General features: G+C 62.9%; 103 protein-coding genes and 3 pseudogenes (1 of these 106 cut by a window edge). 57 read left to right on the top strand and 49 right to left on the bottom strand.

The features are described 5' to 3' along the window. On the bottom strand, positions 1-1,016 hold the 5' portion of the coding sequence (locus tag MKZ91_RS10535) for a ComEC/Rec2 family competence protein (protein ID WP_336170757.1). 457 nt of this gene lie to the left of the window's left edge; only the first 1,016 of its 1,473 coding nucleotides appear in the window; it begins with the start codon at positions 1,014-1,016; its stop codon lies beyond the left edge, outside the window. Between the two features lie 404 nt (positions 1,017-1,420). Next, a complete protein-coding gene (locus tag MKZ91_RS10530; protein WP_336170754.1) occupies positions 1,421-1,831 on the bottom strand; it encodes a hypothetical protein in 411 nt (136 codons plus the stop codon). Positions 1,832-2,161: 330 nt separating this feature from the next. Between MKZ91_RS10530 and MKZ91_RS10525 the strand changes: the two genes are divergently transcribed. Next, entirely contained in the window at positions 2,162-3,184 is a 1,023-nt protein-coding gene (locus tag MKZ91_RS10525; protein ID WP_336170752.1) for an LLM class flavin-dependent oxidoreductase, read from the top strand. A 67-nt stretch (positions 3,185-3,251) separates the two neighbouring features. Here the strand turns inward: MKZ91_RS10525 and MKZ91_RS10520 are convergent, their stop codons facing one another. After that, entirely contained in the window at positions 3,252-3,551 is a 300-nt protein-coding gene (locus tag MKZ91_RS10520) for a hypothetical protein (RefSeq protein WP_336170750.1), read from the bottom strand. A gap of 705 nt (positions 3,552-4,256) precedes the next feature. Between MKZ91_RS10520 and MKZ91_RS10515 the strand changes: the two genes are divergently transcribed. Next, on the top strand, positions 4,257-5,915 hold the full coding sequence (locus MKZ91_RS10515) for a tetratricopeptide repeat protein (RefSeq protein ID WP_336170748.1): 1,659 nt from the start codon (positions 4,257-4,259) through the stop codon (positions 5,913-5,915). Between the two features lie 147 nt (positions 5,916-6,062). Here MKZ91_RS10515 and MKZ91_RS10510 read toward each other — a convergent pair whose 3' ends face one another. Continuing rightward, positions 6,063-7,187 (bottom strand): alkene reductase, encoded by a 1,125-nt coding sequence (locus tag MKZ91_RS10510; protein WP_336170746.1) that lies wholly within the window; start codon positions 7,185-7,187, stop codon positions 6,063-6,065. A gap of 85 nt (positions 7,188-7,272) precedes the next feature. On the opposite strand from MKZ91_RS10510, the gene MKZ91_RS10505 reads away from it, so the two are divergent. Beyond that, positions 7,273-8,247, top strand: a complete 975-nt coding sequence (locus tag MKZ91_RS10505) for a LysR family transcriptional regulator (protein ID WP_336170744.1) — start codon at positions 7,273-7,275, stop codon at positions 8,245-8,247. Between the two features lie 56 nt (positions 8,248-8,303). Here the strand turns inward: MKZ91_RS10505 and MKZ91_RS10500 are convergent, their stop codons facing one another. Next, positions 8,304-8,720, bottom strand: a complete 417-nt coding sequence (locus MKZ91_RS10500; RefSeq protein WP_336170742.1) for a TetR family transcriptional regulator C-terminal domain-containing protein — start codon at positions 8,718-8,720, stop codon at positions 8,304-8,306. Between the two features lie 286 nt (positions 8,721-9,006). Between MKZ91_RS10500 and MKZ91_RS10495 the strand changes: the two genes are divergently transcribed. From MKZ91_RS10495 to MKZ91_RS10485, 3 genes are all read left to right on the top strand, one after another. Further along, complete coding sequence (locus MKZ91_RS10495; protein ID WP_336170740.1) at positions 9,007-11,121, top strand: oxidoreductase; 2,115 nt, start codon at positions 9,007-9,009, stop codon at positions 11,119-11,121. Between the two features lie 259 nt (positions 11,122-11,380). Then, positions 11,381-12,742: a dicarboxylate/amino acid:cation symporter gene (locus MKZ91_RS10490; RefSeq protein WP_336170737.1), complete on the top strand. Its 1,362-nt coding sequence runs from the start codon at positions 11,381-11,383 to the stop codon at positions 12,740-12,742. 240 nt (positions 12,743-12,982) lie between these two features. After that, a complete protein-coding gene (locus tag MKZ91_RS10485; RefSeq protein ID WP_336170735.1) occupies positions 12,983-13,207 on the top strand; it encodes a hypothetical protein in 225 nt (74 codons plus the stop codon). A 77-nt stretch (positions 13,208-13,284) separates the two neighbouring features. On the opposite strand, the gene MKZ91_RS10480 is transcribed toward MKZ91_RS10485, so the two are convergent. The 4 genes and pseudogenes from MKZ91_RS10480 to MKZ91_RS10465 form a co-directional block, all read right to left on the bottom strand. Beyond that, positions 13,285-13,506, bottom strand: coding sequence for a hypothetical protein (locus MKZ91_RS10480; RefSeq protein ID WP_442892243.1), 222 nt, complete (start codon positions 13,504-13,506; stop codon positions 13,285-13,287). Positions 13,507-13,608: 102 nt separating this feature from the next. After that, complete coding sequence (locus MKZ91_RS10475) at positions 13,609-13,905, bottom strand: antibiotic biosynthesis monooxygenase (RefSeq protein ID WP_336170733.1); 297 nt, start codon at positions 13,903-13,905, stop codon at positions 13,609-13,611. A 190-nt stretch (positions 13,906-14,095) separates the two neighbouring features. After that, a complete protein-coding gene (locus tag MKZ91_RS10470) occupies positions 14,096-14,398 on the bottom strand; it encodes a hypothetical protein (RefSeq protein WP_336170731.1) in 303 nt (100 codons plus the stop codon). 280 nt (positions 14,399-14,678) lie between these two features. Beyond that, a pseudogene (locus MKZ91_RS10465) lies at positions 14,679-14,768 on the bottom strand (AraC family transcriptional regulator); the annotation flags it as partial. A 12-nt stretch (positions 14,769-14,780) separates the two neighbouring features. Here MKZ91_RS10465 and MKZ91_RS10460 point away from each other — a divergent pair. Next, positions 14,781-15,836, top strand: a pseudogene (locus MKZ91_RS10460) (putative Ig domain-containing protein); the annotation flags it as partial. A 589-nt stretch (positions 15,837-16,425) separates the two neighbouring features. Here the strand turns inward: MKZ91_RS10460 and MKZ91_RS10455 are convergent. Then, positions 16,426-17,832, bottom strand: coding sequence for an epoxide hydrolase family protein (locus MKZ91_RS10455; protein WP_336170729.1), 1,407 nt, complete (start codon positions 17,830-17,832; stop codon positions 16,426-16,428). A 204-nt stretch (positions 17,833-18,036) separates the two neighbouring features. Beyond that, positions 18,037-18,249 (bottom strand): annotated as a pseudogene (locus MKZ91_RS31585) (GMC oxidoreductase); the annotation flags it as partial. Between the two features lie 42 nt (positions 18,250-18,291). On the opposite strand from MKZ91_RS31585, the gene MKZ91_RS31580 reads away from it, so the two are divergent. Beyond that, positions 18,292-18,633 carry a DJ-1/PfpI family protein gene (locus MKZ91_RS31580; protein ID WP_442892242.1) on the top strand — a complete coding sequence of 114 codons (342 nt, stop codon included), beginning with the start codon at positions 18,292-18,294 and terminating at the stop codon, positions 18,631-18,633. Between the two features lie 19 nt (positions 18,634-18,652). Beyond that, the gene (locus MKZ91_RS10445) at positions 18,653-19,066 is read left to right on the top strand and encodes a GlxA family transcriptional regulator (protein WP_336170725.1); all 414 of its coding nucleotides are present in this window, start codon (positions 18,653-18,655) and stop codon (positions 19,064-19,066) included. 75 nt (positions 19,067-19,141) lie between these two features. Here the strand turns inward: MKZ91_RS10445 and MKZ91_RS10440 are convergent, their stop codons facing one another. Continuing rightward, positions 19,142-19,612, bottom strand: a complete 471-nt coding sequence (locus MKZ91_RS10440) for an NUDIX hydrolase (protein WP_336170723.1) — start codon at positions 19,610-19,612, stop codon at positions 19,142-19,144. A 236-nt stretch (positions 19,613-19,848) separates the two neighbouring features. On the opposite strand from MKZ91_RS10440, the gene MKZ91_RS10435 reads away from it, so the two are divergent. The 6 genes from MKZ91_RS10435 (at position 19,849) to MKZ91_RS10410 (ending at position 25,574) form a co-directional block, all read left to right on the top strand. Then, entirely contained in the window at positions 19,849-20,454 is a 606-nt protein-coding gene (locus tag MKZ91_RS10435; protein WP_336170721.1) for a TetR/AcrR family transcriptional regulator, read from the top strand. A gap of 60 nt (positions 20,455-20,514) precedes the next feature. Beyond that, positions 20,515-21,708: an acetyl-CoA C-acyltransferase gene (locus MKZ91_RS10430; RefSeq protein WP_336170719.1), complete on the top strand. Its 1,194-nt coding sequence runs from the start codon at positions 20,515-20,517 to the stop codon at positions 21,706-21,708. 137 nt (positions 21,709-21,845) lie between these two features. After that, the gene (gene fabF / locus MKZ91_RS10425; protein ID WP_336170717.1) at positions 21,846-23,114 is read left to right on the top strand and encodes a beta-ketoacyl-ACP synthase II; all 1,269 of its coding nucleotides are present in this window, start codon (positions 21,846-21,848) and stop codon (positions 23,112-23,114) included. A gap of 213 nt (positions 23,115-23,327) precedes the next feature. Continuing rightward, complete coding sequence (locus MKZ91_RS10420) at positions 23,328-23,699, top strand: VOC family protein (protein WP_336170715.1); 372 nt, start codon at positions 23,328-23,330, stop codon at positions 23,697-23,699. A 219-nt stretch (positions 23,700-23,918) separates the two neighbouring features. Further along, positions 23,919-24,194, top strand: a complete 276-nt coding sequence (locus MKZ91_RS10415) for a metal-sensing transcriptional repressor (RefSeq protein WP_336170712.1) — start codon at positions 23,919-23,921, stop codon at positions 24,192-24,194. Between the two features lie 57 nt (positions 24,195-24,251). Continuing rightward, positions 24,252-25,574 (top strand): MFS transporter, encoded by a 1,323-nt coding sequence (locus MKZ91_RS10410; RefSeq protein ID WP_336170709.1) that lies wholly within the window; start codon positions 24,252-24,254, stop codon positions 25,572-25,574. 13 nt (positions 25,575-25,587) lie between these two features. Here MKZ91_RS10410 and MKZ91_RS10405 read toward each other — a convergent pair whose 3' ends face one another. After that, positions 25,588-26,187: a TetR/AcrR family transcriptional regulator gene (locus tag MKZ91_RS10405; protein WP_336170707.1), complete on the bottom strand. Its 600-nt coding sequence runs from the start codon at positions 26,185-26,187 to the stop codon at positions 25,588-25,590. Positions 26,188-26,628: 441 nt separating this feature from the next. On the opposite strand from MKZ91_RS10405, the gene MKZ91_RS10400 reads away from it, so the two are divergent. Next, entirely contained in the window at positions 26,629-29,772 is a 3,144-nt protein-coding gene (locus MKZ91_RS10400; RefSeq protein WP_336170705.1) for an efflux RND transporter permease subunit, read from the top strand. 15 nt (positions 29,773-29,787) lie between these two features. Next, on the top strand, positions 29,788-30,939 hold the full coding sequence (locus MKZ91_RS10395; RefSeq protein ID WP_336170703.1) for an efflux RND transporter periplasmic adaptor subunit: 1,152 nt from the start codon (positions 29,788-29,790) through the stop codon (positions 30,937-30,939). 18 nt (positions 30,940-30,957) lie between these two features. Here the strand turns inward: MKZ91_RS10395 and MKZ91_RS10390 are convergent, their stop codons facing one another. Next, the gene (locus MKZ91_RS10390) at positions 30,958-31,866 is read right to left on the bottom strand and encodes a DMT family transporter (RefSeq protein WP_336170701.1); all 909 of its coding nucleotides are present in this window, start codon (positions 31,864-31,866) and stop codon (positions 30,958-30,960) included. A 120-nt stretch (positions 31,867-31,986) separates the two neighbouring features. On the opposite strand from MKZ91_RS10390, the gene MKZ91_RS10385 reads away from it, so the two are divergent. Beyond that, on the top strand, positions 31,987-32,460 hold the full coding sequence (locus MKZ91_RS10385) for an Lrp/AsnC family transcriptional regulator (RefSeq protein WP_442892241.1): 474 nt from the start codon (positions 31,987-31,989) through the stop codon (positions 32,458-32,460). A gap of 25 nt (positions 32,461-32,485) precedes the next feature. Here the strand turns inward: MKZ91_RS10385 and MKZ91_RS10380 are convergent, their stop codons facing one another. Beyond that, positions 32,486-32,941: an Lrp/AsnC family transcriptional regulator gene (locus MKZ91_RS10380; RefSeq protein WP_336170699.1), complete on the bottom strand. Its 456-nt coding sequence runs from the start codon at positions 32,939-32,941 to the stop codon at positions 32,486-32,488. A 117-nt stretch (positions 32,942-33,058) separates the two neighbouring features. Between MKZ91_RS10380 and MKZ91_RS10375 the strand changes: the two genes are divergently transcribed. Together MKZ91_RS10375 and MKZ91_RS10370 are read left to right on the top strand one after the other, a co-directional pair. Then, positions 33,059-33,970: a DMT family transporter gene (locus MKZ91_RS10375; protein WP_336170698.1), complete on the top strand. Its 912-nt coding sequence runs from the start codon at positions 33,059-33,061 to the stop codon at positions 33,968-33,970. A 37-nt stretch (positions 33,971-34,007) separates the two neighbouring features. Continuing rightward, a complete protein-coding gene (locus tag MKZ91_RS10370; RefSeq protein WP_336170696.1) occupies positions 34,008-35,219 on the top strand; it encodes an amino acid aminotransferase in 1,212 nt (403 codons plus the stop codon). On the opposite strand, the gene MKZ91_RS10365 is transcribed toward MKZ91_RS10370, so the two are convergent. Then, positions 35,203-35,685: a methyltransferase family protein gene (locus tag MKZ91_RS10365; RefSeq protein WP_336170695.1), complete on the bottom strand. Its 483-nt coding sequence runs from the start codon at positions 35,683-35,685 to the stop codon at positions 35,203-35,205. The genes MKZ91_RS10370 and MKZ91_RS10365 overlap by 17 nt on opposite strands. A gap of 177 nt (positions 35,686-35,862) precedes the next feature. Here MKZ91_RS10365 and MKZ91_RS10360 point away from each other — a divergent pair, with 177 nt between their 5' ends. Further along, a complete protein-coding gene (locus MKZ91_RS10360) occupies positions 35,863-36,288 on the top strand; it encodes an OsmC family protein (RefSeq protein WP_336170693.1) in 426 nt (141 codons plus the stop codon). 108 nt (positions 36,289-36,396) lie between these two features. Here the strand turns inward: MKZ91_RS10360 and MKZ91_RS10355 are convergent, their stop codons facing one another. The 9 genes from MKZ91_RS10355 to MKZ91_RS10315 form a co-directional block, all read right to left on the bottom strand. Next, positions 36,397-36,798: a VOC family protein gene (locus MKZ91_RS10355; protein WP_336170691.1), complete on the bottom strand. Its 402-nt coding sequence runs from the start codon at positions 36,796-36,798 to the stop codon at positions 36,397-36,399. Positions 36,799-36,876: 78 nt separating this feature from the next. After that, the gene (locus MKZ91_RS10350) at positions 36,877-38,604 is read right to left on the bottom strand and encodes an adenylate/guanylate cyclase domain-containing protein (RefSeq protein ID WP_336170689.1); all 1,728 of its coding nucleotides are present in this window, start codon (positions 38,602-38,604) and stop codon (positions 36,877-36,879) included. A gap of 159 nt (positions 38,605-38,763) precedes the next feature. Next, positions 38,764-39,735 (bottom strand): aldo/keto reductase, encoded by a 972-nt coding sequence (locus MKZ91_RS10345; RefSeq protein ID WP_336170687.1) that lies wholly within the window; start codon positions 39,733-39,735, stop codon positions 38,764-38,766. 138 nt (positions 39,736-39,873) lie between these two features. Next, positions 39,874-40,248 (bottom strand): hypothetical protein, encoded by a 375-nt coding sequence (locus MKZ91_RS10340; RefSeq protein ID WP_336170686.1) that lies wholly within the window; start codon positions 40,246-40,248, stop codon positions 39,874-39,876. 456 nt (positions 40,249-40,704) lie between these two features. Continuing rightward, a complete protein-coding gene (locus tag MKZ91_RS10335) occupies positions 40,705-41,685 on the bottom strand; it encodes an alpha/beta fold hydrolase (protein ID WP_336170684.1) in 981 nt (326 codons plus the stop codon). 11 nt (positions 41,686-41,696) lie between these two features. Then, on the bottom strand, positions 41,697-41,972 hold the full coding sequence (locus MKZ91_RS10330) for a hypothetical protein (RefSeq protein WP_336170682.1): 276 nt from the start codon (positions 41,970-41,972) through the stop codon (positions 41,697-41,699). Between the two features lie 67 nt (positions 41,973-42,039). Further along, positions 42,040-43,116, bottom strand: a complete 1,077-nt coding sequence (locus tag MKZ91_RS10325) for a hypothetical protein (RefSeq protein ID WP_336170681.1) — start codon at positions 43,114-43,116, stop codon at positions 42,040-42,042. Further along, positions 43,116-43,523, bottom strand: a complete 408-nt coding sequence (locus tag MKZ91_RS10320; protein ID WP_336170680.1) for a hypothetical protein — start codon at positions 43,521-43,523, stop codon at positions 43,116-43,118. The genes MKZ91_RS10325 and MKZ91_RS10320 overlap by 1 nt, the downstream gene beginning before the upstream one ends. Before the next feature lie 9 nt (positions 43,524-43,532). Then, a complete protein-coding gene (locus MKZ91_RS10315; protein ID WP_336170678.1) occupies positions 43,533-45,053 on the bottom strand; it encodes an FAD-binding oxidoreductase in 1,521 nt (506 codons plus the stop codon). Between the two features lie 269 nt (positions 45,054-45,322). Here MKZ91_RS10315 and MKZ91_RS10310 point away from each other — a divergent pair, with 269 nt between their 5' ends. The 5 genes from MKZ91_RS10310 (at position 45,323) to MKZ91_RS10290 (ending at position 50,339) form a co-directional block, all read left to right on the top strand. After that, entirely contained in the window at positions 45,323-45,946 is a 624-nt protein-coding gene (locus MKZ91_RS10310; RefSeq protein ID WP_336170676.1) for a hypothetical protein, read from the top strand. A 164-nt stretch (positions 45,947-46,110) separates the two neighbouring features. Then, a complete protein-coding gene (locus MKZ91_RS10305; RefSeq protein ID WP_336170675.1) occupies positions 46,111-47,868 on the top strand; it encodes an alkaline phosphatase in 1,758 nt (585 codons plus the stop codon). Between the two features lie 74 nt (positions 47,869-47,942). After that, the gene (locus MKZ91_RS10300; protein WP_442892238.1) at positions 47,943-48,413 is read left to right on the top strand and encodes a hypothetical protein; all 471 of its coding nucleotides are present in this window, start codon (positions 47,943-47,945) and stop codon (positions 48,411-48,413) included. A 4-nt stretch (positions 48,414-48,417) separates the two neighbouring features. Continuing rightward, positions 48,418-49,107, top strand: coding sequence for an ABC transporter ATP-binding protein (locus tag MKZ91_RS10295; protein ID WP_336170673.1), 690 nt, complete (start codon positions 48,418-48,420; stop codon positions 49,105-49,107). Continuing rightward, positions 49,104-50,339, top strand: a complete 1,236-nt coding sequence (locus MKZ91_RS10290) for an ABC transporter permease (RefSeq protein ID WP_336170670.1) — start codon at positions 49,104-49,106, stop codon at positions 50,337-50,339. Before MKZ91_RS10295 ends, MKZ91_RS10290 begins: the two co-directional genes overlap by 4 nt. Positions 50,340-50,348: 9 nt before the next feature. On the opposite strand, the gene MKZ91_RS10285 is transcribed toward MKZ91_RS10290, so the two are convergent. From MKZ91_RS10285 to MKZ91_RS10270, 4 genes are all read right to left on the bottom strand, one after another. Continuing rightward, positions 50,349-51,689, bottom strand: a complete 1,341-nt coding sequence (locus tag MKZ91_RS10285; protein WP_336170669.1) for an HlyD family type I secretion periplasmic adaptor subunit — start codon at positions 51,687-51,689, stop codon at positions 50,349-50,351. A 6-nt stretch (positions 51,690-51,695) separates the two neighbouring features. After that, positions 51,696-54,020 carry a type I secretion system permease/ATPase gene (locus tag MKZ91_RS10280; RefSeq protein WP_442892251.1) on the bottom strand — a complete coding sequence of 775 codons (2,325 nt, stop codon included), beginning with the start codon at positions 54,018-54,020 and terminating at the stop codon, positions 51,696-51,698. 172 nt (positions 54,021-54,192) lie between these two features. After that, positions 54,193-56,244 carry a type I secretion protein gene (locus tag MKZ91_RS10275; RefSeq protein ID WP_336170665.1) on the bottom strand — a complete coding sequence of 684 codons (2,052 nt, stop codon included), beginning with the start codon at positions 56,242-56,244 and terminating at the stop codon, positions 54,193-54,195. Positions 56,245-56,372: 128 nt separating this feature from the next. Continuing rightward, a complete protein-coding gene (locus MKZ91_RS10270; protein WP_336170664.1) occupies positions 56,373-58,097 on the bottom strand; it encodes a hypothetical protein in 1,725 nt (574 codons plus the stop codon). 498 nt (positions 58,098-58,595) lie between these two features. On the opposite strand from MKZ91_RS10270, the gene MKZ91_RS10265 reads away from it, so the two are divergent. The 7 genes from MKZ91_RS10265 to MKZ91_RS10235 all read left to right on the top strand — a co-directional run bounded on the left by MKZ91_RS10265 (position 58,596) and on the right by MKZ91_RS10235 (position 65,650). Then, positions 58,596-59,078: a hypothetical protein gene (locus MKZ91_RS10265; RefSeq protein WP_336170662.1), complete on the top strand. Its 483-nt coding sequence runs from the start codon at positions 58,596-58,598 to the stop codon at positions 59,076-59,078. 267 nt (positions 59,079-59,345) lie between these two features. After that, positions 59,346-59,699 (top strand): hypothetical protein, encoded by a 354-nt coding sequence (locus MKZ91_RS10260; RefSeq protein WP_336170661.1) that lies wholly within the window; start codon positions 59,346-59,348, stop codon positions 59,697-59,699. A gap of 318 nt (positions 59,700-60,017) precedes the next feature. After that, on the top strand, positions 60,018-61,079 hold the full coding sequence (locus MKZ91_RS10255) for a hypothetical protein (RefSeq protein WP_336170659.1): 1,062 nt from the start codon (positions 60,018-60,020) through the stop codon (positions 61,077-61,079). A 268-nt stretch (positions 61,080-61,347) separates the two neighbouring features. Beyond that, on the top strand, positions 61,348-61,935 hold the full coding sequence (locus MKZ91_RS10250; protein WP_336170657.1) for a PE-PGRS family protein: 588 nt from the start codon (positions 61,348-61,350) through the stop codon (positions 61,933-61,935). 183 nt (positions 61,936-62,118) lie between these two features. Beyond that, positions 62,119-63,834, top strand: a complete 1,716-nt coding sequence (locus MKZ91_RS10245; RefSeq protein ID WP_336170655.1) for a type I secretion system permease/ATPase — start codon at positions 62,119-62,121, stop codon at positions 63,832-63,834. A gap of 12 nt (positions 63,835-63,846) precedes the next feature. After that, a complete protein-coding gene (locus MKZ91_RS10240) occupies positions 63,847-65,283 on the top strand; it encodes an HlyD family type I secretion periplasmic adaptor subunit (RefSeq protein WP_336170654.1) in 1,437 nt (478 codons plus the stop codon). Positions 65,284-65,380: 97 nt separating this feature from the next. Then, positions 65,381-65,650: a transposase gene (locus tag MKZ91_RS10235; RefSeq protein ID WP_336170652.1), complete on the top strand. Its 270-nt coding sequence runs from the start codon at positions 65,381-65,383 to the stop codon at positions 65,648-65,650. Here MKZ91_RS10235 and MKZ91_RS10230 read toward each other — a convergent pair. Further along, positions 65,619-66,398 (bottom strand): response regulator transcription factor, encoded by a 780-nt coding sequence (locus MKZ91_RS10230; protein WP_336170651.1) that lies wholly within the window; start codon positions 66,396-66,398, stop codon positions 65,619-65,621. The two genes, MKZ91_RS10235 and MKZ91_RS10230, sit on opposite strands and share 32 nt — an antisense overlap. 341 nt (positions 66,399-66,739) lie before the next feature. Next, positions 66,740-67,303: a methylated-DNA--[protein]-cysteine S-methyltransferase gene (locus MKZ91_RS10225; protein ID WP_336170990.1), complete on the bottom strand. Its 564-nt coding sequence runs from the start codon at positions 67,301-67,303 to the stop codon at positions 66,740-66,742. A gap of 188 nt (positions 67,304-67,491) precedes the next feature. On the opposite strand from MKZ91_RS10225, the gene MKZ91_RS10220 reads away from it, so the two are divergent. Then, the gene (locus MKZ91_RS10220; RefSeq protein WP_336170650.1) at positions 67,492-68,766 is read left to right on the top strand and encodes a GGDEF domain-containing protein; all 1,275 of its coding nucleotides are present in this window, start codon (positions 67,492-67,494) and stop codon (positions 68,764-68,766) included. 12 nt (positions 68,767-68,778) lie between these two features. On the opposite strand, the gene MKZ91_RS10215 is transcribed toward MKZ91_RS10220, so the two are convergent. Next, positions 68,779-69,414, bottom strand: a complete 636-nt coding sequence (locus MKZ91_RS10215) for a LysE family translocator (RefSeq protein WP_336170648.1) — start codon at positions 69,412-69,414, stop codon at positions 68,779-68,781. Positions 69,415-69,690: 276 nt separating this feature from the next. On the opposite strand from MKZ91_RS10215, the gene MKZ91_RS10210 reads away from it, so the two are divergent. Continuing rightward, on the top strand, positions 69,691-70,179 hold the full coding sequence (locus MKZ91_RS10210; protein WP_336170647.1) for an RrF2 family transcriptional regulator: 489 nt from the start codon (positions 69,691-69,693) through the stop codon (positions 70,177-70,179). Here MKZ91_RS10210 and MKZ91_RS10205 read toward each other — a convergent pair. The 4 genes from MKZ91_RS10205 to MKZ91_RS10190 all read right to left on the bottom strand — a co-directional run bounded on the left by MKZ91_RS10205 (position 70,162) and on the right by MKZ91_RS10190 (position 73,005). Further along, a complete protein-coding gene (locus MKZ91_RS10205; protein ID WP_336170645.1) occupies positions 70,162-71,172 on the bottom strand; it encodes a mechanosensitive ion channel family protein in 1,011 nt (336 codons plus the stop codon). The genes MKZ91_RS10210 and MKZ91_RS10205 overlap by 18 nt on opposite strands. An 89-nt stretch (positions 71,173-71,261) precedes the next feature. Beyond that, complete coding sequence (locus tag MKZ91_RS10200; protein WP_442892250.1) at positions 71,262-71,657, bottom strand: cupin domain-containing protein; 396 nt, start codon at positions 71,655-71,657, stop codon at positions 71,262-71,264. A gap of 56 nt (positions 71,658-71,713) precedes the next feature. Beyond that, positions 71,714-72,466 carry an SDR family oxidoreductase gene (locus MKZ91_RS10195; protein ID WP_336170641.1) on the bottom strand — a complete coding sequence of 251 codons (753 nt, stop codon included), beginning with the start codon at positions 72,464-72,466 and terminating at the stop codon, positions 71,714-71,716. 59 nt (positions 72,467-72,525) lie between these two features. Then, positions 72,526-73,005, bottom strand: a complete 480-nt coding sequence (locus tag MKZ91_RS10190) for a carboxymuconolactone decarboxylase family protein (protein WP_336170639.1) — start codon at positions 73,003-73,005, stop codon at positions 72,526-72,528. A gap of 131 nt (positions 73,006-73,136) precedes the next feature. Here MKZ91_RS10190 and MKZ91_RS10185 point away from each other — a divergent pair, with 131 nt between their 5' ends. Further along, positions 73,137-74,048: a LysR family transcriptional regulator gene (locus MKZ91_RS10185; RefSeq protein ID WP_336170637.1), complete on the top strand. Its 912-nt coding sequence runs from the start codon at positions 73,137-73,139 to the stop codon at positions 74,046-74,048. Between the two features lie 60 nt (positions 74,049-74,108). Here MKZ91_RS10185 and MKZ91_RS10180 read toward each other — a convergent pair whose 3' ends face one another. Continuing rightward, positions 74,109-74,594: an Lrp/AsnC family transcriptional regulator gene (locus MKZ91_RS10180; protein WP_336170635.1), complete on the bottom strand. Its 486-nt coding sequence runs from the start codon at positions 74,592-74,594 to the stop codon at positions 74,109-74,111. A gap of 127 nt (positions 74,595-74,721) precedes the next feature. On the opposite strand from MKZ91_RS10180, the gene MKZ91_RS10175 reads away from it, so the two are divergent. From MKZ91_RS10175 to MKZ91_RS10165, 3 genes are all read left to right on the top strand, one after another. After that, complete coding sequence (locus MKZ91_RS10175) at positions 74,722-75,138, top strand: DUF2000 domain-containing protein (protein WP_336170633.1); 417 nt, start codon at positions 74,722-74,724, stop codon at positions 75,136-75,138. A gap of 297 nt (positions 75,139-75,435) precedes the next feature. Next, complete coding sequence (locus tag MKZ91_RS10170) at positions 75,436-76,614, top strand: MFS transporter (RefSeq protein WP_336170632.1); 1,179 nt, start codon at positions 75,436-75,438, stop codon at positions 76,612-76,614. 293 nt (positions 76,615-76,907) lie between these two features. Continuing rightward, positions 76,908-77,201, top strand: coding sequence for a hypothetical protein (locus MKZ91_RS10165; RefSeq protein ID WP_336170630.1), 294 nt, complete (start codon positions 76,908-76,910; stop codon positions 77,199-77,201). A 67-nt stretch (positions 77,202-77,268) separates the two neighbouring features. On the opposite strand, the gene MKZ91_RS10160 is transcribed toward MKZ91_RS10165, so the two are convergent. Beyond that, a complete protein-coding gene (locus MKZ91_RS10160; protein ID WP_336170628.1) occupies positions 77,269-77,970 on the bottom strand; it encodes an aspartate/glutamate racemase family protein in 702 nt (233 codons plus the stop codon). 269 nt (positions 77,971-78,239) lie between these two features. Between MKZ91_RS10160 and MKZ91_RS10155 the strand changes: the two genes are divergently transcribed. The 5 genes from MKZ91_RS10155 (at position 78,240) to MKZ91_RS10135 (ending at position 83,455) form a co-directional block, all read left to right on the top strand. Next, a complete protein-coding gene (locus MKZ91_RS10155; RefSeq protein WP_336170626.1) occupies positions 78,240-79,769 on the top strand; it encodes an ABC transporter substrate-binding protein in 1,530 nt (509 codons plus the stop codon). Positions 79,770-79,891: 122 nt separating this feature from the next. After that, positions 79,892-80,833 carry an ABC transporter permease gene (locus MKZ91_RS10150; protein WP_058322111.1) on the top strand — a complete coding sequence of 314 codons (942 nt, stop codon included), beginning with the start codon at positions 79,892-79,894 and terminating at the stop codon, positions 80,831-80,833. Then, positions 80,833-81,702 carry an ABC transporter permease gene (locus MKZ91_RS10145; protein ID WP_442892236.1) on the top strand — a complete coding sequence of 290 codons (870 nt, stop codon included), beginning with the start codon at positions 80,833-80,835 and terminating at the stop codon, positions 81,700-81,702. Before MKZ91_RS10150 ends, MKZ91_RS10145 begins: the two co-directional genes overlap by 1 nt. A 3-nt stretch (positions 81,703-81,705) precedes the next feature. Then, a complete protein-coding gene (locus tag MKZ91_RS10140; protein WP_336170620.1) occupies positions 81,706-82,917 on the top strand; it encodes an amidohydrolase/deacetylase family metallohydrolase in 1,212 nt (403 codons plus the stop codon). A 22-nt stretch (positions 82,918-82,939) separates the two neighbouring features. Beyond that, a complete protein-coding gene (locus tag MKZ91_RS10135; protein ID WP_442892235.1) occupies positions 82,940-83,455 on the top strand; it encodes a RidA family protein in 516 nt (171 codons plus the stop codon). A gap of 15 nt (positions 83,456-83,470) precedes the next feature. On the opposite strand, the gene MKZ91_RS10130 is transcribed toward MKZ91_RS10135, so the two are convergent. Continuing rightward, positions 83,471-84,277, bottom strand: coding sequence for an IclR family transcriptional regulator (locus MKZ91_RS10130; RefSeq protein ID WP_336170987.1), 807 nt, complete (start codon positions 84,275-84,277; stop codon positions 83,471-83,473). Between the two features lie 217 nt (positions 84,278-84,494). Here MKZ91_RS10130 and MKZ91_RS10125 point away from each other — a divergent pair, with 217 nt between their 5' ends. From MKZ91_RS10125 to MKZ91_RS10115, 3 genes are all read left to right on the top strand, one after another. Then, positions 84,495-85,694 (top strand): aminotransferase class V-fold PLP-dependent enzyme, encoded by a 1,200-nt coding sequence (locus MKZ91_RS10125; RefSeq protein ID WP_336170618.1) that lies wholly within the window; start codon positions 84,495-84,497, stop codon positions 85,692-85,694. A gap of 42 nt (positions 85,695-85,736) precedes the next feature. Further along, on the top strand, positions 85,737-87,572 hold the full coding sequence (locus MKZ91_RS10120) for an ABC transporter ATP-binding protein (RefSeq protein WP_336170615.1): 1,836 nt from the start codon (positions 85,737-85,739) through the stop codon (positions 87,570-87,572). 104 nt (positions 87,573-87,676) lie between these two features. Then, the gene (locus MKZ91_RS10115; RefSeq protein ID WP_336170613.1) at positions 87,677-87,883 is read left to right on the top strand and encodes a hypothetical protein; all 207 of its coding nucleotides are present in this window, start codon (positions 87,677-87,679) and stop codon (positions 87,881-87,883) included. Positions 87,884-87,931: 48 nt separating this feature from the next. Here MKZ91_RS10115 and MKZ91_RS10110 read toward each other — a convergent pair whose 3' ends face one another. From MKZ91_RS10110 to MKZ91_RS10090, 5 genes are all read right to left on the bottom strand, one after another. Next, on the bottom strand, positions 87,932-88,879 hold the full coding sequence (locus MKZ91_RS10110; RefSeq protein WP_336170611.1) for an MYG1 family protein: 948 nt from the start codon (positions 88,877-88,879) through the stop codon (positions 87,932-87,934). 166 nt (positions 88,880-89,045) lie between these two features. Next, positions 89,046-90,158 carry an ABC transporter permease gene (locus tag MKZ91_RS10105; RefSeq protein WP_336170609.1) on the bottom strand — a complete coding sequence of 371 codons (1,113 nt, stop codon included), beginning with the start codon at positions 90,156-90,158 and terminating at the stop codon, positions 89,046-89,048. Positions 90,159-90,160: 2 nt separating this feature from the next. Next, positions 90,161-92,965 carry a ribosome-associated ATPase/putative transporter RbbA gene (gene rbbA, locus MKZ91_RS10100; protein ID WP_336170607.1) on the bottom strand — a complete coding sequence of 935 codons (2,805 nt, stop codon included), beginning with the start codon at positions 92,963-92,965 and terminating at the stop codon, positions 90,161-90,163. Next, complete coding sequence (locus tag MKZ91_RS10095; RefSeq protein ID WP_336170605.1) at positions 92,965-94,035, bottom strand: HlyD family secretion protein; 1,071 nt, start codon at positions 94,033-94,035, stop codon at positions 92,965-92,967. The genes rbbA and MKZ91_RS10095 overlap by 1 nt, the downstream gene beginning before the upstream one ends. A 220-nt stretch (positions 94,036-94,255) precedes the next feature. Further along, a complete protein-coding gene (locus tag MKZ91_RS10090; RefSeq protein ID WP_336170604.1) occupies positions 94,256-94,732 on the bottom strand; it encodes an Lrp/AsnC family transcriptional regulator in 477 nt (158 codons plus the stop codon). Between the two features lie 143 nt (positions 94,733-94,875). Between MKZ91_RS10090 and MKZ91_RS10085 the strand changes: the two genes are divergently transcribed. The 7 genes from MKZ91_RS10085 to MKZ91_RS10055 all read left to right on the top strand — a co-directional run bounded on the left by MKZ91_RS10085 (position 94,876) and on the right by MKZ91_RS10055 (position 104,522). Further along, the gene (locus MKZ91_RS10085) at positions 94,876-95,895 is read left to right on the top strand and encodes a 1-aminocyclopropane-1-carboxylate deaminase (protein WP_336170603.1); all 1,020 of its coding nucleotides are present in this window, start codon (positions 94,876-94,878) and stop codon (positions 95,893-95,895) included. 50 nt (positions 95,896-95,945) lie between these two features. Further along, a complete protein-coding gene (locus MKZ91_RS10080) occupies positions 95,946-98,333 on the top strand; it encodes a 1-deoxy-D-xylulose-5-phosphate synthase N-terminal domain-containing protein (RefSeq protein ID WP_336170601.1) in 2,388 nt (795 codons plus the stop codon). A 162-nt stretch (positions 98,334-98,495) separates the two neighbouring features. Continuing rightward, positions 98,496-99,251 (top strand): alpha/beta fold hydrolase, encoded by a 756-nt coding sequence (locus MKZ91_RS10075; protein WP_336170599.1) that lies wholly within the window; start codon positions 98,496-98,498, stop codon positions 99,249-99,251. Positions 99,252-99,661: 410 nt separating this feature from the next. Beyond that, a complete protein-coding gene (locus tag MKZ91_RS10070; RefSeq protein ID WP_336170597.1) occupies positions 99,662-100,717 on the top strand; it encodes a TRAP transporter substrate-binding protein in 1,056 nt (351 codons plus the stop codon). Positions 100,718-100,874: 157 nt separating this feature from the next. After that, complete coding sequence (locus MKZ91_RS10065; RefSeq protein WP_336170595.1) at positions 100,875-101,390, top strand: TRAP transporter small permease; 516 nt, start codon at positions 100,875-100,877, stop codon at positions 101,388-101,390. Beyond that, entirely contained in the window at positions 101,387-102,829 is a 1,443-nt protein-coding gene (locus MKZ91_RS10060) for a TRAP transporter large permease (RefSeq protein ID WP_336170593.1), read from the top strand. The genes MKZ91_RS10065 and MKZ91_RS10060 overlap by 4 nt, the downstream gene beginning before the upstream one ends. A gap of 451 nt (positions 102,830-103,280) precedes the next feature. Then, complete coding sequence (locus MKZ91_RS10055) at positions 103,281-104,522, top strand: DUF2778 domain-containing protein (protein ID WP_336170591.1); 1,242 nt, start codon at positions 103,281-103,283, stop codon at positions 104,520-104,522. Positions 104,523-104,725: 203 nt separating this feature from the next. Here MKZ91_RS10055 and MKZ91_RS10050 read toward each other — a convergent pair whose 3' ends face one another. Both MKZ91_RS10050 and MKZ91_RS10045 read right to left on the bottom strand, forming a co-directional pair. Continuing rightward, positions 104,726-105,223 (bottom strand): nuclear transport factor 2 family protein, encoded by a 498-nt coding sequence (locus MKZ91_RS10050; RefSeq protein ID WP_442892234.1) that lies wholly within the window; start codon positions 105,221-105,223, stop codon positions 104,726-104,728. Positions 105,224-105,346: 123 nt separating this feature from the next. Next, entirely contained in the window at positions 105,347-106,171 is an 825-nt protein-coding gene (locus MKZ91_RS10045) for an oxidoreductase (RefSeq protein WP_336170590.1), read from the bottom strand. 117 nt (positions 106,172-106,288) lie between these two features. Between MKZ91_RS10045 and MKZ91_RS10040 the strand changes: the two genes are divergently transcribed. The 3 genes from MKZ91_RS10040 to MKZ91_RS10030 all read left to right on the top strand — a co-directional run bounded on the left by MKZ91_RS10040 (position 106,289) and on the right by MKZ91_RS10030 (position 110,434). Then, on the top strand, positions 106,289-107,182 hold the full coding sequence (locus tag MKZ91_RS10040; RefSeq protein WP_336170589.1) for a LysR family transcriptional regulator: 894 nt from the start codon (positions 106,289-106,291) through the stop codon (positions 107,180-107,182). Positions 107,183-107,310: 128 nt separating this feature from the next. After that, complete coding sequence (locus MKZ91_RS10035; RefSeq protein ID WP_336170586.1) at positions 107,311-108,495, top strand: glycoside hydrolase family 5 protein; 1,185 nt, start codon at positions 107,311-107,313, stop codon at positions 108,493-108,495. Between the two features lie 112 nt (positions 108,496-108,607). Continuing rightward, complete coding sequence (locus tag MKZ91_RS10030; RefSeq protein ID WP_336170584.1) at positions 108,608-110,434, top strand: adenylate/guanylate cyclase domain-containing protein; 1,827 nt, start codon at positions 108,608-108,610, stop codon at positions 110,432-110,434. Positions 110,435-110,492: 58 nt separating this feature from the next. On the opposite strand, the gene MKZ91_RS10025 is transcribed toward MKZ91_RS10030, so the two are convergent. From MKZ91_RS10025 to MKZ91_RS10015, 3 genes are read right to left on the bottom strand one after another with little or no spacing between them, the layout of a single operon-like run. After that, a complete protein-coding gene (locus tag MKZ91_RS10025; protein ID WP_336170582.1) occupies positions 110,493-111,338 on the bottom strand; it encodes a sugar phosphate isomerase/epimerase family protein in 846 nt (281 codons plus the stop codon). After that, on the bottom strand, positions 111,335-112,645 hold the full coding sequence (locus MKZ91_RS10020; protein ID WP_336170580.1) for a DUF6005 family protein: 1,311 nt from the start codon (positions 112,643-112,645) through the stop codon (positions 111,335-111,337). The genes MKZ91_RS10025 and MKZ91_RS10020 overlap by 4 nt, the downstream gene beginning before the upstream one ends. Continuing rightward, on the bottom strand, positions 112,642-113,922 hold the full coding sequence (locus tag MKZ91_RS10015; RefSeq protein WP_336170578.1) for an AMP-binding protein: 1,281 nt from the start codon (positions 113,920-113,922) through the stop codon (positions 112,642-112,644). The genes MKZ91_RS10020 and MKZ91_RS10015 overlap by 4 nt, the downstream gene beginning before the upstream one ends. Between the last annotated feature and the right edge of the window lie 82 nt (positions 113,923-114,004).

Genomic DNA, 114,004 nt, shown 5'->3' with positions numbered 1-114,004 from the left:
GAGGGCATGGCCTCGCGCAGCCGCTGGCTTGATTCCTGGTTCATGTCGCCGGTGAACATGAAACGCACATTGCCGAAGCGCAGGCGGAAATTGATCGAGTGCCCGTTGATCGTGTGCGACGCCGAAAATGCGCCCTGGCCGCTCGCCGCCACCGTGCCGAGCATCAGGTTGGCATCGTCGGGCGGCGCGCGCAGGAAGCGCAGCGCCGGCTTGCCGCCAACGGTCTCGACGATCGGCCCGAGGATGTCGACGCCGATCGCCTCGTCGGCGAGAAAATCGAAGGCTCCGGCCGAGAGATGATCGAGCCGTCGGCGCTCGATGCTGCTGCCCGTCACCGCTTGCACCCGTCCCTCCCAGGCGGCAAGCGTATCCACCCATTTGTTGAAGGGCCGGTTTCGTTCCGCGCGCGGCACGGCCGCCTGGTCGTCCACCAGGCCGACGATGAAGACCCCCTCGCCCTCCGCCGCAGTTTCGCCAAGCAGTTCGACCTCCTTGCGCCGTTGCTGGTTGCTGTCTTCCACCGGCCGCTTGACGATGCCGTTGTGATAGACGCGCTTCGGCGCGATGAAGATCCGCTTGTTCTCGCGGCTGTCGGTCTCCGACTTCCGCAGTTCCACCAGACCTTCAAAGTGGTCGGCGTCACCATGGGTAATCAGGATCAGGTCGACCACCAGCGGATCGGCCTCACTGGTGTTGGGAAAACGCGCATTGGCGTGGCGCGCGAACAGCTGGTTGTCGCCGCCGTCGATGAAGACCACCTTGCCGGCGGGCGTTTCCAGGATGAGCCCGTCGCCTTGCTGCACGTCCACCATCGACAGCCGCAGCAGTCCCGTGTCGCGAAGCCTGGTCTCGGTCTTGATGAAGCCCTCGTCGATCTTGCCGCGCGCGCCGTGAATTTCGACAAGCATGCGGCTACCGTCTGTGGAAAGCACGTTGCAGCGGTCGCCCCAGTAATACTGCCCCTGGCTGCCATCGGCGCGGCGCAGATTGACGACGTCATCATCGATAAAGCGCATGATCGACCTCCGTCCTTGGTCGACGACAGCTTATGGTAGCATTCTGTCACATTCAATCGCGGGCGCGATCGACCGATCGTCGTCCGCGGCGCGCGGCTGACAAGACACACGACGCCGTAGCGCCGGCGCGCGCGCCCAGCAACTGGCGCGCGCAGCTTGTTCTCGGTGGGATGACAATCTTCGCGACGATGATGGAAGGCGTTGCTCAGCACCGGCAACGGCGACGCGCAACCGAAGCTACATCCGCGAGCGTTTATCCGCTCCGGTGGGTCGGCACCGGGACGCTGGCATCGTCGAGCCTCTCCGCGGCGTTCACGGGGACGCGCCGCGGTTAGAGACAACATGGAACGTGAGGGAAGCCTCCGGCCAACGCCCTGGCTTCCCTGTCGCTTGGCCGCCTTGGCTCAGGTAAAGAGTGCCTTGATGCGCGGCCACAGGCCAATGGCAGCGCGTACCCGACGAGCCGCATAGGCCGCCTTGACGGAGCTGCCGAAATTGCAGTCGCAGACGATATCGTGCAGTTGGTGGTCCGACAGTTCGAAGAACCGTTTCGCCTCGCCATAGCTGTCGTCGGCGAGCCCCGCGAGACGCAGGTGCGGATCCTCGAAGGCGACGGTCATGGGCGAGCCGTTGACCTGCATGCTCTGCCGAAGGGCAGCAGTCGTGTGTTCGGTGCCGGACAGCGTCCCCAGGCGGCGCCCGGGATTGCTTTCCAGCAGCTCGGCCCAGCGTTGGAGCCGTTCCGTTCTCGTCATGACGGGATCGGGACGGATTTCGGCGAGCGCTTGCAACTGTTCGATCGTTTGATGCTTCATCGTCGTCTCTCCTAGTGCGGAAACGCGATCTCCATGAGCGCCCCACCAAACAGAGATCGCTGCTCCTGCAACTCTCCGGCGCGACCCCAGTTCCCTGGCCGGAGAAAAAAATATTTGCGATATGTACCTTCGCGCGAAACACCTCCGCCGCCCCAACTCTCGCTGGCACTGGCGCCTGTTTTTCAGGCAATGGCAGTCAAGTTCACCGACCCTACGGTAAGGTTGCTTCGCGACCGATTCCGGCGGCCCGGGATGGTGGAGCGGACCTGTATCCCGAACCGGAATCGTGCCATGAAGCGAGCCGGTTCATCGGACACACGGGCAGCGACCATGAAGAAGATCGGCTTTCTTTCCTTCGGGCATTGGACGCCCTCGCCCCAGTCGCAGACGCGCTCGGCGGCTGACGCCCTGCTGCAGTCGATCGACCTTGCGGTCGCTGCCGAGGAACTGGGCGCGGACGGCGCCTATTTCCGTATCCACCACTTCGCCCGTCAGCTGGCGTCGCCCTTCCCGCTCCTGGCGGCCGTCGGTGCAAAAACCAGCCGGATCGAGATCGGCACGGCCGTCATCGACATGCGCTACGAAAACCCGCACTATATGGCCGAGGATGCCGGTGCTGCCGACATCATCGCCGGCGGGCGCCTGCAACTGGGCATCAGCCGCGGCTCTCCCGAACAGGTGATCGACGGTTGGCGTCACTTCGGCTACCGGCCATCCGAAGGCGAAAGCGATAGCGACATGGCCAGGCGCCATGCCGAAGTGTTGCTCGACGTCCTGCGCGGCGAGGGCTTTGCCGAACCCAACCCGCGGCCGATGTTCCCCAACCCTCCCGGCCTGCTGCGCATCGAGCCGCACTCCGACGGGCTGCGCGAGCGCATCTGGTGGGGTGCCGGTTCGAACGCGACGGCCGTCTGGGCGGCGAAGCTCGGAATGAACCTGCAGAGCTCCACGCTCAAGGACGATGAAAGCGGACTTCCCTTCCATGTCCAGCAGGCCGATCAGATCCGCGCCTATCGCGAGGCATGGAAGGCGGCCGGTCACACCCGTTCCCCGCGCGTGTCAGTCAGCCGCAGCATCTTCGCGCTGGTGGACGAGCGCGACCACACCTATTTCGGCCGCGCCAATCAGCACGAGGACAAGATCGGTTTCATCGACGACAAGACGCGGGCGATCTTCGGACGCAGCTATGCCGCCGAGCCGGATGTGCTTGTCGAACAACTGGCCAAGGACGAGGCGATTGCCGAGGCCGACACGCTGCTCCTGACCGTTCCGAACCAACTGGGCGTCGACTACAACACCCATGTCATCGAGGCGATCCTGCGCCATGTCGCACCGGCCCTCGGCTGGCGCTGAACGACGACTGCGTCCTGAAGCCGACCGATCTAAAGCCCAAGGGCCTCCGCGCTCAAGCAACCCGTCTTCAAGGAACCGGTGCCGGATGCGTGATGCCCTGGTAGTAGTCGCCTTGTCCGGTCCCTCCGTACTCGTTGGTGTAGCGTTCGCGTTCGTCGCCTAAAGTCAGCGCCGGCGGCCGATAGACGTAACCATAGCCGCCAACCATCGGCGCCGGCTCCATGTACACGCTCCCGGTCGGCATCTGATCGACATAGACCCCTCCGGGTGCCGGCTCGTAGTAATAGTTGTCGGCAAAGGCCGGAGCCGTCGTCCCGGCAAGGGCGACGGCAGTTGCGGCCAGTGACACCTTCATGGGAATTCTCATCGCGCTGCTCCTATCTTCGTTCGGCATCCTGCCCGCCTGTCGAGATACCAGGCAGCCTTGCACCTGCGGGCGAAGACCGCCTGGCAACAATAACGCCTGATCGAAGCAACCGTTCCGTCAATCCGGATCAGTCTGGTGCGGACCCGCGTATTTTCCGGCTGCAAAGGGTGCACGGCCGCCTGCCGGGACGAAATCCTAGGCGATCACAAGCCTGGCCCGACCCTCCGCAGCATGGCCGATGGTCACCGCAGCAAAACCGTGCCCACAAAAAACACCGTGGACCTCTGCAGCAACGGACGCAGCGCAGGCGACGAGTAGCCCGCCACTGGTCTGGGGATCGCGCAGTCTCCGGGGACGGCCGGACCCGGTTGGGGCAGCGAGCCTCTCCCGGGTGGGTTAGCCCCCCCACTCCCTCCGCCAGCCCTTCTTCGTCTCCCCAAGGGCTGGCCGGAAGCCAGCCATGCATTGGTTCCCGTCATGCGCCGTCTTGTCATGGCGACCGCGCATTCCTGTTCCGCGTCCCGGTCGGTACCCCATGGCGGTAACAAGCCCCGAGCTCAATCGGCGTCGCGGAAATTTTCAAACTTGTTGAAATTCGCCTTTCGCGCGGGAAAGCGAATGGCTTAACTGTCAATCTTCCTGTTTTTGGCTTCTTGCTTTTGGCAGAACGCCGGAGTTCCGGGATCGCGGAAGAGGGGAGGCCCGGTGCTCAGATTTGTTGGCTTTGAACTCGACCCGCTGCGTTCCGAACTACGCGGGCCCGGAGGCGAAACAATCAGGCTGCGGCCCAAGGCCTTCGACCTCTTGCAGCTGCTTGCAGCCAACCCCGGCAGGATCATCGGCAAGAGCGAGCTGATGGCGGCGATCTGGCCGAACGTCCATGTCGGCGAAGACAGCCTGTTCCAGTGCATTCGGGAAGTTCGAGCGGCACTTGGTGACGACAAGCGCCAACTGATAAGAGCCGTCTCCGGCCGCGGCTATCTGTTCGAGGCGGAGGTGTCGCAGGCGCCGGAACCGCGCACAGAAGAAACGTCTCGCCCGCAGGCTGCACCCGAAACGGAAAACCGGCCGGCCGGGCGCTGGCTGGATTTCAGGATGCGCCGTCGTGCGGCACTCGTGGCGGCGGCGGGGCTGGGCGTATCAGCCTTGGCGATAACCGCAACGCGTTTTCCGCGTTTCTTTTCCGGTTCGTATCCGACCGTCGCCGTGACCTCCATGACGACTGAAAGCAACGACCCGGCGACTGTGCGGATGGCGGCGGGCGTCAACCGCGACCTGACGGACGGCCTGGCAAAAATCGAGACGATCCGGGTCGTCATTCCGCCTGGCAGCGCCCCTGAGGCCGCCGATCTCGTGGTGAGCAGCGAACTGGAGAAGACCGAAAGAGAGTGGACACTGCGCGCGCGCATGACAGAGCCGGCGAGCGGTGCGGTCAAGTGGACCACGTCGGTGTCGGTCGGCTTAGCCGGCACCGACCCACAACTTCAGCAGACGCGTCTTGCCGCCGGCATGGGTCACGCGCTGGCGCTGCGCATCAACGTCCTCTTGAACGCGGGAGAACGCTCGGCCAAAGGCTTGCCGGCGGGCAGCACCAAGGCGGCCATCGAGCAGGCAACGGCCTCGATCAACCAGACGACGCCGGAGCGTTTTCTTGCCGCACAGATGATGCTCGAACAAGCGCTTGCCGCCGACCCGGAAAGTGTCGACCTGCAGGTGGCACTTGCGGCATTCCAACTGCGCGGGATCCAGATGACCTGGTTCCCGGCTGCGGAGCGCGAAACGGTCGAGAACCGCGTCGGCAAAATCCTGGAACGCGCCTTGGGCGCGCAGCCGAACTATATCCCGGTGCTCGAAATGCATTGCCGGTATCTGTCGGCCACCAACAGCTTCGTCGAGAGCCTGGTGGCCTGCAGCAAGGTACTCACCCTCGACCCATGGGACGGCACCGTGATTTATCTCGTCGGGCTTTCCCAGGTCTTTCTCGGCCGTTTCGAGGAAGCGCTCTCAACCTTCGAGCAAGCTGACCGGTTCGATACGCCGCAGGTCGCCCGCTGGACATGGGCGATCGGCGCCGGCTGGGCCCATCTACTGATGGGCCGCGCCGAGGAGGCTTTGCCCTGGCTGCAACGGTCGATCGCGATCACGCCGGGCAGCGGACGCACGCATTTCCTGATGGCAGCGGCCTATCAGCAATTGGGCCGCACCGATGAAGCCGGGGCGGCCCTGGCGCAAGCCATGAAGCTGAGGCCGGGTTCGACAGTGCATAATCTGCCGCCGCCGACCAAGAACACCAGTCCAGTGTATCTCGCGGGCTCCGAACGCATCTTGGGCCTGATGATCGCTGCGGGTTTGCCTGAGGATTGACCCGCGGGAACCGCAATTGTCGATCGGATCAGCAGGCACCCACGCATCCGGTGCGGCGCGGCTCACATGAACCTGCGGCCCCGGATTTTCGCCAGGACCGCAGCAAAGGGTACGGATGAAATTGTCGCCGGAAGGCCAGGTCTTCCGTCAGGCGGCCTTTGCTTCAGGGCTGTCCTGATAAACAGGGTAGTCGGTGTAGCCGTGCGCGCCCCCGCCATAGTAGGTCTCGCGGTTGGGCTTCGCCAGGGGCAAGTCGCGCCGCAGCCGCTCCGCAAGATCGGGATTGGCGATGAAGGGCTGGCCAAAGGCAGCAAGGTCAATCAGGCCGGCGTGCAGGAACCGTTCGGCACGCTCCTTGTCCAGCGCGCCTGCCAGAATGAGCGTGCCGGGGTAGGCTTCACGGAAGCTCTGCAGGAACGCTTCCGAGATCGCCGGCGTAGCGACAGGCCCCTGATCCTTCAGGTGGACATAGGCCAGCGAGCGGGCTGCCAGCGCCTGCGCCAGATGCAGGTAGGTTTCCTCGATCAGGGGGTGATGCGGCATGTCGAAGAGCTTGCCGAACGGCGACAGCCGGATGCCGACCTTGTCGGCGCCGATGCGCGCCACCACCGCGTCCACGACCTCCAGAACGAAGCGGGTGCGGTCCTCGACATTGCCGGCACCATAGCGGTCTGTACGGTCGTTGACGTGCGGATTGAGGAACTGCTCGAGCAGATAGCCATTGGCGCCGTGGATCTCGACGCCGTCGAAACCGGAGGCAACTGCATTGAACGCGGCGCGCGCATAGTCCTCGACGACCCGTGCAACGTCTTCGGTTTCGAGCGGTCGCGGCACGCCGGCATCGACAAAGCCTGCAACGCCATTGTCGTCGAAGGCAAAGGCCTTGCTATTGGCGTCTCGGGCGGGCCTGGCGCTGGCGCCGACGGGCTGCCCGCCACCTGGCTGCAGCGATGTGTGCGACATGCGACCGACGTGCCAGATCTGCGCAAAGATCTTTCCGCCCTGCTCGTGGACCGCCTCGGTCACGCCCTGCCAGCCGCGGACCTGGTCTTCTGACCATATGCCGGGGATGAAGGCGAAGCCCGTTCCCTCCTGCGAAATGGGCGTGCCTTCGGAGATGATCAGGCCCGCGCCGGCACGCTGGCGGTAGTAGAGCGCGGTCTCGGCGTCAGCGATCCCATCCTTCGCGCGCGCCCGGGTCATCGGGGCCATGACGATCCGGTTCTGCAGCTTTTGACCCTTCATGTCGTAGGTTTCAAACAGTGACTTCATGATTGTCATTCCTCAAGGTGGTTGATTATCATCGACAAGATTGATATCTCTTCGCAGATCATAAATCCAACTCATGGAATTCATGATGCTGATCGATCACGCTCATATCTTGAAGTTTGACTTGAACCTCCTGGTGGCATTCGACGCCTTGATGAGCGAGCGCAATGTCACACGCGCGGCGCATCGGATCGGCATTTCGCAATCCGCGCTCAGCCACAATCTGGGGCGCCTGCGCACACTTCTTTCGGACGAACTGTTCATCCGCTCGGCCCGCGGCATCGAGCCGACGCCGAGGGCACAGGAACTGGCCGAAACGGTGAGTGCCATCCTCTGCACGATCCAGTCGCGGCTAATCGAGCCGGAACAATTCGACCCGGCAACGGACGAAAGAACTTTCACGCTCGGCTTGACTGACTATCTCGAGAGCCTGCTCATGCCGCCGCTGCTCGCGGCCGTTCAGGAAAAGGCGCCACGCGTCAATTTCGTGATACGACCGATCGACCAGGACTATCCCGCGGATCTTCTGGATAGCGGCGAGATCGACCTTGCGATCGGCAAGGTGGAGACCGGCAACGAACTTCACAAGCGCCGCAAGCTCTGGTCCGAACGCTATGTCGTGCTCGCTCCCCCGGAGAAGATCGGCCCCTCCGGCGTGATGGACCTCGACACGTTCCTATCCACCCCCCAGGCGGTGCTCGTCAGCAAGGACGGACGCTGCCGCCTCGTGGACGAGATTCTGGCCGAGCGTGGTCTGAAGCGCCTGGAAGTCATCACGACGCCACACCTTTTCACGCTGCCGATCCTTGTTCGAGACGCAAAGATGATCGCCCCCGTGCCGGCAAGCTTCGCCCGGGCCTGGGCACCGGTCTTCGGCCTCGCCATCAGCCCGGGGCCGGTCGACGTCCCGCCCTATGACATCTCGCTTGCGTGGCACACCTCGTCCGACCGCAACGCCGGCCACGCCTGGCTGCGCCAGCAGGTCCTCGCCGCGCTCGAACCGGTCCGCGCGAATGTCGTTGGAGCGAACGCCACACCCGATCTTATGGTGGCAGCCGAGTAAGTACCTTACTGGCCGGTCAAAACCGCGATTCCGATACCGCGGCGGCTAGGAGGGCGTCACGCGTAAGCACCGCGGCGCAGCCCCTCCACCCAGTTGCGGCAGAGCTGAGCGCCGTCTTCGGGCTTGAAGGAGGCGGGGTTGAGACACCATGCGAGCCAAAGCCCGTCGAGGAGTGCCGTGAATGCGACGGCGGTCAGGCGGATATCGGCGATCACAAAGCCCTCGTCGACAGCAAGATCGCCGAGCAGGCCTTCAACGGCACCAACATAGCCGGAATATTCACTCTGCTGGGAAGCGCTCATCCGCTGCGAATGGAGCACGATCCCCCAGAACACGACCCATACGCCCAGCACGTCACGGTCGAACAGCATTGGCGAGAAGGATACGTTGATAAAGGCATCCAAGCGCTTTTGCGGCGTCGGCTCGGCGTCTTCCACGGCCTTCAGGAGCGACTGCAGCAGCCCTTCGGCCATGATGTCGAAGGCGTAGGCGACGAGCTCGTTGATTTCACCGAAGACGTATACACAACATCGATGTACCACGTTGTTTTATAATGATTTTCAAGAGGAATCTCTTCTTCGGCGCAATCGGCCTGACCACAGGTCGGCGGGGATCATGAAGAAACGAAATGACCTCAAAACAATTTGCCATGGCAGCAATTATACATTTGTATAGCAATTGTCTTGCAAGGTGATCGCGCCTGGCTATTTTGGTGCGCTCACAGCCCGGTGCACAGGCCTCTTCAGATCGACCGTAACAATGTCCCGAGATCCCCGCTTCGATATTCTCTTCGAACCCGTCAAGATCGGCCCGGTCACGGCGCGCAACCGCTTCTACCAGGTGCCGCACTGTTCCGGCATGGGATACCGCTATCCGAACGCAGAGGCGCATCTGCGCGGGACGAAAGCAGAGGGCGGCTGGGCAGTCGTTTCCACTCAAGAAGCGGAAATCCATCCGACCTCGGATCTGACACCGGCCAACGAGGCGCGCCTCTGGGATGAAGGCGATCTTCCGGCACTTTCCGCCGTCACCGAGCGCATCCATCACCACGGCAGTCTTGCGGCCATCCAGCTTGTGCACAACGGCCTGCATGTCGCCAACCGCTTCACGCGGATGATCCCGCTAGCCCCTTCGCACGCGGTCAGCGACAGCCTCGACCCCGTTCAGGCACGCGCCATGGACAAGGCCGATATCGCCGACATGCGCCACTGGTATCGCAATGCCGCCTTGCGCGCCAAGAAGGCCGGCTTCGACATTGTCTACCTCTATGCCGGCCACGATATGAGCGTGCTGCAGCACTTCCTGTCGCGCCGCCACAACGACCGCTGCGACGAGTATGGCGGCTCCTTCGAAAACCGGCTGCGGCTGTTCCGCGAGATCCTGGACGATACGCGGGAAGCGATCGGCGACACTTGCGCGCTCGCCGTGCGGCTGGCCGTCGACGAACTGATGGGCCCGTCCGGCATCACCAGTGAAGGGGAAGGCAAGGATATCATTGCGGCTCTCGCGGAGCTTCCCGACCTCTGGGACGTCAACCTTTCCGACTGGTCCAACGACAGCCAGACGGCCCGCTTCTCCGAGGAAGGCTACCAGGAACCCTATATTCGCTTCGTCAAATCCGTCACCACCAAGCCGGTGGTCGGCGTCGGGCGCTATACATCGCCCGACAGCATGGTGCGCGTGGTCCGCCAGGGCATCCTCGACTTCATCGGCGCGGCACGCCCGTCGATCGCCGATCCCTACCTGCCGAAGAAGGTCGAGGAGGGCCGCATCGACGACATTCGCGAATGCATCGGCTGCAACATCTGCGCCTCTGGCGACAACACCAACGTGCCGATGCGCTGCACGCAGAACCCGACCATCGGCGAGGAGTGGCGCAAGGGCTGGCACCCGGAAATCGTCACGTCACTGCCGTCGCCCGAGCCGGCGCTGATCATCGGCGGCGGACCGGCCGGCCTTGAAGCGGCGCGCGCACTTGCGCAGCGCGGTGCGGATGTCGTGCTTGCCGAAGGCAGCGGCGAATGGGGCGGACGGGTCGCGCGCGAATGCCGCCTGCCGGGGCTTGCGACGTGGGGCCGTGTGCGCGACTGGCGCGTGGGCCAGTTGAGCACGCAGGTCAATGCTGAGCTTTACCTTCACAGCCCGCTCAGCGCCGACGACGTGCTGCAGTACGGCATCCCCCACGTCGCGATCGCCACCGGAGCGCGCTGGCGATCCGACGGCGTCGGCCGCAACCACCGCCAGCCCCTCGAATTTCTGAAGGAAGGTGCTCTCGTTTCGCCAGACGCTCTTCTTGTCGACGGCGCTTCGGCGGTCACGGCCGATGGTCCCGTCGTGGTCTTCGATGACGATAGCTTCTACATCGGCAGCGTGCTTGCCGAACTGCTCGCCAAGGCTGGCCGGACCGTGACCTTCGTGACGCCCGAACCCCAGGTATCACCCTGGAGCAAGAACACGCTGGAACAGGGACGGGTGCAACGGCGCCTCATCGATCTCGGCGTCGAGATCATTCCCGCCATGGGCCTGTCCGGCCGCACCGAGGACCGGCTCGAACTCGCTTGCGTCTACAGCGGCAAGACCCGGGCGATCGACTGCGGCACGCTGGTGCCGGTCACTGCTCGGCTGCCCGATGAAAGCTTGTGGCATGACCTGAAGGCACGCGAAGCGGAATGGGCCGACGCCGGCATCAAGACCGTGACGCGTCTTGGAGATTGCCTTGCTCCCGGCCTGATTGCGGCCGCTGTCTATTCGGGCCACCAATATGCCCGCAGCTATCAGGAACAGGTCGATAGGGATCGGGTCCCCTTCCTGCGCGAAGACATTACAGCATTACGCGACGCGACGGATACCGGTCGTCGTACACCGGCGGCCTGACAACACCTGTCCGACCTGCTGGTGCGCTAGCCAATACGCCGTGCTGTCGCCTCAAATGGCTTGGCGGCAGCGATTTTGGGCCACACGGATGCCTCCGCGGTGGCTGCCGCCAGCGTTTGATCCGGGAAATTATTCCACCCTGGGTGGTTTGCGAGCCAAAGAGTTTCTTATCGCAAAGCGGACAGTCGACTATTTTCCGGGCAATTGCGGCAGTCGTTGAACGGAACGCGGTCGCAGCCATCAAACGAGAGTGCAAGACGTGTCCCAAGCAACCACAAAATCTTCACCGAAGCCGATTTTCGTCTCCTTTGGTTTTCAGGTCCTGGCAGCCATGGTCATCGGGCTGCTCCTTGGCCTCATCGCCCGCAACTTGGGCGTCGATGCAGCCGGCAATGCCAACTGGCTCACCGTGACCCTGCAGACGATCGGCTCGATCTTCGTTCAACTGCTGCGTGCTCTCGTGCCGCCACTGGTCTTTACCGCAATCGTCGCCTCGATCGCCAACCTGGCGACATTGCAGAATGCTGCCAAGCTCGTCTGGCAGACCCTGCTCTGGTTTGCCATCACCTCGCTCATCGCCGTCATCATCGGCATCGCGCTTGGCCTCATCATCCAGCCCGGAATTGGTTCGGCGGTGTCGCAGGAAGCCGCCAAGGCGCCGTCCTATTCCGGCTCCTGGCTGGATTTCCTCAAGGGTCTCGTGCCCGCCAACGTGCTCGGGCTTGAGGCAAGCACCAAGCTTACCGACGCCAGCGCCAGCACATCGCTCAATTTCAACGTGCTGCAGATCCTCGTCGTCTCGATTGCCGTTGGCGCCGCCGCGCTGAAGGTCGGCGATGCCGCCAAGCCGTTCCTCGCCTTCAACCAGTCGCTGCTCGCCATCGTCCGCAAGATCCTGTGGTGGGTCATCCGCCTGACGCCGATCGGCACGATCGGCCTGCTCGGCCGCGCCGTGGCGCAATATGGCTGGGAGACGCTGGCACAGCTTGGCTGGTACGCCGCCGCCGTCTATATCGGCCTCGCCGTCGTGCTCTTCGTCGTCTATCCGGCGCTGCTCATTGCCCACAGCCTGAAGCCGTCCCGCTTCTTTACCGCCGCCTGGCCGGCGATCCAGCTCGCCTTCGTCTCGCGCTCCTCGGTCGGCACGCTGCCCGTCACCGAAACGGTGACCGAAAAGAGCCTCGGCGTGCCACGCGAATATGCCGCCTTCGCCGTGCCGCTCGGCGCCACCACCAAGATGGATGGCTGCGCCGCGATCTATCCGGCGATCTCGGCAATCTTCATCGCGCAGTTTTTCGGCCTGCCACTGGGGATCCAGGACTATGTCCTGATCGTCTTCGTCTCGGTGCTCGGCTCCGCCGCGACAGCCGGCCTGACCGGCGCGACCGTCATGCTGACGCTGACACTCTCGACGCTCGGCCTGCCCCTCGAAGGCGTTGGCCTCTTGCTCGCCATCGACCCGATCCTCGACATGGGCCGCACAGCGGTCAACGTCGCCGGCCAGGCCCTGGTGCCGACCATCGTGTCGAAGCGCGAAGGTATCCTCGACGAAACGGTCTACAACGGCGAGCGGACCGCTGAAGACCTCGAGCCGCTGGCGTCTGCAGCACGCGCGGCCTGACGACAGGCTGACAAATCGGGCATGCGGATGGACAATCCGCATGCCCGAGCCCGCATGCCCAAACCCGCACGCCTAAGCCCCGCTCAACCTATCGGCGCCGGCGGGCAGGATCCTTCAGGGCAACCGGCGATGCCGCAAGCGGCTCGTGTACCGAGACGATACAGTTCGAAGGGACCTGTCGCCGGGCGGACACATTGGATCTTTACCATATACGCTTCGAAACCGCTGGAGAGCTGCACCATGCATGAACCAGACAGGCGGTACACGAAGCATCTCAATCGAGAGGAAGAGGCACTGCTGCGCGGCGTGCTAAACACGGTCTGCCTGATTGCTCGGGTTCCGAACCGTGGCACGATTGCCGACAGCCTTGCCCTCCACCTGTTCCAACAGTTCTCTCGCGGCATTCGCGATGAAGACGAACTTTGCGAGATCGGGCTGCGCAGGCTTTTTGCCGGCTCGGCATAGCTTTAACCGTCGCGTCCGGGGGGCGATCGTCGAATGGAGCTGGCGATCCGGTGATGGCAGTCACCGGATCACTCTTTTCACTTGGCCGGCATCACCTTGCCCGGAAGGCTCAAATCTCCGGACGCCACCTTGAAGACGTTGTCGACGCACAGAAGCGGCGCATGCAAGTTGCCGTTGACCTTGAGGCCGGCGGTGACGCCGTCATAGGAGGCCCCGGCAATGCCGCCGATCAGCGATACCGGGATCTCGACATCGACCGTTTTTGCCCTTGAGGCTCGTCGGGTAGTCGGGGCTGTCAATCAGCCGCTCGGCGACCTGTCTGTCCGGGCCGCTGAGGCAAGAGCGCACCCGGAGCGGCCGGCGTGCCACGTGTTGGAACGAGCCGAGGACGCGGCTGCGCGCTATTTCGCAGACAGGACGACCGGGCCGGCGACCGGATCCGTCACACCCAACCCGCCGCCGAGGTCCTCGAGGGTCTCGCGAAAACTGTCAAGCGTCGCGATCATCTGCGGCCGGCTCGCCGCCAATGCCTCCATGCTTTCCCATTCCGCGATAATGCAGAAACGTCCCTCGCCCGTCTGGATGATGTTGGCGTGGCGCAAGCCCGGCCAGCTCTCGCCGATATGCTGGTGGGCGCCGAGAAAAGCGGCCTCCATACCGGGTTTGACTTTGATACGGACGACATTGAATGCGATCATGACGGTCTCCCCGGGCTCGATCGGAGACATTGGTGCCGATGGCCACGTCCGATCTCAATGGCGCTAAATTAGCATTCCGCCGTAACGAGAAAAAGTACACCATCGACGGCGCGACCGAGAGCCAAAGCAGCGGTTTTGCGCCGGAGGCATGCGCAAATCAACGGTTTAGATCCGAACGACCGCAACACGCTTAGTTTGCCTGAAAGCCGAGCACAAAATCGACGACCTTTGACGAGGACATCTCGCAAGGCTTGAGGCTGATGCCCGGACCGGAAAGCACATAAAGGTTGAAGCTCACGACATCGGTCCCGCCCAGTTCCTCGCCGTAGAGCCAGATCCGCTTGCCATCGGTCGACCGCCTGATGGTCACGCCCCACGGCCGGCCCTGGAAGCGTCCCTGCACATAGCCGTCGGAAAGCGCGGCAAGCGCTTCCACAAACTTGGAAGACACGGCCGGCGGCGGCTCCGGAACTCGCGTCACGGCGCCAGGCATTCGTCACAAATGCCGCAGCCGTCAGCGTCCATGCGCGAGGCCGAACGCTTCTTTTGACAGCAAAGACATATTGCGGCATCTCGCGCATGGTCTTCATCGCGCTCGGGCGAAGTGATTTCGATGTCATGGTCGGAAAGGACGTTCGTTGCGATCTGCTCCATCTCGGGGCTCCATGTCGAGGATAACCCTGAGATAGGTAGATTCCAGACAGACTCAATATGCGGGCACGTGGCCTGGAACTGGCCTCATCGTAAAACTTCTCAAAACCTAGTGGAAAGACCGCACGCAGTTCGCCCGGCGCCATCCCGTAAATGCCGGTGAAGAGCGGATAAAAAGTCGCAAGGCTATCGAAGCCGCAGGCATAGGCGATCGGCAGTCCACCTTGGTTCCGGCTGCCGGCGCTCTGCAAAATGGCACAACCGGCGCCGCCTACAGCCAAGCGGTTTCTGCCTCTGGTGGTTCGTCGCCCTATAGCTACGTCGTTTCGGCCGGATCGTTGCCGGCCGGCCTGATGCTGGATGGCGCGACCGGCGTGATTAGCGGCACCCCGACGGCGGCCGGCAACTCCAGTTTCACCGTCATGGCTACGGATGCCTATGGGGCGACCGGCACCGCGGCCTACACGGCGACTGTCGCCTATCCGCCACTCGCGATAACGCCTGCCGCGGGCGCCTTGCCGGGTGGTACGACCGGCATGTCCTATAGCCAGGCGGTTTCCGCTTCCGGTGGCTCGTCGCCTTACAGCTACGCCGTCTCAGGCGGCGCCCTTCCCGCCGGCCTGACGCTCGATGGTGCAACCGGCACGCTCAACGGTGTACCGACCGCGGTCGGCAGCTTCGGTTTCACGGTCACCGCCACCGACACCTACGAAGCAACGGGTATCGCCGCCTACACGCTGGCCGTTGTGCCAAGCCTGCAGCCGCCGGTCGCCAACGCAGTTTCGGCGACGGTTGCCGCCAATTCCTCGGCCACCGGGATCGCCTTGAACCTCACCGGCGATCCGGCAGACAGCGTTGAGGTCGCCTCGCCGCCCGCCCATGGCACCGCCCATGCCTCGGGCACGACGATCAGCTATACGCCGACGACCGCCTATTCCGGCCCGGACACGTTCACATACACCGCCGCCAACGCGGCCGGTACGTCCACGGCCGCAACGGTCTCGATCACCGTCACGGCACCTGCCTTCACGTTTTCGCCCTCAGCTGGAGGCCTTGGCCAAACCATGGCCGGCGAGGACTACAGGCAGCAGATCACGGCGATCGGCAGGCGGGCGCCGATGCTCTACAGCGTCGCGTCCGGGACCCAGCCTGATGGAATGGTGCTGAACGTGTCCACCGGTGAACTCGCCGGCCCGCTCGATGCGGGGAGCGAAGGCGAGTACACATTCGCCATTCGGGCAGAAGACAATAATGGCGCCACCGGAACAGCCACATACAGTCTGAGGGTCACGCCGCGCGAGACCACCGTTACGGACATGGTCATGGACCTACCGGCAGGCTCGACACCGGCCGATGTCTATCTCAACCGCGGGGCAACCGGCGGTCCGTTCACCGCGGCGGAATTGACGACTGTCGAGCCTGCCAACGCCGGAACGGCCACGATCATTCGCGGCCAGCTCGCCCAGGCCGGGCCGGTCGGCGTACCGGCCGGGTGGTATTTGCAGTTCGCGCCAAAGCCGGCCTTTTCGGGCAGGGCAAGGGTAGGCTTCCGCCTGACCAGTGCGCTCGGTGTCTCGAACACCGGCACCGTCACCTACAATCTCGCCTTTGCCGCAGGGCAGGTCGCGGAAGACATCGACAATCTGGCGCGGGGTTTCGTCGCGACGCGCCAGAACCTCATCGCCACGGGGATCTATGTTCCCGGCCTCCTGGAGCGGCGGCAGATGGGAACGGCGACAGATCCCGTCACAGCACGCATGACCCAATCCGAAGACGGTATGACCGCAGGCGTCAGCACCAGCCTTGCGCCCGGGCCAGCCGGCGGTTCTGAGCGGGCGGCGCATCTCTGCGCCGCCCGCCGTTTTCAGTTTAACGCAGCGAGCGGAAGCCCTCGCGCATGTCCTCGACAAGCGCCTGCGGCTGTTCCCAGGCGGCGAAGTGGCCGCCCTTTTCGTGGCGCTTGTAGAAGACCAGGTTCGGGAACGCCTTCTTCGACCAGCTTTCGGGAGCGGTATAGATTTCATCCGGGAAGGCGCTGACCGCGACCGGGATGGTCACGCCCTTGGGGGCGAAGAAGGCAAGCTTGCTCTCCCAGAACAGACGTCCGGAGGAAAGCCCCGTCTTCGTCAGCCAGTAGAGCGTGATGTTGTCGAGGATGTCGTCACGCGACAGCCCTTCCGTGGCCCCGTCGAAGACGCGGTTGATCAGCTTCTGGCTTTCCGGATCGTGGTCGATCATCCAGGCGGCAAGCGCGATGGGGGAATCGTCCAGTCCATAGAGCGTCTGCGGCCGGGCACCCATTTCCAAGGCGTAGCCGACGCGGTTCTTGTAGAAGAAATCGAGCTGCTTCCACGCATACTCTTCCTCGCCCTTCAGGCCCTTCGGCTGCGGACCACCGGCGAGCGCTGCCGAGATTTCATCGGGCAGGGTGCCGGGCATGTTGGTATGGATGCCGAGCAGGTCCTTGGGCTTCTGCAGCGCCATCTGTTCGTTGACGGCATCACCCCAGTCACCGCCCTGTGCGACATACTTGTCGTAGCCCAGGCGCTCCATCAGGGTGGCCCAGGCACGGGCGACGTGCTGCGGATCCCAGCCGACCTTGGTGGGCTTGCCCGAGAAGCCGTAGCCGGGCAGCGACGGGATGACGACGTCGAACGCGTCGGCCTCAGTACCGCCATGCGCGGTCGGGTCGGTCAGCCGGTCGATGATCTTCAACTGCTCGATGATCGAGCCCGGCCAGCCGTGGGTGATGATGACGGGAAGCGCGTTCTTGTGCTTCGACTTCACATGGATGAAGTGGATGTCGACGCCATCGATCCTGGTGACGAACTGGGGATACTTGTTGATGTTCGCCTCGGCCTTGCGCCAGTCGTACTCGTTCGCCCAATAGTCGGCGAGCTTCTGGGCGGTCGAAAGCTTGACACCCTGGGTGTCGTCCGAAACCAGCTCCTCGGTCGGCCAACGCGTGGCCTTGATGCGTTGTTTCAAGTCGGCGAGGTCTTCTGCGGACGCATGATAGCTGAACGGCCGGATCGAGACATCCTGTGTCGCGGTCGCCGTCGCGGACGATGCAGCAACTTTGGCGACCGGTGCGCCGGCGGATGCCATCGTCGTCATCGTCAGAAGCCCGATGACCCCAGCGGAAGCCGTGGCAAGGACCTGCTGGAGAAAGCGCCGCCTTGCGGTGGAATGGCTGCCTCTGTTGGCAAAGACATAACCGGTTTCGATACTCTGTGATGCGCCGGTAACCACGGCGGCTTTGCGTGAATCACTCATGTTGCACCTCTGGTCGTTGGTGGGGTGGGCGCCCGATTGCGCTGCTTGCAGGAATTTGGGCCCATCGGTGCCAGACGTGAACGGCCATGGCTCGGCAGTCACTCGTGCGCAAAACGATGGGAATGCAGCCTTTGACCGCTTCACGGATGGATCGGCGGATGCTGCGGCACCGCCGACCCCGCGCGGGCGGATGGCGCGCCTGCCCTATCGTTTGATCATTTCGGCTAGACGTTCCCCGATGATCATCGATGGCGCCTGGGTGTTGCCCGTCGTGATCGTCGGCATGATCGATGCGTCCGCCACTCTGAGGTTTTCGATCCCGTGCGCCCGAAGTCTTGAGTCCACGACCGACTGATCGTCCTGGCCCATCCTGGCGGTCCCCGAAGCGTGGTGCATCGATGTCGCGCCGTCGCGTATGATGGCCTTGTTCGAACCGCCGAAGGCACCGAGATCGATACGATGGCGATCGATCAGTTCCAGAAATTCGACACAATCATCGTTCCGGGCGCCCTCGACATCGAAACGGTTCTGGCAAAGCAGGGTTTGGTTGAATGGCTTGAGCACGCGGCGCCACGCGCGCGTCGCAACGCGTCTGTATGTGCCGGGGCTTTCCTGCTCGCCGAGGCCGGGCTGCTTGATGGGCGCAGAGCGGTCACCCACTGGGCCATGTGCGACCTTTTCGGCAGCAAGTACCCGACCATTGACGTCGACGCGGATGCAATCTTTGTCCGCGCGGATCCGGTCTGGACGTCCCGGTGTCAGCGCCGGGATCGATCTCGCTTTGGCGCTGGTGCAGGATGATTGCGGGCGCGACATCGCCATGCAGGTCGCGCGCCAGTTGGTCATTTATGTCAAGCGTCCCGGCGGACAATCCCAGTTCAGCCAACTCCTGAACGTGCAGTCGAAGGATTCTGACGCCTTCGAGCGATTGAACCTGTGGCTCGAGGAAAATCTCAGCCGGGACAATCTCACCGTCGACGTGCTCGCAGGGCAAGCGGGGATGAGCCCGCGCAATTTTGCGCGCAGTTACAAGGAAAAAACCGGGCGAACGCCGGCCAAGGCAGTTGAGGTTTTCCGGCTTGAGGCCGCCAAGCGGATGCTCGAAACCTCGCCGCAGACCGTCGACCAGATCGCCCGCTCATGCGGCTTTGGCGATGAAGAGCGCATGCGCGTTACGTTTCAGCGGCACCTGGGCGTTTCTCCCCGGGACTACCGCAGCCGGTTCGCCTCGTAACCCATCAGGCCCTGTGCCTGCGCGCATTCGATTATCCTCGTCTGCGCCGACCTTCTTGCCAGCGATGGGCCAATCTCATCGGAAAACATCTGCGACCAGGGTCTGGAGTCCGGGCCGTGCCAGATCCGGGACAGCAAGGTCAGCCGGCACCCAGCGGATCGTTCGGGCACCCTTCTCCGGGTAGTCCCATGCCATAGCCAGAACTTCGACCAGATGGACCCGAACATGGTAGATCGATGCATTGCCATTTTTCAGGTAGGTGTAGGAGCCGATCGATTGCTGCGAAGCGGATCCAACGACGCCGGCTTCCTCAAAAGCCTCCCGCGCAGCCGCCGCGTCAGTCGTTTCACCGATCTCCAGGTGACCCTTGGGGATCCCCCAGAGACCGCTGGTCCGACCTGAAATAAGCAGAAGATCAAACCGATCGGCGTCCTCAGCCCTTCGATAACACAGCGCACCCGCCTGTTCGACCACGGTTGCATTGACGTCAAGGGCGGCCCGCGCATCAGTCAGCGGGCGTGAAGCGACTGTGATTTGCATCGTCATTCACACGTTGGGTGGACTGGAATTGTTTGGGGAACCGCGCCTGTTTGTGACAGTTCTACGACAACTCGCGACCGAATTCAATCACCCGCTAATATGAGTGGCATTTCCCGAAATGGCGGAAAAGAGGGCGCGGCGGCCATCCAGTTCTACAACCCGATAAGATTTCGATCACCATCTATTATTGACGATAGATTGCGATTGCAATATATATGTTGCTGCTCAGCCAGGGAGAACCTATGAGAGTGAGCCGCGCACAGGCGGAAGAAAACCGCCGAACAGTGATCGACGTCGCAAGCCGCCTTTTCCGACAGAAGGGTTTTGACGGCATCGGCTTGAACGACCTGATGAAAGGCGCCGGCCTGACCCAGGGCGGCTTCTACAAGCAGTTCGAATCCAAGGACGATCTCATCGTTCAAGCCTCTGCCAAGGCGCTGGAGAAGGGCGCCGCCAACTGGACCGGTGTGGTGGCCAAGGCGGCCCGCAAGCCACTTTACGCACTGCTTCGCTTTTATCTCTCGCCGCGACACATCCAGGAAAAAGCCGACGGATGCGCACTTGCGGCGCTCGCGCCGGAGGCCGCACGCCGCGACCCGGCCCTGCGGCAGGCTTTCGAAGTCGGCATCAACAGGCATCTCGACATTCTGGATGAGCTTGTGTCGCCGGTGGCCGGCCAGGAGCTTCGCGACCGTTCGATCGTCGCTCTCTCGACGATGGTCGGTGCGCTGACGCTCGCACGCGCCGTCGACGACGAGCAGCTCTCGAAACGGTTCCTGCAGGCGGCAGCCGAAAGCCTGCTTCCTGATCAGCCGGAGGACGGTGGGCCTTTCGGCCCCACGCAGTGACGGCATCCAACAACACTTCACAAGATTTCCCGTGTTCCTTGCAGCCGGAAAGGGTAAGGCATGTCCAACGCTTCTGATCCCATCGTCATCGTCTCGGCCGTACGCACGCCACTCGGTCGCTTTCTCGGCGATCTTGCACCGGTTGCGGCACCCGCGCTCGGGGCCCATGTCATCCGCGCGGCGCTCGAACGGGCGAAAATCGCGCCGGACCGGGTCGACGAGGTGCTGATGGGCTGCGTGCTTCCTGCCGGCCAGGGACAGGCGCCTGCACGGCAGGCGGCCCGCGGCGCCGGTCTGCCCGACGCCGTCGGTGCCACCACCATCAACAAGGTCTGCGGTTCCGGCATGAAGGCGACGATGCTCGCGCATGACCTCATTTCTGCCGGCAACGTCGATGTCGCCATCGCCGGCGGCATGGAGTCGATGTCGAACGCTCCCTATCTGCTTGCCAAGGCACGCAGCGGTTTTCGCGCCGGACACGACCGCATCTTCGACCACATGATGCTCGACGGGCTCGAGGATGCCTATGAGCCCGGCCGCCCGATGGGCGATTTCGGTGAGGCTGCGGCCGAGGCCTACCATTTCACCCGCGCCGACCAGGATGCCTATGCGATCGAGACGCTGACGCGTGCCCGCAGCGCAATCGAGGCTGGCGCTTTTACCGGCGAGATCGCTCCGATCGTCGTTGCCGGCAAAGGCGGTGACAAGGTCGTCGATACCGACGAGCATCCGCTGAAGGTGTCACCGGAAAAAATCCCGAACCTGAAAGCGGCCTTCCGTGCCAACGGTACCATCACCGCTGCCAGCGCGTCGGCCAATGCCGATGGCGCGGCTGCGTTGGTGCTCACCCGCCGCTCGGTCGCCGAACGCGAGGGCATGCCGATACTTGCCGAGATCAAGGCACACGCGACCCATAGCCAGGAACCTGCCTGGTACACGACAGCCCCCATCCCGGCGATCCGAAAGCTCTTGGCAAAGACCGGCTGGAGTGTCGATAACGTCGACCTCTTCGAGATCAACGAAGCCTTCGCCGTCGTGGCCATGGCCGCAGCCAGCGACATAGGCATTGCCCGTGATCGCCTCAACGTCAATGGCGGCGCCTGTGCGCTCGGCCATCCGATCGGCGCGACGGGCGCCCGATTGATCGTCACCCTCCTCCATGCCTTGGCCCGGCGCGGCCTGTCGAGGGGTGTGGCGGCGCTTTGCATCGGCGGTGGCGAGGCGACAGCAATCGCCATCGAGCGCCCTCTGTAAGCGACCCAACCGCAACCATGAAATGAAGGGTGCTCGTGCCGCGGATCTTGCGCCGCGGCACCTGCCCCAGGACGATTCCAGCAGGAGGCTGAAACGGCTTTTCGCTCGGAATTGCGCAATCGAAGTCAGGAGAACCGATGCGTCGTGTCGTGATTACGGGAATGGGGGCGGTTAGCCCACTTGCAGCGGGGGTGGAACAGAGCTGGTCAAGGCTGCTTGCCGCAAGGTCCGGACTTCGGCATCTGCCGGAGGAAACCGTCGCCGAGCTCGGCTCAAAGATCGGCGGAACGGTCCCGGCCCTTTCGGACGACGCGGAAGGTGGCTTTGATCCCGACCGGATCGTGGCGCCGAAGGACCAGCGCAAGATGGATCGCTTCATCCTCTTGGCACTGGCCGCAGCCGAGGAGGCCATCGAGCAGTCCGGCTGGCGGCCGGCAACGGAATTCGAGCAACAGCGCACGGCGACGGTGATTGCCTCCGGCATCGGCGGTTTCCCGGCGATTTCGGAAGCCGTGCGAACAGTCGATCAGCGCGGAGTGCGGCGACTTTCGCCCTTCACCGTCCCCTCGTTCCTCGTCAACCTTGCCGCTGGCCAGGTGTCGATCCGCCACGGGTTCAAGGGGCCGATCGGCGCGCCGGTAACCGCCTGTGCCGCTGGCGTCCAGGCGATTGGCGACGCGGCCCGATTGATCCGGGCAAACGAAGCCGATGTTGCGATCTGCGGCGGAACTGAGGCCTGCATCAACACCATAAGCCTGGGCGGCTTTGCGGCAGCACGTTCGCTTTCAACCGGCTTCAACGACACGCCGCATCGCGCATCACGCCCCTTTGACATGGACCGCGACGGCTTCGTCATGGGCGAAGGCGCCGGCATCCTCGTGGTGGAAGCACTGGAGCATGCGCTCGCACGCGGGGCGACGCCGATCGCCGAACTCGTCGGCTACGGCACGACGGCCGATGCGCACCATATCACCTCGGGCCCGGAGGATGGCGACGGCGCCCGGCGCGCCATGGAACTTGCCATAGCACAGGCGGGCATTCGGCCGGGCGATATCGGCCATCTCAATGCGCATGCAACCTCGACGCCGGTCGGCGACAAGGGCGAGATCGAGGCGATCAAGTCGGTCTTTGGCCGCAACGGCGCAATCGCCGTCAGCGCGACGAAATCCGCCACGGGCCATTTGCTGGGTGCCGCGGGCGGCCTAGAAGCGATCTTCACGGTGCTCGCCCTGCGCGACCAGATCGCGCCACCGACCCTGAATCTTGAAACACCGGACCCCGCCACCGATGGCATCGACATCGTCGCGGGCACGGCGCGGGCAATGTCGCTCGACTATGCCATCTCCAACGGTTTCGGCTTCGGCGGCGTCAATGCCAGCGCGATCTTTCGTCGCTGGGTGGGCTGAACCCATTGGCTAAGGCGTCGTGGCTGCCGGCGGATCGAGCGTGAGCCCAACCCGCTCCGCGCCGAAGGGTACAGGCTCTGGCAACTCGCCTCTCGCTTGCTGCCGCTTTTTCTTTCCATTGTTGCCCAGGGCATGCCATTACGAGAAGACGAACAGCGCCTCGACGCTGCGGTGTACCGACCATCTCGATCAGGCAATCCCACAGGAGAACCCATGTTTGACCACGTCAAGTTCGGCGTCAGCGACTACGCGGCGAGCAAAACATTCTACCTCGGAGCGCTCGAACCGCTCGGCGTGGCCTTAGTCTCCGAGGGTGCCCCGTCGTATGGCGTAGAGCTCAGCACAGACGGCAAGGCGTCGTTGTGCCTGTACCAGACAAAGGAGAAGCCGGCACATCTCCACCTGGCATTTGTGGCGGAGACCCGCCAGCAGGTCGACGCGTTCTATCACGGGGCTCTCAAGGCGGGCGGCAAGGACAATGGCGCGCCCGGCCTGCGCCCGCACTATCACGCGAACTATTATGCAGCGTTCGTCATTGATCCCGACGGGCACAACATCGAAGCGGTCTGCCATCAAGAGGCGTAGTTCGCCATCACCGGATAGACCAAGGCAAACGGGCATGGACGCAGCGCACCTGCGCCCATGTTGAAGGCGAAGAGCAAAAGCGGAGCTGCCTTTCCTGCAATCCGTTGGCGCCGACGAACCGCAGAAACCGACCGAAGCCAAGATCACGCAATCACCAGATCGAAACCACGTCGCCAAATCCGCGCTTGTTATATCCTATCCAGGGGGATAGGTTAAGACATGAATGAACATCGGCATGAGACCCACCCTGAGATCATCAAGCGACTGAAGCGAGCCGAAGGGCACTTGAGAAGCGTCGTCGCCATGATCGAAGCGGGACGGCCTTGCCTCGACATCGCCCAGCAGCTTCATGCGGTTGAGAAGGCGATTACCCAGGCGAAGCGAACCCTGATCCAGGATCATCTGGACCACTGTCTCGAAGATACGGTCGGAGCGCTGCCGCGCGACCAACGCCAAACCATCGAGACGTTCAAGGCGATCGCCAAGTACCTCTGAGGTTGGCTTCGACACGTCTTGCCCGCAATCGACACCGCAAGAGCGAGCCCAGTCATCGTGTTGCAGATCCTCGCCAACCGCACCTATCGCCGTCTCTTCCTGGCGCAAGTGATCGCGCTCGTCGGCACAGGTCTTGCGACGGTCGCGCTCGGACTACTTGCCTATGATCTGGCGGGCGCCGAAGCCGGCGCGGTTCTCGGCACGGCGCTCGCCATCAAGATGATCGCCTATGTCGGCGTGGCACCTGTCGCCGCTGCCTTCGCCGAGCGGCTGCCGCGCCGTGCCGTGCTCGTCTGCCTCGATCTGCTACGCGCCTCCATCGCGCTGCTCTTGCCGTTCGTCACCGAGATCTGGCAGGTCTACGTGCTGATCTTCGCGCTGCAATCGGCCTCGGCCGCTTTCACCCCGACATTCCAGGCGACCATCCCGGACGTCCTGCCCGACGAGAAGGAATACACCCGTGCGCTCTCGCTCTCGCGGCTTGCCTACGACCTCGAAAGCGTCGCCAGCCCGATGCTCGCAGCGGCATTGCTGACCGTCATCAACTTCCACAGCCTGTTCGCCGGCACAATCATCGGCTTCCTCGCTTCGGCCGCTCTCATTGTGTCCATCGTGCTCCCGAGCCCGAAGCCGGCCGAGCGGCGTGGCATCTATGAGCGGATGACGCGGGGCCTGCGCATCTATCTGGCGACGCCGCGGCTTCGCGGGCTGCTTGCCTTGAGCCTCGCGGTCTCGGCGGCGGGATCGATGGTTATCGTCAACTCCGTCGTCCTGGTTCAGGCAAAGTTCGGTCTCAGTCAGAGCGACACCGCCATCGCGCTCGCCGCCTTCGGTGGCGGATCGATGATCGCCGCTTTGCTGCTTCCGCGCCTCCTCGACAAGACGGCCGACCGAACAGCAATGCTCCTGGGCGCAACCGTCCTGGCCTTGAGCCTGTTCGCCGGCATCCTCGTCGCGCGCTTCGGATGGCTACTCACCCTGTGGGCTGTACTCGGGCTAGGCTACTCGCTGACGCAGACGCCATCCAGCCGACTGCTGCGGCGCTCGGCGCACCCGGAAGACCGGCCCGCTCTCTTTGCCGCGCAGTTTGCCCTGTCGCACGCCTGCTGGCTGATCACCTATCCGCTGGCCGGATGGCTCGGCGCTACTGTCGGGCTGCCTGCAACCTTCGCTGTGTTCGGGGCGATTGCCGCAGCTGCCATCGTCGTTGCGGCGCGGCTCTGGCCGGCGCATGATCCCGACGAGATCGAGCACCTGCACCATGACCTTGAGGAAAGCCACCCGCACATCGCAGGCGCGACCCGCGTCGACCACGGGCACAGGCACGCGCATGTCTTCGTGATCGACAGCCATCATCCAGACTGGCCGGCGGGAAGGTAGGCCGGCGCGCCGCCTACCGCGAAGCGCCCTTCCCGGCAAAGGACAAGATTGCCGCATCGACGATCTCGGCGAACCGAGCGTTCGGGCCTTCGGCGCCGCTGCTTTGGCGGGCGACGCGCGCACCCTCGATCAGCAGCAGAAGCGTGTCGCAGAGCAGTTCCGCATCCGCCACGCCCGCCCTGCGACAGAGTTCCACGACCCGATCGCGTTGCGCATCCTTGAACTTCCTGATCACCAACCGGCCGGGATGAGCCTCATCGGTCAGCTGGACGGCCGCGCTCATCATCTCGCAGCTGCAATCATCACCGCCAAGATGATCCGCGACGGCGCGAACCCAGGCCCTGAGCTGCCCCAGGCCGTCGTTTGGATGTGCGCTTTCCAGTTCCTGCCAGAAACCGTCCATCTCCGCGCCGGCGCGGTGCAGGCACTCGACGATGAGTTCATCCTTCGAGCTGAAATGGCGATAGAGCGTCATCTTGTTGCTGTCGGCGGCATCGGCAATGGCCTCGACGCCGGCCCCGCGAAGCCCGTGCCTGCGGAAAAGGTCGCGCGCCGCCTCGACGATCCGCTCGCGCGCGGATCGGCGTGGTTTGTTGCAAAAATCCGTTGTCATCGCACCGGGCCCCACCGAAATCCGTATGGAAAACTTGCCCCTTGACGCCTTGTAAGCGCTCGATAACATGCAGCACTGTTACCGACCAGTAACATTTTTGGCAGCAACGCGCGTCAGCGCCGCTGTCGCAACCGCTTTCAGAACATTTCGGTAACCGCAGAAAATTTTCGAGCGCATTGTCGGCGGGCGCGATCGCCAGGCGTCTTTTAGCCAGAACGCACACCGCAGAGACCTTTGAAATTCGATAATGCTTGTGGTGTCGGCCGGTGCGGCCCGCCACGCGTGCTGGAGCCTTGTGATGCGCATGCGGATTGGGCTGAAGGCGAAGGAACACGTCGCGGACCGGACGGTCGGCGCGGCAATGGTGTTTGTGCGCCGTTTCGCCACGTCCGATCACACCGTCCGCACCGGTGACATTCACCCAATAGGATCGATCCGGCCATGATCGACTTCTTCATTCACCGCCCGATCTTCGCTTCGGCGATCGCCATCATCATGACGCTCGCCGGCGGCATCTGCTACTTCCTGCTGCCGATCTCGCAGTTTCCCGACGTGACGCCGCCGCAGATCGTCGTTGCCGCAAACTATCCCGGCGCCAGCGCCCAGGTCGTCGCCGATACGGTGACCACGCCGCTTGAGCAGCAGATCAACGGCGTGCCCGGCATGCTCTACATGACCTCGACGAGTTCGAACGACGGCTCGTCGCGCATCATCATCTCTTTCGAAGTCGGCTACCCGATCGATGTGGCCGCACTCGACGTCCAGAACCGTGTCTCGCAGGCCGCCTCCTCGCTGCCGGCACTTGTGAACCAGAGCGGCGTCACCATCGCCAAGCAGATCCCCAATTTCACGGTTCTCGTCAGCCTGGATTCACCCGACAATTCGGTGGATTTCGCCTCTGTCAGCAACTACGCCTATCTGCAGATCCTTGATCCGTTGAAGCGTCTGCCGGGCGTCGGTGACGTCCAGCTTTTCGGCGAACGCCGCTATTCGATGCGCGTGTGGCTCGATCCCGATCGCATGGCCAATCTCGGCATCACCGCCGTCGACGTCCAGAACGTGATTGCCGAGCAGAACATCCAGGTGGCGGGTGGCAAGATCGGGCAATCGCCGGCACCGGCCGGCACGCCCTTCGAGATGCAGATCAACGCGCTCGGCCGGCTCAGTGATCCGTCGCAGTTCGGCGACATCGTGCTTCGCGCGGACCAGACGACCGGGGCAAAGACACGGCTGCGCGACGTGGCGCGCATCGAACTCGGGGCACTTCTCTATTCCTCCTCGGTCACCTTCAACGGCAAGGAAAGCGTGGTGCTTGCCGTCTTCCAGGGCCCCGGCTCCAACGCGCTCGACCTGCAGAGCCGCGTCCAGGCGAAGATGGACGAACTGTCGGAGCGCTTCCCTGCGGGCATCGCCTACCACATGTTCTACGACACGACACGCTTCGTATCAGCCGCGATGAAGGATGTGGTCTACACGCTGTTGGAAGCACTGGCGCTCGTCGTTTTCGTCGTCTTCATCTTCCTGCAGAACCTGCGCACGACGATCATCCCGACGATCGCCATTCCCGTCTCGCTGATCGCCACGCTGGTGGTGATGTACCTTTTCGGCTTCTCGCTCAACATGCTGAGCCTGCTCGGCATGGTGCTCGCGATCGGCCTTGTCGTCGATGATGCGATCGTCGTGGTCGAAAACGTCGAGCGGCAACTCGAGGCCGGCCTGCCGCCGCTTGAAGCCACTAAAAAGGCGATGCAGGAGGTGACCGGCCCGATCATCGCGACAACAGCCGTTCTGCTCGCCGTCTTCATCCCCGTCGCCTTCATCCCGGGCGTCGCCGGCAGCCTCTACAACCAGTTTGCGCTGACGGTCGCGATCTCCGTCGCCTTCTCGGCCTTCAATTCGCTGACGCTCAGTCCGGCGCTCAGCGCCGCCTTCCTGCGCTACCGCGGTGAACCACGCTTCGCACTCTTCCGTTGGTTCAACAGCGGCTTTCACGCGCTGTCACATGGCTATGCCCGCAGTGTTGCCGGGCTCGTGCGTTGGCGCTGGGCGCTGTTCGCCCTCTTCCTCGTGGCCATCGGTTCCACCTATGCGCTCTGGCAACGCATCCCCTCGACCTTCCTGCCGGTCGAGGACCAGGGCTACTTCTTCGTTGTCATCCAGCTGCCGGACGGCGCCTCGCTGGAACGCACCGAGGCCGTTGCCCGACAATCGGAAGAAATCCTGCGAAAGACCGCCGGCGTCGATTTCGTCGGCTCCGTCGTCGGCTTCAATTTCCTCTCTTTTGCGGCCCAGTCGAATTCCGCCGTGCAGTTTGCCGTGTTGAAGCCGTGGGACGAGCGACCGCCTGAGCAGGGTGCCTCGGCCCTGCGCGAGGCGGTGATGCCGCAACTGCTGCAAATCCCCGACGCCCTGGTGCTTGCCTTCGACCCGCCGTCGATCCAGGGGCTTGGTGCGACCGGCGGCTTCGAGTTCCAGGTCGAGGATCTGGCCGGGCGCAGCGCGCAGGCTCTGAACGACGCGACACAGGCGCTGATCGCCGAAGCGCGCAAGCAGCCGGAAATCAATCCGTATCAGCTCTTCACCACCTTCAGCACGTCGAGCCCGCAATTCGACTATGACCTCGACCGCGACAAGGCCAAGCTGCTCGGCCTCAACCTGCCGGATATTTTCAACACGCTGCAGATCTATTTCGGCTCGCTCTATGTCAACGATTTCAACCTGTTCGGCCGCACCTTCCGGGTGACGCTGCAGGCCGACCAGGCGTCGCGGGCCTCGGCCACCGATCTTTCGCGTCTTTATGTGCGCAATAGCCAGGGCGAGATGGTGCCGCTCAACACGCTCGGGACGTTCAGGTCGACGGTTGGACCCGAAACCATCACCCACTACAACAACTACCCCTCGGCGCTGGTCAATGGTGCCGCCGCTCCCGGTTTCAGTTCGAGCCAGGCGGTGGCGGCGATGGAGCGGGTGGCAAAGACGACCTTGCCGCGGGACTACACATTTGAATGGACCGGCATTACCTATCAGGAGATCCGCGCAGGCTCGATCGCAGCTCTCGTCTTTGCGCTCGCGCTCGTCTTCTGCTTCCTGATCCTGGCTGCCCAGTATGAAAGCTGGTCGATGCCGTTCATGGTGCTCTTGTCGGTGCCGCTGGCGCTTCTCGGTGCGCTTCTGGCGCTCTGGCTGCGCGGAATGCAGATCGACGTCTATTCGCAGATCGGTTTCGTGATGCTGGTCGGACTTGCCGCCAAGAACGCCATCCTGATCGTCGAGTTCGCAAGGCGACGGCGCGAGGAAGGCCTCGACGTGGTCGCGGCCGCCGCCGAAGCGGCGCGCCTGCGCCTGCGGCCGATCCTGATGACCGCCTTTGCCTTTATCCTCGGCGTGCTGCCGCTGATGTATGCCAGGGGTGCTGGTGCTGCCAGCCGCCAGTCGATCGGCACGACCGTTTTCGGCGGTATGCTGGCTGCAACCGTGCTCACACTCATCTTCGTACCGGTTTTCTACGCCGTCATCGAGCGGTGGCGCGAAGGGCTGTCGTCAAAGCCCATCGGCCCAAGCCACGAGCCGGAGGCGGCGGAATAGCAATTGGAGCCTGACATGCGTGGTTTCAGACTTGTCCTTGCCGCAGGGGTCGCAATCGCCGCCCTTGCCGTGGCCTACCACTACAAGAACGGCGGCTTTGAGCTGAAGGGCGGCGATGCCGGGGCAGCCGTGGGGCCGCCGCAGCAGGCGATGCCCGTTCCCGTTGCCGCAGTCACCAAGAAAACCGTCCCGATCTACCTCGATTATTCCGCCCGTACCGAGGCAATCCGCAATGTGACCCTGCGCGCCAAGATCACCGGCTACCTGGAATCGCAGGCCGTTCCAGACGGCTCCGATGTCAAGGAAGGTGATCTGCTCTACAAGATCGACGCCCGCGACTATCGCGCCGAACTCGACCAGGCAAAGGCGCAGGTCGAGCGCGACGACGCTTCGCTCGCCTACCTTCGCTCCAATCTCACGCGCGGCAACGAACTTGCAACGACGGGCTATCTCGACAAGGACAGCTACGATCAGCGGCGCAGTGCCGTTCACCAGGCGGAGGCAGCGCTTGCCATGTCGAAAGCGGCAGTGCGCACGGCGGAGATCAACCTCGACTATACCGAAATCCGCGCCCCCTTTGCCGGACGGCTCGGACGAAACCTTGCGCCTGAGGGGACGCTGGTCAGCAACACCTCCGGAACCCCGCTCAACAATCTGGTGCAGCTTTCGCCGATCTACGTCTCGTTCAATCCGAGCGAAACCGAACTCGCCGACATCCAGAAGGCACGGGCGAAAGGCAAGGTGGAGGCCGAAGTGCTTTTGCCTGGCGATACCGAGCCGCGCTACCGCGGTGACCTCAGCTTCATCAACAATACGGTCGAGGGCAATACCGGCACGGTCGTGGCGCGCGCGACGATCGACAACAAGGACCTCTCGCTGCTTCCCGGGCAATATGTCCGCGTTCGCCTGAAGATAAGAGACGAGCCGAACCTCCTGATGGTGCCCGAGACGGCGCTGGGGTCGAGCCAGCTTGGCAAATATGTCTATGTCGTTGGCAAGGGTGACGTTGTGGAACAGCGCCTGGTGACACCGGGCCCGACGAGCGGCGATCTCATCGGCCTGACCTCAGGGGTTTCGGAAGGCGATCAGGTGATATCGGGCAACCTGCAGAAGATCTTCCCGGGCGCCCCGGTCAAGCCGATGCCGGCGGAACAGGCACAGAAATAGGCCAAGTGCGGACCGCAGCTAGGACCGTTTGAGGATCGGGAAGAGCATGCCCGATGTAATGACGACGATGGCGACCACCTGAAGCGGCGTCGGGACTTCGTCGAGAAACACGATGCCCGCCAGGGCCGTCGTCACCGGAACGCATGGCATGAACAGCGATGCCGGCTGCGGGCCCAGTTTGCGGATCACATAGGTGTAGAGGCCGCTCGCAAGCGCTCCTGCGAGAAATCCCTGGATGATGAACTGCGTGCCGATTTCGGTGAACGAAGCGGCGGCGAGCCCGCTTGGCGCCAGAATGTGCAGCAAGGGTAATGGCAGACAGGAGAAAAACACGACGGCGATCGTCGCCGTGACGGCGTCGACGGACCATAGCCGCACCAGGACCGCATAGGCGGCAAACATCACCCCCGAAACGGCAAACAACAGGTCACCACGCAACATATCGGTGTCAGCGGTCCCCGACTGGACGACGAACAGCAGAAGGCCGGCAATGACGGTGACGATCCCGGCAAGCCGTGCGCCCGAGACCTTTTCCTTGAAGACGAGGCGGGAGAACAGGAACGAGCAGAAGACGATCACGGCGGGAGAAAGTGCCGCCGCATGCGCGGCCGGTGCCAACGAAAGTCCCTGGTTGATGACCAACGGGTAAGGCAGGCCCGTCAACAGCGCCAGCACGCAAGCCTTCCGCCAGCCAAACTGCTTCAGGCTTGGCGTGCCGATCCACCAGAGCACCGGCAGGAAAGCAAGCGCAGCACCAGAGAACCGCAGGCTGACGATGTCGGGCGCCGTCAAATGCTCGCGCAGACTGAAACGGGCGGCGACGAACTGAACGGTGGTGATCGCGACAACCGCCAATCCCGCCAGGATGGCGAGCCGCCGGCTGCTGGCTCCATCTTCGAACGTCAGATCCCCCGCACGTGCTTCCATAGCGATCGCCCTCCTTCCATTCGGCTGCGTCAAACGCATGATATTGCGCGCGGGTGCGTGCCGAAATATATTGATTGCAGTAAATCTGAGTGAAAATCTCTTTATTGAAGGTCAAATAGCGTGAGTGACGAAATTGCAGGACTCGACACGATCGACCGCACGCTGCTGCGATTGCTTCAGGAAGACGGCCGCCGCACCACGCTGGAACTCGCAGACCGGGTCGGTCTCTCCCCGACCGGCACCAGCCAGCGCATCAAACGCCTCTTCCGGGAGGGATATGTAAAGGCTGTCAGGGCAATCCTCGACCCGAAGAAGATCGGCCGGGGAACCGTGGTTTTCATCCAGGTGCGCCTCGACCATACCGCCCCGCACATTTTCGAGCGCTTTTCCGATGCCGTCGCCAAGGCGCCGGAGGTTCTGGAATGCCATATGGTGATCGGTGGCTTCGACTACCTGGTAAAGGCGCGGATTGCCGACATGTCGCTGTTTCAGGCCTTTCTGGAACGGGTGATCTTGCCTCTGCCCGGGGTCCGGGAAACCCACACCTATGCGTCGGTGGGCGACGTCAAGCCTGACGCGCTGTTGCCGATCTGAGGAACGGTAGTGGGGCTTAGGCCGATCACAGCCGTGGAAAAACGGTCGCCCGCTTGACGGTGCCATAGGCAAAGCTCGTGTCGATCGCGGCGATGCCTTCGATACTGTGCAACTGGTTGCGGACGAATTGCTCGTAGTCCTTGAGGCTGGTGACCAGCACACGCAGCAGATAGTCGGCTTCGCCGGTCATGACATAGCAGTCCTGGATATTGTCGATGGTCTTGACCTTGCGCTCGAAGGCGGCGATCGAGGCCTCGGAATGACGTTCGAGCCGGATGCGGACAAAGGCCGTGATCGGCAGGCCATAGGCCTCCTCGTCGACGATCGCCGTGTAACCCTTGATGATCTTCGCCTCCTCGAGCAGCCGCAGTCGCCTGAGGCAGGGCGAAGGCGAGAGCGCCACCTTCTCCGACAGGTCCTGGTTGGAAAGGCGCCCATCCTTTTGCAGCGCCCAGATGATCTGCCGGTCCTTCTCGTCCATTCACCACCTCCCATTGGCAGATTCTGCCAAACTTCACCGCAACTGACAGCGAGATAGCAAGAAACCGATATGTCGAGAAGCATATCATGCGAGCCAATCCGAAGTTGAGGCTCCCACATGACCGATGTGACGTCAGATTTTCAAGCATCGAAGAACGGCTTGCTGGCACCGGCGACCACCGGCTACCTCGTGCTTTTCGTCGTCGTTCTGGTCTGGGCGGGCTTTGCGCTGACGATGCGGTTCATCGGCGCCTCGCCGCTCGCCACGGCCGATGTCGCCCTCATCCGTTTTGTCCTTCCGATCGTCGCGCTGCTGCCGGCCATCCCGCCTCGGCTTGCGGCACTGCGCCGCGTCCGGCCAAGGGATGTGGCACTGGTCCTTCTCGGCGGTGTGCCGTTCTTCTTCATCGCTTCGGAAGGTGCGAAGGCAACGTCGGCAGCCTATGTCGGCGCGCTGATTGCCGGAACGTCGCCGCTTTCCGTTGCGCTGCTCGCCTTTGTCTTTGAGCGAAAGGCCGTGCCGCGGAAGCGCTGGCTGCCGCTCCTGCTGATCGTCGTCGGCGTGATCGGCATCGTTGTCGGGCAGCAGCAGGCGGTGACGACCGAAACCTTGCGTGGCGTCGGGCTTCTGCTGATAGCGAGCCTGATCTGGGGCGCCTACACGATCGGCCTGCGGCGCACCGGGATCGACGCGATTGCCAACGGCCTGCTTCTGTCGATCGGCTCGCTCATCGTTCTCTTGGCCCTGATCCTGACGGGCGCCGTCACCACCCATCTCGGGCAGTTTAGCTGGCATGAGGCGCTGCCCTTCATCCTGGTGCAGGGTCTCGGCGTCGGTCTCGTCTCGACCGTCGGATACGCTTTCGCGATCTCGCGGCTGGGCACGGCCAAAAGCGCGACTATAGGCTCGCTTGCGCCGGCGCTCGCCAGCCTGCTCGCCATCCCGGTCCTCGGTGAACCCCTGACACTCGCGACCGCTGCCGGCATCCTCGTCATCACCACCGGCGTGATCCTGGCCAACCGCCACTGATCCGATAGTCCCGTACAACGCTCTCAAGGAAACGCGCATGCTCGCCGCTCTGCCACTCGCCGAACCCGATCCCTTGTGGGCGCTTATCAGCGCGTTCCGCGACGATCGCCGAGCCGACAAGATCGACCTCGTCGTCGGCGTTTATCGTGATGCTTCGGGACAGACCCCGGTCATGCGCGCCGTACAGCAAGCCGAAACGCGGCTCGCCTCCGTCGCAGCGTCCAAATCCTATCGGGCGCTTTCCGGCAATGCGGCCTTCAACGATGGAATTTCGAGACTGCTGCTCGGCAAAGACAATGAGGCGCTCGACCGCCAATGCACGATCCAGACTGTCGGCGGCACCGGGGCGCTCCGGGTTCTCGCCGATTTCATCGCACTGGTCTCCCCGGCTGCAATGATCTGGAACACCGACCCCGGCTATATCAACCACCGCCCGATCATGAGGGCCGCGGGGCTTGGCGTGAAATCGTTCCGCTGGCAGGACAATGGGACGGGCCTCGATATCGACGCCGCGATAGCGGATCTTGCGAACGCGCGAACCGGCGACGTGGTCATCCTCCATGGCTGCTGCCACAATCCGACCGGCATCGACCCGTCGACGGAAGAATGGCGTCGTCTTGCAGCGCTGTGCAAGGACAGGGGGCTGATCCCGCTGATCGACATGGCCTATCAGGGTTTCGGCGACGGGGTGGAGGAAGATGCCCGGGGCTTGCGCCATTTCGCCGCCGAACTCGACACCGTCCTTGTGGCAGCGAGCTGCTCCAAGAACATGGGACTATACTGCGAGCGAACGGGGGCCGCGATGGTGATCGCAGCCAACAGCGGACCGCTTGCCAACATCCGCGCCACCCTGGAGCGGATAACGCGGGCTAACTATTCCATGCCGCCGGAGCACGGCGCGGCCATCGCCGCCTGTTTGTTCGAGAACCCGAACACATGGCTTGCGGAACTGGAAGAGAGCCGTCAACGCGTCACCACCATCCGCGGCAACCTCGCTGATGCGCTTGCCGACTGCGGTGCGCCGGAAAAATTCCAGGCACTGCGCCGGCAGAAGGGCATGTTCTCGCTGCTGCCGCTGGACCAGCGCCAGATGAGCCGGCTGCGCGAGGAGTTTGGCGTCTACGGCACCGCCAATGGCCGCATCAACATCGCCGGACTGCTGCCCGATGGGGTCGACCGGCTTGCCGCTGCCCTTAAGGCCGTGTCTGGCGCGCCGTCGCTTGCCCGCCCCGTCAGAGCCAGCGCCTGACGCGCGCCTTGTAGGCGAGATAGCGGCTCTCGAACTTGCGCTCGAGATAGGCCTCTTCGCGGGCAACCACGCCATAGCGGATGACGAGGTAGAATGGCACCAGCAGGATCACGAGCCAAACGCTGTCGAACGCCAGCGCAAGGCCGATAAGCCCGAGAAACATACCGATATAGATCGGGTTGCGGGTGAAGCGATAGGGGCCGGTTTCCACGATGGCCGTCGTCGGCTGGGTGGTCTGGATCTCGGTGCCGGCCCGCCGGAAGGTCGTTGCCGCCCACAGCAGCAGGGCGAGGCCCGCAAGGAAGATGCAAACTCCGACCAGACGCCCGGCCGTGGCCCCTCCCAGGAACGGCAGCGGATAGGCGCCGTCGAGAAGAAGGCCACCGCCGACAGCAGCTAACCAGGCAATCGGCGGCCGGACTATCGCGCCTGAGCGATCCTGCACATCTCCATCCGTTCCGCTCATGCCATCGCCCCCTCGCCCACCCGCTCCACGTCAAGCCTCGCAGTCCGTCATTTTAACGGCCGCAGGCTATTTGCGAAATTCCCGGAACTCGCTATCTCAAGCACTCACTATCTCAAGCAAAGGCCATCGACCGCCGCGGTCGAGGATCACGGCGTTGCAGCAAACAGGACGAGAGACATGAAAGCACGCGTCAAATGGGTGGAAGACCGGACCTTCGTCGGAGAATCCGGGAGCGGCCATAAGGTCGTATTGGGAACCGCCTTCGGCGAGGACGGGCGCACGCCGGGCCCGAGCCCGATGGAGCTGGTGCTGATCGGCACCGGCGGCTGCTCGGCCTATGATGTCGTCCACATTCTCGAAAAGGGCCGCGAACCGGTCGAAGATTGCGTTGTCGAGCTTGATGCGGACCGCGCGGAAACCGAGCCGCGGGTGTTCACCCGCATTCACATGCACTTCATCGTCAAGGGGCGTGGGCTGGCGCTGAATAAGGTTGAACGCGCCATCTCGCTGTCGATCGAAAAATACTGCTCGGCCTCGGCCATGCTCGCCAAGACTGCCACGATCACGCACGATTTCGAAGTGGTCGACACCAGCGCAGGCTGACCAGTCGATCCGGCTCGAAAGCGCCTGCTGCATGTTGCCTTTAATCGTTGCTGATTGATGGACAAAAGCATGCAGCGACTAGGAGTGCTACAGCGACCCTTGCGCGTCTTATGAGACGCGCGGCGCTGTCGGCGTGCGCGCCGGCTGAAACAGCTCGACAACGTTGCCGGAGGGGTCGATCAACAGGATCTGCGCCCCTCCTGGACCGGTCACGACATCATTGCGAAAGTGGACGCCTGCGGCTCGCAGTCGGTCGACCTCGCCGGGCAGATCATCGACAATCAGGTGAATCCGGTTCCAGCCGCCCGGGCGGGGCTTTTCGCCGTCCGGCATCGCCCTCCCCGCCGAACTGTTCGGACCGCTGAGCAGAAGCCTGAGCGCCCCACGCTGCACATCCGCGAAAGCCGGCGCATAGTTCGTCAGAAGCGAAAAGCCGAGATGGGTCGTGTACCAGGCAATCGCCGCCTCGACGTCATCCACCATGTAGCGGACATTGACTGTTTCCGACATAGGCGTTCCTCCAAACGGGCGCGGCGCGATGCGCGCCGCAGGCCACTTCCCGGCCACTGGCCGGCCAACTCCAAGCACTCACTCCGGCAGGCCTGCCAGCCGCAGGCCCTCGACGTAGCGGGCGAGCAGCGCCTTGTCGCGGTAGGGCGCGCGGCTGCTGTATCGCTCGATTGAAAATTCCGGATTGAGCTTCAGCAATTCGGCGGCGGCGCGGTGCGCGTCTTCCAATCGGCCGAGCTGGGCATAGGTTGCCGCAAGCAACCGATAGGCCGAGCCAAGATCAGCCATCTTTTCCAGAAGCGCCAGGGCCTCGTGGTCAAGGCCCGACAGGAATTTACTGGCGGCAATGTTCCAGAAATACCAGTCGGGGCGGCTCGGATTGAGCCTCAACGCCAGTTCCCCGATCCGGATCGCGTCATCGAGTAACCCGAGATAGCCCAAGGCGTCGCAATATTCTGCCAGCAGATCGCAATTGTTGGGCGCCAGTTCACGGCCGCGTTCATAGCAGCCGATCGCGCGCTCCGCCTCACCCCGCCACAGGTAGATGACGCCGAGCGCCCAGTGAACGTCGGCGTCATAGGGGCTGAGTTCCAGGGCCTTGCTTGCCGAGGCAAACGCACTCGCCAGCGTCGCTTCGAGATCGACGCGCTCGTTCCACTTGAGTTTGCGCACTTCCAGCCAGGCAAGCCCGAGATAACCGCGGGCGTAGCTTGGATCATCGTCGATCGCGGCAAGGAACATCTGCCTGGCAAGCGCGGTTTCATCCGGCTTCAGGCTTTTCTCAAGATGCCGGCCGCGCAAGTAAAAGTCATAGGCCTTCAATCCTTTCAGCGGCTTGCCAAGAACGCGGTAGCGTTCTGCCTCCTCGATCTTCACGTTCAATGCCGCCGGAATGGAGCGGGAAAGCTCGTCCTGGACCTGGAACATGTCGCTCAGGTCGAAATCATACTTCTCGGCCCAGACATGTTCGCCCATCGCGTTCGTCAGATTGGCATTGACCCGGACACGGTCGCCAAGCCGCCTGACGCTGCCGCCCAGCGTGTAGTGGGTGACCTGAGGCTGATGTTGCTGCTCGTGACGGGGCAGACGCCCGATCACGTTCAATCCGGAGAAACGCGACAATGCGGCAACCACGTCCTCTGTTATCCCGGCAGCGAAATACTCCTGGTCGGGATCGCCGCTCAGGTTCACAAACCGTGACACGTAGACGAGCGTTCGGTTTGACGTCACCGGCGGATTGCCCTGAACCTCGCTTAACGGCGGCGCCATAAGCGTCGCAAACTCCGGCGTTTCGTCGATGACTACATTGAAGATGTGTACCGGACGCCCGATGTTCTTCACCGCCTGCTCGCCCGCATCCTCGAAATGAATGCCGAGGCGACTGCCCACCGTGTCGCGAACCGCTGATGAAACCGACACGCCGCCGGGCCGGGCAAGGCTCTCGATGCGGGCGGCCAGATTGACGCCGTCACCATAGACGTCGCCGTCTTCAAACAGGATATCACCGATATTGATGCCGATGCGAAACTCCATGCGCCGATCGGGCCTGGTAGCGGTGTTTCGCTGCCGCATGCCGCGCTGGATCTCGACCGCGCAGAGGACCGCGTCCTCAACGGTACGGAATTCCACCAGCATGCCGTCGCCAATGAGTTTGACGATGTGGCCATGATGGGACGCGATCGCAACGTCCAGCAGTTCCTGACGATGCTTCACCAACGCCGCCAGGGTGCCTTTCTCGTCGGATTCCATCAGCCGACTGTAGCCGACTACATCGGCGGCCATGATGACGGAGAGTTTCTGTTCCATCGGCGCCCCCCGGGCTCCCGCAACCCTAAGGATAGCACATCCGTGGCGTGGGGCCACCGACGGAGCCGACCGCTGAAGCTACATGCGCAGGACAAGCGCCGTGACCCGGCGTGCCCAAAACGAGGTAGAGTGTGACGGAAACGGCGAGGCCGCGGCCCTTCAATCGCGATAGAAATTGCGCGTCCAGTGGTGGGCGCGCAGCTTTTCGCGCTGATCATCCGGCAGCCCGCGGCCATCGCCGATCGCGCAGTTGCGCTCGACATTGCGCACCGAGCGCATGCCCGGGATCACGGTCGATACTGCCGGGTGGCTGAGAACGAAACGAAGGGCGGTCTCCGCCAGCGCCTCGGGGGCGATCTGAAGATCCTCGACAATCTTGCGCGTGCGTTCCTCGACCTCGCGCTTGCGCTCGCCGCGGAAATAGCTTTCGCGAAAATCACCTTCGGGGAAGACGGTATCGGCGCGGATCTGGCCGGTCAGGCCGCCTTCATCGAGCGCCACGCGCACGATGACCCCGACCTTGTGCTCAAGGCAGGCGGGCAGCAGCTTTTGCTCAGGCGCCTGTTCGAAGACGTTGTAGATCACCTGCACGCTGTCGACCACGCCGGTCTCGATCAGTCGCACTGCATTGTCGGGTTCGTAGTCGTTGATCGAGACGCCGAAGAAACGGATCTTGCCATCGCGCTTCAGCCGCTCGACCGCCTCCAGCCAGTCGCCGCGCCCGACCCATTCGTCGGACCACACATGGAACTGCTGCACGTCGATCGTCTCGACACCGAGATTGCGCAGGCTCGTTTCGGTGCAGGCGATCACATGGTCGGCCGGAAAGGTATGCTCGGCCGGAGTACCCGCATGGGCCGGCCATTGCAGGTTCTTCGGCGGGATCTTGGTGGCCACATAAATCGTCTCGGAGCGCTCGCGCAGCAGGCTGCCGATCAGCCGTTCGCTGTGGCCCTGGCCATAACCGAGCGCCGTATCGATGAAATTGAGGCCAAGATCAACCGCGCGGTTGAGCGCACGCATGGATTCGTCGTCGCTTGCACCCTGCCAGTGGCTCCTGCCGATGCCCCAGGCACCATAGCCGATTTCAGAAATGCGAAGGCCGGTACGGCCGAAGGTTCTATAGTGCATGACACCGCTCGCTGAACTTTGGGGGACTACACGTTTGCCGGATATCTAGAGCCCGGCACTTGCCCGTCAACGGCCTTGTCATCGACATGCCCGAAGGCCTCGATCTCGTCATCGTATCTGCTTGCCGGCGGTGCCGCTCTATATCATCAGCCAGATGAGGACCGCCGAAGCGAAGGCAAAGACGCCGATCATCAACGCGAGCCGTCGCATGGCGACGCCGTCACCATGCATGCCATGGACGGGACCCAGTTCGTCCCGTTTGCGTGTGCGCCGGCTGTAGTCACGCGGGGGAGGCTGGCGTCTTGGTTCGGAGGCGGGAGCGTCTTCGGGCTCGGGCGCAACCAATCCACCATCGCCCGCATCGACAACGTGCGCCGATGCGTCGTCCGGCGGTGGCTGTCGACGCCGGTCGCTGGCATCCGCCCTGCGCAGGCGCGTTACCCCGTGGTGAAAAGCCCATCTCGGCGGCTTCAGATGCGCCGCCGCCTCGGATTTAGAGTGCCGGATAGACATGATTGATCTCCTGAGGGATCAACCATTCAGCGGGCACTTTGTTCCGCAGATGCGCCAGGTCTCCTGTGCGGGTGCTCGAAGGCCCGGGTCTGAGACGGATCCTAGCTGAGGCTGAGCTCTTCAGCCGCCAGCGAGAGGGACCGCTTCTCGCGTGTCGTCATGCAACGGGAAAATGCCGGAGCGTCGGCGCATGCCGAAAACAAAAGAGCCCGCCGCGGGAGGAGGTGCGGCAGGCTCTCATGAAAACCGATCAGCAACCTGGGAGGAGGAGTGGCGCTGATCTCATGAACGATCATGGGAGGAGGAGATCGTTCACATATCGAAGCTCTGCGGGAGGAGGTGCATCGCTTCGATGGGTTTACTATACAAGGATCCCGCCTAAATCGTAGGCAAGATTTCGCAAGCCAGCCATGCGCTATGCGCGTAGCGAATGGCTGACGGCTCCGCCCGATCGGCCTAAAACACCCGCGCGGCAAAGCCGGCGATCAGTTCGGCAGTCGCGGCCGGCGTTTCGATCTGGGGGATGTGATTGACGTTGTCCAGAACGGCCAGTTCCGCCTGCGGCAAAAGCGCAGCCAGTTCCTCGCCCTGAACGAGCGGCGTGACCGTGTCCTGCCGCCCCCAGATCAGAAGCACCGGCCGAGCAAAGCGCCTGTACTCATCACGGTCGGCAGACGGCGACTGACGCTCGTCGCCAAAGAGGCCGGTCAGATACCACTGCCTTGTGGCTGCGGTTGCCCCTTCGACCTCGAACGGTGCCTTGTAGACCGCCAGAAGATCGGGTGCCACGATGGCCGGATCATGCACGAAGCTGCGCAAGCCGTAGCCCGTGGTCAAAGGGTTGGTAAAAGTCGCGGCCGTGATCGCATGGCCAAGGACGGGCGTCTCCATCAACAGGCCGAGCGGCGGTTGCGGATCGGGTGCGGAAAGGCGCAAGGCGGCATCGAGAAGCACGAGCCCGGCGATCCGGCCGGGGTGTGCGAATGCCGCCTCCACCGTGCCGCCACCAGCGAAGGAATGGCCCGCCAGCACGAAGCGCTCCGCCCCGACGGCATCGGCAAAGCCGATGATGCGGCGCGCGAGCGCTGCCCGCGAATAGTCGCCATCGGCAGGTCGTTCGGAATAGCCAAAGGGCGGAAAATCGGGCGCCAGAACGCGATAGCCTCGGTCCGCCAGCATCTGTGCCACCGGTTCCCAGGTTTTCGACCAGGAGACGGTGCCATGCACAAGGATGACAACCGGCCCGCCGCGCAGCCCCCAACTCATGTAGTGCATGTCGCGGCCTTCGACCTGGACGTAGCTTCCGGCCTGCCCCTCGCGCCCGGCGGCAACACTCTCCCGCCAGGTGGAAAGGCCGGAAAACACGGCAAGCACGCAGACTGAAAGGGCGGCAATGCCGAGCAGGATACGCATGAACCAGCGCAGAACGACGTGCATCTTAACCTTTCTCAGACAGCCGGATCTGGCCTGAAGGCGAGACACCCGCCCTTTCGGAACGGCAGCACCAGAAGCGCCCCGGCCCGGTAAAGGCGGCGGACATAGGCGGGGTCCTCGCTCGTTACGACCGCATAATGCGGCTCCCAGCGCAGCACTCGGATGTCGCCGGGCAGGTCCGTTGGAGCGCCGGCAGGTGGACGAAGCACAAGGGCGGCCGGAGCTTCGCCGGTTGCGGCAAAGAGCGCGGCGTACAAGACCAGGACGCCTGCCAGAAGCGCAGTCGCCACCGCCGCCTTCCTTACGATTTTCGACACGTGAGGCACGCCGCCGATCCTTCGTGAAACGAGGGGCAGGTTAGTAATCGAAGACGTGCTCGATGCCGGGGTCGGCGATCGGCCACTGTCTCAAAATATTGCCGAGGTCCCCGACCTTGACGGACAACAGAACGCGTTCGTTGCCAAAGCCGGCCCGATCAAGCCTTGCAATGACGACGCCCTTTTCGAGCAGGGTACTGTTGCTACTGGTCTCAAGTGTCGCGCTCAGCATGATATCGTCATTTCCGGCGATGTCCTCGATCGTTCCGCCAGCCCTGGCGATATCGGCGAGGATATGGGTGAAGCGGTCGTAACGTGGCGTTTCGATCAGGAACTTGCCGTTCTGGCCGGCTTCGATCCTGACGTCCGGGATCGCGGCGAGCTGCTCTGCCGAAAGCCCCGAGACGACGGAAAAGATCGTCAGCCTGGCCTGGCCAACGGCATCCACAGCGCTCGCGATCGCACCCGCATAGGCAATCTTCGACTTCCATTCGAGGCCAAGCGCGAGGCGCCGCTCCCAGCCACGCACCGGGTCTTCGACCGGCGCTGCCCAGAGCGCGTCGACAGATGTCTGGAAAGGATACTTGTACCAGGGCACCTGGCGAAGAAATGCCGCGTAGTCGGCCGCCATGTCGCGCGCGACGATGTCCTGAGGCGATTTTTCAGCGCCACGCCAAAGTGCAGCAAGCCGGCCGATCGTTTCCTCGTAGGCCGCCTTCAGGCCCATCTCGAGCGTGAAGCTGACCCCGATCGTTGCAATCGTCATGCGTGTGGCGCTATCGGCCCCGCCGTGCGCGTCGGCAATTTCGGTCAGTGCACAATCGCTCGTCCAGAAATCCTTCACGCTCGACCAATAGTCGAACTGGTACTCGTCGCCGCGCTTCAGCGCCTCGGCCAGGCCGTCATAGGCATAGACGATGTGCCATTCAGGATAGGTCAGGTAGGTATTGGCTTCCTGCCGCCGCTTGTCGGGATCACTGACCAGGGGAACGAAAGTCTGGGCCTTCGGTTCGCCATGGCAGAAGGCCTCCACATAGGCTGCAGGGCTCAGGAGAATGACGATGAAAATCGCCAACGCGCCGATGGCAATGGCGAAATACTTCAGAAGTCGCCGCATCAACGCGCCTCGCCGGCAAAGACGTAACTCGATATCAAAGCCACGCCACCAAGGAACAGATGCGGCAGGTTCGCCAGGATCTTGAAGCCGAACGGCAGGTCCAGCACACCGTAGTTGATGATACCGAGATCAAGGAAGCCGGAGCCGGTGATCAGGCCGAGCAGACCGTCGCCGAAGTAGAGAAGACCAAAATAAAACAGGAAAGCGCGCGCTGCCTTCGCCGACAGGAAAGCAGCCGTTGCCGCCCAGAGCGCCGAGGCGAGATGCAGGCCGTCGTCATAGATATCGAGCGCAAAAATGCCAAAGGCACGCCCCTGCTCATCCGTCAGGCCGGGAATGTAGTTCAATGCGGCCGCGCCAAGCAGGGCCAGCGCGTAAAGGCCTGAAATCAAACGAAGTTTGGACATGCCGGCTCCTCAGATTTTCGAGATGTAGTTCTGCCAGAGGCCATTCTGGAACAAAAGTCCAGGATCGACCTGCCGCTTGGCCGCGGCAAATTCGCCGACGCGCGGATAGGCGCGGGTGAGTTGGTCGAGCCGCGCATGCGGCCGATAGGGCAGATAGTAGCTGCCGCCGATCGAAAGCACCCGCTCGATCAGCGCCTCGGTCATGCGGGCCATGTCCGCCTCGCCGCGCACGGTCTTCTCCTGCGAAAACAGCATGACCGCCGCAACGCGCGGTTCTCCGGCATAGGCAAGCACGCTGTCATGATCGGTGTTCACGTAGCGCAGCGTGATGTTGAGAAGCTGCTGGTAGGATGCCGGGATGGTGTCCTTGCACGCCTGCACGAACTCAGCGAAACGCGCCGGCGACACGAAATACTCATGCAGGATATCGGTGCGCGACGGGTCCTTGTCGTCGAGCGTGACCACCGGTTCGTTCATCAGGCTGTTGCGCGAGGCGCTGCCTACGATCTGCGGGTTCAGGCGCGCCTCGGTCCACCAGCGCAGATGCTTGACCTCATCGGATTCGACCTGTGCCCGGAAGATGTCGCGGGCGGCATGGCTGAGGAACCCGGACCCCTCGGCTGTCGGTATGTCCGACTGGTCCGCGGCTGGCCGATATGTAATCAAGAGCGCGTCGTCGAAGAAACGGTCGAGCGATACGTCCATGCGGCCATAGGCCATCTGGATGGACGGATCGGCGGCAAGTGCCTCGACGAAACGCTGCCCGAGGCCAGGACCGTCGACATGGGTGAAGGTCGGCTCGAGCAGGGCGTTCGGCACCATGTCGAGTTCCAGTTCGGTAATGACGCCGAAGAGGCCGTATCCACCCATGGTCCGGCCGAACATCTCGACATTTTCCGTGCGCGAGCACGTCAGCAGATCACCGCCAGCGGTGATGAGCTTGATCGAGCGCACCGTCGCGCCGCAGCCGCTGAAGGGTACCGGCCAGCCATGCGCGTTGACCGAGAAGGTGCTGGCGACGCCAAAATCGTTGTTGGATTGCATGACCGCCGGGGAGAAGCCGATCTGATCCAGTTTTCTGATGACCGTCGACCATCGCGTTCCGGCAGCGACGCGATAGGTGCGCGCCTTGCTGTCCGCTTCCAGCCATTCCTGATCAAGCGTCAGCACCGTCCCTTCCCTGGCAAGGCTCTGGCCGCCCATCGAGTGACGGGCAGCGCTGGCGACGAAGGGGCGGCCGGCAGCGCGTGCCTCGGCGATTGCCGATCGAATGGTGGCGATCGCCTGATCCTGCGGCGTCTCGTTCACCACCATATGTCTTGCAACCGGGGTCGGCGACAATTCGCTGGCATCGTTGAGAACAGTGCCACCGCCCGACGGCTTCACCGTTTCACCGGGGAAGAGCGGGCCTGGGTCGTTCGTCGAAAACGGTAGCAATCGGCCCGCCGCAACACCTGCAATCGCCGCACCACCCATGAGCACCAGACGCCGGCCGATCCCACGTTTCTTCCCATCCATATCCGAAGTCACTCGCCTTGCTCCCCACCCGGACAACTGCAAGCGCCGCACACAGGCAGCGGCTCGCGGCGCAATATCAACCGGAAGTTTATTAAATGCCAATTAAGGCAACGCAACGCGGCGCCACCGACGCAGCGGTTTTCTTCTCGCAATCAGCGTGACCGGCGCGAACAGGGACCCAGCCTGAAGGCGTTCTGAGTGTTTTTTCATCACGGCATTTCGATTTTACTCGATCGACGAGCACCGCTAGGCTCTTGCAACATCTGATGGGAGAGAGACCAATGAAACGTGGATTTGCAACTCTCGCATTCGTTCTGGCCTGCACGGGCGCGCCCCATGCGCAAGACACCAGCATGAGTTTCTTCGTCACCAGCGTAAACCCCGGAAAAGGGGGCGACCTTGGCGGGCTTGCGGGCGCCGACGCCTATTGCGGCCAGTTGGCAACCGCCGCCGGGTCGACAGGCAAAACGTGGAAGGCCTACCTCTCCACCGATGCGGAAAATGCCAAGGACCGGATCGGCAATGGCCCCTGGTACAACGCCAAGGGCGAGAAGATTGCCGATGATGTCGCGTCGCTTCACGGCGACAAGAACAACCTGACGAAGCAGACGGCCCTGAGCGAGAAGGGTGACGTCATCAACGGCCGCGGCGACACGCCCAATCGCCATGACATCCTGACCGGCACGAAAGCCGATGGCACTGCGGCGCCGGAGACCTGCGGCAACTGGACGATGGGCGGAACGGACGGGGCCGCGATCGTCGGCCACAGCGACCGTACCGGCCTGAACGAGTCTGCCGAGGCGAAGTCCTGGAATTCGTCCCATGCGACGCGCGGCGGCTGTACCGTCGATGCCTTCAGGGGCACTGGCGGCGAGGGCCTCTTTTACTGCTTTGCCGCAAACTGAAGCCGTTCCAGGGCCAGCGCCTGTTCTATAGAGCGATGGCGCGCGGCCAATGCAGTGCGTGCGACGATATCCGAACCCAAGCAAACCTTGCCGCGTGTCATCCATGTGTCACCACGGCTCGTTAATCACGATCCGTCGTTCTGTCCCAACCGCGCGAGGATCCCATGCGTAAGTTTCTAGCCGCTCTTGCCGCTGCCACCATGCTGGCCGGCGTGTCTCACGCAGCCACCGTCTACCCGCTCGATCGTGCGACGATCCTCGTCGGCTCGCCGTTCGACTTCAAGGTCGAGTTCGACGGTGTCGTGAAGAAGGAAGATGTGAAGGTCACCGTCAACGGCGAGGACGCCAAGAAGGTGCTCGGCGCCGACTTCGATTTCGTGGCCGACGAACAGGGCAAGGACAACGCGAGCCTGGGTTCGGCCGTTATTCTGCGCGCCGCCAAGATCAGCAAGGCCGGTGCCTACAAGGTGGAAGTGACCGCCGGTGACCAGACGAAAACCGTCACCTGGGATGTGTTCGGAACATCGGCCACCCCGAAGGCCAGGAACGTGATCTTCCTGCTCGCCGACGGTCTTTCCGTCTCCCACCGCACCGGCGCCCGGCTGATGTCCAAGGGCATGACCGAGGGCAAGGCGAACGGACGCCTGTTCATGGATGACCTCGACCATATGGCATTCATCGGCACGTCCTCGACCAATGCGATTGCCACCGACAGCGCCAACACGATGTCGGCCTACATGACCGGCCACAAGACGGCGATCAATGCGCTTGGCGTTTACGCCGATCGGACCCCGGACAGCCTTGACGATCCGCGCGTCGAAAACATCGCCGAGGCGGTCCGTCGCCTGACGAAGAAATCGATCGGCGTCGTATCCACGTCCGAACTGCAGGACGCAACGCCTGCCGCCGTTTTCGCCCACACCCGCAAGCGCGGTGACAAGGCCGACATTGCCACGATGTTCCTCGACACCAAGCCCGACGTCATCCTTGGCGGCGGCTCGGCCTATTTCCTGCCCAAGGATGTGCCCGGGTCCAAGCGCAAGGACGACAAGGACCTGATCAAGTCCTTCAAGGACGACGGCTATACGCTGGCGACCGACAAGACGGAACTGGCGGCTGCGGCCGGCAGCAACACCGGCAAGATCCTCGGCCTGTTTCACACCGGCAACATGGACGTGACCCTTGACCGCGAGTTCCTCAAGAAGGGCACGGTCGAGAAGTTCCCGAACCAGCCGGGCCTGAAAGACATGACCAAGGCCGCCCTCGACCAGCTCTCCAAGAACCCGGAAGGCTTCTTCCTGATGGTGGAAGGCGCTTCTGTCGACAAGATGTCGCATCCGATGGATTGGGAACGCGCCCTCATCGACACCATCGAGTTCGACCAGGTAGTCGGCATGGCCCGCGAGTTCGCCAAGAGCCATCCCGATACGCTGATCGTCGTTACCGGCGACCACACGCACGGCGTTTCGATCATCGGCACGATCGACGACGAGAAGGCGGGCACCGCGATGCGCGAGAAGGTCGGCGTCTACGCCGAAGCCGGCTTCCCGAACTATGAGGACAAGGATGGCGACGGCTTCCCCGACAAGATCGACGTGAGCCGCCGCCTGGCCATCTTCGCCAACAACTATCCGGATTACTACGAGACCTTCCGTCCGAAGATGGATGGCCCGTTCGAGCCGGCGATCGAAAACGAAAAGAAGGAATACGTAGCCAACCCGGCCTACAAGGACGTGCCCGGCGCGGTCCTTCGTGAAGGCAACCTGCCGCGCAACGCCGACACCGCCGTCCACGCGGTCGATGACGTCGTGCTGCAGGCGACCGGCCCTGGCGCGGAAGAGTTCAAGGGCTACATGGAGGAAAGCGACGTCTATCGCGTCCTCGCAGATGCCTTCGCACTCGGCAACGACCAGAACATGTAACCGTCATAACCGGGATCGCTCCGGGCGGACCAACGCCCGGAGCATGAATTTCAGCCGCATAAGGAGGTGTAGCCATGAGCATCGACCTTTCCGGGTCCGGGCTCGGCCGCCGCAATGTCCTGGCCATGATCGGCCTGTCGCCGATGCTCGTCCTTTCGCGGCCCGCCTTCGCTGCGCCCGCGCAATTGCGCTTCGACGATCTCTACGGCAAGATCAGCGTGCTCGGCCTGGAGTTTTCCGACAAGGTCAAGGCGCTGAACGGCCGTGACGTCGAGATGAGCGGCTTCATGGCACCGCCACTGAAAGCGGAAGCGAAGTTCTTCGTGTTGACGGAAATCCCGATGTCGATCTGCCCGTTCTGCTCGACCGATTCCGACTGGCCCGACAATATCGTCGTCGTCTATCTCGACGAGGCCCAGACTTTTGTGCAACCGGGCGTGCGTATCGCCGTCTCGGGCACCCTTGAAGTCGGTTCCTGGACCGACGAGGAAACCGGTTTCCTCAGCCGGCTGCGGCTGCGCGGCGCGCGCTACTGGACGGCGTGACACCATGCTGTCGCTGGAACTCGTCGATGTATCCGTTACTTTTCCCGGGCTCGCTGCGCCGGCCCTGATCATCGATCGCTTGACGATCCCGGCTGGCGGTCGTGTCGCGATTACCGGCGCGTCCGGTTCGGGCAAGAGCACATTCGTCAACGTGGCCACCGGGCTCGAGCGGCCACGCCAAGGCGCGATCAACTGGAGCGGCACGGACATCGCGACGCTCTCGGAAGGCCGCCGCGACCGCTGGCGCGGTGAAAGCGTCGGCCTCGTCATGCAGGATTTCCATCTGTTTGCCGGATTGTCCGCCATCGACAACATATTGCTGCCGGCACGGCTTGCGCGCTCGGCTTCGAGCGAGATCGTCGCCCGCGCCCATGAACTCTTGAGCCGAACGGGGCTGAAGCGGCCGGACCAAAAGATCGAGACCATGTCGCGCGGTGAAATGCAGCGCGTTGCCGTCGCCCGCGCGCTCCTGCGAAAGCCCGGCGTCGTCATCGCCGACGAGCCGACGGCCAGCCTTGACCATGAGAGCGGCGAAGCGGTCGGCAGCCTGCTTTTGCAACTGGCGGAGGAGGAACAAAGCACCCTGATCGTCGTGTCGCATGACCCGCGGCTGACGGACCGGCTCCAGCGCAGGATCACCTTCGATCTCGGGCGGATCGTGAAGGATACGGCCTTGCTGGAAAAAGCCGCATGATCCGCTTTATCCTTGCCGATCTGCGCGAGCACTGGCTCGGCTCTGTCGTTGTCGTACTGATCGTCGCGCTCGCCGTGGCGCTCGGGGTGGCGGTGACGCTTGAGGAGCGCGCGCTGCGGCTTGGCAGTGCACGTGCGGCCGACAAGTTCGATCTGGTGATCGGCGCAGCTGGCAGCGAAAACCAGCTCGTGCTCTCCTCCGTCTTCCTGCAACCCGCGCCTCTGCCGCTGATCGATGGCACTGTGCTGCCACGGCTTACATCCGATCCGCGCGTCGCCTGGGCAGCGCCGATTGGTTTCGGCGATTCCTTCTCAGGCTATCCGATCGTCGGCACGACGACTTCGCTCGTCGACAATCTTTCCGGCGGACTGGCGGAGGGTGAGCTTTTTGCGCGCGAGGGCGAGGCGGTGATCGGCGCAAGCGTTGCCCTGAAGCTCGGCGACGTCATCAAACCAATGCACGGCTCGGCTGGAGAAGGCGGCCACACCCACGGCGAACTCGCCTATCGTGCCGTCGGACGCCTGAAGGCGACCGGAACCGCCTGGGACCGGGCGATCCTCGTCCCGATCCAGGCCGTCTGGGATATTCATGGAATGCGTCATGATGCCGACGAACATCAGGGTGGGAGAGAGGACGAACATGACCACGGTGCGGTCGATCCGAACGCGCCGATCAACGAAAGCTGGGGGATTGAGGTTCCTGGTGTGCCGGCAATCCTGGTGAAACCGAGGACCATCGCCGACGCCTACAAGCTGCGGCAGGAGTTTCGCCAGGGCGCCACGCTGGCAGTGTTCCCGGCCGAGGTTCTGACCCGGCTCTATGCAACGCTTGGCGACGCGAAACGGGTGCTGTTTGCGGTCGCCGTCGGATCGCAGGCCCTGATTGCTGCGTCCCTGTTGCTGGTGACGATCATGCATATCGGACAAAGGCGCAAGCAGATCGGAGCACTGCGGGCATTCGGTGCTTCGCGCAATGCGCTGTTTTCGATCGTCTGGCTGCAGCTCTTCGCGCTGGTGGCAATGGGCATCTCCACCGGTTTCGCAATCGGTTATGGCGCGGCGATCGTGATATCCCGGATGGTTGCCGATGGCAGTGGGGTGAACGTTCCGGTCGACTTTGCCCCCGACGACATCCGTTTGGCGGTCGTGCTGCTTGCCTTTGCTGCCGCACTTTCCGCCCTGCCCGCGATCCTTACCTACCGACAGCCGCCGGCCACGGCGTTGCGCGGATGAGAAGCCCGATCAATTCTCCATGAATGCACGGGCCATGCTGTCCCGGATCGGCTTGGTGAGGTAGTCGAAGAAGGTCCGCTCCGCCGTCTGGATGAGGATTTCGGCCGGCATGCCGGGCGTCACCGCAAGGTTAGGAACCCTTGCAAGCTCGCTTGTCGGCAGGCTGACGCGAGCAACGTAGACCTCGCGCGTCCCTTCCTGGGTCTGCACCGGCAAGGCGTCGGCAGACACGTAGAAAACCTGTCCGTTCAGCACTGGCGTCGTACGCTGGTTGAGTGCGGTCAAGCGTACCGTTGCCTTTTCGCCGACCTTGATGTTGTCGATCTCGGTGCGTAGCACCTGGGCCTCGATGATCAGCGGCACGTCAGCCGGCAGGATCTCCATGATCGGTTTTCCGCTTTCGATAACGCCGCCGGACGTGTGGTAATGCATCCTGATCACCGTACCGGTCACCGGTGCGTTGATCGTGGCACGGCGAAGAACATTGGTGGCCCCGCGCAGCTGTTCGCGCACCGTGTCCAGTTCTGCCTCTGCCTTCTGCAAGTCGTCCTGCGCCGCCTCGCGGTAACTCTCTTCGGTCTGGTTGACCTGCTGTTCCTGCTTGAGGATCTGGGAGCCCGTTTCGGAGACTTCGGACATCAGCCTGCCGATCTGACCTTCAGCGTCGGCGATTGCCCGCTGGATGGTTTTGATCTCCGTCTTGCGGATCAGGTCTTTCGCAAGCAGCGTCTTTTTGCCTTCATATTCCTCCTGAAGCAGCTGACGCTGCTCCCGAACCGATTTCAGCTGCTCCTGGAAGCCTTGCGATCGGAATTCCAGACTCTCGATGTTGCGTCTCAGCAAGCCGAGATCGCTTTCCAGCTTGCTTTTCCAGGTCTGGAAGCTGAGTTGCTGGCTTTGCACGATCGGGCCGATCTCCGGGTCACTTTTCAGATGCGGGGTCAGGATCTCCGGCAAGACGATCTCTTTCAGACCGTGCGTCTGCGCGGTGAGGCGGGCGACGATCGCCTCCAGCCGCGCCCGCCGGAGAAAGAACTGGCGTTCGTTAGCAAGCGCCGCCGTCTCGTCGAGGCGGACCAGCGGCTGGTCGACGGTCACATGATCGCCCTCGCTGACCAGGATGTCCTTGATGATCCCGCCTTCGAAGTGCTGGATCACCTTGTTCTGGCCGGTGGCGACGAAGCTGCCTTGCGCGATGATGGCAGCGGCGAGCGGCGCGGTAAAGGCCCACAGGCCGAAGCCGCCGAGCGTCGCCACCATCAACAGCATGCCGATCATGGTGTGTCTCCAGATCGAGCGCGGCACCTCTGCGTACCATGTCAGGTCATGTACTTTGGCTATGTCCGTCATCATCGCCTACGGAAGCTGGGGTTGGTCGATCGGGTTTCCTTCGGTGTTCACGCCGCGGGCAGCAAGCGCCTTGAGAACGTCCTGTCGGTGGCCAAAGAGGGCCACCGTGCCGTTCACCAGGAGCAGAACCTTGTCGACGCTGTTGAGAAGGGCGGGCCGCTGGGTGATGGTGATGACCGTGATCTTCTCGCGCTTGGCATGCGTGAGCGCCCGGGTCAGCGCCGCTTCACCCGACGTGTCGAGATTGGAGTTCGGCTCATCCAGCACCACCATGCGCGGATTGCCGAAGAAGGCACGGGCAAGCGCCACGCGCTGCTTTTGTCCACCCGACAGCGGCGAGCCGTCAGCGGCAACGAAGGTCTCATAGCCATGCGGCAGCATGGCGATCATGTCGTGCACATCGGCGAGCTTGGCAGCAGCATAGATCTCCGCGTCCGTTGCATCCTCGCGCATGCGGGCAATGTTGGCCTTGATCGTTCCGGGGAAAAGCTGCACATCCTGCGGCAGATAACCGATGCTTTCGCCGAATTGGCGCTGGTCCCAGTTCCTCAGGTCCATGAGGTCGAGCCGGACGTTGCCAGAGGTCGGCAGAATGGAGCCGACGAGCATCTTGCCAAGCGTCGTCTTGCCAGCACCGGAACTGCCGATGACCGCAAGCGAGTCACCTGGCTCGAGCGCAAAGGTGATGCCGTTGAGAACCACGCGCTTGGTACCTTGCGGGACAAAGAGCAGGCGTTCGACGTCGAGGCGCCCCTCGGGCCGCGGCAGTTTCAGCCGCTCGAAGTTGAGCGGCGACGTCTGCAGCAGCGAGGAAATGCGCCCGTAGGCGGCACGCGACTGGATTACCTGGCTCCACCCCTCGATCGCGCCTTCGATCGGGCCGAGCGCCCGGCCCGCGATGATCGAGGCGCAGATGACCATGCCACCCGTCAGGTGACCGTGGAGAGCAAGATTGGCGCCCCAACCGAGCATCGTCACCTGGGTGAGCAGTCGCACGGCCTTGGAGAGCGACGCAAAGGCGATGTTGCGGTCCTGCGCCAGAACCTGCGCTTTCAGCGAGCCGGCCATGTCCTTGCCCCAGAGGTGGACGGCTTCCGGGATCATCGCCAGCGCATTGATGATCTGCGAGTTGCGCGACATGGAATCAAGGTGAAGGTTCGCCTTCGTCTGGAACGTCGTGGCTTCGCCGAAGGCAGAGGCCGTCGCTCTCTGATTCAAAAGCGTGACGATCAAAAGCAGAAATGCCGACGTGATGACGATGGCACCGAGATGCGGGTGGATCAGAAACACCGCGACGACAAAGAGCGGTGCGATCGGGGCATCGAGAAACGAGAGTAGCGTGCCTGAAACCAGGAAGGAACGGAGCTGCTGCAGATCGCCCAGCGTCTGATACTCTCGCCCGTTGCTATGAAGGGCTGCCCTGGCTGCCGCGCTAAGGATAGGAGCCCCGAGCTGGGCGGCAACCTCGACCGCTGTCCGCATCAGGATCATGCGGCGAATGCCATCAAAGATCGCCTGCAGCAGCACCGCGCCGACGATCAGGGCCGTCAGCATCACGAGCGTGTCGAGCGAGCGGCTGGTCAACACCCGGTCCGAAATCTGGAACAGATAGACCGGAATCGCGAGCACGAGGATATTGGTCACGATCGTGAAGATCATCACGATCATCAGGTTCTGTCGGATCGCCTTGAGACCGGCCTTGAGGCTGGCGGAAAAATCGACCGGGCCGAGGCGCTTGTGAAAGGCCCCGCCGCCACCGCCGCCGCCGTTGCCCTTGCCGCTAGAAGACCCACCGCCGCCGCCTTTTCCGGTTGGCCGCTCCTCGGCCTTGATCGGACCGCGATCACCTTCGATCACGACCATGCCCGACGGCGCGCTCTTCTCCTTCATCTCGGCCGTTGGCCAGATCACTGGCCGCTCGCCGCGTGGTTGCGGCTTTTGCTCGCCTGGAGGCTGCTGCCGCTCCGCGGTCATCCGGTCGCGCAACGCAGACAGGGTCTCCATTTTTGCCGGCGCCTCGCTCTTAGTGGGCGTCTCGACGCTGGATTGGGGCTCGGCTCTCGGCGGCCAGGACCTTGGCGTAAAGCTTGTCGCCTCCGTGGCACCCGTCGGCGCAGGTGAAGACATGGCTGTTGTGGATGCGGTGTTTGTCGCCGCCGGGGGGCTGGTGTTGGTGACCGCCGGTGTGAGGCTTGTGATCGTGGCACTCGGCCCCGGGGGCGGGACGCAGGTCGGCTTGGCTACGTTCTCGTTTTCATTGGCGTCGTTTGCCGCCGCTCTTCGAAGTTGATCTGCCACCCCGTCGATCTCCTTAACAGCGCGATCCAGAATGTTTTCCTGATGGTCAAGTCTGCGGAGAAAACGCCGCCGTACAGCCTCCGCATCCGGCTTCTCCGATACCCGGTCCGCGTCGACGGTATTCGGAGAAGACGTATCGTCGGCCGCATCTTCTGCTTGCCAAGACGGATTGGTGCGGTCGGTCATGATGTCCCCCGCGCTCCGCTCAGGCGACCATGCTGTGCATGGGATCGCAGCTCGCCGTATCGATCGTGTGCGATGCCGGGCTCGGCGACGCGTGATCCTCGGCCTGCTGCCCGGTCTCTGGGGTAAGCATGCCGTCGCCGAGGAAGACGACCGCTTCACTCGCCAGCGCATTCGGATCCTGCCCACCGAGGAAGGGATCGGTCTTGACCAGTTCGGCCTGGATAAGAACCTCGTCCGAATAGACGCCGCCGCCGGCATAGATCGTCTTTCCCGTATCGACATCGACGATGCCGGCATAGTTCAAGAGCGCGTTGGAGCCCGTCGAAATGGTCCAATCGGCATCCGGATGCGCCGTCAGCGCGTTCATCGCCAGTGTCACCTGGTCGCTGTCACCGAGGATGTTGGTCTGCGAGATGTAGTTGAGGCTCAAGAGATCGCCGGAAATATAGAGCACACGCAATCCCAGCAGGCCTGCAAAGGCGGCGTCGTGCATCACGTCCTTCAACGAAAGGTCCTTGCCTTCAGCCAGGTCCTGCAGGGCCGACAGATATCCTCCCGACAACGGGTTGACGACGCTCGCCCCACCGGCTTCGACGATATTGCCAGAGTTCCACAACAGGTTTCCACCGGTCGATACCGATCCGTTGCCGCTCATCTGGAATCCGCCGACGGCGCCGATGAAATCGTTGTCGAGCAAGATGTTCGTCTGATGGATGATGTTGGCGTCGAAGACGTTGCCACCGACGAAAATGAGGTCGTAGCGGTATCCCAGTTCAAGCAGCGACACCTGATTGGCGGAGGTGTTGTCGCCGGCGATGATCGAAAGCTTCGAGCCCGATGCCGACAGAATGGCCATGTCGTTGTCGGACATGAAGGTGAACTGCTGAAGCCAGTTCACCATCATCAGGTCACCCTTGATTTCGGTGATGGCCCATGCTTTCGGGAAAACACCCGTGTCGTTGTTCGTCGGTTCCGTGGAAGTGACGTGCTTGAATGACGCGATGTTGAACGCTTCGGTCGCCTTGTCCGCCGCTGCTCCGCCGCAAAGCGCGGAGCTTACCAGATCGCTGTCATAGTAGGTATTGGTCTGAACGATGGCGTTGAGCTGAACATGGTCACCGGCAACCGCCAGGACGTTCGACTGCAGCCAGTTGCTTGTGATGACAGCCTCGTTGATCAGCATATTGCTGCCGGCTTGCAACTCGACCGTGGCCGAAACCTTAACCTCCCCTTCACCATAAGCAACGGCACCACTGGCCTCCTTCGGCCCCTCCGTCAATTCCGGTTCCGGCGTTTCCTCGGTTTCGTCCTGGTTCGGCAGATGATCCTTGAGGACGGGCGCGGTCTCCACCAGCTCGCCGTTCACATAAACGCCTTCAAGCGCTGCGGCCTTCGCGATGGATGTGCTGGCGGTCAGGCCGCCCACCTGACTTTCGCCCTCCGCTTCGCTTTCACCGCCCGCAGAGTAGGCGTTCAGCGTCGCGGCGGTCGTCGTTACCAGGCTGGCGATTGTTTCGGCAGAGCCTGCGGGATCCTCGAGACCCAGCGGTGAAATCTGCAGCGAGCCTTCGATGAGTTCGGCCATTATTGCGCTGCTATCGATGTGCAGGGCCGATTTCAGGCCGTGCCCGCCCATGTTGACATAGTCATTGTCCGAAAGCTGGGCGGTCTGCTGACTGTAGACCACGACCGATCCGGGCGGCTGAATTTGCGGAGCGCTGAAATAGGACGATTTGAACGACGCGGGGTGCGTCGTGCCCTCGGCTTCCTGGCGACCCACCACGCCTTCCGTAAGCGGGTACTCCGGGAAGGGCAAGCCGGCATACCCGTAGGGCTCGGGCATGAAGATGTCCGTATCGAGCGGCCGGTAGGGAACGTCGGGATTGAAGTCGTCGAGGTCGTAGGGTGCCGTCACCTTGACGGGCGCGGTTTCAAGGGCCTTCGGATCCTTGTGAACCTCCCGGTCGGGGTCGAACTTCTCGTGTGCCTCGCGCATGCGGGCGTCTTCGATCGAAAGTTGGAAAAGACCGATAAAATGGGCAATCGTTTCGGTGATTTTAGCGGAGTACATGATCAGGGCCTCCTTTTTGTAGCCGGTAGTGCCCCTAAGCGCATCGGATCATGACGGACTGCGCGGGGGACCCGCGCAGCCCTGTTCAATGCCGATTCCGCACTATGCGTATCGACGTCAGCTACAGATCAGTTGTCGTCGTCGCCAACTGCAGTGGTCGTGTAGTCACCACCGACGACCGTCATATCGATGGTGTTGCCCTGCAGGTTCGCGCCGAGAACGATCTGCTGGTTGAAGGCGTTGGTGTCGATAACGGCGTCTGCCGTTGCCGAGGAAAGCCCTTCAATGATGCTGTCGTCACCATTGTAGGAGCCCCACATGCCGGCGCTTCCGCCTGCACCACCGTCACCATTCGTTGCGAAGCCGCCATTGCCGCCATTTCCGCCGTCGCCGCCATAGGCGTCGCCGCCGTAGCCGCCGCCGGCCGCTGCATCGCCAGCCCAGGCACCTGCGAGAGCAAGGCCGCCCTCACCGTCGGCAGAGGCGTCGCCACCGTAGCCGTCGCCACCATAGGCCGCACCAGTGGTTCCGCCACTTGCGTTAGCAGCGCCGCCGCCACCGCCATCACCACCGACACCTGCGCCGGCACCGAAGCCTGCACCGGCACCGAGGCCTGCGCCAAGGGCACCACCGCCATCGCCGCCATCCTCAGCGTCACCGCCGTCGGCATCGCCGGTTTCACCGAACGCTACGCTGTTGCCGCCGTCATTGTCGCCGCCGTCGCCGCCGAGATTGATGATCGGCAGGATGAAGCCACCAGCGTCGCCGCCGTCACCAGCGTCTTCGGCTTTCGCTTCGTCGCTCTCGATGTCGCCGCTGTCGCCACCTTCGCCACCTTCGCTGTCGCCACCTTCGCCACCGGCTGCTGCGCCGACACCCAGGCCAACGCCGAGGCCGAGGCCGACACCGAGACCTGCACCGCCGTTGCCGCCATTGCCGCCGACGCCGATGCCGCCATTGGCGTTACCGCTGTCGCCTTCTGCGCCGACGCCAACGCTGGCTGCGAGACCACCTTCGCCCTTGCCGCCATCCGCGTCGCTCTCAGCCTTGCCGCCATCGGCGTCACCACCGCCAGCAAAACCGCCAACAGTATGCCCGCCATCGCCGCCCTTACCGCCGTCGGCGTCGGCATGGCTGCCGCCATTGCCGCCGTCAGTACCGACGTTGATGCCGTCGCCCGACTTGGCGGTGCCACCCAAAGCGTCGCCCTTCTGCCACAACGTACCACTGTTGTGGATGTCCTCCGCCTTGTCGTCGTCCGACATGATGGCGTTCTGGCTGAAGACATTCGCAGTGTTGTTGTTGCCGTTGAGCGAGTCATTCAAGATGTCCTTGAAGCTCGTGCTGGCCATGCCGTCGATCTTGGAATGATCGATGTCGTTGAAGTCGTCGTCGGACGGCTTGTAGCCGTCGAGGTCGATGTCTACTTCCACGTCGACTTTCGTCTCACTGTCGACGTCGACGTCGACGTCGGTCTTGTTTTCGTTGAAGTTGGCATTCAGGTTGCCGTTGGCATTCAGGTTGCCGTTGCCGTTGAGGTTGGCATTACCGTTGCCGTTCAGGTTGGCGTTGCCGTTACCGTTCAGGTTGCCGTTGCCGTTCAGGTTGCCGTTGCCGTTCAGGTTGCCATTGTAGGATTCGCTGTATTGCGATTGTCCCTGGCCTTGACCTTGTCCCTGATCTTGTCCTTGGCCTTGGCCTTGGCCTTGTCCCTGGCCTTGACCCTGACCTTGGAGCTGGGCCTGCAACTCTGCCTGCAGCTGGCCTTGACCCTGGCCTTGGCCCTGATCCTGGTCCTGGCTCTGATCCTGGCTCGGATCCCATGGGAACAGGATGGTTTTGTCTTTACTCATAACAATCACCTCAAGTTGAGGCCGCGACGGCCGAGCCGCATTCTTCTCTTACGCGGATTTGGGCCATGTGCGGGCTACGGTTGGATTGGATGAAAATTGGTTCCTCCGGGGCGCTCGGCGCCCTTATGCCTGTAATATGCAATCAATTTAATTTTGGGCTGGCTCTCCCTCCACTTTGACGGAGAGCAGCGGATCAGGTTCTGAAAAAGGGCATTCTCCTGTTTGCTGCAGTACTCGCCCTTTTAAGGCCTGAACACGTCCTGCTCGCCGATTGCGGAGGCAAGTCTGTCGAAATCCGAACCGCATTGTAAGTTGTCAGTTCGGGCTAACCTCGGGGGGTTAGCGCCGCCACAATTCGAGGTGCACCCAAGGGGTTACTTTGAGAAGGGCCGGAACCAAAGGGTGGGCGACGCCTTGCCGGAAGAAATTTACTGGCGGCGGGAATGCGCTATGCTTAACGAAATCAGTTCAACGGATGGCAGACGCTGGCAGGGGCACATGGCGAGATTTCACGACATCCTACTTCTCATTGGGCAGCTCAATTACACCTGGACCAATACGGAGAGCCTGCTGATCTACCTGATCGCCGGTCTTGCCCGGGTGGACAAGGAAACCGCGATCGTCATCTTCCTGACGCTCAACACGACGCGCGCCCGCATCGAGCTCGTTGAGCGCCTGACCAAGACGAGCCGGGTCCCGTCGGCACAGCGACAAGAGATCCTGGCGATCACCCAACTGCTTGGCAAGCAAGCGAAGCTGCGCAACAAATACAGTCACTGCATCTATTCCTTCGATGAAAACGGCGACCAGGCGAGCACGCAACTGATGTCCATCTTCGACAGCAAGGACACGATCAAGTACGGCAAGATCGAGCAGATCAACGATGCGGAAATCTCGCGCATCAACGAGGTGATCGAGCAGCTGCAGGAGGTCAATCGCGAGATCTGGGCGATCGTCGACCGATACTCCTTCCCGCGGTGAAATTAACTAACCCTCAGGGGTTAGAAGCGACAGACCTGTGCCATAATGAAACAGCTCGCCTCGGGACACACGCCCCGATGGCTTTGCGACCACAATTCAACCGCATTGTCCCGCCAATCGCATCGTCGAGATGGAGCGAGGCGTTGCAGATCGTTCGGGAGCCCGACGACAGGCGTTTCACAAGTCGCGAAGCGCGCATTGATGCCGCGGCGCACCGCCTGCTCGACCGGCTTCCGGCTCATGGTGTTGTCGCCGGGCTGACCGAGTTTGTCGTCTTCGGCATCAAGCGGGCTGCCGACAGGCAAGCTGCGCCTCGATGACCTGCTGTCAGGCGAGGGCAAGGCAGGGACGATCCGCGACATCATCGGCGGTGCCATCGGCAAGCCGCAACAAGGTGAAGACAACGCGCCTTCCATCGAGGACATCATCGGCGGCGGCGGAACGGAGAACGAGGCGGTGCCGCCCGCCCCGCCGGCTGACGCGCAGTCGGCGACACCGGACGCCGCCGGCGAACCGCCTTCGGCAGAAGGCGAGCGGGCCACGCAGCAACCTGAGCCGGACGCACAACCGCCGGCACAGGAAGAAGGTACGCTCGGAAGACTGTTCAACCTGCTGCAATAGCGGCCGGCGCGGCCTTCGGCTGGATCCATGAGCTTCGGCACGAACGCAATTGCGCGATCATTGCCCGTGGTCGGTGTGGTGATTGCGCGATACCACCATTCGGCTACTGCATGCTTGCCTTAAAAAACATGCGGCAATTCAAAGTGCTACGGCAAGCCTTGCACGTCTTGCAAAGCATGTGGCGCCGTCGTTGCCTGCCCGAACGGCCGTAGACGAATTGCAGGCTCACCTTTTGCCGCAACCATCTTCAGAATAGTCGGCTGATGCGCGCTCGCATACGGACGTCTGCGAGGGACCGGATCGATGGGAGACACGACGATGGCAGAGACTCGTCTTTTGTCGGAAGAGGCGCCGAACGCGAACTCCAGTCAAAGCACGATTGCCGGCGGCCATCTCGCGCTGGTTCCAACCTGGCTGCCGCTCGATATCGGCCCTGAACAAAACTCGGCCGGAAGCGGCGGCGATGGCACCAGCATCGGCACGATCGGCAGCAACACGCTCGCGATGTTCATGCCGTCGAACGCGGCGATCGCCGGTCCGCATTCGGACGTCAACGCCCAGCAGGGCAACAACGCGTTGATCAATCAGCACGTAACCGAAATGGCCGGCATTGGCGGCGAAGGCGGTAACGGCAATCTTGCAGGCGGAAGCGGCAGCGGAAGCAGCGCGGGCAGCGGCGGTGATGGCAGCCTTTTCGGCGCTCTCGTCAGCACCGATACCGCGGTTTTCGTGCCCGTCAATATGGCAGTCGCGACCGGATCCGGCACAAGCGCCACCGCCGGACAGGCAAACAATGCCGCCTTTCTCCAGGGCGCAACCCAGATCGGCGGCGTCGGCGGTTCAGGCGGTGACCAAAACATTGCCGGTGGCACCGCGCCGGCCCAGCAAGGCGCCACCTTCGTCTTCAACGGCGACAACTATGCGGGCCATGGCGGCAACGGCACCTTCATCGGCAGCATGGTCGACGTCAACGTGGCTGTGTTTTCACCGATCAACATCGCAGTCGGCGCCGCCGGCGGCGATGCCCATGCGACGCAAACGAACAATGTAGTCTTCGACCAGGGCGGCGTGCAGATCGCCGGGATCGGCGGCAATGGTGGCGGATTCAATCTGTCCTCCGACACGATCTTTACCGGAAACGGGGTCGCTGGCGGCGGCGGAGACGGCTACTCGAACGGCAGCACCGTCGGTGTCAACATCGGCTACTTCCACCCGATCAACATCGCCGTACCCGCCGGTGGCACCGCAGACGCAGACCAACTCAACAACGTCCTGCTCGACCAGCACACGCTGCAGCTCGGAGGTGTCGGCGGGGCCGGCGGCGAAGGCAACATCGCCGATACCCACTCCGCATTGATCGACGACGTTCTGCAAGGCTGACCGGAAGCACCCGTCAACGCAAGATTTCAACTCAAGATGTTGGGCGCGGCCTTGAGCCGAGCGCCTCCTCGTAAGATCAATCCTCGGAACTCCATCGTTTTCCCCCATCCCGATCCGGCAGACCCTAGCCAAAGGAACGTCCCCGAATGTCCGGCTGGTCCCCTTTCGTGATCGCGCGCACCATACGTTCGCGCTGTCCCCGCCCGCGGTGATGTGCTGTGGCATCGAACCGTCCAAGACTACGGGGAACAAGTAGAGGAGAGACGCTATGCCTATTTCACAAGTAACCACTGACACGATCAACCTTGCCAACCCCATCGCGGGCGACGCGAGCGCTGGCAACGGCGGTGACGGCAACAACACAGGCAACATCAGCTACAGCCCGGTAGCCACCCTCGCCCCGGTGCAGACGGTCGTCGGCTCCGTCCCGACCGTGGACAATGGCGATGACGTCGGCCAGGGTGCGGCCTGGGGAACGGGCAATGCTGACGGCGGCGGCCTGCTTCAGGTGCCGATCGCTGTTTTGGCGAACCTGACGAACACTGGAACCGGCGGCGCCGGCGGCAACCCGACCTCGAGTGGCGACCAGACGAGCACGAGCGGCGGCAACACGGCGACGGTCAATGCGGAAACCACCGCCACGCAGACCTCGACATTGCTTGCCGATCAGGGCGCGACGATTATTTCGGGCATGGGCGGCGCCGGCGGCGACGGCAATGCAGCCGTTGGCGGCGATATTTCGGCCGCTTTGGTCCATTCGAACCCGATTGCTGAAACGACGACAAATACGACCAATACCACCGTGTCGAGCCTTCTCGACAGCTTCGACAATTCTGGCGTTATCGATATCCTCTGAACGCCTGGACGAGGATCGCCGGCCAGCCCGGCGATCCCTTCTTCACCGGTGTCGCGGTCGGCAAGAGACGCTGCGGCACCTCGAGTTGCATTTGGCCACGGATCGAGTCCGAGCGAAGGAAGCCTGAAGCAACCAAGCCGACCGCATCAACATCGATCATGCCGATCCGATCGAGATCCGATCATGACGACGAATCCGACAGGGGCGCAGCATTCTCCAACCCATCTGATCGTGGCTCTCAAGGCTTGCACGGGGGCGTTCCTGCTGGTCTTTCTCTATAGTTGCGCCTACAATCTGTTCCTCCTCGCTCCATCCATCTATCTGCTGCAGATTTACGACCGCGTGCTGTCCAGCCGCAGCGTCGACACGCTTGTCATGCTGACGCTGATCATCGCTGCGGCCGTGCTGGTCGGCTCCATACTCGATATCGTCAGGCGCGCGGCACTGTCACGCATCGGCAGCTGGCTGGATCATCGACTGCGGCCCGTGGTGTTGACCGCCTGTTTCGAATATGGGGCACGCAACGACGCCGGGCTCGCCAATGAATGCTATCGGGATCTGTCGACCTTGCGCCAATTCCTCGATGCACCGGCCAGTTCCTTGCTTTTCGACGTGCCCTGGGCGCCGGTGTTCCTGCTGCTGCTGTTCATGGTCCACCCGCTGCTCGGAACGATCGGCCTGTTCAGCGCTATCGCCTTGCTTCTGCTTGCGATCGTGACGGAAATCTCGACCCGCCACCCCCTGGCGCAGGCCAACCTGGCGCTGGCGCGCAGCCAGATGCGCTTTGCGACCGCGCTTCGATACATTCAGGTCATCCGCGCGATGAACATGCAGAATGGCGCAGCACAGCTCGTCTATCGGGACGCGGAGACCGCGCGGCAAGCTCAGGACGACGCGATGAAGCGCACCGAGGTCATCCTTGGAATGTCCAAGTCCGTTCGCATGCTCGCGCAGATCCTGATGATGGGCGCGGCAAGCTGGCTGGTTCTGGAGGAAAGCGGCAATCCGGGCATCATCTTCGTCTCCAGCCTGCTGCTCGGCCGCGGGCTGGCACCGGTCGAGGGCGCGATCGGCGCATGGCGGGCTGTTGCCCTGGTTTACGCGGCATTCAACCGCCTCGACACGATGCTGGTGACGATCGCTTCACAGGACCAGGTGCGCACCATTCCGATGCCGGAGGCCAACGGGCTGGTGCTCGACCGAGTCGGCTATGCACTGCCCACGGGCAACCGGCAGATCCTGAACGCCGTCACTCTGCGCCTGATGCCGGGCGATTGTGTTGCGCTCATCGGGCCCTCCGGTTCGGGAAAATCGACGCTCGGCCGCATCATCGCCGGCGTGCAGCCGGCCACCTGCGGCAGTGCCCTGCTCGGCGGCGTCGATATCTCGACCCTAAAGCTTGGCGGCGGCATGCGCCACATCGGCTACCTGCCCCAGGACATCGAGCTGTTCGGCGGCGCGATCAAGGACGTCATCGGTCGGCTCGACGGCACCGACGCCGACAAGGTGGTCGAGGCAGCCAAGTTCGTCGGGTTGCACGAGGCAATCATGCAATTGCCCCAGGGCTATGAGACCGATATCGGCGATGGCGGGGCGACGTTGCTGCGGGCCCAGCGCCAGCAGCTTGGCCTGGCACGCGCAGTCTACGGCAACCCTTCATTGGTGGTCCTCGACGATCCGAATTCCAGCCTCGACTATGATGGCGAGCGCCGCCTGTTTTCCGCCATCACCCATATGCGCGCCAGACGGATGATCGTCGTCATCATCACCCATCGCATGGGCATTCTCCCCGTCACCAACAAGATCGCGATCATACGCAATGGCACGATCGACGCCTTTGGCGACAGCGACTGGGTGTTCGATACCTACCTGCAACCGCCCGCCCGAACCGGCACCTGAGGAGGGAGATTGATGCAACTTGCGAAGATCAGCCCCTTGATGGCGTCCCGTATCGCGCTCAAAATCGCCGGCTATGCCGGCAACGTCGGCAGGGCCACCGGATCGGCACCGCCTGCCACCCTTTCCGGCAGGATTTCGCTGACACTGGCAGACCCGTCGCCGATGCCGCGGTTGCGGCGTGTTGCCTGGACGGGAAACTTGCTGGTCGGCGTGTTCGTCGTCGGTTTGGGCGTCTGGTCAATACTGGCGCCGCTCAGCAGCGCGGCGATTGCGTCGGGCGTCGTCGAGGCGGAAACCAACCGCAAGACAATCCAGCATCTCGAGGGCGGGATCATCAGGCGGATTTTTGTCCAGGACGGCGACAGGGTCACCGCGGGCCAGGTGCTGATCAAGCTCGACGACACCAAGCCGCGTTCGGAGCGCGACAATCTGCGCGGCCAACTCTGGGACGCCAAGGCACGCCAGGCCCGGCTGCTTGCCGAACAAAACGGCTGGGACCACGTCACCTATCCGCCCGAACTGGCCGAGCAGATGGCCGACTACCGCGTGATCAGTGACATTCTCACCGGCCAACAGAACATATTCGATGCACGGCGCCAGGTGATGCGATCGGAGATCGCGATTACACAAGAGAAGATCAAGCAGGTGCTGGAAGAGGTGGCTGGCCTCAGCGCCCAGAAGGCGGCCCTGATCGAGCGCAACGCCATCGCCCGCCAGGAATTCACCGCCATCTCGACCCTGACGGCCAAGGGCCTGGAACGCAAGAGCCGTGTTCTCATCCTGGCGCGGGAGAAGGCCGACATCGGCGGCCAGATCGGCGAAGTCGGAGCGCGCATTTCGCGCGCCCACCAGGTCATCAGCGAGTCTCAAGCCTATCTTATCAAGCTGCGCAGCGACAGGCTGAACGAAGTCGCGCTTACCCTGCGCGAGACAGAGAACCAGCTTGCGCAGTTGCGAGAGCGGCTGCTCGCCATTGACGACCAGCTGGCACGAACCGAGATCCGGGCCCCCGAGGAAGGCGTGATCATGGATCTGCGCGTTCATACGGCCGGCGGCGTCATCGGCGCCGGCGAACCGCTGGCCGATCTCGTCCCGCAAGCAAGCCCGCTTGTCATCGCAGCGCGCGTCAAGCCGGAGGACATCAGCCAGGTCCATGCCGGGCTGGAAGCCCAGGTGCATCTCATTCCCTATAACCAGCGGCGCGTTCCCCTGCTCAAGGGGACCGTCGCCTATGTATCGGCTGATCATCTGGTCGATCGGCAAACCGGCCATACCTATTATGCCGCGACGATCCGCGTGACGGACGAACGCCTCCCGCACATGACCGGGGTGCACATGGTGCCGGGCATGCCGGTGCGGGCCATGATAGAAACCGGCACGAGCAGCGTGGCGCTCTACGCGCTGCGCCCGCTTCTCGACAGTTTTAACAGCGCATTTCGTGAGAACTGAGGTGCGCTGGCAGCGGAAGCCGCAGCATGGCGCATCGACGCAGGCGATATACTGGATGCATGCGCATACGTCATTCGGCTCCCGAGGGACAACCGTGATGGGCAAGCGAAAGTTCAACGACGACGAGGTTACAGAGATCCTGAAGGAACATCAGAGCGGGGCGACCGTGTCCGATGTCTGTCACCGCCATGGCATCAGCCAACCGACCTTCTACCGCTGGCAATCGCTGCAGCACAGAGGGCCGAATTTCGATGCGGACCGGATAAGGGCGCTCGAAGAAGAAAACCTGAAGCTCAAGAAACTTCTCGCCGAAGCGATGCTGACCGCCGCCACACTCAGCGAAATGCTCGAAAAGACGTCACGTTGACAATGCTGCTGCCACTGCTGGCGCCATTGTTGCCGTGGCCGTTGGTCAGCGTTGCATGATCGGCAAGCAGCGCCACCACCTCCGTCCGGTTCTGCACCTGCAGTTTCCGCATGATGTGCTGAAGGTGCATCTTCACCGTATGGTCGGAAAGGTGAAGCTTGCCGGCGATGACCTTGTTGGAGGAGCCGCAACGCAATTCCGCCAGCACGTCGGCCTCGCGCGGCGTAAAATCGGCAAGCGCGAGCTCGTTCCTGTAGGTCTGTATCCTTTCGCCACCGTCCTTCGCACTGGTGGCGGCACCGTCCTTGAGGGCGGCCAGCGGATCCGGACAAAAGACGCCGCCGGCAAGGACAAGGCGCAGACCTGCAAGCGCCAGCTCGATCTTGAGCGAGGTATTGAAGAAGCCGCGAACACCCAGCTTGAGGACCTCGGCGGCGGTCGCAATACTGTCCGAATCCGACAGCACCACCACCGGAACTTCGGGGAAATGCCGACGGATCTCCTTGAGCTCAGCGCACAGGTTGCATCCGCCGCCATTTCTGCCGGTAAGATCCAAGGCGATCAGACGCACATCGTAGCCCCGCGCCCGGTCAAGGCTGTCGGTCGAGACCATATCGATAAAGTTCCAACCGGATAGCTCATGTTCGAGGATCGTCACAATGACGCTGCCTACCAGCGCCTGCTGTTCGATCACGATCCCGGTTGGCGTACGGTCCTTGCGGCACGGTGTTCCTGAACTGATGGACATAAGTCACCCCAGGATTCGTTGCGACAAGTTTAGAGGCTGCTAAAAATAGGTTCGTTCTTATAACATGTCATGAGAAAATCGGAATTAATCCGATTGGGCATATTTTCTTAATACATTGAAAAAATTATACTTTATGAGAAACTGGGTGACGGTTGTAACATATATTGAGCGGCATTTTCCGAAACACTCTTGGAAACATTGCAACAGATCGCAACCGGTGATTTTTCGGACGGACCGCCCTTCGCGCCAGAGGCGTATTGAAGAGCGCGACTGGGGAGCCAGTACTCAGGTGATTTTCTCATCCGACCGCCGCGTGAAGAAGAAGCTGCGCGCCCGCAACACTAGAATCCGAACGACTGCTGCGACGGCGCTGGCTCGCCCAGATGAACGCCTTCCAATTCGAGCATCCGGGTCTTGGTTGTGGATCCACCCGGGGCGGAGAACCCGCCGATCTTGCCACCGGCGGCAAGCACCCTATGACAGGGAATGATCAGTGATACCGGGTTCTTGGCCATGGCCTGGCCGACATCGCGGGCGGCTTCCGGCCCTGCGCCCAGTTCCTTTGCCAGAGCGCCATAGGTGGTCGTCTGTCCCCAGCGCAGTTGGCGCGCGGCCGCATAAATGCGACGGAAGAATTCGTCCTGGCCGTCGAGATCGACGGTAAAGCCCGAGAAATCGACTTCCGCACCCTCGAAGTAGCGCTGAACGGCGTCCGCCGCCTGCCGGATCTCAGTTGGCGGCTGCGACGCCTCGGCAGCCGGCAGACGCCGCAGCAACAGCCGCTCGGTCGCCTCGGCCGCGCGGGTCGGCAACTGAAACCGGGTGATGCCCACATCGTTCCAGGCGATGCCGCAATAGCCTGCGGCGGTACCGAAGATGAAATAGCGATGTGTGTCCTGGCCCATCCGCCTACCCTCCGCTGATGCAGCTTCCACAAAAATCGTGCGGCTGCGGCTGGAATTCAACCCGTTTCCTGCCAGCGGCGGATCCACGTGGCGCCCCTTCCTGTCCCAACGCCTCGGCAGCAGCTTTACCATTTGCGAAAGCTTTACGGTTCTCGGTCAAAGCTTTGCGCCAGAACCAGGAGGTTATGGTGGGCACGCTGCATACCCCGACGATCATGTTCAGTTCGTTCGCGACTCTGATTATTTTCGGCGTTTTCTTTGGCCTTGCCTGGTGGCAGGAGCGCAAGAGTGTCGAACTCATGCTCTGGTCGTCGGCCTTTTTCACCGGCGCTTTCGGGTTCGTGCTGCTTGCCTTGCGCGGAGACGGTTACCAGTTCGTCACCATCTCGCTCGGCAATGCGCTCGCGGTCCTGGCCCTCGCGATGATCTGGCTCGGCCTGCGCGCCTTCGACAATCAGCCGCTGAAGGTCGTTTCAGCCCTCGCCGGACCGGCCATCTGGATCGCGATCACCTATTTCTCCGACCATTTCCGCGAAAGCGTCACCAGCCGGATCGTGCTCTATTCGGTGCTGATCTTCGTCTACTCCACTCTGGTCGCGCTTGAGATCTTCCGATCCGACAATTTCCGCAGGCTACCGAGCTCTTACATCGTCGCCTTCGTCTTCGGCAGCCACGGCGTGTTCTACCTCGTCCGCATCCCGCTGGTTTTGCTCTGGCCTCTGACGGGCAATACCGCGTCGGGCGCAGAACAGCCGCTGTGGTATCAGTTCGTCACCTTCGAACTGTTCCTCCATTGCCTGGCCGGCGGCTTTGTCTTCTTCGCACTGGTGAAGGAACGAACGCAGCATCGCTACAAGCTTGCATCGGAGACAGACGCATTGACAGGCGTTCCGAACCGCCGAGCATTCCTGGCGCAATTCGATGCCTTTCTCACCACGCCCAAAGGGGGCGCCCTTCTTTACATGGACATTGACCATTTCAAGGCGATCAACGATCGCTTCGGGCACGCGGCCGGCGACCAGGTCCTCATGGACTTCGCCGAGATCGCGGCGCGAACGGTGCCCGGCGGCGCCATTGTTGCACGCATGGGAGGCGAAGAGTTCGCCGCCTGCCTACCAGCTGCGGATCACACCGAAGCAATCGCCGTTGCCGAGCGCATCCGCAGTGATTTCGAAACCCGCCGGCTCGGAACCGCAAAGGGCGTTGTGTCGGCAACAGTGAGTATCGGCGTTTCCACTTTCATTGGCCGAGAGGAGGCACACCAGGTGATCTGCACTGCCGACGCCGCCCTCTACGCGGCGAAGTCTGCCGGCCGGAACACAATATGGTCCACCGGCAGGTCCGGCGTGCCACAGTTTGCTGCCGGGCAGCAGGGTGATGGTACGTCGTCGCATCGACCCGCGATGCTCTCGATACGAAGCTGCGGTAGCAGCGCCGCAGCAAGGCAATCGGGCATGACCTGATCGGTCCGGCGCTCAGCCGGCGCGCTTCACCAGTGCAAGTGAGGCAGCAGACACCAGCAGGGCGCCGCCGCAGCCTTTCTCCATCCAGCGCCGCATCGAAGACGCGGCGAACTGCGCGGTTTTGAAGCCGACGAGCGCGTAGCCGAACATGACGGCAAACTCGACGATGGAGAACACGATCGTCAGCGCCAGAAACTGCGGGACCTGTGGCGCGCTGGGATCGATGAATTGCGGCAGCAGCGCCGAGAAAAACAGATAGGCTTTCGGGTTGGTGATCGCCACGATCATGCTGTGGCGGCAAACCGCTAGCGCCGTCTCTTCCCGAGCCGGGCCATTGTCCACCTCGCTCGCAAAAGCGTTGGCGTGGCCGGCAAGAAGCATCTTGAAGCCGAGCCAGGCGAGATAGGCCGCGCCCGCATATTTGACGACGGAGAACCAGAATTCAGAGGCCGCGAGAATGGCGCCGAGGCCGGCCGCCACCGCCACAATCAGGAAGAGGTCGGAGAGAAGGACACCCACCATCCCCGCAACCGCCTTTTTCATGCCGAACCGCGAGCCGTTGGCCATTGCCAGGATCACATCCGGTCCGGGCGTGACGACGGCTATGAACGTGACGGCCGCAAACGCGGCCATGGTAGCAAATTCCATGAGCGAGCTCCTCCCTGCGCGGCCATCTTTGGCGATTCAACCGCGCGTGTAAAGCGCTGGTGCTTTCAACCACCTCCTGGCGGAAAGGGTGCGTCTATCGGGTGAGATGCAAATTGCTAAGGGTCGAGGCAACAGGCGCAAGGGACGCAGCGAAACCGGCGATCGCAATGATGAAACGTCTGCTGCCGCCTACAGTCTCGCACTGTTTACACAAGAGAAAAATAGGGATATTTTTTGTCCTTAATAGATGCGTATTGGCATCTGCCGGACAAACACATGATCCTCAAAAGCCAAGTCGAATGGGCGCTGCATTGTTGCGCCATCCTCGCCGGTCTGCCTGAAGGCAGGTACCTGTCGACCAAAGCGCTGGCGGAATTCCATGGGCTGCCCAAGGAATATCTGTCGAAGGCATTGCAGAGCCTGTCCCAGGCCGGCCTCGTGCACACGACCCTCGGGCCTTCGGGGGGATATCGATTGGCCAGAGCCCCGGCCGAGCTGACTTTTCTCGATATCATCGAAGCGGTCGAAGGCAAGGCGCGAACCTTCGTCTGCACCAATATCAGGGCCAACAATCCCTGCCGGGCGGCGGGCTATTGCGACGACAGACCGTGTGCGGTGGCGCGCATCATGTGGGAGGCCGACGAGGCCTGGCGCGAGAAGCTGCGCAGTGTCCGCTTGTCCGACCTGACCGAGACCCTGGCAAAGGAAATTCCCGCAGATCTCTGGAAAAGCAGTTTTGAGTGGGTGCTAGAGCGCGCCGGCTGAGCGCGGTGTGACCTGAGCCTCGCGCGGTGGCGCGTAGAGGAAACCCTGTAGCGGCTGCGCCAAAAGAAAACCGCTTTTCCGGCACTGCTCGTGAATGCGGCTGATCACCTCGTTCCGGGCCGGCACCCTTTCTGCCGGGTTTCTGACGCGAAACTGCAGCTCGACCTCGATTGCCACCGCATCGATGGACTTGAGGGCGACGACCGGCAGCGGCGCCTGGACGATGCGGTCGCACCTCAGAAGGGCGGCGTGCATCGCTTCCTCGACCCGCTCAGGCAGGTGATCTGCCGAGATGCGGACAAGCAATGGAATCTGGTGCGTCTCGTCGGGTCGGCTAAGGTTGGTGAGCCCGACCTTGGCCAGCGCGCTGTTGGGCAGGACGACGACGTTGTGGGCGCCGGTGAGCAGGAAGGTGGAGCGCCAGTTGTTCTCGATCACACGCCCCTCGGTGCCGTCGCCGAGCGCAATCCAGTCACCGATGGAAAAGGGCCGTCCGGCCGCCAGTGCGAGCCCCGAAAACACGTCGCCAAGCGTATTTTGAAGCGCCAGGCCGAAGATGATGGCAACAACGCCGGAGGTCGCCACCAGCGTGCCGATCGGCGCATTGAAGACGAAGCCGAGGATGGCGAGCGCAACGCCGAGGTAGACGACGGCGACGATGAGATCCTGCAAGAGCCGCGCCTCCTGCGGCCGCTTCTCAAGCACAATGTAGATGCGCACGAAGCCGATGAGGGACCAGGCAAGGTGTGTCCACCAGAGGACGCGGGCCGATGTGGCAAGGTACGCCACGGTTCCCTGAAACTGTTCATCGCCACTGCGATGCGGCACGAAGCCGGCCAGCATGAGCACGCCGGTCATGACGGAGAAGAAGAGGATCTGGACGATCAGCCTTGCCGTTGGGCGGCTACGCCCCTGCAGGTGCCAGACGACAATGCCGGCGACGCCGAGGAGGTTGATCAGAACGAGCGGCAACGGCAGATGGTTGGCGAACACGGGCAGGCTCCTGCGGATTGTGCATGCGGGGCAGAACCGGGTGCGGCCGGCACCCGGTTCTGCCCCTAGCTCAGTTCGTCATCGGAAGCTCACTTCGTCATCGGATAGGTGAGTTCCTTCTCAGTGGTGTCGACCACGAAGACAGCCAAAAGCTTGGCGGGCTCGGTCCTGCTGCCGTTCGCACTGACGCCGTGGCGATCGCCGGGCATCTCCGAAAAGCTCTCGCCGGCCTTGTATTCCTTCACCGGGCCATCATTGACCTGGCTGAGGATCGACCCTTCCAGCACGGTCGCGTAGATGAAGGCGGTGCTGGGATGAGTGTGGGCATCGGAGAAACCGCCCGGCCCGTACTCGACCAGCACGCCCTTCAGGCTCTTGCCCGGAACATTCGGCAATTCGTGCTGGTAGACGAGCGTGACCTTGGCGGCTTCGCCGGCCACGGCCGTGGCGGACAGGGCTGCTGCGATCACAAGTGCAGATACGATTGACTTGATCATTTTGGACAATCCTTTGGGGTCTGCGACGCAACCGCGTCGCCTGTTCACTTGCGCGGAGCCGTGGCGAACCACTGCTCGAAGGTGATCCGGCCGAGACGCGGGTTGTTGTCGGAAACGAGCGAACCATCCTCGAGAAGTGCACCGAAATAGCGGGCCTGCCGATCGGGCTCGACCTTGCGACCGTCGCCCATGGCCTTGAGATAGCGGCCGACCAGATCGCTGAGGCGCGAACGCTCCGGACCGGCAATTTCGATCGTGCCATTGACAGGAGCGGCAAGCGCAACGTCGGCCATGGCATCGGCGACGTCATCCGAGGCGATCGGCTGCACGTAGGCCGGAGACAAATGCACCGTGTCACCGACGGTCCCGGACTGGGCAATGCCGCCGAGAAATTCCATGAACTGCGTCGAATGCACGATGGTATAGGGAATGCCGCCGGCCCTGATCAGCTTTTCCTGGGCGAGCTTGCCGCGGAAATAGCCACTCTCCTGCAACCGCTCGGTGCCCACGACCGATAGCGCAATATGGTGTTTGACGCCGGCCGCTTTTTCCGCCGCGAGCAGATTGCGACCGGAGGTCTCGAAGAACTCGAGCACCGCCTTGTCCTCGAACGAGGGCGAGTTGGCGAGATCGACGACCACCTCGCAGCCGGAGAGCGCTTCGGCGAGGCCCTCGCCGGTCATCGTGTTCACCCCCGTATTCGGGGAAGCGGCAATCACCTCATGTCCCCGCTTGCGCAGACGGTCGACGGTTCTGGAACCGATCAGGCCGGTTCCGCCGATGATAACGATTTTCATGGGATCCTCCATTGGGGGCGGCATCGCGCCGCCCTGTCGATCGTTTACGGAACCGTTGCTTAGTTGAGCCCGGCCTTGTCGAGGCCATAGAGCTTGTCTGCCGAGCCGGGCACGGCCTTGAAGGCAACGCTGACACGGTTCCAGGCATTGATGACCATGATGGAGAAGGTCAGGTCAGAGATTTCCTTCTCCGAGAGCTGGCCGCGGACACGCTCGTAAAGTTCGTCCGGGATGCCGCCTTCGGGCAGCTTCGTCACCGCTTCGGCCCAGGCCAACGCTGCGCGTTCGCGCGGGATGAAGAGGTTCGATTCGCGCCAGATCGCGACGTGGTAGAGGCGCAGTTCGCTCTCGCCGTGGATCTTTGCCTCCTTGACATGCATGTCAAGGCAGAAGGCGCAGCCGTTGATCTGCGAGGCCCGGATGTTCACGAGATCGCGGATCTTCTGTTCGATGACGCTGTCCTTCAGGCTGAGGCTGAGGTCAGTCATCTTCTTGAGGAACTCGGGCGATTGCTGGGCGTAATTCAAGCGCTGCGTCATGGTGTTGCTCCTTTATTAAGGACACTTAATATCCTTATGGATACAAAATATCCTTAATTGCTGGACAGTAAAGCGCCTCGGGCATACATTCAGCGCATAAGCCTTATGTCGAAACCTTTGGGGGAAGTCGGATGGACATCGTCTCTGCGCTCAGAGCCTTCCTGCGCGTGGCAGAGACGGGCTCGTTCTCCGCTGCCGCCGTTGACCTCGGTCTGACGCAGCCGGCTGTCTCGCGCCAGGTTTCGGCGTTGGAGGAGCACCTGAGCACGCGCCTGCTGCATCGAACGACGAACGCGCTGGCGCTGACGGCGGAGGGCGAGCACATGATCCCGATGGCGCTCAAGGTGATTGAAGCGGTCGATGCCCTCAACGAGGCAAATTGCGGCGAGGCCGCCACGGCCACGGGCCGCGTGCGGCTAACCTTGCCGGCGCCGCTCGGCCTTTATGTCAGCGACCGCCTCGCCGAATTGCTCGGGCGTCACCCGGGCCTGTCGGTTGAAATGCTGTTTCGCGAGGATCCCTCGGATCTGGTCGGAGAGGGCATCGACCTCGAAGTGCGCCTGGGCCCGGTATCGGATAGCGGCCTGATGTGTCGGCGTATCGGCTGGACGACGGCATTTCTTGTCGCCGCACCCAGTTATCTGGAACAGAGGGCTGCACCGAAAGCGCTCGACGACATCGGCGATCACGAATGCATTTGCTACAGCCGCGCCGGCGACGGCCGCCTGTGGACGTTTTCGGATGGATCCGACGACGTTTTCGTGCGCATTGCACCGCGTCTCGTTGCCAACAACGCCGTGGCCGTGCACCGCGCGGTGCTGGCCGGCAATGGCCTTGCGATCCTTTCGCACATCCTCGCCTGCCCCGACATCGAAGCCGGCAGACTGATAAACGTCATGCCCGAATTTCCGCCCGCACGCCTGCCGATCAGCGTTGTCTATCCGTCGCGCAGAAACCTGCCGCTACGGGTGCGGACGGTTCTGGACTTCCTCGTACAGGTGGTCCGGGAAGACCCGCTGATGACCTCCTCGTTACCCTCTTGATGCCAAGGCGGCGCACCTGGTGCCTCCGCGCCACCTCCCGGCCTGCGTATCTATCAGCCTTCACCGATGACCGGCGCCGGCTCGCAGCGGAAGGCCGCTGAAGGGCTTTATCTCCTTCAGGACGAAGGTCGTCTGCATTTCCTTGATGCAGGGCAGCCGCCGGACGACCTTCATGGCAAAATCGGAATAGGAATCAAGATCGGATGCAACGACCTGCAGCAGGAAATCCGCATCGCCCGCGATGCTGTAGCAGGCAACGACACTGTCGAGTTTCATCACTTCGTCGGCAAAGGCTTCGGCTTCCGCTTCCGTGTGGCTGTCGATCTTGACCCGGATGAAGGCCAGCACGCCGAGGCCGATTTCGCGCCGGTTCAAGACGGCCATGTAGCCTTGAATGACCCCGTCATCCTCCAATTGCCGCACGCGTCTCCAGCACGGCGAGGTGGACATGCCGACCTCTTCGGAAAGAGCCTGGTTGCTCAGGCGACCGTCCGCCTGAAGGGCAGACAGGATTTTCACATCAGCAGCAGTGAGCGAAGCCGGCATTCTCTATCTCCAAACTGACAATTGCGGGTAGATCCTACCTATTGCTGGCGCATTCCCGCAATCTTCGAAAGAACCTACCCTGCATTCCCGCCTATTCTTCCCCATCAACATCAGGGAGTGGGTCATCGTGCTTCAGGACATCCGCCTTGCCATCATCGTCAACCCCGAACTGCAGCCGGGGCATCTCGCCAATACGATTGCGGCAATCTCGATCGGCATCGGTTCGGCGATGCCGGCGCTGGGCAATCAGCAACTGACCGATCGCCGGCAGAATGCGATCGATATCAGCTCCAACCAGCCGATCCCGATCCTCCAGGCCGACAGCCGGGCGATCGGCGCACTGCTCATGAAGGCGCTGCCAAAGCTTGAGGATCGCATCGTCGTTCCGTTTCCGGCATTTGCGCGCTCGTTGCACAGCTATGCGGACTACCAAACGCAGTTTCCCGGCCGCGATCTCTCCGAGGAGACGATCGACGGCGTCGGATTGGCGGGCGCATCCAAGTGGGTCAAATCGCTGACCGGATCGTTGAAGCTGCTGCGGTGATGCGACGCCCTCGGGGAGTTGCCTTTCCGGTCGCGATGTACATTTTTTTCACCCGGACCATACCAATTCACGGAGTGGTGCCTGCACATAGGCAACACCTCTCGCCATTCCGCTGTAGAGATTGGCATTTCTACCCCGGCTCTGCTTTTCCCGCCTTGACGACACAGGTCACGCGCGACAAGCTTTGAAAACAATTTTCAGAATATCAGAACTGCTTCAAATACCGTATCGGCTCGACGGCTTCGCCACTGCCGAGGCTGTAACGCGCGATAAGATACCTGTCGGGGACCAATGCGCATGACCAATCAACGGCTCATCATGCTGATCTTCTTCCTGCAGCCGATCGCCTTCGGCGCTTGGCTGCCGCGCATTCCCGACGTGCAGCAAAGGCTCGGCCTCGGCCCGGCCGAATTGGCCATCGCCCTTCTCGGCATGCCCGTCGGCATCCTGATGACGCTTCCCTTTGCCGGGCGCCTCGTCTCCAGGATCGGCGGGCGCGCCACCATCCTCTATGGCTTCGTCGTCTTTCTGGCGGTGGTCTGGCTGCCGACATGGGCCGCAAGCATCGAGGTTCTGTTCGTCGCCCTCGCCATCGTCGGCGCAGCCCTGACGACGCTGGAACTCGGCCTGAATGTCGAGGCCGACGCGATCGAGAAGCATTCCGGCCAGCTGATCATGAGCACCTGCCACGGTTTCTGGAGCCTCGGCATCATGACGGGCACCCTGATCGGCGTCGGCTTTGCCGCACTGAGCGTCGCGCCAGAATGGGCGGTGCCGACGGCAGCCGCTGTCATGCTGCCGGTCAGCGTTTTTTTTGCGCGCAGGCTGCCGTTGCTGCAATCCGCCGAGGCCAAGGGCGGCGACGCCCCGCCCAAGCGCAAGCTCCCGAGCTTCGCATTGCTCGGGGTCTGCTTCTTTGTCTTCGGCATCACCATGACCGAAGGGGCCGTCGCCGATTGGTCGGCCGTCTTCCTGCGCGACGTCTTCGGGCTCTCCACCGCCAGCGCCGGCTTTGGTTACTCGATCTTCGCCTTCATGGTGGCAGCAGGCCGTTTCGCCGGTGATCGGCTGAAGTCCAGCTACGGCCCGGTTGCCGTCGCACGCGCCTGCGGCATCGCCAGCATCGCCGGACTTCTGGTGGTGGTGTTAAGCCCTGCCGCATGGGCAGCACTTGTCGGCTTTGCCGCCATGGGCTTCGGCGTTTCGGTCGGCTTCCCGCTCGCGGTCACCGCAGCGGCCGATCAGAAAGACAGGCCGGCAGCCGCGAGCGTCGCCGTTCTTTCCTTCATCGCACTTCTCGGCTTCCTCCTCGGACCGCCTCTGATCGGCCTGATTGCAGAACATAGCGACATGCGCTTCGGCCTCGGCGTGCTCGTGCCCTTCCTTGCCGTCAGCCTGCTTTTGACCAGCCGATTGCGGCCCGCTGCTGCCGGGGTGAGGACGCCCGACACCGAGCAAGCCGCGAGCCGCGCGTAACGGCTCCAGGCATCTCCCCCAACGCTGCGGCGGCGTGACTTCACTCGCGCCGCTTCCTTTCAGAGGTGCCATTGGCATAGCCTGGCCAATGGGTGTTCTGATCACACCTGGACCCATGCGTTGACCGCATAGTAGCCATTCCTTGCATTCGCCGCCTCACTTGACGATCTATAAGTCCAGAAGCCGCGTTCGACGCCGGCTCCCTTCATTGATCCAATCAAAGTCGTAGACGTCTCCCCCCGGCTAGAAGGCCGGCGTGGCCGGTTTCGACCTGAACAACAGGGAAGGTAATCATGCAGCATTCAGACAAGTCACTCGACGCTAAGACACTCGAGGCCATGACGCTTCACGAGCGCACAAACATGATGGCGCTCGTCGTAGATGCTCTCGAAGCGACGGCCGAAAAGGCATACGAGATCGGCGACGACAAGTTCGCCGAGAATTCGATCAGCCTCGCCAACATCATTGTCAGCTGTGCCGACGACCTGGTGGTCGGCGACCTCCCGGCCGCCGAACTGCTGCTTCAGCAGGGGATCGCACTGGTCAGCCTGTTCCAGGGTGAGACGCACAAGGCCACGCTGCACTAACTCGATCGCCTGAAATCAGTGTTGCCGGCGGCGATCGCCGCTGCCGGCAGAGACTGACGTCGTCGACCTACTGAGCGTCACCAAGAGCGAGGCCCACCGCGGCCAGGGCGTGGATCTCCGTGGTGTCAAAGACCGGGACGGGGCTGTCGGCCTGCGAGATCAGCAGCATGATTTCGGTGCATCCCATGATCACGGCCTCCGCACCCTGATCGACGAGCCGGGCGATGATGGCGCGATAGGCTTCGCGGGAGCTGTCCTTAACGATGCCGGCAACCAGTTCGCGGTAGATGATCTCGTGCACCCGGGCGCGATCGTCCGCCTCGGGAACCAGAACCTCGAGACCGAACTTCTCCGCCAGACGTCCCTTGTAAAATTCCTGCTCCATCGTGAAGGCCGTGCCAAGCAAGCCGACCTTACGGATGCCGGCCGCCTTGATCTTTTCCGCCGTGGGGTCGGCGATATGCAGAAGCGGGATCGACACCGCCGCAGAAACGTCACCGGCCATCTTGTGCATCGTGTTGGTGCAGATCATCAGGAAGTCGGCGCCTCCGGCCTCCAGCCGCCGCGCAGCCGCGATCATCTCCTCAGTCAGCGCGGGCCAGTCGCCATGGTGCTGCAACCGCTCGATTTCGCCGAAATCCATCGACCACATCAGCGATTTCGCCGAATGCACGCCACCGAGGCGGTCGCGAACCGCCTCGTTGATGATGCGGTAATACTCAGCCGAGCTCTCCCAGCTCATGCCGCCAATCAGCCCGATAACCTTCACCCTGACGTCTCCTCTTTCCATGCCCCCGAGGTAACAAATCGGAGACGATCACGAAAGCTCTCTCTGCGGCTAACCCTTTGGTGTAACCCGCGTTCCCGGCCACGAACCCGGCATGCCCTCACCGCCCCTGCAGGCCTCCAGCACTGCAGCCGTTTGGCAATGCCGGCGACGCGACGATGACAGCCGGTTGACATTTCCGGCTTCGTAGACTTTTATATTCCAAAATAAAGAACGACATAGCATAACTATGGAATAAGAGGTGGAGCAAAATGAAATCAGCCAAATTTGCATTGCTTATCGGTACGGCACTCGCGGCATCGGCAACTCTTGCCTTCGCCCAGGAAAAGGGTGGCGTCATCAACGTCGCGACCGTCGGCGAACCGCCGACGCTCGATCCGATGGCTTCGACCGCCGACCTCGTCGGCATCGTCTCGCAGCACATCTTCGAGACGCTCTACACTTTCGACAAGGACTGGAAGCCGACGCCGCTTCTGGCGGCGGCACTTCCGGAGATCAGCGCCGACGGCAAGACCTACACGATCAAGCTGCGCTCCGGCGTCAAGTTCCACGACGGCACCGACCTTGACTCAAAGGACGTCGTCGCCTCGCTCGAGCGCTGGACTAAGGTCGCCTCGCGCGGCAAGCAGACGGCAACGACGATTTCAGGCATCGAGGCGGTCGACCCGCTGACGGTTAAGATCTCGCTCAACACCCCTTACGCACCGCTCGTCTCGCTGCTCGCCTTCAACAACTCCGCGGCGATCGTGCTACCGTCCGAAAAGCAGGCCGAGCCGATGACCGATTTCGTCGGCACCGGCCCCTATCAGTTGAAGGAGCGCAAGGCGGACCAGTATATCCAGCTGACCCGCTACGACGCCTACACGTCGCCGGAAGGCGAAGCCAACGGCTATGGCGGCGCCCGTCATCAATATGCCGACGAAATCCGCTTCGTGCCGGTGCCGGACCCGAACACCCGCGTCGAGGCCGCCGTTTCTGGCCAATATGACTATGTCGATTCGCTGCCGGTCGAATCCTTCGACCGCGTCAAGGGTTCGAGTGCATCTGATCCCGTCATGCTGCAGCCCTTTGGCTGGCCGGTCTTCGTGCTGAATTCCGGCAACGGCATGACCAAGAGCCTCGACCTGCGAAAGGCGATCCGCGCCTCGCTCAGCATGGAAGACATGATGGCCGCCGCCTTCGGCGCCACCGACTTCTATGCGCTCGACGCCGCTCTCTATCCGTCGCAATTTGCCTGGCGGACCGATGCCGGCACCGAAGGTGCCTACAACATCGCCGATCCGGAAAAGGCCGGCGAACTCCTGAAGGCTGCCGGCTACAAGGGTGAGCCGCTGCGCATTCTCACCAGCCGCCAATACGAGTTCCACTACAAGATGGCGCAGGTCGCGGCCGAGTATCTGAAGCTCGCCGGCTTCACCGTCGACCTCCAGGTGGTCGACTGGGCAACGCTCACCCAGCGCCGCGCCGATCCGACGCTCTGGGACATCTACATCACCCACAGCCCCTTCCTGCCGGAACCGGCGCTGATCGGCATGATGTCGACCAAGGCCCCCGGCAACTGGGACACGCCGGCGCGCGCCAAGGCCGTCGATGCCTTCAACGCCGAATCCGACCCGGCCAAGCGCGTGGCACTCTGGGCCAACGTCCAGAAGGTGATTTTCGAGGAGGTGCCCTTCATCAAGATCGGCGACTTCAACGCGCTTTCGGCAAAGTCGAAGTCGCTCGACGGCGTCTCGCCGGCCCCGTGGCCGTACTTCTGGAACGCTTCAATCAAGAAGTGAGCTCCCCCTCCCAAGGGACTTCGGCGGGCGGTCGGGCCAAAAGCCTGGCGCCCGCCTGAAGGGGCGCCCGCTTTTCATCCGCTCCAGCGGGCGAAGCGCTCAAGGAAAGGTTCGAGGCCACCATGTTACGCTACATTTTCCAGCGGCTGATGGGCATGATCGTCGTCATGGCGATCGTCGTCACCATCGTCTTTGTCATCGTCCGCGTGACACCGGGTGATCCGGCCGCCGTCATGCTCGGTCCGGAAGCGACCCAGGAAGACATTGCGGAACTGCGCACCCGGCTCGGCCTCGACCAGTCGCTGGGGCTGCAATATGTCTACTATATCGGACAGCTGCTTCAGGGCGATCTCGGCCAGTCGATCTTCCTCAACCAGCCCGTCACGTCAGCGCTGGCAGAGCGTGCCGAGCCGACCTTCTTCCTGACGCTGTTTTCGATCGTGATTGCCTGCGCCATCGCGCTGCCAATCGGCATCTACGCCGCCTACAGGCGCGGATCCTTCGTCGACCAGGCGGCAACCACACTGGCGATGCTGGCGGCGAGCATTCCGAGCTTCTGGCTCGGGCTGATCCTGATCCAGGTGTTTGCCGTGCGCTTCGGCTGGTTCCCGGTCTCCGGCTATGGCGGTCCCGGGTCTTCCTTCACCGAGCGCATGTATCACCTGACCTTGCCGGCCATCGCGCTCGGCGTCGTCTCCTCCGCCTTGATCCTGCGCTTCACCCGCGCCTCGATGCTGGACGTTCTCGGCGACGATTTCATCCGCACCGCCCGCGCCAAGGGTCTCGGCGAGCGCAAGGTGGTGATGAAACATGCGCTGAAGAATGCGCTGATTCCGATCCTGACGATCATCGGTCTTACGGCGGCCGTGCTGATTTCCGGCGCCGTCGTCACCGAAACCGTCTTCGGCCTGCCGGGTGTGGGCAATCTTGTCGTCTCCGCCGTCCTTCGCCGCGACTATCCGGTCATCCAGGGCGCGCTGCTCGTCATTGCCGCGCTCTACGTGCTGATCAATTTCGCGATCGACATGCTCTATCTCCTCGTCGACCCAAGGGTGCGCTACTGATGTCCGTCGCCGTATCTGCTCCCACCGAGAGCGAAGGCCGCAAGTTCGTCCGCCGGCTCTTGAAGCGCAAGACCGTCGCCTTCGGCTTGATCGTTCTGACCGTCTTCGTGCTCCTCGCCGTCCTTGCGCCGCTGATCGCGCCTTACGCGCCCGGCAAGCTGTCGATCGTCAACCGTCTTTCGCCGCCGAGCCTGCAATGGTTCTTCGGCACCGACGAGTTCGGCCGCGACGTGTTCTCGCGCACCATCTACGCTGGCCGACTGTCGCTGCTCGTGGGCGCTGCCGTCGTCACGCTCGCAACCGTCATCGGCGTTGTGCTCGGCCTGCTTGCCGGCTTCTTCCCGAAGCTCGATACGCCGATCGCCCGCGTCATCGACGCGATGATGGCCTTTCCGGACATCCTGCTGGCGATCGCGCTCGTCGCGGCCCTCGGGCCCTCGCTGACGACCGTCATCATCGCGCTCAGCATCGTCTATGCGCCAAGGCTTGCCCGCGTGGTGCGCGCCTCGACGCTGGTGATCCGCGAGTTGCCTTATGTCGAGGCGGCGCGCGCGCTCGGCATCTCGACGCCGCACATCATGACGCGGCACGTGCTGCGCAATCTGTTGTCGCCCGTCCTGGTGCAGGGCACCTTCCTCTTTGCCCATGCGATGCTCGCCGAAGCGGGACTTTCCTTCCTCGGCGTCGGCGTCAGCCCGGAAATTCCGACCTGGGGCACGATGATCGCCTCGGGACGGCAATATATCGGCCAGGCCGACTGGGTGACGCTCTTCCCCGGCATCGCCATCGTGCTTTCGGTGCTGTCGTTGCAGATGGTCGGTGACGGCCTGCGCGACATGCTCGACCCCCGCCTCAGAAAGGACCTGTAAGTCATGACGAACGCAACCAACAGCGCTGGTCCGGTGCTGATCCGGCAGGTGAAGCCCGTCGCCTTCGGCATGGCCGCGACGGCTGAAACGATCGACATCCTCGTCGATGGCGAAGGCCGCATCGCAGCCCTCGGTCCGAACCTTGAGACATCCGGCGATGTCCGCCGCATCGACGGCAAGGGCGCCTGGATCTCGCCCGGCTGGATCGACCTGCACGCCCATGTCTGGCACGGCGGCACCGATATCTCCGTGCGCCCGCAGCTTTGCGGCATGGAACGCGGCGTCACCACCATCGTCGACGCGGGTTCGGCCGGCGAAGCCAACTTCCACGGTTTTCGCGAATACATCATCGAGCCGTCGCGCGAGCGCATCAAGGCGTTCCTCAATCTCGGCTCGATCGGACTTGTTGCCTGCAATCGCGTCAGCGAGCTCTCGGACATCCGCTCGATCGACATCGATCGCATCATCGCCTGCTACCAGGAAAACCGCGAGCACATCGTCGGCCTCAAAGTGCGTGCCAGCCACGTCATTACCGGCTCCTGGGGCGTGACACCGGTAAAACTCGGCAAGAAGATCGCCAAGATCCTGAAGATCCCCATGATGGTTCATGTCGGCGAACCGCCGGCGCTCTATGACGAGGTGCTCGAAATCCTCGGCCCCGGCGACATCGTCACCCATTGCTTCAACGGCAAGGCCGGTTCCAGCATCATCGAGGACGAGGACTTGTTCGAGCTTGCCGAACGCTGCGCCGGCGAAGGCATCCGCCTCGACATCGGCCACGGCGGCGCCTCCTTCTCCTTCCGGGTCGCCGAAGTGGCGATCGCCCGCGGGCTGCTGCCGTTCTCGATTTCGACCGACGTTCACCTGCGCAGCATGAACCAGTCGGTCTGGGATCTCGGCACCACCATGTCGAAGCTCTTGAGCGTCGGCATGCCCTTCGAAAAGGTGGTCGAGGCCGTGACCCAGGCGCCTGCTTCGGTGATCCGCCTGGACATGGGCAACCTCTTGAGCGTCGGCGCCCGCGCCGAATTCACCCTCTTCGATCTCGTCGATAGCGAACTCCGGGTCTTCGATTCCCTCGGCGTCGAAGCCCATCTCAACCGCCTGTTTGAGCCGCGCTACGCCGTGATGGGAACCGAGGTGGTCGCGGCCAACCGCTATCAGCCGCAGCATGCCGAATGCCCCGACCACAGCCATGGCTTCGGCTACCGCTGATCCAGGGCGACAGAATACAGAAATGACAGGATATCGCGTGAACAGTCTGGATCAGAAAAAAGACAGCCTTGCTGCCGTCTCGCCCTATGAGCGCCTTCAGGCCCTCGGCATCGACCTGCCGCCGGCGCCGCCGCCGATCGCCAATTTCGTCACGCATGTGCGCGAGGGCAACATCCTCTACCTCTCCGGCCAGGGACCGCGCGAGGTCGACGGCCATCTGCATGCGGGCAAGGTCGGCGCCGATGTCGACATTGAAAGCGCCTATGGGCATGCGCGACTGACCGGCATCAACCTGCTTGCGGTGATGCATGATGCGCTGGGCGATCTCGGCCGCGTCAAGCGCATCGTCAAGCTGCTCGGCATGGTCAATGCCGTGCCGGACTTCGAGGAGCATCCGCGCGTCATCAACGGCTGCTCGGACCTGATGGTCGACGTCTTCGGTGATGCAGGCCACCATGCCCGTTCGGCGGTGGGTTTCGGGTCTCTGCCCGGCAACATCACCGTTGAGATCGAGGCGATCGTCGCTCTTCACGAGTGACGGCGGGAGGTCGGATCAATGGCTGCGCCAGCCCATCATCTTCTCGATCCGCTCTGCGGAAACCCTGACGTGGTCGGCGTAGAACGCCCGATCGTCGAGGATCTTCTGCTCGGGCAGCACGATCGAGATCGTGGCGGCGCAATTGCCCTTGTCGTCGAGGATCGGCGCAGCAACGCAGGCCACGGCGTAGTCGGATTCGCCCGCCTGGATGGAGAGACGTGCTGCAAGCGCACTCTCGGCCTGGGCGGAAAGCGCGGCCGGATCAATGTCGGCGCGACCAGTCGGCGAGGTGCGGGCGCAGCGGCGGAAGAGCTCGAGCCTTTCATCGGCGGGCAGATGGCCGACGAGCAGGCGGCCGGACGCCGTCCAGTTGAGCGGCACGCGGGTACCGACGCGCGAGGTCACCTGGAAATGGCCGGGGCCGTCGGCCATGGCGAGCACCTGCATATAGTCGCCGTCGCGGCCGCAAAGCTGGATCGTCTCGGAAACCTCGCGACCGAGGTCGTGCATCTCGCGGGTGGCGACGCCGAGGAAATCGAGCGAGCGCGCATAGGCGAGACCATAGTGATAGAGCCGGTCGCCCAGCCAGACGAGGCCATCGGCGTCGCGGCTGAGCAGGTTCTTCTCGACCATGTCGTCAACGATGACATAGGCGGTCGACAGCGGCGCGCCGACCGCCTTGGCGATCGCATAGACGCCGCTCGGAGCGCCGGTCTCGTAAAGAAAATCGAGCACCTGCAAGGCGCGGTCCATGCCGCTGACGCGCGAGCGGCGCGGCTTGCCGGGGGTTTCGCTGTCGTCATTCGGCTCGGCGCCAGTCATCGTCTTGTCCAATGGTCCACTCCTGCGCGGCCCCATTCGCGCATCAACGGGGAAATGCCGGGCTCTACCTGCGCGAATCCGCCGCAAGCGACGGGACGGCGCGACAGCAAGCCTCACTCATACTTCATTACTATGGTAGATATTCCGCGAAGACGGAATAGTCTATCCGTTTCGACTGCCGGAAAATCGCCTGCCAGACAATCACATGGAGACCACTATGCCTGACCGTGACATTCGCGAAGCTCTCGGACTTCGTCCCGTTATCAACGTCTCCGGAACGATGACGGGCCTCGGCGCATCGATCGTGGTCCCGGAAGCGATCGCGGCGATGACAGGCATACTGCCGCAATTCGTCGAGATCAACGATCTGCAGCGCAAGGTGAGCCCGGTCATCGCGCGGCTGACGGGTGCTGAAGCGGGCTTTGTCACCGCCTCCTGCTCAGCCGGCATCAGCCTTGCCGTTGCCGGTTGCATGACCGGCAGCGACCTCGCCGCGATCGAGCGGCTGCCTGACACAGCGAGCCTCAAGAACGAAGTTCTCATCCAGATGGGCCATGTGGTGAGCTACGGCGCACCGGTCGACCAGGCGATCCGCATCGCCGGCGCCAAGCCGGTGCTCGTCGGCCAGGCGACGTCGGCCTATCGCTACCATCTGGAAGGCGCGATCAACGAGCGCACCGCCTGCGCCGTCTATGTCGTCTCGCACCATGTGGTGCAGTACGGCCTTATCGGTCTCAAGGAATTCGCCGAGGTCTGCCACGCGAAGGGCGTGCCTGTTATCGTCGACGCGGCCTCCGAATACGACCTGCGCATCTTCCTCGATCATGGCGCCGACATCGTTCTCTATTCCGGCCACAAGTTCTTGGGCGGCCCGACCTCGGGCATCGTCGCCGGCAAGAAGGAGATGGTGCGCAACACCTTCCTGCAGAACCTTGGGCTCGGCCGCGGCATGAAGGTCGGCAAGGAAAGCATGCTGGGGGTGATGGCAGCGCTCGAAGCCTGGGAGAAGCGCGACCACGCCGGCATCCGCGAGCGCGAAACCGGCTATCTGAACCTCTGGCACGAAACGCTTGATGGCCGGCCCGGCATCCGGCCGGTGATCGAGGCTGACCCGACAAACAATCCGCTCGACCGCCTGCGCGTCAACATCGACCCGCAGGACGCCCATATCACCGCCTGGGATCTCGCCGACGCGCTTGCCCGCGGCACCCCGCCGATCATCGTGCGCGACCACGAGGCGGAGCACAATTACTTCTACCTCGACCCGTGCAATCTTCATCCGGGCCAGGAGAAGGTGGTCGCAAGCCGCCTTGCCGAGGAACTCGACAAGGCGCGCGCCTCCAACGAGATCATCGCGACCTCGCTCAGCGAACGCAACGCCCGGCGCTTCGCCGGCCTGCTGCGCTGGCCAGACTAACCGTGCACCGAAACGACAAGATGTTTGAAAACAGGAGCCGACATGACTGACAGCGCAATCGCCAGGGGCCAACCGGCCACGCCAGTTCTCTCCGTCGAGAACCTGACGACCTCCTTCCTGGTGGATGGCGCCTGGAAACCGGTCGTGCGCGACATCTCCTTCCAGGTGGCGCCCGGCGAGACAGTCGCCATCGTCGGTGAATCCGGTTCCGGCAAAAGCGTTACTTCGCTCTCCATCATGCGGCTCCTGCAGAAGGAAACGAGCCGCATCGAAGGCCGCGTGATGATGGGCGGACGCAACATCCTCGACCTGCCCGAGAGCGAGATGCGGCATGTGCGCGGCAACGACGTGGCGATGATCTTCCAGGAGCCGATGACCAGCCTCAATCCGCTGTTCACCATCGGCGATCAGATATCAGAGGCACTGCTCTGCCACAGCCCGATGTCGAAGGCTGAAGCGCGAGCCGAAACCATCCGCCTGCTCGAAAAGGTCCGCATCCCCTCGGCCGCCTCGCGCTTCGACGAATATCCGCATCGCTTCTCCGGCGGCATGCGCCAGCGCGTGATGATCGCGATGGCGCTTGCCAGCCGCCCGAAGCTTCTGATCGCCGACGAGCCGACGACGGCGCTCGACGTGACCATCCAGGGCCAGATCCTCGACCTGATCAAGGTGCTGCAGGAGGAGGAAGGCACCTCGGTGCTGTTCATCACCCACGACATGGGCGTCGTCGCCGAGATCGCCGACCGCACCGTGGTGATGTTCCGCGGCGACGCGGTCGAGACGGGACCAACGGAAGCCATCTTCCTCAGGGCGAAACATCCCTACACCCGCGCGCTTCTCTCGGCCGTGCCGATGCTTGGCTCCATGAAGGGCGCGCCGCAGCCGATGCGTTTCCCGGTCATCGACCCGGCCACGGGCCTACCGAACGCGGTGGCAGAAGCCACCGACACGGTGCAATCCGGCCGCAAGCCGATCCTCGAAGTGAAGAACCTCGTCAAACGCTTCGACATCCATGCCGGCCTGCTCGGCAAGCTCAAGGGCCGCGTGCACGCGATCGAGAACGTCTCCTTCAGCCTGCAGCCGGGCGAGACGCTGTCGCTCGTCGGCGAATCCGGCTGCGGCAAGTCGACGACCGGCCGCGCGATCATGCGGCTGATCGAGCCGGAAAGCGGCTCCGTCACGCTCGACGGCCAGGATGTGCTGAAGATGGACCGCAAGGCGTTGCGCGACATGCGCCGCACCATGCAGATGATCTTCCAGGATCCCTTCGCCAGCCTCAATCCGCGCATGACGGTGGGGGCTGCTATCGCCGAACCTTATCTCGAGCACAAGCTCGGCACGCCGCGCCAGGCGCGCGAAAGAGTGGCCGACCTGTTGGAACGGGTCGGCCTTCAGGCCGACATGGCCGCGCGCTATCCGCACGAATTCTCCGGCGGCCAGCGCCAGCGCGTCTGCATCGCGCGTGCGCTGGCGCTCGACCCGAAGGTCATCGTCGCCGACGAATCCGTCTCGGCGCTCGACGTCTCGATCAAGGCGCAGGTCATCAACCTGCTTCTCGACCTGCAGGCGAGCCTCGGCCTTGCCTATCTCTTCATCTCGCACGACATGGCGGTGGTCGAACGGGTCAGTCACCGGGTCGCGGTTATGCATCTCGGCGAGATCGTCGAGATCGGTTCACGCGCCCAGGTGTTCGAAAACCCGCAGCACGCCTATACGAAGAAGTTGATCGCCGCCGTGCCGATCGCCGACCCGACGCGTCGCCACGCGCGCCGCGGCGTTGCCAGCGACGAGCTCAAGAGCCCCGTGCGCGCACCCGACTACGTGCCGGCCGAGCGCCGATACCATCAGGTTGCGGATGACCATTTCGTCCAGGTTTAGAACGGCTGCTTCAGGCAGCCTGTCCCGGCAATTCTCGACGCGCCTGCGTGCAGTGACCGGATTATCCGCTATAAGGCGTCCGACACAGAAGATCAGGAGAGATCATGGAAACCGTCGAAATCACCGGACGCAGCGACTTTGCCTTGTGGGCGATCGAGCGTGCCCAGGAGATCGTAACCTCTGAAGGCGCCGCCTTCGCGCTTGCCGCGCGCGACATGAACGATGAAGCGCTTGCCCAGACCGCCGCAGCGCTCGGCAAGGCGATCAGCGACGCCATGCTCGAAGTGTTCGACGGCCTGGTAAGCGACTGAATGGCGACCGCCCGCCGGAGGCGGGCGACCGCTTCTGCCTGGCTTACCTCACCTGCCGTCACTGGCAGCGGATGCTAGCGACAAGGCTTCCTCAACCGCGAGGCTGGCCATGGCAAGCGCCGCTTCGCGGGTGCGCGCAGCGGCAACGAAGCGGCCGTTGTGACAGAAGCTTGCGCCTTCAACGCCGCTCGCCGCCTCAAGGTCCCTGCCTGTCAATCCAGCCCAAGCCTCAGGCAGATCGGCGCGCAAGGCAAAGCCTTCGTCGGCCTTGCGAATACCCGTCAGGCACCAGTCCTTTTCGCGCGGGTGGACCACGAACAGCAGGTGATCGGCGCCTGATTTCACGATGGCGGGGCGGAAGGGCATTCCCATCGGCAATTCGAGAACGCGCCCTTCGCCTGCGCGCGCGATCTGCTGGAGGACGAGCGCTTCGGCCCTCGACTTCGCGGCGCGCTGGGCGACACTCGCCTCAACAAAAGCACGGGCGATCGCCAGCGCGGAGTGGAAGGCATGATCGTCAGCCTCGGGACCGGACTGGTCGAAGACGGGTTTCAGCGTTTCCAGGAGAACCGGCAGCGTCAATCCGGCAAGCGGGCCGGCCATGGCAGGGTCGAGCGCCCCATTGTCTGCCAGATCGATCGGCAGCACAAAGCGCGCGTCGAAGGCGGCATGCACCGCTTCAACATGCTCGGCCGGAATAGCCGAGGCCAAAAGATAGTCGCGGCCATAGTGCTTCCAGATCAATCCGAACGAACTGTACGGTTGACCATCCTCACGCACCGGTGCTCCACGCTGGTGATGGTCGAAGATACGGGCTTCGGCGTCATATTGCCCCCCAACATCGTAGATGACGCGATCGGCGCCCGGTTTGATCCACTCTTCCTGCCGGCTGCGGACGAGACGCGCCTCAGGGAAAAGCCGTGTGAGAATGACGGTGGACAACAGCTCGTCGGCATGAAAGCCGCCGGAATGGGTAACAAGAAAGTCTGGGATCATCCCGGGTGGCCTATCGTTCGTGGACGGTGTGTGCGGCCACCAGATAGCCTTTGCACGACTTCACCTCAACCCGGCATCACGCTTTCCCCGGCTTCGCGCTTCCGATATCCGACCGCGCCGCCAGTCTTTTGATGCCGCCGCGCTCGCTGCGTCCGCGTCACACCGATTATTTCAGGAAGGCCCGGAAGCGGCGCATGGCGAAGGCAAAGAGAATGGCGCCGATCACCAGCAGGGCAAGAAGCTGCGGCCACACCACGTCCAGCCCCGCATCGCGAAACAGAACCGCCTGCGCCAGAATGACGAAATGGGTGTTGGGTGCCGCCAGCATGATGTTCTGGATGATCTCCGGCATGCTCTCTCGCGGCGTCATGCCGCCGGAGAGTGCCTGCAGCGGCAGAAGCACGAGCATCAACAGCAGGCCGAACTGCGGCATGGAACCGGCGATCGTCGCAAGCAGGATTCCCATCGACGTGGTCGCGAAAAGCTGCAGGGCCGTTGCCAGCAGGAACAGCCCGAAGGAGCCCTGCACGGGGACTGCAAGCACACCCTTGACGACGAGAATCAGCGAAACCGCCGAGGCCAAGAGCACCACCAAGCCCATCGACCAGACCTTGCTGACCATGATCTCGAACGGCGTCACCGGCATGACCAGCAGGTGCTCGACGGTACCGTGCTCGCGCTCGCGGATCAGGGCGGCGCCCGTCAGGACAATCGACAGGATGGTGATATTGGTGATGACGTTCATGACCGCGCCGAACCAGCCCTTGTTCAGTTCGGCATTGAAGCGCGCGCGCAGGACCAGATCGACCGGCAGCGACGCCTCGCTGCGGTGGCGGTCGAGAAAGCCCGAGACCTCTCCGGTGACGATCTGCTGGATGTAGCCATTACCGGAAAAAGCCTGGCTCATCCGCGTCGCATCGACATTGAGCTGGATCGTCGGTGAGCGTCCGGCCAGGAGATCCGTCTGGAGGTTCGGCGGGATATCAAGCGCGAAGGTATCGAGACCCTGGTCCATGCGTCGGTCCATTTCCGCAGGCGTGATCATCTGCGGCGGCACGAAATAGGGTGGGTAGAAGGCCGTGGAGATCCGAGTCGAAATCGGCGAGCGGTCCTCGTCGACAATGGCGATTGCTGCGCGGTTCAGCGTTTCCGGCATAGCCGTCGAGCCGGTATAGACCGACAGCGTGAAGGAGTAGACGATCAGGATCAACAGGACCGGATCGCGCCAGAGTCCCCAGAGTTCCTTGATGCCGAGATGGTAGATATGGGACAGGCGCATCGTCACCTCGCCTGCTTCTTGAGGGATAGCGTTCCGATCGCAAGCAGAACCGGCACCGCGATCAGCATCGGCACGAATGCGCCGCCGAGATCAGCGAAGCCGAGCGCCTTGGAGAAGGTGCCGCGGGCAATCGTCATGAAGTGCGTGGTCGGGTAGATCTGGCCGATGAAGGCGCCGGCGCCTTCAAGCGAGGACACGGGATCGATCATTCCGGAATACTGGATGGCCGGAATGAGCGTCAGGATCGCGGTGCCGAAGATCGCGGCGATCTGGCTCGACATGAAGGTGGAGATGACGAGCCCCATGGCCGTTGCCGCCGAGACATAGATCAGGCCCGCAGCCGTCCAGGCCAGCAGACTGCCGGTAAACGGCACCCGGAAAATGAAGATTGCAAAGGCGGTCAGCAGCACGAAGTTGAGCATCGCCAAAGCGATATAGGGGATCTGCTTGCCGACCAGGAATTCCAACCGCGTTACCGGCGAGACATAGAGATTGACGATCGAGCCCAGCTCCTTCTCGCGCACGACGCTGAGCGCCGACAACATCGCCGGGATCAGCATCAGCAACAACGGGATCACCGCCGGCACCATGGCGACGATACTCTTGACATCCGGATTGTAGCGGAAGCGCGTTTCGATCTTGAAGACGCCCGTCGTTGCCGCATTCCCGTAGCGCTCGCGGATCTTGCCGGTCAGCCAGTGGGCGTGCAGGCCTTGAACATAGCCTTTGACCGTTTCGGCGCGGCTGGCCATGGCACCGTCGATCCAGGCCCCGATTTCGACGGTATCGCCACGAGTGGCGTCCCGGGCAAAGCCAGGTGGAATCTCGATTGCGAGGCTAAGCTCGCCATTGCGCATGCGCCTGTCGAGGTCGGCATAATCGGTGATCGGGTCCTTCTCGATGAAGTAGCGCGAACCGGCAATCTCCAGAATGTAGTCCCGGCTGGTGGTCGTCTGGTCGTGGTCGAGCACCGCAAAGGTCAGGTCCTCGACGTCCATGTTGATGCCGTAGCCGATGACGAACATCAGGATGACCGTGCCGATGGTGGCGAGCGTCGCCCGAATGGGATCGCGCACCAGTTCCAGCGCCTCCCGGCGGGTGTAGCTGAACATGCGTCCGACATCGAAGACACCGGATGCGGCGGAAGGCCGTTTGGTGGTCTCAGGTGCGCGCTTGCCGGCCTCCGCGGTTGCGAGTTCCAACGCAGCCCTTGCCCGCACGACCGCGGGAGCCGCCTGTTTGGCCCCGGCAATCGCCTCTTCGAGATAGGCGATGAACGCCTCCTCGAGCGTCGATGCCTTGCGGCTCTCGATGATGCCGGCGGGCGTGTCACTGACGAGCACCTTGCCGGCATGCATCAGCGATATGCGATCGCAGCGCATCGCCTCGTTCATGAAATGGGTGGAGATGAAGATCGTCACCTGATCGTTGCGCGAGAGATCGACGAGGATCTGCCAGAAACTGTCACGCGCCACCGGGTCGACACCTGATGTCGGTTCGTCGAGGATGAGGATGTCGGGCGAGTGGATGAGGGCGACTGCGAGCGAAAGCCGCTGGCGAACGCCGAGCGGCAGCGCGTCCGGCAAGGCATCCATCACCCCTGCCAAGTCGAAACGCTTCGCCAGTTCCTGGATGCGCACAGGGATCCTGTCGGCCGCCATGCCGAACAGTTTGGCGTGCAGTTCCAGGTTCTGCAGAACCGTAAGTTCGGTATAGAGCGAGAAGGCCTGCGACATGTAGCCGACGCGGTGGCGCACCTCCATGTCGCGCGGGTCGACCTCACGTCCGAAGAGCTTCGCCGTGCCTTCGCTCGCGGCCAGCAGTCCGGTCAGCATCTTCATCGTCGTCGTCTTGCCGCAGCCGTTGGAGCCGAGGAAGCCGAAGATTTCGCCGCGACCGATGCGGAAACTGACATTGTCGACGGCGACGAAATCACCGAAGCGCATGGTGAGGTTGTTCGCCTCGATGGCGACATCGTCGCCGGCACCTTCGGCGCGCAGCGGGATGACCACGTCATGGTGGTCGCGCCGTAATTCTTCCGGAAGCAAGACTATGAAGGCAGCATCGAGCGTGTCGACGCCGGTCTTCTCGAGCAACTCGCCAGGCGTGCCGGTTGCCAACACCTTGCCTGCGTCCATGGCGACCAGCCAGTCGAAACGGGCCGCCTCTTCCATGTAGGCGGTGGCGACAATGACGCTCATGCCAGGCCGATCCTTACGGATCTCGTCGATCAACTCCCAGAACTGCCGTCGCGACAGGGGATCGACGCCCGTCGTCGGCTCATCGAGGATCAGGAGATCGGGATCATGGATCAGGGCGCAGCAAAGGCCGAGCTTCTGCTTCATACCGCCGGAAAGCTTACCTGCGGGGCGTTCGGCGAAGGGGGCCAGGCCCGTGCTTTCGAGCAGGCTGGCGATCCGCCTCTCGCGCTCCGCGCGATCGTGGCCGAAAAGGCGCCCGAAGAAGTCGACATTCTCGAAAACCGAAAGCGTCGGGTAGAGGTTCTTGCCGAGACCCTGCGGCATATAGGCAATGCGCGGGCAGGTCCGGCGCCGGTGGCCGGCATCGGCGATGTCGCCGCCAAGCACCTCGACCCGTCCCGCCTGCACGGCGCGGGCACCGGCGACAAGCGAAAGCAGGCTCGATTTACCGACACCGTCCGGCCCGATCAGCCCCGCCATGCAGCCGGAGGGCATGTCGAGGGTCACGCCATCCAGCGCCTTCGTCTTGCCATAGGAAAGCGTGACGGCGTTCAGGCGTATCACGGGCTCCGCCGGCGGCAGGCCGGCCCGGTCAGGATCCGTCATCACTGCACCAGCGTGCCGGTCTGGCTCGACGGCCACTCCGCATTCGGATCAACCTTGACGTAGGCGACACCCGGAAGACCCGTTTTCACCATGCGGATATACTTCTTCAGGAGTTCCTTCGGGATCTGCGCCTTGATGCGGAAGGTCAGCTTCTGCCGCTCTTCGGCCGTCTCGACCGTCTTCGGCGTGAACTGCGCGACATCGGCGACATAGGAGACCTTGGCGGGAATGATGTATTGCGGCGCGGCATCCATCACCAGCCGGACCTCGCTGCCGATCGACAGGCGGCCAGCCTGATCGGTCGGCAGAAAGAATGTCATGTAGACGTCGCCGAGATCGACGAGGTTAAGCACCCGCCCACCGGCAGCCAGCACTTCACCGGGCTGCACAACACGGTATTGGATGCGGCCGTCGCGCGGCGATACCAGCGTGCTGTCGTTGATATCGGCGACAATGCTCTCGACCGATGCCTTGGCCGCTTCGACCGAGGCCTCGGCATCGACGACCTGGGACTTCGCCGCATTGATTGCAGCCTTCGATGCGGCCAGCGACGCTTCGGCGGCACTGGCTGCGGCTCGAGCGCCCTCGGCGGTCGCCCGGTCATCGTCAAGCACCTGCTGCGAAACCGTGCTTGTCCTGACGAGCTGTTCGGAGCGGGCGAGACGCCGCTCGGCAGCATCCAGCTGTGCTCGCCGCTGTGCCAGCACGGCCTCGGCTGCGGCCTTTTCCGCTTCGCGCTGCGTCACCAGATTTTTTGCCGCCTCGACGCCGATGATGGCGCGCTGCTGCTGCGCTACGGCCTGCCGCTTGTGGGCCTCCAGTTGCACCGTATCCATCTGGGCAAGCACCTGGCCAGCGGTGACGAAATCGCCCTCGTCCACCAGGATCTCCTTGATCCTGCCCGGTGTCTTGGTCGAGATGTCGATCTCGACGGCCTCAATGCGCCCGTTTCCGCTGGCGATACCGGCCGGGAGCGCGTTGCGATCCAGGTTGCGCCAGGCGTAGTAGCCGCCCGCCAGAGCAAGAACGAGAAGACCGACCGCAAGCCAATTCTTCCGAGCTTTTTCCATTTCAGCGTCCCACCTTTAAATGCACGTTACGACAATAGCCCGCGGCCACTCAAACACAACCGGGAATAGGCGATACGTGGCAATGCCTCGCCTCTCCGAGTTGCCCGAACAGACAGCAGGGGCCGGCCCCTCGCATTGACTCATGTCAATTGCTGTGAGGCGGTGCAGGTGGTTGACGCTCGTCTTCGCGGCAGTCACAGGACCGCCGATCGCTTGTCCGTCAAAACGGCAGTCGCGCGTTCTCCTTGACCTCCTTCATCACGAAAAATGTCCGGGTCTGCCGCACGCCCGGCAGCGCGATCAGCTTCTGGCCGTGCAGTTTGTTGAAGTCCGCCATATCGCGGACGCGGATCTTCAGGAGATAGTCGAAGTCGCCGGCGACAAGGTTGCAGTCGAGTACTTCCTTCATGTCCATCACCGCGCCCTCGAAGGCCGCAAAGCTTTCAGGCGTCGAGCGATCGAGCACGACGCCGACCATCACCAGCGCACCAAGACCAACGGCGGCGGGAGCGACTTCGGCCCGAACACCGGTGATGTAACCCTCCTCGAACAGCCTTTGCGTCCGCCTGTGGCAGGTGGCCGCGCTGACGTTCACACGCTCGGCGAGGTCCGCATTCGTGAGCCGCCCCTCGGATTGCAGGGCGCGCAGGATCTTAAGGTCGATCCGGTCAAAATCCTCTGCGGAAGAATCTTTCATTTATCGGCACCAAAATTGAGTAAAGACGACAAGCGTTATCAATTTCATCTGTCTGCATGAAATTGCAAGAGAAAATTAGAGAGCACCTTTCACACGACTTCACCTATCCTTTGCCTACATTTTTCACATGGAGGCCTGGATCGATGTCACTGCTTGAAAAGTTCGAACGCTACCCGCTCACCTTCGGCCCGACGCCGATCGAGCATCTGCCACGGCTGACGGCCGCACTTGGCGGCAAGGTCGAAATCTACGCCAAGCGCGACGACTGCAATTCCGGTCTCGCCATGGGCGGCAACAAGCTCCGCAAGCTCGAATACATCGTGCCGGACGCGATTGCGTCCGGCGCCGACACGCTGGTTTCAATTGGCGGCGTGCAGTCGAACCACACGCGCATGGTTGCTGCCACCGCCGCGAAGATCGGCATGAAATGCGTGGTCATCCAGGAGAAATGGGTGCCGCACTACGACGCCGTCTACGACCGCGTCGGCAATATCCTGATGACGCGGCTGATGGGGGCGGACAGCCGGCTGGTCGACGACGGCTTCGACATCGGCATTCGCAAAAGCTGGGAGGATGCCATCCAGTCGGTGAAGGATGCCGGTGGCAAGCCCTACCCGATCCCGGCCGGCGCCTCGGTGCACAAATACGGTGCGCTCGGCTATGTCGGATTTGCCGAAGAAGTCGCAGCGCAGGAGAAGGAACTCGGCTTTACCTTCGATTACATCGTCGTCTGCGTCGTCACCGGCTCGACGCAGGGCGGCATGATCGTCGGCTTCGCCGCGCAAAACCGCGCCGATCGGGTGATCGGCATCGACGCATCCGGCACGCTTGAACAGACCCGCTCCCAAGTCCGAAAGATCGTCGATTCCACCGCCGAACTGGTGCGCCTCGGGCGGGCCATCCGCGAAGACGAGATCGTCATCAATCCCGATTACGCCTATCCTGCCTATGGCGTACCGTCGCAAGAGACCAACGAGGCGATCCGGCTTGCGGCCCGCACCGAGGCGATGATCACCGACCCCGTCTATGAGGGCAAATCCATGCAGGGGATGATTGATCTCACCCGCAAGGGCTTCTTCCCCGAGGGATCCCGCGTTCTTTACGCGCATCTCGGCGGCGCGCCGGCACTCAACGGCTACAGCTACTACTACAAGGACGGCTGAAACGCCGTCCGCCCCTGTCACCTTTCGTCCTTCTCCATCGGAACCTGGCGATGACCGACACGAACCATCTCAAGACCATCGAAAAACGCCTGCTCTGGCTCTCCCACTGGATGATCCACCATGCCAATCACATCCGGCCGAAGGTCGACGGCATCAAGATCGGCGGGCACCAGGCAAGCTCCGCCTCGGTCGTCTCGATCATGACGGCGCTCTATTTTTCGGCTCTCCGGCCGGAAGATCGCATCGCCGTCAAGCCACATGCGGCGCCTGTGTTCCATGCAATGCAGTACCTCATGGGTCGGCAGACGCGCGAAAAGCTCATGAACTTCCGCGGCTTCGGTGGCGCCCAGAGCTATCCGAGCCGGACCAAGGATGTCGACGACGTCGATTTTTCGACCGGTTCGGTCGGCCTCGGCGTTGGCATCACCGCGCTTGCCTCGATTGTGCAGGACTTCGTCCGGGCCAAGGACTGGGGCCAGGGCAAGCTCGGCCGCATGGTCGCGCTCGTCGGCAACGCCGAGCTCGACGAGGGCAATGTCTACGAGACCCTGCAGGAAGGCTGGAAGAACGACCTCAGGAATTGCTGGTGGATCATCGACTATAACCGGCAGTCGCTCGACGGCATCGTCCGCGAGGGCCTGTTCGAGCGTGTCGAAAAGGTCTTCGACGCCTTCGGCTGGGATGTGGTGCGGGTCAAGTACGGCGTGCTGCAGCGCGCCGCCTTTGCCGAACCGGGCGGGAGCAAGCTGCGCGACTGGATCGATCGCTGCTCCAACCAGGAATATGCAGCACTCACCTTCATGGGCGGTGCCGTCTGGCGCAAGCGGCTCAATGATGATCTCGGCGACCAGGGCGATGTCTCGGCGCTCATCGATCGGCGCAGCGATGCCGAACTTTCGGCGCTGATGGAAAACCTCGGCGGCAACTGCGTCGAGACGATGGCCGAAACCTTCGCAGCGATCGACCATGACCGGCCCACCTGCTTCCTCGCCTATACGATCAAGGGCTGGAGCACGCCGATTGCCGGCCACAAGGACAATCACGGCGGCCTCATGACGACGACCCAGTTCGCCGAATGGCAGGCGCATATGGGTGTCGCGCCCGGCGAGGAATGGGAGCCGTTCGCCGGTGTGGCGGATCGTCAAGCGCTCAAGACATTCCTCGCCGCGGTCCCGTTCTTTGCCGAAGGCACGCGCCGCCACGCCGACCACCGGCTCGAGGTGCCGCCGATCGCGTTTGAGACCCAGCGCGACGTGTCGACGCAGATGGCGTTCGGCAAGATCCTCGATGATCTCGCCAAGGGCAAATCCGCACTCGCCGAACGCATCCTCACCACCTCGCCCGATGTGACCGGCACAACCAGTCTCGGCGCCTGGGTAAACCGGCGAAAGCTCTTCGCGCGCCAGCCGCTCGCCGACGCTTTCATCGAACATCGCATCGCCTCGACGGCAAAATGGGAGTTCACGCCCGAAGGCCAACATGTCGAACTTGGCATCGCCGAGATGAACCTGTTCCTGCTCTTGGGCGCTGCCGGTCTCAGCCATTCGCTGTTCGGAAGAAGGCTGATCCCGATCGGCACAGTCTATGACCCGTTCGTCTGCCGTGGCCTCGATGCGCTGAACTATGCCTGCTACCAGGATGCACGCTTCATGATCGTCGGTACGCCATCCGGCGTGACGCTTTCGCCGGAGGGCGGCGCGCACCAATCGATCGGCACGCCGCTGATCGGGATCAGCCAGGATGGGCTGGCGGCCTTCGAGCCGGCCTTCGCGGACGAGCTTGCCGTCATCATGGAATGGGCCTTCGACTATATGCAGCGCGACGGCGACAATGACCCGGACGAACGCACCTGGCTGCGCGACGAGACCGGCGGCTCCGTCTATCTCAGGCTCACGACCAAGCCGCTCGAGCAGCCCTTGAAGCGGATCGACGATGACTTCCGCCAGGGCGCAATCGACGGTGCCTACTGGCTGAGAAAGCCGGGACCGAACTGCGATATCGTCATTGCCTATCAGGGCGCAGTTGCGGACGAGGCAATCGCTGCCGCCGGGGCGATCGGCGAGGTTCGCCGCGACATCGGCGTGCTCGCCGTCACCTCGGCCGACCGGCTGAGCGCCGGCTGGACGGCGGCGCAGCGCGAACGCGCCCGCGGCAATCCACGCGCCCGGAGCCATGCGGAGCGGCTGCTCGATCCGCTGCCCGGCCATTGCGCCATCGTCACGGTGCTCGATGGACATCCCGCGACGCTCTCCTGGCTCGGCGCTGTCGCCGGCCACCGGACGATTGCGCACGGGGTCGAGCACTTCGGCCAGACCGGCACGATCGGCGATCTCTATCGGCACTTCCGGATCGACCGCAATGCGCTGGCGGCGTCCGCAATGGCGCTGACGGCCGGCCGGAGAACTGCGGCAGGACAAGAGGCTCTGCTCTTCCCGTAGACCCGCAATCACTGCCTCAACCATTGAAGACGAACCACCCGGCGCCGCCGGCACGGCGGCGAGCGGATGCACGCGCCTTCCAAAACCAGAAGCGTCACCGGACGAAGACGCCGCCTTTCAGGGGAACAACCACTCCACTCTGAAGAACAAGGACTGAATAACATGCGAAAGACAAGAATCCTGGCTGCCACGCTCCTGGCATTGGTGGCTGCCCCGCTCGGCCAGGCGCTTGCCGATCCGGTCAAGAACGTCGTGATCGTGCACGGGGCACTTGCCGACGGCTCTGGCTGGCGTCAGGTCTTCGACCTGCTCACCGCCAAAGGCTTCAACGTGACCATCGTCCAGCCGCCGATGACCTCGCTTGGGGATGACGTCGCAGCGACCAAACGCATCCTCGATCTGCAGGATGGCCCCTCTGTTCTCGTCGGCCACAGCTATGGCGGCATGGTGGTAACCGAGGCGGGAACTGCCGACAACGTAGCAGGCCTCGTCTATGTCGCAGCCTTCCAGCCGGATCAAGGCGAGACCCTGCTCGATCTCGCCGCCCGCACGCCACCAGCCACCAAGGGCATAGCGGCCACCAAGGACGAATATCTCTATCTCGACCCGAAGGTCTATGCCGCAGACTTCGCCGCCGACGTGCCTGAAGGAGAAGCCCGATTCATGGCACATTCGCAGGTGTTCCCGGCCAAGGCCGCCTTCGAGACGAAGATCACCGCCCCCGCCTGGAAGGACAAGAAGAGCTGGGCGCTGATCGCAACCGACGACCGCGCCATCCATCCCGATTTGATGCGGACGATGGCCAAGCGTGCCGGCAGCGAGCCGGTCGAGGTCAAGGCGAGCCATGCGGTGTTCATGTCGCAGCCGACAGCTGTAGCCGACCTGATCGAAAAGGCGGCAGGCGCGCTCTCCGACTGACGCCACGCGCCACTTCCAAGCGGCTTTGCGGTGATCGAAGGGTCGCCGCAAAGCCGCACTTTTTTGGAGGCCACCGCGCCGATCGCCACTTGGGAGACGTCCCTACCCGCAAGCCCCGCGCTTGCAGCAACGATGCGTTTCAGCTGCCATCATCGGCTTAAAACCGTTTGGCGTCCGACACGGCAATCGACGCCGATTGATCGCGCGAGCGTCGCTTGACAGGCGGCTCAAAATAAACTTAACATGTTAATGGATTGAGCGTTCCTCAAGGGAACGGACGGAGGGTACAAGCGGTCGAGGAGATCGGCATTGACGCTGCCATCTGAGGAGAGGGCCGCGATGGTGCATCCGAATGCTTACCGGACGCGGCTCGATCCCCTTGGGAGAAATGGGTCAATTGGGAGGGACCTATGATACTGAGCAGACGGAGCTTGATGAAGACCGGCGGCGCAATGCTTGCGGCCCCGTTGATACTCGGAACGGGTGCTGCGCGCGCCCAGAGCGTCGTGACGCTGAAGCTGCACCACTTCCTGCCGCCGGCGTCCAACGTCCACCAGCGGCTCCTGATGCCCTGGGCGAAAACGCTCGAAGAGCAGAGCAACGGCGCACTCAAGGTCGATATCTTTCCCGCCATGCAGCTCGGCGGCAAGCCGCCGCAGCTCTACGATCAAGCGGCCAATGGTGTCGTTGACATCGTCTGGACCCTGCCCGGCAACACGCCGGGTCGTTTCCCCTCAACCGAAGTGTTCGAGCTGCCTTTCATTGCGGCGAAAGAGGCCATCATCAACGCCCAGGCCTGCCAGGAATATGGCCAGACGCACGTTGTGAAGGAAGCCGGCGGCACCCAGCTCCTGTGCTTCTGGGCGCACGACCAGGGCCTGATCCATACCAACAAGGAGATCAAGACCGCCGCCGATCTGGCCGGTCTGAAGCTTCGCAATCCGACGCGCCTTGCCGGTGAGGCCCTGGCCGCGCTGGGCGCGACCCCGGTCGGCATGCCGGTGCCCCAGGTGCCCGAAGCACTGGCGCAGCGCTCGATCGATGGCTGCGTCATCCCATGGGAAGTCGTGCCTTCGATCAAGGTCAACGAGCTTACCAAGTTCCACACCGAAATCCCGGGCTCACCGACGCTCTACACCGCCACCTTCTTCCTGGCGATGAACAAGGGCAAGTACGATGGGCTGCCAGCCGACCTGAAGGCGGTGCTGGACGCCAACAGCGGCATGGCCTTCGCCAGGAAGGCGGGCGAGATGTGGGACAGCGTCGGCGCCGAAGTGCGGGCGGCGATCGAGGCCTCCGGCAAAGGCACGATCAGCGCGATCAGCGATGACGAGAAGGCAAAATGGTTGGCCGCGACCAGTCCCGTGCACGACAAGTGGATCGAAGACATGAAGGCCAAGGACATTGATGGCAAGGCATTGATTGAAGCAGCAAAGGCGCTTGTTCAAAAATACTCGAACGCCTGAGCGGCACCGCCTGCACGGAGTGCCGTGCGTTCGAATGTACGCACGAGGACGCTTCGCAACTCGAGCATCCCTCCGCTTCTGGTGGTACCACTTGGAGCGGACGCTCCCGTGCGCCTGACTTTGGCGCCATCGGTCACTTCAAGAACTTGAGGCCAAGATGATGGACGACGTAACAGGTGCAGAGGCGGCCGATGTGCCGCGACGCCGTGAAATTGAGCGGCTTGCGGCCGGCCTTGCGCTGATCGGCGGTACGCTGCTGTGCCTTGCGGCCGGATTGGTGACAGCCAGCGTCTTCGGCCGCTGGCTTTTCAACCGGCCGGTGCCTGCAGACTACGAGATGGTGGAGGTCGCCGTCGGTGTCGCGGCCTTCTCCTTTCTCGGCTATGCGCAGGCGCGCAGCGGACATATTGCCGTCGATACGTTCACCCTTGCCCTTCCAAAAAGGGTCACGCGGGTCATCGACGGCACCTGGGACCTGCTTCTCGGCGCTTGCCTCGCCTTCTTTGCCTGGGGCCTCTTCACCGGTGGACTGGAGGCGCGACAATACGGAACGACGCTTATCCAGCTGCCCTGGCCCATCTGGCCGGTCTACCTGATCTGTGCAGTCCTCGCCGCACTCGCTGCGATCATCGGGCTGTCCGTTGCCGTCTTCAAGATCGGAGCCAGCCGATGAGCGGTTTTGCTATTGCCTGCCTCGGCTTTGCGGCCATGTTGGCGCTGATCGCCATCCGGATGCCGATTGCGCTCGCCATGCTCGCGGTCGGCGCTGCCGGCTATGCCTATCTCTCAGGGCCGCATGCCCTGATCTATTATTTGCAGACCAACACCTACAGCCAGTTTGCAAGCTATACGCTGTCCGTCATCCCGCTCTTCATCCTGATGGGTGCGCTGGCCGAACAATCGGGCATCGCCGCAACCATGTTCCGGGTGGCAGAGCGGCGGCTCGGACGGTTCCGGGGCGGCATGCCGATGGCGGTGATTGCCGCTTGCACCGGCTTCGGAGCGATCTGCGGTTCGTCGGTGGCGACCACCGCGACGTTCGGGCGCGCCGCACTGCCGGAACTGCGCCGGGCACGGGTCGACGCCGGGCTTGGCACCGCGACGATCGCTGCAGGCGGCACACTCGGCATTCTCATTCCGCCATCGGTCATCCTGGTGATCTACGCCATCACGGCCGAGCAGAACATCGCCAAGCTGTTCCAGGCCGCCCTGGTGCCGGGTCTGCTCGCGGCCGCCTTCTATCTGATCGCAATCGCCGTGGTCGTGCGCCGCAACCCCGACCTCGCACCACCAGTCACCGCGGCCGACGTCGTAAAGGCAGCCCGCCCGGTCTGGGCAAGGCCGCTCGGACTGACCATCCTCGTTGGCAGCATCGCCGCTTGGCTGCTTGGCTCGCTCGGGACCGTCGGCGTGGCGCTGTTGTCTGTCTTCGGCTTGCTACTGCTCGCCGCAGATTTCGCTGTCGTTCCAGCCGCGGCCGTTGCGGTCACGGTTGTCGGCGGGATCTACGGCGAGGTGTTCACGCCGACAGAAGGCGCTGCGGTCGGTGCTGCCGTAACACTGGCGATCGGCCTCCTGCAAAGAACGCTGAGCTTCACAGCCCTAAAAAATGCCTTGCTGCAGACGGCCGAAACCAGCGGCATGATCTTTTTGATCCTGCTGGGCGCAGAGGTTTTTGGCGCGTTTCTGGCGCTGACCCAGATGCCGACAACGCTCGCTTCGATGATCGGACAATCGGGCCTTCCGCCCTATGCCATCATCTGCGGCATGCTTATCATCTATCTCGTGCTCGGTGCCGTCATGGATGAACTGGCGATGATCCTGCTAACCCTTCCGGTCTTCATCCCGATCGTGCTGACGCTTGATCTCGGAATGCCGACGGACGATGTCGCTATCTGGTTCGGCATTCTCGTGCTCATCGTCGTCGGTATCGGCCTCTCCGCCCCACCGATCGGGCTCAACGTCTTCATCATCAACAAGCTGGCCGCCGACGTCCCGATCGTCCAGACCTATCGGGGCGTGATGCCCTTCGTGATTGCCGACCTGATCAGGCTCTGCATCGTGACGATATCCCCGGGGGTCGCGCTTGCCCTGGTCCGCCTGCTGAACTGAACTCGGATGCACATTTGGATCGCCGGGCGCTCGCCGAAAAATGTCGATTTCGGCGGGCGCGCGAGCACCTCTTCGAGGACGGTCGGCGGCAGACCGGAGACAACCCAAAGTGGGCTGACGGTTCGCGCCGCTCATCCAGCGGTCCCGATCGGGGCCAGATCGAGGCAAAAAAAGCGCATTTCGATCTATTTCCGCCGGTGGAAAGCAAAATTTAACCATACTTGTCCATCCTTTCTCAATCCGTCGTCAAGAAGGGGACAATCCAGAAGTCGCGCAGAGGCGGTCGCTCGCCGGCCGGAGGGCACCTGTGTGATCTGTTGGCTTGAAATCATCGTTGAGTAAGATCGTTCGTTCACAGTCTTTGCACCGTCTGTTGCGTCCATTGCTGATTACTTGCTGCGGCACCGCCCTTGTCGGTGCGGCCGCATGGTCGCTGGTTGGTATGGTTGCGATGGGCAGTTCCGCCCATGGCTCGGGCCTGTTGCTGCCGAAGCCGCAGCTCCATCTGGCCGACAGGGTAAAGGATCGTGCGTGGGAGAAGCACGCGCGCGTCAGCCAGGCGTCGAAGCTGATCGCCGCCACGGCGAAGCCCGTCGAACTTGCAAGCCTCGCGCCCGTCTATGCGAAAACCGCCCGCAGCGTCGAAGTTGCTGGCAATGCCGTGCCGTCCGCCAAGACGGAACACATCGAGGCTGGCGTGACGAAGACCCTGCTGGCACCGCAGACGCTGGCCGGCAATGCTGAACGCTCCACCCCCGCCGTAACGCATGGCCTGTCGGCGAAGATCGAGATGCCCGCCCCCGAACGGTTCGGGCCGCTGCCGGCCGTCTCGGCCGACAAGCCCGCGACCGTGCTCGCCTATGCCACACCCGCACAGAGCGGTGCGACCGGCGCCGCGTTTTCGGCGGTGATGACCGCGCCGGACGAGGACGAAGTCGCAGTATCACCGGATCCGGACGTGGACGCGGACGACGACACTGCCGCCCTGCCTGACTACGAGGACACCCCGTCCGCCGGACCGCTGCCGCAGTCCCGGCCAGCCGGTGAACAGGCGAAGAAACCTGTGGCTGGAGAAACGGAAAAGCCCAACCTCGGCCAGCCGCAAGAGGCCGCGGCGACGAAGGACGGCGAGACCCAGAAGCCGGCCGAACGCGAAGTGCCGAAACAGCAGAAGCTCGCTTATGCGCGACCGGACCCGACGGAGAACAGCTCCGGCACCGGCTTCGGGCAGGCCCTGCGCAACGTGTTTGGTGGTGGAGCCAAGGCAGGCAATGGCGTCGCCGTCTACGACATCACCGCCGCCAAGGTCTATATGCCCGACGGCAGCGTGCTCGAGGCCCATTCCGGTATCGGCAAGATGGCGGACAACCCCCGCTATGTGAATGTGAAGATGACCGGGCCAACCCCGCCACACACCTACAATCTCAGGATGCGCGAAACGCGCTTCCATGGGGTCGAGGCGATCCGCATGCTGCCGGTCGACGGCAAGAACAAGCACGGCCGTGACGGGTTCCTGACCCATAGCTACCTTTTGCGCGGCAAGCGCGCGGAATCCCATGGCTGCGTCGCCTTTGCAGACTATCCGCGTTTCCTCACCGCCTTCAAGCAGGGCAAGGTCAAGCAGATCGTCGTGGTGCCAAGCGGCGGGCGTGCCGCCGGGTTGCGGCTGGCATCGAACGGTCGAAACAGCTGACGGACCGTTGCAGCGACCTGTAATGGGAGCAGTGGTCGCGGCCGAACCGCATGGCGCCCAAGCCGCTGAGGCAACCGCTGGAGGCGGTTCATTATAGATCGCAGTCACATGGAAAGGCCCCGCCTGGCGGCGGGGCCTTTCCATGTGCGTGTGCTAGGAAGCAGGTACGGAACAATCGCTAGGCCAGCACAACGCCCGGTCGACTAGCGGGCGGGCTGAACGCGGCTCCACAGATCGTTGAAGGCGATGCTGTCGAAGAAGGCGGACGCCTTGGTGACTTTGCCCTCCTTCAGATCGAGGAACCAGGCATAGGTGTTGGCATAGGGTATGCCGTCCCGCGCGATGCCGCTCGCATCGAAGAAGACGACTACGGTCGCGCCCTCCGCATAGATGTTGCGGATCTTCGGCTTCAGGCCGGTGCTCATGCGCGCATTGAAGGGCCGGATGACCTCGCGCATGAAGGCTTCGCGGCTGGGATAGGTCTTCGACGCGGCGGAGTTTCCGGTAATGGTCCAGTTCGCATCATCGGCGAGCAGATCGTAGGGTCCGCCCGTCCCGGCCGCCCAGGCATCGAAGGCGCGTTCGACGGCGGCCTTGTTGCCAGCCTCGTCCGGGGTGGTTTCTGCTTGCGCCGGCGGCACCATGGTTGCAAGTGATAAGGTGAGCGCGGCGGTCGCAAGAAACGTTCCAAAGTTCGTCATTTTCGTCTCCTTCCTCTTGAAAAGTCTTGGTCTGCCTTCAAACGTGCGGGAGCGGCGGCGTTGCGGGTATCTGAGTTTTCGGTGGAGCGGCTCGGGGCCGCTCCGCCACACTCATGCGTCCGGTCAGAAATCAGTCGAAACCGATACGGCGCGCCATTTTGTCAGGAGTTCAGCATCCTCGGCGTGCTTGGCCTCGATCGCTGCGACCGTGTCGCTGCCGAGCGGCAACCGGACCGGCGGATTTTCTGCGTCAACGAACGCGATCAGCACTTCTGCCAGACTGTCGGGGTTGCCCGGCTGGTTGTGGCTGATTTCCTTCGCCTTGCTGCGAACCACCCCGGCCGTTTCGGCGTAATCGTCAATCTCGATCGGGCTGACGCCGAGCGAGGTCGAGTCGAGAAAGTCGGTGCGGAAGTAGCCGGGTTCGATCGCGGTGGCATGGATCCCGAGCGGAGCGAGCTCGGCCGCAAGCGCCTCGGTCAAGCCTTCGACCGCGAACTTCGTCGAGCAGTAGACGCCGAAGCCGGGACCGCTGCGGTAGCCGCCGATCGAAGAAAAGTTCAGGATCCGTCCGGAGCGTTGGCGGCGCATATGCGGCAGCACCGCGCGGGTGACGGCGAGCAGGCCGAAGACGTTGGTGCGGTAGAGCGCTTCGATCTCGGCGCCGCTTGCCTCTTCGACCGCTCCGAGCAGGCCATAGCCGGCATTGTTGACGAGGATATCGACGCGCCCGAACCGGGCAATGGCCTCGCCGACGGCCTGATGGGCCTGCGCTTCGTCCGTCACATCGAGCGCGACGGCGAGCAGGTTGGGCTGTTCACCGAAACGATCAACGACCGCCTTCGGATTGCGCGCCGTCGCGACCACCTGATCGCCCTTGGCAAGCGCCTTTTCAACGATGAGGGCACCAAATCCACGGGATGCCCCGGTAACGAACCATGTATGCATGTGAACCTCCTGTCTGGTTTCTCCGCTCCTTCATCAGCGGCTGAGAAGGTTCTACCCCGCATCGTCCGATGAGATAATCGACTGGATTCTCCTTGAGTTGATGAATACCATTCAACAATGAGAACCGTATCGCCATCCGACCTCTCCTCCTTCCTGGCGCTTGCCCGCCACCGCAGCTTCCGCCGCGCCGCCGATGAACTCGGCTGCACGCCATCGGCGCTCAGCCACGCACTGAAGGCGCTGGAGGAACGCCTTGACCTCAGGCTCTTCAACCGCACGACGCGCAGTGTTGCGCTGACGGAAGCCGGTGAACTGCTGCTTGCCCGCGTCGCGCCGGCCTTTCGCGATATCGAAGACGCGCTCGACGACCTCAACAACTTCCGGGGAACGCCGGCAGGGCGGCTGAAATTCAACGCGGCGCGGGCTTCCGCGAAGATGGTGCTGTTGCCTCTGGCCGCACGTTTTCTGGAGAAGCACCCGAAGATCAGCATCGAGATCGTCGTCGACAATGATCTCGTCGACATGGTGTCTGAAGGCTTCGATGCCGGCGTGCGGTTTGGCGAGGTCATCGCGCAGGACATGATCGCCATTCCGATCGGGCCGCGCCAACGCACCGCGATCGTGGCAACGCCTTCGTACTTCGAGCGCCATCCCAAGCCCACGACGCCTGAGCATCTGAAGGCGCTTCCTTCCGTCGGGCTGCGCTTCGGCAGCGGCCGGCTCTATGCCTGGGAGTTCGAGCGCGGCGGCGTGGAACTGCATGTCGAGATGAACAGTGCACTGATCGTCGATGATCAGGACATGATGGTTGAAGCCGCGCTTCTCGGCGCCGGCGTGGCTTTCACCTTCGAGGAACAGGTGCGGCAGCTGATCAATGAGGGAAAGCTTGTCCGGGTGCTTGAGGACTGGTGTCCCTACTACAGCGGCCTCTATCTCTACTATCCGAGCCGCCGGCAGATGCCGGCAGCACTGCGCGCCTTCGTCGACTTCGTCAGAAGCACGGGATCCTGAAGCATTGCGAACGGGACAAGGCGGGCTCCCGATCCGGTAAAAATCGGCGATTGTTCCCTCGGGAACATCGGCGAGACGTTGCGCCAGTAGGTTAGCGCGCCTAACCAGTGCCCGAAGGACCTGATCGTATGCGTCTGATTGCCTCCACCTTTCTCGCCTTAAGCCTCGCCGGCCCGGCCACGGCCGCCGATCTGATTACCTTCTGGGACACACCGCAGCATGGCGGCAACAGTTTCAACCGGCTGCCGCCGGACGAGGCCTATTTCGAGGCGCTTGCCGGATACGGCGCGACCTGGGTGCGCCTCTCCTACGACAAGTGGAAGCCGGCCAAGCGCGATTATCTGATCGGCGACGCCGACCAATACGAAGGCATTCCCGCAGCCGATCTGAAGACCCTCAAGGCAACACTCGACCGGGCGGACAAGGCGGGTCTCAAGGTCGTGATCGCGCCGCTGTCGCTGCCCGGCATGCGCTGGGCCCAGAACAACGGCAACAAGTTCGACGGACGGCTCTGGCGCGACAAGGTTTGGTGGGGCCAGGCCGCCAGCTTCTGGCGGGACCTCGCGCGTGAACTGAAGGATCATCCCGCAGTCGCCGCCTACAACATCGTCAACGAGCCCGCGCCTGAGAAGAACAACGGCCTTGCCGAACACGCCGATCCGGCAACGATGCGGGCCTGGTACGAAACGAAGACAGGCAGCGCTTCTGACCTCAAGGCGTTCTACGAAACCGTTATTGCCGCCATTCGCGAGGTCGATCCGGCAACCCCCATCATGGCGGATGCCGGCTGGTATGCGGCCGCCGATGCCTTTTCCTATTGGCCGTCGGGCCTTGCCGACCAGAAGGTGCTCTACAGCTTCCACATGTACGAGCCCTATGCGGCGACAAGCGCGCCCAACATGAAACGCGACAAGCCCTACGCCTATCCCGGCAAGGTGCCCTTCGGCGAAGGCGAGGAGACCTGGGACAGGGCGCGGGTCGAAAGCTATCTCTCAGCGCCGGTGCAATGGGCTAAGGACAAGGGCGTGCCGCCCAACCGCCTCGTCGCCGGTGAGTTCGGCTGCATGCGCCTCTGGTCCGGCTGCAAGACCTATCTTGAGGACGTGCTCACCGCACTCGACAAGGATGACCTGCACTGGGCGTTCTACAGCTTCCGCGAAGATGCCTGGGACGGAATGGACTACGAGCTCGGATCGAAGAAGGTCGGGTGGAAATACTGGCAGCAGATGGAGGCCAACGAGCGCGACACGACGCCGCGCAAGGCGACGCCGGAATTCGCCCCGATCAGCAAGCGGCTGCAAGAGGCAGATTGACGCAGACCCGAAAACCGCGGCTCGTGGTTGGAAAAAAGCCCCAAAAGGCTAGAAGACGGTGCATTCCTTGCGGTTCTCCCGCCCAATGCGCGAAATCGCAGCAACCTGAGGCATGTTTTTGCAGATAACCAAGACGGCTGAGGCCGGCACAAAGAACCGAACCATACGCCTGTCGCGGACACTCGCCATCGTGATGGCCGGGCTTGTGGCATTGACCGCCGCCGTCATCCTCTCCGTCGTCTGGTACATGTCGGCGGGAACGACGCGCGATCTCCTGGCCAAGACGGCCCGTCTCGGACTGGACGCGGTCCAGACGCGGATCGGCAGCCGTTTCACGCCGGTTGAGGACCAGCTCGCCTATCTTGCGCGTGAAGTGGCCGCCGGACGCCTCGATCCGGCCGATCCGCTGGCGCTGGAGCGTGTGATGTCGGGAGCCCTCGCGGCAACGCCGCAGGTTCGGGTGCTCTCCTTCGTCACCCCCAAGGGCGAGGTCTTCGGCGTGACCCAGGGGAAGAAGGGCGTCTTTTCCTTCGCGGAGACCGTCCAGACCGACGACGAGCGCTCGGAGATCGAGGAAGCGCGCCGCAGCGGGCAAGCCCATTGGGGGCCGGTCTATTTCGTGCCCGACCCGGCCATCCGCACCTCGGTGGCAAACCTCAGGCAACCGGCAACGGTGGACGGCGAATTTGCAGGTGTGTTCCGCGCTACGATCACGGTCGATGCGATCTCGGAATATCTGCGCGAAATCGCCGTTTCCAATCCCGGCACGACACCCTTCGTCCTCTACGGCCACAACCAGGTGCTCGCCCACCCGCTGATGGCAGCGGGTCATCCGCTTTTGTCGGCCGAGCACCGGCTGCCGCAACTGAGCGAGCTTGGCGACCCGTTCCTCGCCAAGCTGTGGGAAGAAAAACCGGAAACTGTCGACGATTCGGCGCTTGAAGTGCGTGTCGTCCAGCTCGAAAACGCCGGTCGCGTCATTCTCACTCGCAAGCTCGGCGGCTACGCGCCAGCCCCTCTCACCGTCGGTGTCGAAGTTCCGATCGAAATGCTGGAAGAGCCGATCTCGGATCTCATCCGCGCCGGCATTGCCGGTCTCGCGGTGCTCGTCGCCGCCATCGTCATCGCGCTGATCGTCAGTCGCATGATCGTCCGGCCGGTCGCAAGCATGGCGCGCGAAGTCCGCGCCGTCGGCAGGCTCGATTTTGCTGCGCTCCAGCCTTTGCCCGGCAGCCTGTTTACCGAACTCGACGAGCAGGCCCGGGCCTACAACACCATGCTGACCGGACTGCGCTGGCTCGAAACCTATGTGCCGAAGAAGCTCGTGCGCCACCTGATCGCCAGCGAAGACCTGGCATCGACCCAACGGGTCGTCACCATCATGTTCACGGATGTTGTCGATTTCACCAGAACGGCCGAAAAGACCAGTGCCGGCGACGTCGCAGCGCTTCTCAACAGCCATTTCGACCTGCTCGGCAACTGCATCCAGGCCGAAGGCGGAACAATCGACAAGTTCATCGGTGATTGTGTCATGGCCTTCTGGGGCGCACCCGACGCGCAGAAGGACCACGCCGATCGCGCCATCCGCGCTGCACGCGCGATATCTCAGGCGGTTGCCGACGACAACGCCGCGCGACGCCGGCAGGGCCTTCCGCCCCTCCGGGTGCGCATCGGCATCCATTCCGGGCCGGTCGTCGCCGGTAACATCGGCATGACCGGGCGGTCGGCCTATACGATTGTCGGCGACACCGTGAACGCCTGCAACCGGCTGGAGCAGCTCGGCAAATCCGTCGCGCCCGGAGAAGAGGTGATGATCCTTTTGAGCGGCGAGACTTTCGAGCTTGTGGTCGGGGATCGCTCCGATCTCGTCCAGCTCGGCAAACATTGCCTTGCCGGGCGAACCGAAGAGACCGAGATCTACAGATTGCAGCCGAAATAGCGCTCAAACGGATTGCCCCATGCGGCGATGCGCATGGGGCAGCGCGTTCGACACCAGCCTAGAGGTTAGCGGCCCGGCGGGTGGGTTCGGTTCCTTCGATCACCTGGCGGACCTGCTTGCGGTCACGGCGCAAGGTTTCCACGCAATCGTTGCCGAACCATTCGAGCGACGCGTCAGCCTGCGGATCGCCGGCGATTTCCGCAAGGAAGCGGTCGTAGTCGACGCTGCCTTCGAACAGCGGCGTCATGCCGCGCCTGCTGCCGGCGGCGGCGTAGACGTTGGCCGGCTCGAAGACCGTGAGGTCGGCTCGGTCGCGGATATTCTTGAGATGGTAGTGTCGAATGTGCGGCTTCATCGCCCGGTGAACCGCGACCGGATCGTCGCCGCCTTCCCAGACGTGCAGCGTATCGAAGTTGATCCCGAAATAGGGGTGGTCGACCTCCTCGATCAGCCGGGTGGTCGAGGCGGCGGTATCGGCGAGCGTCTTCGGATGCGTCTCCGCAAGCAGGTGAATGCCGTAGCTGGCGGTAATCGTGCAGATCTCCTTCAGCCGATCGACGATGCGCTGGCGTTCGTCCGCATCTACGTCGAGGCTGCCCGCACTTCCGGCAAAAGTGCGGATCTTGCGGGTCCGCCATCGGCGCGCAAGCCGGCAAAGCTCCACCGTCTTGTGTCGCAACGTCTCCACCTCGCCATCGAGCGGCAGGTAGTCGCTGATCATCGGCACCGACAGGCCGTAACCGTCGAGCCATTCGGCATTGCGATCCGACCGCGGCGCCAAGTTGCGTGCATGTGCGCCCCAGAGCTCGATGCCCTGGAAATCGTTGGCCTCAGCCCAGGCGGCGATCTCGTCGAGCGAAATGAGGTGATGCCGGAAGGTGATCGTGCAGAGCGAAACTCTCATCGTGCAACTCTCTTCAAGGGGAACGTTTCCTCAAGACCGGTGCGCGCGCACCAGAGATCGAAGACCTCGGCGAGCTTCGCCTTCAGCTTGGTTTCCAGCCGGTCCGCCTCGTCGAGGCGTTCGAACACCGTGTGGGCCAAAAGGCGATCACCCGTCTGTGCGAGCTTCATCACGGCGTAGTGCAGGGTCTTCAGCGCCTGGACCAGCGCTTCGATTTCCCCGCACCAGACTTCGAACTCCGCTGCCGGCAGCTTCAACGCCCGCCAATAGAAAGCGAAGCCGTGTTCATAGGCGTATTTCCGGATGGTGATGACCGGCAGTTCGCGGATAGCGGCGCTAAGATCGGCAAGCGCAAGGCCGTCCTTCTCTTCAAGATGCGCAGCAACGATTGCACGGACGGCATCGACAAGCGGATTTCTGTCCCTGACGAAGCAGGCCTCGAAATAGGCCTTCAGATCCTCGGCAAAGGGGGCGCGCGCCTCGGCATTGTCAAAGACGTAGCCGCCGCCGACCGTCGGCTGCATGATGGCGTGGATGACCTTGTCCCTGGCGATATCACCTTCCCAGCGATAGTCGGGATCGTGCACGAACCAGGTTCCGGGGTCGGCCGTTTCCTGCAGCATCAGATAGTGCGGGAACGGGTTCTGGTTGAACTTGTTCTCGCGCTCCGGCAGGTGGAACATGTCGAGCATGACCATGACGGAGCCGGTGTCGCTGCGGGACTTGAGCAGTTCGAGCAGGACATCGAGATTGTCGCGCTTCGTCCGTTCGGGGTCGTACCACTCGACGACGGAGACGCCGTAGAGCCGTTCGAACCAGCTGCGGAAGAACTCCTGCGTGATATCGGGCGCATGGTAGAGCAGCTCGAACTGGTCGCTGATCGCGAACTTCGCATCCCAGACACCGAAATAGAACGGCCGCTGGTCCAGACCCCGGCGTTTCAGGCCATCCGAGACGCAGCTAACGAAGCAATGGACCTTGATGTCGTAATAGGCTTCGCCGTGCACGCCCTCGTCGCTGCTGCCACCGGTCAGCGGGAAAGCCGGTACGATGGCAGCCGTCGGCTTGGGCTGGTAGAGCGCGACGAGATCGGCAACGGTCTCGACGTCCTGTTTGGCGATCGCCTCTTCCGGCACCGAAAGCCCGTATTCGAGCTCCAGGTTAAGGAAGATCTCGAGGATCAAAACGGAATCGAGATAGAGATCCTCGTTGAGACGGGCATCAAGGCCGAGGCCCTCCGTGTGTCCATGCGCCATCTTTTCGACGAGAACGGTCTTAATCGCTGAGAAGATTTCGTTTTCCGTCATGATGCGGCTCCTACGATCGGCTTGTTGAATTCGCCGGCCACGTGACGAGCCGCGACGTCGCGGCGGCTGATCTTGCCGTTGGCCTGACGGGGCACGGCGTCGACCTGCAGGATTTCCATCGGCAGCTGGTGGCCGGCGAGATGACGGCTCAACCATTCGCGCACCGCCTGCGGCGCCACCGGCGCCTCGGCACTGAAGAGGAGAGCGACGCGCTCGCCCGCAAACCGGTCGGACTTGCGGAAGGCAACCGCATCGGTGATGGCAGGCATCGCCATGGCCGCGTCCTCTACGTCCTTCGGATAGACGTTGAGGCCGGAGACATTGATCATGTCATCCATGCGCGAGACGAAAACCAGCATGCCGTCGGCACGGCGATAGCCGAGGTCCCGCGTTTGGATGGCGGCGCCCGCAGCATTGGTGACGACGATCTCGCCGGCATCCTCGGCGCTGCTGCCGGTCGCGGCGATCAGATGCGGCAAGACGAAACCCATGTCGCCAGCGGCAGTGACATTCGGGTTGATGGCGATGCAGCCGGATTCAGAGCAACCATATTGCTGGAACATGTACCGGCTCTTGGCGCGGATATCGGCAAACCACGGGTCGGGCAACAGCGTGCCGGAGGTCATTGTCGCGTGGATCTGTTCGCCTTGAGGCAGAAGCCGCGCCAGCGTGTGCAGGATCGCCGGGGAGGAATAGAGCAGCGGCCGCTCGGTCTCACGCAACACCTTCTGCAGGTATTTCGGATTGGCGGTGTTGACGATAACCGGTGTCTGGCCCCGCTTCAGCGCCACCAGGATGCCGCAGATCAGGCCGTAGGAATGGGTGGTCGGGCAGGCAATGACCGGTGTCATCTCCTCCGGCGCACGGAAGGTGGCGACATAGCTCTCGATTTCGACGTCGATCGCTTGCCAGCTGCGTGCAATGCATTTCGGCGCGCCTGTCGTGCCGGAACTCATCTGCAGCAGCGTTCCCTCAGTCGAGGGTGCCTCGGGTACCTCAAGCACCTCCGCCGTCAGGCTGTTGTAAAACAGGCGATCGCAGCCGGCGCCGAGCGCCAGCTTGCGGGCCGCCGGATAGGGCGTTCCCGGATGGATCGGCAGCACACTTGCGCCCGCGTTGCGGATGGCGAAGAACAGCGATAGCCAATCGACCGTCTCCGAAAAGCACACCGCGTAGCGGCCGGTGTCGCGATCACCAAGGCCGATCTCCGCGGCCAGCCGTGCCGATTGTTCGTTGAAATAGGCCTCGTCGTAGAGCCTGTCATCGATGCGGATCATGGCTTTCTCCAATGAAAGAACGCAAGGGGCAGAACGCCTTGAGTTGGCGGCTTTCCTTGGGTTCGGTTTTGTTCTGACCGGC

The organism is Ensifer sp. MJa1 (assembly GCF_037026475.1).
In the GTDB taxonomy this organism is placed as follows: Bacteria; Pseudomonadota; Alphaproteobacteria; order Rhizobiales; family Rhizobiaceae; genus Ensifer.
Note: the sequence above shows the minus strand (reverse complement) of the source record. Positions and strands in the feature narration are given on the sequence as shown.

Excerpts from the sequence above, each read along its gene's own strand:
- MKZ91_RS10530 (WP_336170754.1), bottom strand. The coding sequence starts at position 1,831 with ATGAAGCATCAAACGATCGAACAGTTGCAAGCGCTCGCCGAAATCCGT.
- MKZ91_RS10525 (WP_336170752.1), top strand. The coding sequence starts at position 2,162 with ATGAAGAAGATCGGCTTTCTTTCCTTCGGGCATTGGACGCCCTCGCCC.
- MKZ91_RS10520 (WP_336170750.1), bottom strand. The coding sequence starts at position 3,551 with ATGAGAATTCCCATGAAGGTGTCACTGGCCGCAACTGCCGTCGCCCTT.
- MKZ91_RS10510 (WP_336170746.1), bottom strand. The coding sequence starts at position 7,187 with ATGAAGTCACTGTTTGAAACCTACGACATGAAGGGTCAAAAGCTGCAG.
- MKZ91_RS10505 (WP_336170744.1), top strand. The coding sequence starts at position 7,273 with ATGCTGATCGATCACGCTCATATCTTGAAGTTTGACTTGAACCTCCTG.
- MKZ91_RS10500 (WP_336170742.1), bottom strand. The coding sequence starts at position 8,720 with ATGGCCGAAGGGCTGCTGCAGTCGCTCCTGAAGGCCGTGGAAGACGCC.
- MKZ91_RS10495 (WP_336170740.1), top strand. The coding sequence starts at position 9,007 with ATGTCCCGAGATCCCCGCTTCGATATTCTCTTCGAACCCGTCAAGATC.
- MKZ91_RS10485 (WP_336170735.1), top strand. The coding sequence starts at position 12,983 with ATGCATGAACCAGACAGGCGGTACACGAAGCATCTCAATCGAGAGGAA.
- MKZ91_RS10475 (WP_336170733.1), bottom strand. The coding sequence starts at position 13,905 with ATGATCGCATTCAATGTCGTCCGTATCAAAGTCAAACCCGGTATGGAG.
- MKZ91_RS10470 (WP_336170731.1), bottom strand. The coding sequence starts at position 14,398 with ATGCCTGGCGCCGTGACGCGAGTTCCGGAGCCGCCGCCGGCCGTGTCT.
- MKZ91_RS10455 (WP_336170729.1), bottom strand. The coding sequence starts at position 17,832 with ATGAGTGATTCACGCAAAGCCGCCGTGGTTACCGGCGCATCACAGAGT.
- MKZ91_RS31580 (WP_442892242.1), top strand. The coding sequence starts at position 18,292 with ATGGCGATCGATCAGTTCCAGAAATTCGACACAATCATCGTTCCGGGC.
- MKZ91_RS10445 (WP_336170725.1), top strand. The coding sequence starts at position 18,653 with ATGCAGGTCGCGCGCCAGTTGGTCATTTATGTCAAGCGTCCCGGCGGA.
- MKZ91_RS10440 (WP_336170723.1), bottom strand. The coding sequence starts at position 19,612 with ATGACGATGCAAATCACAGTCGCTTCACGCCCGCTGACTGATGCGCGG.
- MKZ91_RS10435 (WP_336170721.1), top strand. The coding sequence starts at position 19,849 with ATGAGAGTGAGCCGCGCACAGGCGGAAGAAAACCGCCGAACAGTGATC.
- MKZ91_RS10430 (WP_336170719.1), top strand. The coding sequence starts at position 20,515 with ATGTCCAACGCTTCTGATCCCATCGTCATCGTCTCGGCCGTACGCACG.
- fabF (WP_336170717.1), top strand. The coding sequence starts at position 21,846 with ATGCGTCGTGTCGTGATTACGGGAATGGGGGCGGTTAGCCCACTTGCA.
- MKZ91_RS10420 (WP_336170715.1), top strand. The coding sequence starts at position 23,328 with ATGTTTGACCACGTCAAGTTCGGCGTCAGCGACTACGCGGCGAGCAAA.
- MKZ91_RS10415 (WP_336170712.1), top strand. The coding sequence starts at position 23,919 with ATGAATGAACATCGGCATGAGACCCACCCTGAGATCATCAAGCGACTG.
- MKZ91_RS10405 (WP_336170707.1), bottom strand. The coding sequence starts at position 26,187 with ATGACAACGGATTTTTGCAACAAACCACGCCGATCCGCGCGCGAGCGG.
- MKZ91_RS10400 (WP_336170705.1), top strand. The coding sequence starts at position 26,629 with ATGATCGACTTCTTCATTCACCGCCCGATCTTCGCTTCGGCGATCGCC.
- MKZ91_RS10395 (WP_336170703.1), top strand. The coding sequence starts at position 29,788 with ATGCGTGGTTTCAGACTTGTCCTTGCCGCAGGGGTCGCAATCGCCGCC.
- MKZ91_RS10390 (WP_336170701.1), bottom strand. The coding sequence starts at position 31,866 with ATGGAAGCACGTGCGGGGGATCTGACGTTCGAAGATGGAGCCAGCAGC.
- MKZ91_RS10380 (WP_336170699.1), bottom strand. The coding sequence starts at position 32,941 with ATGGACGAGAAGGACCGGCAGATCATCTGGGCGCTGCAAAAGGATGGG.
- MKZ91_RS10375 (WP_336170698.1), top strand. The coding sequence starts at position 33,059 with ATGACCGATGTGACGTCAGATTTTCAAGCATCGAAGAACGGCTTGCTG.
- MKZ91_RS10370 (WP_336170696.1), top strand. The coding sequence starts at position 34,008 with ATGCTCGCCGCTCTGCCACTCGCCGAACCCGATCCCTTGTGGGCGCTT.
- MKZ91_RS10365 (WP_336170695.1), bottom strand. The coding sequence starts at position 35,685 with ATGAGCGGAACGGATGGAGATGTGCAGGATCGCTCAGGCGCGATAGTC.
- MKZ91_RS10360 (WP_336170693.1), top strand. The coding sequence starts at position 35,863 with ATGAAAGCACGCGTCAAATGGGTGGAAGACCGGACCTTCGTCGGAGAA.
- MKZ91_RS10355 (WP_336170691.1), bottom strand. The coding sequence starts at position 36,798 with ATGTCGGAAACAGTCAATGTCCGCTACATGGTGGATGACGTCGAGGCG.
- MKZ91_RS10350 (WP_336170689.1), bottom strand. The coding sequence starts at position 38,604 with ATGGAACAGAAACTCTCCGTCATCATGGCCGCCGATGTAGTCGGCTAC.
- MKZ91_RS10345 (WP_336170687.1), bottom strand. The coding sequence starts at position 39,735 with ATGCACTATAGAACCTTCGGCCGTACCGGCCTTCGCATTTCTGAAATC.
- MKZ91_RS10340 (WP_336170686.1), bottom strand. The coding sequence starts at position 40,248 with ATGTCTATCCGGCACTCTAAATCCGAGGCGGCGGCGCATCTGAAGCCG.
- MKZ91_RS10335 (WP_336170684.1), bottom strand. The coding sequence starts at position 41,685 with ATGCACGTCGTTCTGCGCTGGTTCATGCGTATCCTGCTCGGCATTGCC.
- MKZ91_RS10325 (WP_336170681.1), bottom strand. The coding sequence starts at position 43,116 with ATGCGGCGACTTCTGAAGTATTTCGCCATTGCCATCGGCGCGTTGGCG.
- MKZ91_RS10320 (WP_336170680.1), bottom strand. The coding sequence starts at position 43,523 with ATGTCCAAACTTCGTTTGATTTCAGGCCTTTACGCGCTGGCCCTGCTT.
- MKZ91_RS10310 (WP_336170676.1), top strand. The coding sequence starts at position 45,323 with ATGAAACGTGGATTTGCAACTCTCGCATTCGTTCTGGCCTGCACGGGC.
- MKZ91_RS10305 (WP_336170675.1), top strand. The coding sequence starts at position 46,111 with ATGCGTAAGTTTCTAGCCGCTCTTGCCGCTGCCACCATGCTGGCCGGC.
- MKZ91_RS10300 (WP_442892238.1), top strand. The coding sequence starts at position 47,943 with ATGAGCATCGACCTTTCCGGGTCCGGGCTCGGCCGCCGCAATGTCCTG.
- MKZ91_RS10295 (WP_336170673.1), top strand. The coding sequence starts at position 48,418 with ATGCTGTCGCTGGAACTCGTCGATGTATCCGTTACTTTTCCCGGGCTC.
- MKZ91_RS10290 (WP_336170670.1), top strand. The coding sequence starts at position 49,104 with ATGATCCGCTTTATCCTTGCCGATCTGCGCGAGCACTGGCTCGGCTCT.
- MKZ91_RS10285 (WP_336170669.1), bottom strand. The coding sequence starts at position 51,689 with ATGACGGACATAGCCAAAGTACATGACCTGACATGGTACGCAGAGGTG.
- MKZ91_RS10275 (WP_336170665.1), bottom strand. The coding sequence starts at position 56,244 with ATGTACTCCGCTAAAATCACCGAAACGATTGCCCATTTTATCGGTCTT.
- MKZ91_RS10270 (WP_336170664.1), bottom strand. The coding sequence starts at position 58,097 with ATGAGTAAAGACAAAACCATCCTGTTCCCATGGGATCCGAGCCAGGAT.
- MKZ91_RS10265 (WP_336170662.1), top strand. The coding sequence starts at position 58,596 with ATGGCGAGATTTCACGACATCCTACTTCTCATTGGGCAGCTCAATTAC.
- MKZ91_RS10255 (WP_336170659.1), top strand. The coding sequence starts at position 60,018 with ATGGCAGAGACTCGTCTTTTGTCGGAAGAGGCGCCGAACGCGAACTCC.
- MKZ91_RS10250 (WP_336170657.1), top strand. The coding sequence starts at position 61,348 with ATGCCTATTTCACAAGTAACCACTGACACGATCAACCTTGCCAACCCC.
- MKZ91_RS10245 (WP_336170655.1), top strand. The coding sequence starts at position 62,119 with ATGACGACGAATCCGACAGGGGCGCAGCATTCTCCAACCCATCTGATC.
- MKZ91_RS10240 (WP_336170654.1), top strand. The coding sequence starts at position 63,847 with ATGCAACTTGCGAAGATCAGCCCCTTGATGGCGTCCCGTATCGCGCTC.
- MKZ91_RS10235 (WP_336170652.1), top strand. The coding sequence starts at position 65,381 with ATGGGCAAGCGAAAGTTCAACGACGACGAGGTTACAGAGATCCTGAAG.
- MKZ91_RS10230 (WP_336170651.1), bottom strand. The coding sequence starts at position 66,398 with ATGTCCATCAGTTCAGGAACACCGTGCCGCAAGGACCGTACGCCAACC.
- MKZ91_RS10225 (WP_336170990.1), bottom strand. The coding sequence starts at position 67,303 with ATGGGCCAGGACACACATCGCTATTTCATCTTCGGTACCGCCGCAGGC.
- MKZ91_RS10215 (WP_336170648.1), bottom strand. The coding sequence starts at position 69,414 with ATGGAATTTGCTACCATGGCCGCGTTTGCGGCCGTCACGTTCATAGCC.
- MKZ91_RS10210 (WP_336170647.1), top strand. The coding sequence starts at position 69,691 with ATGATCCTCAAAAGCCAAGTCGAATGGGCGCTGCATTGTTGCGCCATC.
- MKZ91_RS10195 (WP_336170641.1), bottom strand. The coding sequence starts at position 72,466 with ATGAAAATCGTTATCATCGGCGGAACCGGCCTGATCGGTTCCAGAACC.
- MKZ91_RS10190 (WP_336170639.1), bottom strand. The coding sequence starts at position 73,005 with ATGACGCAGCGCTTGAATTACGCCCAGCAATCGCCCGAGTTCCTCAAG.
- MKZ91_RS10185 (WP_336170637.1), top strand. The coding sequence starts at position 73,137 with ATGGACATCGTCTCTGCGCTCAGAGCCTTCCTGCGCGTGGCAGAGACG.
- MKZ91_RS10180 (WP_336170635.1), bottom strand. The coding sequence starts at position 74,594 with ATGCCGGCTTCGCTCACTGCTGCTGATGTGAAAATCCTGTCTGCCCTT.
- MKZ91_RS10170 (WP_336170632.1), top strand. The coding sequence starts at position 75,436 with ATGACCAATCAACGGCTCATCATGCTGATCTTCTTCCTGCAGCCGATC.
- MKZ91_RS10165 (WP_336170630.1), top strand. The coding sequence starts at position 76,908 with ATGCAGCATTCAGACAAGTCACTCGACGCTAAGACACTCGAGGCCATG.
- MKZ91_RS10155 (WP_336170626.1), top strand. The coding sequence starts at position 78,240 with ATGAAATCAGCCAAATTTGCATTGCTTATCGGTACGGCACTCGCGGCA.
- MKZ91_RS10150 (WP_058322111.1), top strand. The coding sequence starts at position 79,892 with ATGTTACGCTACATTTTCCAGCGGCTGATGGGCATGATCGTCGTCATG.
- MKZ91_RS10145 (WP_442892236.1), top strand. The coding sequence starts at position 80,833 with ATGTCCGTCGCCGTATCTGCTCCCACCGAGAGCGAAGGCCGCAAGTTC.
- MKZ91_RS10140 (WP_336170620.1), top strand. The coding sequence starts at position 81,706 with ATGACGAACGCAACCAACAGCGCTGGTCCGGTGCTGATCCGGCAGGTG.
- MKZ91_RS10135 (WP_442892235.1), top strand. The coding sequence starts at position 82,940 with ATGACAGGATATCGCGTGAACAGTCTGGATCAGAAAAAAGACAGCCTT.
- MKZ91_RS10130 (WP_336170987.1), bottom strand. The coding sequence starts at position 84,277 with ATGACTGGCGCCGAGCCGAATGACGACAGCGAAACCCCCGGCAAGCCG.
- MKZ91_RS10125 (WP_336170618.1), top strand. The coding sequence starts at position 84,495 with ATGCCTGACCGTGACATTCGCGAAGCTCTCGGACTTCGTCCCGTTATC.
- MKZ91_RS10120 (WP_336170615.1), top strand. The coding sequence starts at position 85,737 with ATGACTGACAGCGCAATCGCCAGGGGCCAACCGGCCACGCCAGTTCTC.
- MKZ91_RS10115 (WP_336170613.1), top strand. The coding sequence starts at position 87,677 with ATGGAAACCGTCGAAATCACCGGACGCAGCGACTTTGCCTTGTGGGCG.
- MKZ91_RS10110 (WP_336170611.1), bottom strand. The coding sequence starts at position 88,879 with ATGATCCCAGACTTTCTTGTTACCCATTCCGGCGGCTTTCATGCCGAC.
- MKZ91_RS10105 (WP_336170609.1), bottom strand. The coding sequence starts at position 90,158 with ATGCGCCTGTCCCATATCTACCATCTCGGCATCAAGGAACTCTGGGGA.
- rbbA (WP_336170607.1), bottom strand. The coding sequence starts at position 92,965 with ATGACGGATCCTGACCGGGCCGGCCTGCCGCCGGCGGAGCCCGTGATA.
- MKZ91_RS10095 (WP_336170605.1), bottom strand. The coding sequence starts at position 94,035 with ATGGAAAAAGCTCGGAAGAATTGGCTTGCGGTCGGTCTTCTCGTTCTT.
- MKZ91_RS10090 (WP_336170604.1), bottom strand. The coding sequence starts at position 94,732 with ATGAAAGATTCTTCCGCAGAGGATTTTGACCGGATCGACCTTAAGATC.
- MKZ91_RS10085 (WP_336170603.1), top strand. The coding sequence starts at position 94,876 with ATGTCACTGCTTGAAAAGTTCGAACGCTACCCGCTCACCTTCGGCCCG.
- MKZ91_RS10080 (WP_336170601.1), top strand. The coding sequence starts at position 95,946 with ATGACCGACACGAACCATCTCAAGACCATCGAAAAACGCCTGCTCTGG.
- MKZ91_RS10075 (WP_336170599.1), top strand. The coding sequence starts at position 98,496 with ATGCGAAAGACAAGAATCCTGGCTGCCACGCTCCTGGCATTGGTGGCT.
- MKZ91_RS10070 (WP_336170597.1), top strand. The coding sequence starts at position 99,662 with ATGATACTGAGCAGACGGAGCTTGATGAAGACCGGCGGCGCAATGCTT.
- MKZ91_RS10065 (WP_336170595.1), top strand. The coding sequence starts at position 100,875 with ATGATGGACGACGTAACAGGTGCAGAGGCGGCCGATGTGCCGCGACGC.
- MKZ91_RS10060 (WP_336170593.1), top strand. The coding sequence starts at position 101,387 with ATGAGCGGTTTTGCTATTGCCTGCCTCGGCTTTGCGGCCATGTTGGCG.
- MKZ91_RS10055 (WP_336170591.1), top strand. The coding sequence starts at position 103,281 with ATGGGCAGTTCCGCCCATGGCTCGGGCCTGTTGCTGCCGAAGCCGCAG.
- MKZ91_RS10050 (WP_442892234.1), bottom strand. The coding sequence starts at position 105,223 with ATGACGAACTTTGGAACGTTTCTTGCGACCGCCGCGCTCACCTTATCA.
- MKZ91_RS10045 (WP_336170590.1), bottom strand. The coding sequence starts at position 106,171 with ATGCATACATGGTTCGTTACCGGGGCATCCCGTGGATTTGGTGCCCTC.
- MKZ91_RS10040 (WP_336170589.1), top strand. The coding sequence starts at position 106,289 with ATGAGAACCGTATCGCCATCCGACCTCTCCTCCTTCCTGGCGCTTGCC.
- MKZ91_RS10035 (WP_336170586.1), top strand. The coding sequence starts at position 107,311 with ATGCGTCTGATTGCCTCCACCTTTCTCGCCTTAAGCCTCGCCGGCCCG.
- MKZ91_RS10030 (WP_336170584.1), top strand. The coding sequence starts at position 108,608 with ATGTTTTTGCAGATAACCAAGACGGCTGAGGCCGGCACAAAGAACCGA.
- MKZ91_RS10025 (WP_336170582.1), bottom strand. The coding sequence starts at position 111,338 with ATGAGAGTTTCGCTCTGCACGATCACCTTCCGGCATCACCTCATTTCG.
- MKZ91_RS10020 (WP_336170580.1), bottom strand. The coding sequence starts at position 112,645 with ATGACGGAAAACGAAATCTTCTCAGCGATTAAGACCGTTCTCGTCGAA.
- MKZ91_RS10015 (WP_336170578.1), bottom strand. The coding sequence starts at position 113,922 with ATGATCCGCATCGATGACAGGCTCTACGACGAGGCCTATTTCAACGAA.